Annotated in this window: 111 protein-coding genes, 1 tRNA gene and 1 pseudogene (2 of these 113 cut by a window edge); 54 read left to right on the plus strand and 59 right to left on the minus strand. The window is 32.1% G+C overall.

Annotated elements, in window-relative coordinates:
- A protein-coding gene (locus tag G5V56_RS07440) for a thiamine pyrophosphate-dependent enzyme (protein WP_166963433.1) crosses the window boundary here: on the minus strand, positions 1–103 show its beginning. 1511 nt of this gene lie to the left of the window's left edge; the window shows 103 of its 1614 coding nt (coding positions 1–103); it begins with the start codon at positions 101–103; its stop codon lies off the left edge, out of view.
- A gap of 138 nt (positions 104–241) precedes the next feature.
- Between G5V56_RS07440 and G5V56_RS07445 the strand changes: the two genes are divergently transcribed.
- From G5V56_RS07445 to G5V56_RS07500, 12 genes are all read left to right on the plus strand, one after another.
- Positions 242–682 (plus strand): hypothetical protein, encoded by a 441-nt coding sequence (locus G5V56_RS07445; protein WP_240911242.1) that lies wholly within the window; start codon positions 242–244, stop codon positions 680–682.
- A 4-nt stretch (positions 683–686) separates the two neighbouring features.
- Entirely contained in the window at positions 687–956 is a 270-nt protein-coding gene (locus tag G5V56_RS07450; protein WP_166963435.1) for a TIGR03643 family protein, read from the plus strand.
- A gap of 55 nt (positions 957–1011) precedes the next feature.
- Positions 1012–1713, plus strand: a complete 702-nt coding sequence (folE, locus tag G5V56_RS07455; RefSeq protein WP_166963437.1) for a GTP cyclohydrolase I FolE — start codon at positions 1012–1014, stop codon at positions 1711–1713.
- 2 nt (positions 1714–1715) lie between these two features.
- Positions 1716–2399, plus strand: coding sequence for an SDR family NAD(P)-dependent oxidoreductase (locus tag G5V56_RS07460; protein ID WP_166963439.1), 684 nt, complete (start codon positions 1716–1718; stop codon positions 2397–2399).
- A 30-nt stretch (positions 2400–2429) separates the two neighbouring features.
- On the plus strand, positions 2430–2948 hold the full coding sequence (locus G5V56_RS07465; RefSeq protein WP_206285883.1) for a glutathione peroxidase: 519 nt from the start codon (positions 2430–2432) through the stop codon (positions 2946–2948).
- A 5-nt stretch (positions 2949–2953) separates the two neighbouring features.
- Positions 2954–3124, plus strand: coding sequence for a Lacal_2735 family protein (locus G5V56_RS07470; RefSeq protein ID WP_166963443.1), 171 nt, complete (start codon positions 2954–2956; stop codon positions 3122–3124).
- Entirely contained in the window at positions 3124–3585 is a 462-nt protein-coding gene (locus G5V56_RS07475; protein ID WP_166963445.1) for a TspO/MBR family protein, read from the plus strand. Before G5V56_RS07470 ends, G5V56_RS07475 begins: the two co-directional genes overlap by 1 nt.
- A gap of 3 nt (positions 3586–3588) precedes the next feature.
- Positions 3589–4056 (plus strand): SRPBCC family protein, encoded by a 468-nt coding sequence (locus G5V56_RS07480; RefSeq protein ID WP_166963447.1) that lies wholly within the window; start codon positions 3589–3591, stop codon positions 4054–4056.
- A complete protein-coding gene (locus G5V56_RS07485; protein ID WP_166963449.1) occupies positions 4053–5357 on the plus strand; it encodes a cryptochrome/photolyase family protein in 1305 nt (434 codons plus the stop codon). The genes G5V56_RS07480 and G5V56_RS07485 overlap by 4 nt, the downstream gene beginning before the upstream one ends.
- A 247-nt stretch (positions 5358–5604) precedes the next feature.
- On the plus strand, positions 5605–6378 hold the full coding sequence (locus G5V56_RS07490; RefSeq protein WP_166963451.1) for a carboxylesterase family protein: 774 nt from the start codon (positions 5605–5607) through the stop codon (positions 6376–6378).
- 310 nt (positions 6379–6688) lie between these two features.
- The gene (locus G5V56_RS07495) at positions 6689–7618 is read left to right on the plus strand and encodes a magnesium transporter CorA family protein (protein WP_166963453.1); all 930 of its coding nucleotides are present in this window, start codon (positions 6689–6691) and stop codon (positions 7616–7618) included.
- 266 nt (positions 7619–7884) lie between these two features.
- Positions 7885–8817: a TIGR01212 family radical SAM protein gene (locus tag G5V56_RS07500; RefSeq protein WP_166963455.1), complete on the plus strand. Its 933-nt coding sequence runs from the start codon at positions 7885–7887 to the stop codon at positions 8815–8817.
- A gap of 232 nt (positions 8818–9049) precedes the next feature.
- On the opposite strand, the gene murA is transcribed toward G5V56_RS07500, so the two are convergent.
- The 3 genes from murA to G5V56_RS07515 form a co-directional block, all read right to left on the minus strand.
- Positions 9050–10360 carry a UDP-N-acetylglucosamine 1-carboxyvinyltransferase gene (gene murA / locus G5V56_RS07505; protein WP_166963457.1) on the minus strand — a complete coding sequence of 437 codons (1311 nt, stop codon included), beginning with the start codon at positions 10358–10360 and terminating at the stop codon, positions 9050–9052.
- A 14-nt stretch (positions 10361–10374) separates the two neighbouring features.
- On the minus strand, positions 10375–11025 hold the full coding sequence (locus tag G5V56_RS07510; RefSeq protein WP_166963912.1) for a DUF4290 domain-containing protein: 651 nt from the start codon (positions 11023–11025) through the stop codon (positions 10375–10377).
- Between the two features lie 72 nt (positions 11026–11097).
- Positions 11098–11391 (minus strand): DUF493 family protein, encoded by a 294-nt coding sequence (locus tag G5V56_RS07515; protein WP_166963459.1) that lies wholly within the window; start codon positions 11389–11391, stop codon positions 11098–11100.
- Positions 11392–11481: 90 nt separating this feature from the next.
- Here G5V56_RS07515 and G5V56_RS07520 point away from each other — a divergent pair, with 90 nt between their 5' ends.
- The 5 genes from G5V56_RS07520 to G5V56_RS07540 all read left to right on the plus strand — a co-directional run bounded on the left by G5V56_RS07520 (position 11482) and on the right by G5V56_RS07540 (position 16041).
- Positions 11482–12036 carry an AAA family ATPase gene (locus G5V56_RS07520; protein WP_166963461.1) on the plus strand — a complete coding sequence of 185 codons (555 nt, stop codon included), beginning with the start codon at positions 11482–11484 and terminating at the stop codon, positions 12034–12036.
- 8 nt (positions 12037–12044) lie between these two features.
- Complete coding sequence (locus tag G5V56_RS07525) at positions 12045–13949, plus strand: RecQ family ATP-dependent DNA helicase (protein ID WP_166963463.1); 1905 nt, start codon at positions 12045–12047, stop codon at positions 13947–13949.
- Complete coding sequence (gene fmt / locus G5V56_RS07530; RefSeq protein WP_166963465.1) at positions 13946–14893, plus strand: methionyl-tRNA formyltransferase; 948 nt, start codon at positions 13946–13948, stop codon at positions 14891–14893. Before G5V56_RS07525 ends, fmt begins: the two co-directional genes overlap by 4 nt.
- A 194-nt stretch (positions 14894–15087) precedes the next feature.
- Positions 15088–15360 carry an HU family DNA-binding protein gene (locus tag G5V56_RS07535; protein ID WP_166963467.1) on the plus strand — a complete coding sequence of 91 codons (273 nt, stop codon included), beginning with the start codon at positions 15088–15090 and terminating at the stop codon, positions 15358–15360.
- A 120-nt stretch (positions 15361–15480) separates the two neighbouring features.
- Entirely contained in the window at positions 15481–16041 is a 561-nt protein-coding gene (locus tag G5V56_RS07540; RefSeq protein ID WP_166963469.1) for a YqgE/AlgH family protein, read from the plus strand.
- On the opposite strand, the gene G5V56_RS07545 is transcribed toward G5V56_RS07540, so the two are convergent.
- Together G5V56_RS07545 and G5V56_RS07550 are read right to left on the minus strand one after the other, a co-directional pair.
- Positions 16038–16880: an aminotransferase class IV gene (locus G5V56_RS07545; protein WP_166963471.1), complete on the minus strand. Its 843-nt coding sequence runs from the start codon at positions 16878–16880 to the stop codon at positions 16038–16040. The two genes, G5V56_RS07540 and G5V56_RS07545, sit on opposite strands and share 4 nt — an antisense overlap.
- Before the next feature lie 70 nt (positions 16881–16950).
- Positions 16951–17343, minus strand: coding sequence for an START-like domain-containing protein (locus G5V56_RS07550; protein WP_166963473.1), 393 nt, complete (start codon positions 17341–17343; stop codon positions 16951–16953).
- A gap of 132 nt (positions 17344–17475) precedes the next feature.
- Between G5V56_RS07550 and G5V56_RS07555 the strand changes: the two genes are divergently transcribed.
- The 3 genes from G5V56_RS07555 (at position 17476) to bla (ending at position 21010) form a co-directional block, all read left to right on the plus strand.
- Positions 17476–17549: transfer RNA gene (locus G5V56_RS07555), tRNA-Met, on the plus strand.
- A gap of 1073 nt (positions 17550–18622) precedes the next feature.
- Positions 18623–20197, plus strand: coding sequence for an L-serine ammonia-lyase, iron-sulfur-dependent, subunit alpha (locus G5V56_RS07560; RefSeq protein WP_166963475.1), 1575 nt, complete (start codon positions 18623–18625; stop codon positions 20195–20197).
- A 12-nt stretch (positions 20198–20209) separates the two neighbouring features.
- Complete coding sequence (bla, locus tag G5V56_RS07565; RefSeq protein WP_166963477.1) at positions 20210–21010, plus strand: subclass B1 metallo-beta-lactamase; 801 nt, start codon at positions 20210–20212, stop codon at positions 21008–21010.
- A 96-nt stretch (positions 21011–21106) separates the two neighbouring features.
- On the opposite strand, the gene G5V56_RS07570 is transcribed toward bla, so the two are convergent.
- Positions 21107–21628, minus strand: coding sequence for a DUF5004 domain-containing protein (locus G5V56_RS07570; protein WP_166963479.1), 522 nt, complete (start codon positions 21626–21628; stop codon positions 21107–21109).
- Between the two features lie 271 nt (positions 21629–21899).
- On the opposite strand from G5V56_RS07570, the gene G5V56_RS07575 reads away from it, so the two are divergent.
- The 3 genes and pseudogenes from G5V56_RS07575 to G5V56_RS07585 all read left to right on the plus strand — a co-directional run bounded on the left by G5V56_RS07575 (position 21900) and on the right by G5V56_RS07585 (position 25769).
- The gene (locus G5V56_RS07575; protein ID WP_166963481.1) at positions 21900–22268 is read left to right on the plus strand and encodes a hypothetical protein; all 369 of its coding nucleotides are present in this window, start codon (positions 21900–21902) and stop codon (positions 22266–22268) included.
- A gap of 30 nt (positions 22269–22298) precedes the next feature.
- Positions 22299–22925, plus strand: a pseudogene (locus G5V56_RS19195) (CatB-related O-acetyltransferase).
- Positions 22926–23075: 150 nt separating this feature from the next.
- Entirely contained in the window at positions 23076–25769 is a 2694-nt protein-coding gene (locus G5V56_RS07585; RefSeq protein ID WP_166963483.1) for a LamG-like jellyroll fold domain-containing protein, read from the plus strand.
- A gap of 84 nt (positions 25770–25853) precedes the next feature.
- Here G5V56_RS07585 and hisS read toward each other — a convergent pair whose 3' ends face one another.
- Entirely contained in the window at positions 25854–27527 is a 1674-nt protein-coding gene (hisS, locus tag G5V56_RS07590; RefSeq protein ID WP_166963485.1) for a histidine--tRNA ligase, read from the minus strand.
- Positions 27528–27654: 127 nt separating this feature from the next.
- Here hisS and G5V56_RS07595 point away from each other — a divergent pair, with 127 nt between their 5' ends.
- Positions 27655–28896, plus strand: coding sequence for an ABC transporter permease (locus tag G5V56_RS07595; RefSeq protein WP_166963487.1), 1242 nt, complete (start codon positions 27655–27657; stop codon positions 28894–28896).
- Position 28897: 1 nt separating this feature from the next.
- On the opposite strand, the gene G5V56_RS07600 is transcribed toward G5V56_RS07595, so the two are convergent.
- The 4 genes from G5V56_RS07600 to rpsF form a co-directional block, all read right to left on the minus strand.
- Positions 28898–29365, minus strand: coding sequence for a DUF6495 family protein (locus G5V56_RS07600; protein WP_166963489.1), 468 nt, complete (start codon positions 29363–29365; stop codon positions 28898–28900).
- A gap of 149 nt (positions 29366–29514) precedes the next feature.
- Positions 29515–29979, minus strand: a complete 465-nt coding sequence (rplI, locus tag G5V56_RS07605; RefSeq protein WP_166963491.1) for a 50S ribosomal protein L9 — start codon at positions 29977–29979, stop codon at positions 29515–29517.
- 13 nt (positions 29980–29992) lie between these two features.
- Positions 29993–30292 (minus strand): 30S ribosomal protein S18, encoded by a 300-nt coding sequence (rpsR, locus tag G5V56_RS07610; RefSeq protein WP_166963493.1) that lies wholly within the window; start codon positions 30290–30292, stop codon positions 29993–29995.
- Between the two features lie 2 nt (positions 30293–30294).
- Positions 30295–30633 carry a 30S ribosomal protein S6 gene (gene rpsF / locus G5V56_RS07615; protein WP_166963497.1) on the minus strand — a complete coding sequence of 113 codons (339 nt, stop codon included), beginning with the start codon at positions 30631–30633 and terminating at the stop codon, positions 30295–30297.
- Positions 30634–30831: 198 nt separating this feature from the next.
- Here rpsF and G5V56_RS07620 point away from each other — a divergent pair, with 198 nt between their 5' ends.
- On the plus strand, positions 30832–31527 hold the full coding sequence (locus G5V56_RS07620; protein ID WP_166963500.1) for a LytR/AlgR family response regulator transcription factor: 696 nt from the start codon (positions 30832–30834) through the stop codon (positions 31525–31527).
- A gap of 10 nt (positions 31528–31537) precedes the next feature.
- On the opposite strand, the gene priA is transcribed toward G5V56_RS07620, so the two are convergent.
- From priA to nadC, 4 genes are all read right to left on the minus strand, one after another.
- A complete protein-coding gene (gene priA, locus G5V56_RS07625; protein ID WP_166963504.1) occupies positions 31538–33991 on the minus strand; it encodes a replication restart helicase PriA in 2454 nt (817 codons plus the stop codon).
- Between the two features lie 9 nt (positions 33992–34000).
- Positions 34001–34426 carry a DUF2147 domain-containing protein gene (locus G5V56_RS07630; RefSeq protein ID WP_166963508.1) on the minus strand — a complete coding sequence of 142 codons (426 nt, stop codon included), beginning with the start codon at positions 34424–34426 and terminating at the stop codon, positions 34001–34003.
- The gene (locus G5V56_RS07635; protein ID WP_166963511.1) at positions 34419–35375 is read right to left on the minus strand and encodes a YihY/virulence factor BrkB family protein; all 957 of its coding nucleotides are present in this window, start codon (positions 35373–35375) and stop codon (positions 34419–34421) included. Before G5V56_RS07635 ends, G5V56_RS07630 begins: the two co-directional genes overlap by 8 nt.
- A 92-nt stretch (positions 35376–35467) precedes the next feature.
- On the minus strand, positions 35468–36328 hold the full coding sequence (nadC, locus tag G5V56_RS07640; RefSeq protein WP_166963514.1) for a carboxylating nicotinate-nucleotide diphosphorylase: 861 nt from the start codon (positions 36326–36328) through the stop codon (positions 35468–35470).
- A gap of 126 nt (positions 36329–36454) precedes the next feature.
- Here nadC and rlmH point away from each other — a divergent pair, with 126 nt between their 5' ends.
- Positions 36455–36928, plus strand: coding sequence for a 23S rRNA (pseudouridine(1915)-N(3))-methyltransferase RlmH (gene rlmH / locus G5V56_RS07645; RefSeq protein ID WP_166963515.1), 474 nt, complete (start codon positions 36455–36457; stop codon positions 36926–36928).
- 3 nt (positions 36929–36931) lie between these two features.
- Here the strand turns inward: rlmH and G5V56_RS07650 are convergent, their stop codons facing one another.
- The 4 genes from G5V56_RS07650 to G5V56_RS07665 all read right to left on the minus strand — a co-directional run bounded on the left by G5V56_RS07650 (position 36932) and on the right by G5V56_RS07665 (position 41822).
- Positions 36932–37231, minus strand: coding sequence for an HPF/RaiA family ribosome-associated protein (locus G5V56_RS07650; protein ID WP_166963516.1), 300 nt, complete (start codon positions 37229–37231; stop codon positions 36932–36934).
- 87 nt (positions 37232–37318) lie between these two features.
- On the minus strand, positions 37319–37879 hold the full coding sequence (locus tag G5V56_RS07655) for a GDSL-type esterase/lipase family protein (protein WP_166963517.1): 561 nt from the start codon (positions 37877–37879) through the stop codon (positions 37319–37321).
- On the minus strand, positions 37880–39520 hold the full coding sequence (locus G5V56_RS07660) for an AMP-binding protein (protein ID WP_166963518.1): 1641 nt from the start codon (positions 39518–39520) through the stop codon (positions 37880–37882).
- Positions 39521–39605: 85 nt separating this feature from the next.
- A complete protein-coding gene (locus tag G5V56_RS07665; RefSeq protein ID WP_166963519.1) occupies positions 39606–41822 on the minus strand; it encodes a M1 family metallopeptidase in 2217 nt (738 codons plus the stop codon).
- 129 nt (positions 41823–41951) lie between these two features.
- Here G5V56_RS07665 and G5V56_RS07670 point away from each other — a divergent pair, with 129 nt between their 5' ends.
- The 12 genes from G5V56_RS07670 (at position 41952) to G5V56_RS07725 (ending at position 57135) form a co-directional block, all read left to right on the plus strand.
- Complete coding sequence (locus G5V56_RS07670; protein ID WP_166963520.1) at positions 41952–42524, plus strand: non-canonical purine NTP diphosphatase; 573 nt, start codon at positions 41952–41954, stop codon at positions 42522–42524.
- Positions 42525–42595: 71 nt separating this feature from the next.
- Positions 42596–44815, plus strand: coding sequence for a RelA/SpoT family protein (locus tag G5V56_RS07675; protein ID WP_166963522.1), 2220 nt, complete (start codon positions 42596–42598; stop codon positions 44813–44815).
- A gap of 24 nt (positions 44816–44839) precedes the next feature.
- Positions 44840–45292, plus strand: a complete 453-nt coding sequence (locus G5V56_RS07680) for a Fur family transcriptional regulator (protein ID WP_166963524.1) — start codon at positions 44840–44842, stop codon at positions 45290–45292.
- 12 nt (positions 45293–45304) lie between these two features.
- The gene (locus G5V56_RS07685) at positions 45305–46579 is read left to right on the plus strand and encodes an adenylosuccinate synthase (RefSeq protein WP_166963526.1); all 1275 of its coding nucleotides are present in this window, start codon (positions 45305–45307) and stop codon (positions 46577–46579) included.
- Positions 46580–46699: 120 nt separating this feature from the next.
- Complete coding sequence (locus tag G5V56_RS07690) at positions 46700–48478, plus strand: OstA-like protein (RefSeq protein WP_317166416.1); 1779 nt, start codon at positions 46700–46702, stop codon at positions 48476–48478.
- A 5-nt stretch (positions 48479–48483) separates the two neighbouring features.
- Positions 48484–49668 (plus strand): aspartate aminotransferase family protein, encoded by a 1185-nt coding sequence (locus G5V56_RS07695; protein WP_166963528.1) that lies wholly within the window; start codon positions 48484–48486, stop codon positions 49666–49668.
- Between the two features lie 155 nt (positions 49669–49823).
- Positions 49824–51212 carry a tetratricopeptide repeat protein gene (locus tag G5V56_RS07700; protein WP_166963530.1) on the plus strand — a complete coding sequence of 463 codons (1389 nt, stop codon included), beginning with the start codon at positions 49824–49826 and terminating at the stop codon, positions 51210–51212.
- Positions 51213–51269: 57 nt separating this feature from the next.
- Positions 51270–52190, plus strand: a complete 921-nt coding sequence (locus tag G5V56_RS07705) for a DUF368 domain-containing protein (RefSeq protein ID WP_166963532.1) — start codon at positions 51270–51272, stop codon at positions 52188–52190.
- Complete coding sequence (locus tag G5V56_RS07710) at positions 52190–53209, plus strand: DUF368 domain-containing protein (protein WP_166963534.1); 1020 nt, start codon at positions 52190–52192, stop codon at positions 53207–53209. The genes G5V56_RS07705 and G5V56_RS07710 overlap by 1 nt, the downstream gene beginning before the upstream one ends.
- Positions 53202–53942, plus strand: coding sequence for a shikimate dehydrogenase family protein (locus G5V56_RS07715; protein ID WP_166963536.1), 741 nt, complete (start codon positions 53202–53204; stop codon positions 53940–53942). The genes G5V56_RS07710 and G5V56_RS07715 overlap by 8 nt, the downstream gene beginning before the upstream one ends.
- Positions 53943–54047: 105 nt before the next feature.
- Positions 54048–56243, plus strand: a complete 2196-nt coding sequence (locus tag G5V56_RS07720) for a DUF349 domain-containing protein (RefSeq protein WP_166963538.1) — start codon at positions 54048–54050, stop codon at positions 56241–56243.
- 88 nt (positions 56244–56331) lie between these two features.
- On the plus strand, positions 56332–57135 hold the full coding sequence (locus G5V56_RS07725) for a Cof-type HAD-IIB family hydrolase (RefSeq protein WP_166963540.1): 804 nt from the start codon (positions 56332–56334) through the stop codon (positions 57133–57135).
- Positions 57136–57181: 46 nt separating this feature from the next.
- Here the strand turns inward: G5V56_RS07725 and mazG are convergent, their stop codons facing one another.
- From mazG to G5V56_RS07755, 6 genes are all read right to left on the minus strand, one after another.
- A complete protein-coding gene (gene mazG, locus G5V56_RS07730) occupies positions 57182–57955 on the minus strand; it encodes a nucleoside triphosphate pyrophosphohydrolase (protein WP_166963542.1) in 774 nt (257 codons plus the stop codon).
- Between the two features lie 105 nt (positions 57956–58060).
- Positions 58061–60331 carry an aconitate hydratase gene (locus tag G5V56_RS07735; RefSeq protein WP_166963544.1) on the minus strand — a complete coding sequence of 757 codons (2271 nt, stop codon included), beginning with the start codon at positions 60329–60331 and terminating at the stop codon, positions 58061–58063.
- 196 nt (positions 60332–60527) lie between these two features.
- Entirely contained in the window at positions 60528–61481 is a 954-nt protein-coding gene (locus G5V56_RS07740; protein WP_166963546.1) for an AAA family ATPase, read from the minus strand.
- 3 nt (positions 61482–61484) lie between these two features.
- The gene (locus tag G5V56_RS07745; protein ID WP_166963548.1) at positions 61485–62975 is read right to left on the minus strand and encodes a peptidylprolyl isomerase; all 1491 of its coding nucleotides are present in this window, start codon (positions 62973–62975) and stop codon (positions 61485–61487) included.
- A complete protein-coding gene (locus tag G5V56_RS07750; protein WP_240911243.1) occupies positions 62938–63786 on the minus strand; it encodes a peptidyl-prolyl cis-trans isomerase in 849 nt (282 codons plus the stop codon). The genes G5V56_RS07745 and G5V56_RS07750 overlap by 38 nt, the downstream gene beginning before the upstream one ends.
- A complete protein-coding gene (locus tag G5V56_RS07755) occupies positions 63787–65739 on the minus strand; it encodes a peptidylprolyl isomerase (RefSeq protein ID WP_166963550.1) in 1953 nt (650 codons plus the stop codon). It abuts the gene before it with no gap.
- Positions 65740–65862: 123 nt separating this feature from the next.
- Between G5V56_RS07755 and G5V56_RS07760 the strand changes: the two genes are divergently transcribed.
- The 3 genes from G5V56_RS07760 to G5V56_RS07770 all read left to right on the plus strand — a co-directional run bounded on the left by G5V56_RS07760 (position 65863) and on the right by G5V56_RS07770 (position 68110).
- Entirely contained in the window at positions 65863–66102 is a 240-nt protein-coding gene (locus G5V56_RS07760; RefSeq protein WP_166963552.1) for a hypothetical protein, read from the plus strand.
- Positions 66103–66199: 97 nt separating this feature from the next.
- Complete coding sequence (locus G5V56_RS07765) at positions 66200–66847, plus strand: cobalamin B12-binding domain-containing protein (protein WP_166963554.1); 648 nt, start codon at positions 66200–66202, stop codon at positions 66845–66847.
- Between the two features lie 105 nt (positions 66848–66952).
- The gene (locus G5V56_RS07770; RefSeq protein ID WP_166963556.1) at positions 66953–68110 is read left to right on the plus strand and encodes a sensor histidine kinase; all 1158 of its coding nucleotides are present in this window, start codon (positions 66953–66955) and stop codon (positions 68108–68110) included.
- Between the two features lie 43 nt (positions 68111–68153).
- Here the strand turns inward: G5V56_RS07770 and guaB are convergent, their stop codons facing one another.
- The 5 genes from guaB to G5V56_RS07795 form a co-directional block, all read right to left on the minus strand.
- The gene (guaB, locus tag G5V56_RS07775; RefSeq protein ID WP_166963558.1) at positions 68154–69626 is read right to left on the minus strand and encodes an IMP dehydrogenase; all 1473 of its coding nucleotides are present in this window, start codon (positions 69624–69626) and stop codon (positions 68154–68156) included.
- Between the two features lie 87 nt (positions 69627–69713).
- Positions 69714–70202 carry a hypothetical protein gene (locus G5V56_RS07780; RefSeq protein WP_166963560.1) on the minus strand — a complete coding sequence of 163 codons (489 nt, stop codon included), beginning with the start codon at positions 70200–70202 and terminating at the stop codon, positions 69714–69716.
- Positions 70203–70718, minus strand: a complete 516-nt coding sequence (locus G5V56_RS07785) for an FMN-binding protein (protein ID WP_166963562.1) — start codon at positions 70716–70718, stop codon at positions 70203–70205.
- 84 nt (positions 70719–70802) lie between these two features.
- On the minus strand, positions 70803–71981 hold the full coding sequence (locus G5V56_RS07790; RefSeq protein WP_166963564.1) for a porin: 1179 nt from the start codon (positions 71979–71981) through the stop codon (positions 70803–70805).
- Positions 71982–72088: 107 nt separating this feature from the next.
- Positions 72089–72952, minus strand: a complete 864-nt coding sequence (locus tag G5V56_RS07795) for a beta/alpha barrel domain-containing protein (RefSeq protein WP_166963566.1) — start codon at positions 72950–72952, stop codon at positions 72089–72091.
- Positions 72953–73173: 221 nt separating this feature from the next.
- Between G5V56_RS07795 and G5V56_RS07800 the strand changes: the two genes are divergently transcribed.
- Entirely contained in the window at positions 73174–74361 is a 1188-nt protein-coding gene (locus tag G5V56_RS07800) for a zinc-dependent metalloprotease (protein WP_166963569.1), read from the plus strand.
- Positions 74362–74364: 3 nt separating this feature from the next.
- On the opposite strand, the gene G5V56_RS07805 is transcribed toward G5V56_RS07800, so the two are convergent.
- Positions 74365–75399: a quinone-dependent dihydroorotate dehydrogenase gene (locus tag G5V56_RS07805; protein WP_166963571.1), complete on the minus strand. Its 1035-nt coding sequence runs from the start codon at positions 75397–75399 to the stop codon at positions 74365–74367.
- Positions 75400–75555: 156 nt separating this feature from the next.
- Between G5V56_RS07805 and pepT the strand changes: the two genes are divergently transcribed.
- The 3 genes from pepT (at position 75556) to G5V56_RS07820 (ending at position 78505) form a co-directional block, all read left to right on the plus strand.
- Positions 75556–76803, plus strand: coding sequence for a peptidase T (pepT, locus tag G5V56_RS07810; protein ID WP_166963573.1), 1248 nt, complete (start codon positions 75556–75558; stop codon positions 76801–76803).
- Positions 76804–76805: 2 nt separating this feature from the next.
- The gene (locus G5V56_RS07815) at positions 76806–77642 is read left to right on the plus strand and encodes a sulfite exporter TauE/SafE family protein (protein WP_240911244.1); all 837 of its coding nucleotides are present in this window, start codon (positions 76806–76808) and stop codon (positions 77640–77642) included.
- Positions 77643–77878: 236 nt separating this feature from the next.
- Positions 77879–78505, plus strand: a complete 627-nt coding sequence (locus G5V56_RS07820; protein ID WP_166963575.1) for a DUF4405 domain-containing protein — start codon at positions 77879–77881, stop codon at positions 78503–78505.
- A 75-nt stretch (positions 78506–78580) separates the two neighbouring features.
- Here the strand turns inward: G5V56_RS07820 and yajC are convergent, their stop codons facing one another.
- From yajC to nusB, 3 genes are all read right to left on the minus strand, one after another.
- Entirely contained in the window at positions 78581–78871 is a 291-nt protein-coding gene (gene yajC / locus G5V56_RS07825; protein WP_166963577.1) for a preprotein translocase subunit YajC, read from the minus strand.
- Between the two features lie 9 nt (positions 78872–78880).
- Positions 78881–79354: a DUF1573 domain-containing protein gene (locus tag G5V56_RS07830; protein ID WP_166963579.1), complete on the minus strand. Its 474-nt coding sequence runs from the start codon at positions 79352–79354 to the stop codon at positions 78881–78883.
- Positions 79355–79435: 81 nt separating this feature from the next.
- Positions 79436–80380 carry a transcription antitermination factor NusB gene (nusB, locus tag G5V56_RS07835; RefSeq protein WP_240911246.1) on the minus strand — a complete coding sequence of 315 codons (945 nt, stop codon included), beginning with the start codon at positions 80378–80380 and terminating at the stop codon, positions 79436–79438.
- Positions 80381–80615: 235 nt separating this feature from the next.
- Between nusB and G5V56_RS07840 the strand changes: the two genes are divergently transcribed.
- Both G5V56_RS07840 and G5V56_RS07845 read left to right on the plus strand, forming a co-directional pair.
- The gene (locus tag G5V56_RS07840) at positions 80616–82379 is read left to right on the plus strand and encodes an ABC transporter ATP-binding protein (protein WP_166963581.1); all 1764 of its coding nucleotides are present in this window, start codon (positions 80616–80618) and stop codon (positions 82377–82379) included.
- Between the two features lie 158 nt (positions 82380–82537).
- Positions 82538–82921, plus strand: a complete 384-nt coding sequence (locus G5V56_RS07845; protein WP_166963583.1) for a PUR family DNA/RNA-binding protein — start codon at positions 82538–82540, stop codon at positions 82919–82921.
- A gap of 56 nt (positions 82922–82977) precedes the next feature.
- On the opposite strand, the gene G5V56_RS07850 is transcribed toward G5V56_RS07845, so the two are convergent.
- From G5V56_RS07850 to G5V56_RS07860, 3 genes are read right to left on the minus strand one after another with little or no spacing between them, the layout of a single operon-like run.
- The gene (locus G5V56_RS07850; protein ID WP_166963585.1) at positions 82978–84012 is read right to left on the minus strand and encodes a lysophospholipid acyltransferase family protein; all 1035 of its coding nucleotides are present in this window, start codon (positions 84010–84012) and stop codon (positions 82978–82980) included.
- The gene (locus G5V56_RS07855; RefSeq protein ID WP_166963587.1) at positions 84006–84917 is read right to left on the minus strand and encodes a bile acid:sodium symporter family protein; all 912 of its coding nucleotides are present in this window, start codon (positions 84915–84917) and stop codon (positions 84006–84008) included. The genes G5V56_RS07850 and G5V56_RS07855 overlap by 7 nt, the downstream gene beginning before the upstream one ends.
- Positions 84918–84923: 6 nt before the next feature.
- Complete coding sequence (locus G5V56_RS07860; protein WP_166963589.1) at positions 84924–85259, minus strand: tRNA-binding protein; 336 nt, start codon at positions 85257–85259, stop codon at positions 84924–84926.
- Between the two features lie 47 nt (positions 85260–85306).
- Here G5V56_RS07860 and G5V56_RS07865 point away from each other — a divergent pair, with 47 nt between their 5' ends.
- The gene (locus G5V56_RS07865; protein ID WP_166963591.1) at positions 85307–85864 is read left to right on the plus strand and encodes a thioredoxin family protein; all 558 of its coding nucleotides are present in this window, start codon (positions 85307–85309) and stop codon (positions 85862–85864) included.
- On the opposite strand, the gene G5V56_RS07870 is transcribed toward G5V56_RS07865, so the two are convergent.
- The 6 genes from G5V56_RS07870 to G5V56_RS07895 form a co-directional block, all read right to left on the minus strand.
- Positions 85865–86347: a GNAT family N-acetyltransferase gene (locus G5V56_RS07870; RefSeq protein WP_166963593.1), complete on the minus strand. Its 483-nt coding sequence runs from the start codon at positions 86345–86347 to the stop codon at positions 85865–85867. It abuts the gene before it with no gap.
- A gap of 9 nt (positions 86348–86356) precedes the next feature.
- Positions 86357–86902 (minus strand): YfiT family bacillithiol transferase, encoded by a 546-nt coding sequence (locus tag G5V56_RS07875; protein ID WP_166963595.1) that lies wholly within the window; start codon positions 86900–86902, stop codon positions 86357–86359.
- A 43-nt stretch (positions 86903–86945) separates the two neighbouring features.
- Positions 86946–88586: a lipocalin-like domain-containing protein gene (locus G5V56_RS07880; protein ID WP_166963597.1), complete on the minus strand. Its 1641-nt coding sequence runs from the start codon at positions 88584–88586 to the stop codon at positions 86946–86948.
- 176 nt (positions 88587–88762) lie between these two features.
- Positions 88763–89449, minus strand: a complete 687-nt coding sequence (locus G5V56_RS07885; protein ID WP_166963599.1) for a tetratricopeptide repeat protein — start codon at positions 89447–89449, stop codon at positions 88763–88765.
- 113 nt (positions 89450–89562) lie between these two features.
- The gene (locus tag G5V56_RS07890) at positions 89563–90495 is read right to left on the minus strand and encodes a peptidylprolyl isomerase (RefSeq protein ID WP_166963601.1); all 933 of its coding nucleotides are present in this window, start codon (positions 90493–90495) and stop codon (positions 89563–89565) included.
- A 79-nt stretch (positions 90496–90574) separates the two neighbouring features.
- On the minus strand, positions 90575–92779 hold the full coding sequence (locus G5V56_RS07895; RefSeq protein WP_166963603.1) for a RecQ family ATP-dependent DNA helicase: 2205 nt from the start codon (positions 92777–92779) through the stop codon (positions 90575–90577).
- 205 nt (positions 92780–92984) lie between these two features.
- Here G5V56_RS07895 and G5V56_RS07900 point away from each other — a divergent pair, with 205 nt between their 5' ends.
- The 4 genes from G5V56_RS07900 to lptB all read left to right on the plus strand — a co-directional run bounded on the left by G5V56_RS07900 (position 92985) and on the right by lptB (position 95923).
- Positions 92985–93947 (plus strand): KpsF/GutQ family sugar-phosphate isomerase, encoded by a 963-nt coding sequence (locus G5V56_RS07900; RefSeq protein WP_394366202.1) that lies wholly within the window; start codon positions 92985–92987, stop codon positions 93945–93947.
- Positions 93947–94768 carry a twin-arginine translocase subunit TatC gene (tatC, locus tag G5V56_RS07905; protein ID WP_166963607.1) on the plus strand — a complete coding sequence of 274 codons (822 nt, stop codon included), beginning with the start codon at positions 93947–93949 and terminating at the stop codon, positions 94766–94768. The genes G5V56_RS07900 and tatC overlap by 1 nt, the downstream gene beginning before the upstream one ends.
- On the plus strand, positions 94761–95111 hold the full coding sequence (locus tag G5V56_RS07910; protein ID WP_166963609.1) for a carboxymuconolactone decarboxylase family protein: 351 nt from the start codon (positions 94761–94763) through the stop codon (positions 95109–95111). The genes tatC and G5V56_RS07910 overlap by 8 nt, the downstream gene beginning before the upstream one ends.
- 71 nt (positions 95112–95182) lie before the next feature.
- Positions 95183–95923: an LPS export ABC transporter ATP-binding protein gene (gene lptB / locus G5V56_RS07915; RefSeq protein WP_166963611.1), complete on the plus strand. Its 741-nt coding sequence runs from the start codon at positions 95183–95185 to the stop codon at positions 95921–95923.
- A gap of 2 nt (positions 95924–95925) precedes the next feature.
- On the opposite strand, the gene G5V56_RS07920 is transcribed toward lptB, so the two are convergent.
- Positions 95926–96807, minus strand: coding sequence for a DUF808 domain-containing protein (locus G5V56_RS07920; RefSeq protein WP_166963613.1), 882 nt, complete (start codon positions 96805–96807; stop codon positions 95926–95928).
- A gap of 2 nt (positions 96808–96809) precedes the next feature.
- Positions 96810–97559, minus strand: a complete 750-nt coding sequence (locus G5V56_RS07925; protein ID WP_166963615.1) for a CDP-alcohol phosphatidyltransferase family protein — start codon at positions 97557–97559, stop codon at positions 96810–96812.
- Positions 97560–97848: 289 nt separating this feature from the next.
- On the opposite strand from G5V56_RS07925, the gene G5V56_RS07930 reads away from it, so the two are divergent.
- Together G5V56_RS07930 and G5V56_RS07935 are read left to right on the plus strand one after the other, a co-directional pair.
- Entirely contained in the window at positions 97849–98919 is a 1071-nt protein-coding gene (locus G5V56_RS07930; protein WP_240911248.1) for a putative type IX sorting system protein PorV2, read from the plus strand.
- 12 nt (positions 98920–98931) lie between these two features.
- Positions 98932–100116: a lipoprotein N-acyltransferase Lnb domain-containing protein gene (locus tag G5V56_RS07935; protein ID WP_166963619.1), complete on the plus strand. Its 1185-nt coding sequence runs from the start codon at positions 98932–98934 to the stop codon at positions 100114–100116.
- Here G5V56_RS07935 and G5V56_RS07940 read toward each other — a convergent pair.
- The 13 genes in view from G5V56_RS07940 to neuC are tightly spaced (at most 60 nt apart) and all read right to left on the minus strand, a layout consistent with a single transcriptional unit that may run on beyond the window.
- The gene (locus tag G5V56_RS07940) at positions 100103–101494 is read right to left on the minus strand and encodes a sugar transferase (RefSeq protein ID WP_166963621.1); all 1392 of its coding nucleotides are present in this window, start codon (positions 101492–101494) and stop codon (positions 100103–100105) included. The two genes, G5V56_RS07935 and G5V56_RS07940, sit on opposite strands and share 14 nt — an antisense overlap.
- A 58-nt stretch (positions 101495–101552) precedes the next feature.
- The gene (locus G5V56_RS07945) at positions 101553–102563 is read right to left on the minus strand and encodes a glycosyltransferase family 4 protein (RefSeq protein ID WP_166963623.1); all 1011 of its coding nucleotides are present in this window, start codon (positions 102561–102563) and stop codon (positions 101553–101555) included.
- A gap of 41 nt (positions 102564–102604) precedes the next feature.
- Positions 102605–103963: an O-antigen ligase family protein gene (locus G5V56_RS07950; protein ID WP_166963625.1), complete on the minus strand. Its 1359-nt coding sequence runs from the start codon at positions 103961–103963 to the stop codon at positions 102605–102607.
- A complete protein-coding gene (locus G5V56_RS07955) occupies positions 103960–105036 on the minus strand; it encodes a glycosyltransferase (protein WP_166963627.1) in 1077 nt (358 codons plus the stop codon). Before G5V56_RS07955 ends, G5V56_RS07950 begins: the two co-directional genes overlap by 4 nt.
- On the minus strand, positions 105033–106148 hold the full coding sequence (locus G5V56_RS07960) for a glycosyltransferase family 4 protein (RefSeq protein ID WP_166963629.1): 1116 nt from the start codon (positions 106146–106148) through the stop codon (positions 105033–105035). Before G5V56_RS07960 ends, G5V56_RS07955 begins: the two co-directional genes overlap by 4 nt.
- Positions 106149–106157: 9 nt before the next feature.
- The gene (locus G5V56_RS07965) at positions 106158–107153 is read right to left on the minus strand and encodes a glycosyltransferase family 2 protein (protein ID WP_166963631.1); all 996 of its coding nucleotides are present in this window, start codon (positions 107151–107153) and stop codon (positions 106158–106160) included.
- A 2-nt stretch (positions 107154–107155) separates the two neighbouring features.
- Positions 107156–108694 carry a glycosyltransferase family 2 protein gene (locus tag G5V56_RS07970; RefSeq protein WP_240911250.1) on the minus strand — a complete coding sequence of 513 codons (1539 nt, stop codon included), beginning with the start codon at positions 108692–108694 and terminating at the stop codon, positions 107156–107158.
- Positions 108691–109833 carry a glycosyltransferase family 4 protein gene (locus G5V56_RS07975; RefSeq protein WP_166963633.1) on the minus strand — a complete coding sequence of 381 codons (1143 nt, stop codon included), beginning with the start codon at positions 109831–109833 and terminating at the stop codon, positions 108691–108693. The genes G5V56_RS07970 and G5V56_RS07975 overlap by 4 nt, the downstream gene beginning before the upstream one ends.
- Complete coding sequence (locus G5V56_RS07980; RefSeq protein ID WP_166963635.1) at positions 109830–110918, minus strand: glycosyltransferase family 4 protein; 1089 nt, start codon at positions 110916–110918, stop codon at positions 109830–109832. The genes G5V56_RS07975 and G5V56_RS07980 overlap by 4 nt, the downstream gene beginning before the upstream one ends.
- Positions 110909–112306 carry a hypothetical protein gene (locus G5V56_RS07985; protein WP_166963637.1) on the minus strand — a complete coding sequence of 466 codons (1398 nt, stop codon included), beginning with the start codon at positions 112304–112306 and terminating at the stop codon, positions 110909–110911. Before G5V56_RS07985 ends, G5V56_RS07980 begins: the two co-directional genes overlap by 10 nt.
- Positions 112307–112366: 60 nt before the next feature.
- Positions 112367–114073, minus strand: a complete 1707-nt coding sequence (gene asnB / locus G5V56_RS07990) for an asparagine synthase (glutamine-hydrolyzing) (protein WP_166963639.1) — start codon at positions 114071–114073, stop codon at positions 112367–112369.
- A gap of 1 nt (position 114074) precedes the next feature.
- Positions 114075–114773, minus strand: coding sequence for an acylneuraminate cytidylyltransferase family protein (locus tag G5V56_RS07995; RefSeq protein WP_166963641.1), 699 nt, complete (start codon positions 114771–114773; stop codon positions 114075–114077).
- Positions 114773–115343, minus strand: the 3' end of a protein-coding gene (gene neuC / locus G5V56_RS08000) for a UDP-N-acetylglucosamine 2-epimerase (protein WP_166963643.1). It continues 590 nt past the right edge of the window; the window shows 571 of its 1161 coding nt (coding positions 591–1161); the start codon falls outside the window, past its right edge; it ends in the stop codon at positions 114773–114775. Before neuC ends, G5V56_RS07995 begins: the two co-directional genes overlap by 1 nt.

Genomic DNA, 115343 nt, shown 5'->3' on the forward strand with positions numbered 1-115343 from the left:
TAATTTCAGTTGAAGGCGTTCCTGGATATGCATAAACACCTGATAAACCTGCGTCTATAGCACCTTGAGCAATAGCTTCATTGCCTAATAATAAATGTTTCATACCCTATTAATTTAATTCAAATTTATAAGTTACATCCTTCATATGGTATGATTTATATCATAGTCACTGTATTTAAAATAGTAAAATGTTAATTTTTGTTTAACTTTTAATATTTTTTGTTAAACAAACTATATTTTTGTGTACCTTTATACTGTGATTTTAGATACAACATATAACGACAAAAGCAACGACCAGCTCATCAATGATTTAGTGGGCAAACCTTTTTCTTTTATAGAAGCTTTTAAAATGAAAGGAGTGGGTTCAAAACGTATGATTATAGATGATGCCAGTTCTAATTTTAAACCGTATTTAAATACTATTTCAGATTCAAATTATGCTAATCTTGAATTACGACCTAATGGAATACTAGTTAGAATAAACAAAGGCTTACAGAATTTTACATGGGTTATACCCTATTATCATTTAGTACTTTATAAAGTCAATGGAAGTAGTATTCATGCTCAGGGTAAATATGTTCACTTTAGAAATAATAAAACGTTTAAAGAAAATAAATCTTTCTTTGATAAACTTCTCAATATAAAAGTAGCTTTCGATTCACAATTTGATTTTCAAAGCTAATAATATGCTAAACACTCGTGATATAGACCGTATTATTGAAATGGCATGGGAAGACAGAACACCCTTTGAAGCCATAACATATCAATTTCAATTATCTGAACAAGAGGTTATAAAACTCATGCGAAGAGAAATGAAACCCAGTAGTTTTAAAATGTGGCGCAAACGTGTGCAAGGAAGAGCTACTAAACATCAAAAATTAAGAGGTTTTGAAAAAGGCCGATTTAAATGTTCTAGACAAAAACACATAACACATAACTCAATTTCAAAACGCTAACGCTGCTTTGCTTTAAGAGATGAGTACTTAAAGACAGCACACTAAAAAGATTGCTATGATAACAGAAAAATTAAAAGTTAAAACAAAACAAAATGACAAAAAATTAAACCATTTTTCATCTGATGAAATAGGAGATGATCACTTATATACAGGGTTGGAAACGCCTATAAAAAAAGACGCCTTCAAACTATCTGATGAGGAAAAGAAAGAAAAAATATCTATGCTTTTTGAAGAAATTATGGATGTTATGGGCTTAGACCTAACCGATGATTCTCTGAAAGGTACACCAGATCGTGTTGCAAAAATGTATATAGATGAAATATTTTCTGGATTAAATCCTGCTAATAAACCAAAAGTTGCTCTGTTTGACAATAAATATCAATATAATCAAATGTTGGTTGAAAAAAATATAACCTTTTACTCCAACTGTGAGCATCATTTTGTTCCTATTATTGGTAAGGCACATGTGGCTTATATCTCGTCTGGGAAAGTTATTGGATTATCAAAATTAAACAGAGTTGTTCAGTACTATGCGAAAAGACCTCAAGTTCAAGAGCGTTTAACCAATCAAATTGCAGAAGAATTGAAACAAATTTTAGGCACAGAAGATATTGCTGTTATTATAGATGCCAAGCATTTATGTGTATCTTCCAGAGGTATAAAAGATGATACATCGGCAACAGTAACATCCTATTACAGCGGCGCGTTTAACAAACCTGAAAAGATTGTTGAATTGCAAAACTATTTAAAAAATTAACTATGAAAGCAGTTATAGTTATTGGTGGCAGCAAGGGTATTGGAAATGCGATTGTTTCAAACTTAATTTCTAACCATAAAGTTATTAATATAAGTAGAACGGCTCCATCGCAAACACATGAGAACCTAATACATATTTCTGCCGATGTGTTAAACGATGAATTACCAGATATAGAAGCAGCAGATTCTCTAATATATTGTCCTGGCAGCATTAATTTAAAACCTATTTCAGGATTATCTATAGATGATTTTAGAGAAGATTACGAGATTAATGTTCTGGGAGCTGTAAAAGCTATTCAAAAATATTTGCCGTCGCTGAAAAAAAGTGAAACACCTTCTATTTTATTATTTAGTACGGTTGCTGCCAAATTAGGAATGCCATTTCATGCTAGTATAGCAGCAGCCAAATCTGGTGTGGAAGGATTGGTAAAATCTTTAGGTGCAGAATTAGCACCAAAAATAAGAGTAAACGCTATTGCTCCTACAGTTACTGATACTGAATTAGCTTCAAAATTATTAAGAAATGAAAAAATGATCGATGCAATTACAGAGCGTCATCCTCTAAAAAAATTCTTAAATCCACAAGAAGTTGCAAAAATGGCGCTATTTTTAATATCAGATAATGCAGCATCACTTTCAGGACAAATTTTTGAAATGGATTGTGGTATTGTATCGTTTAAAATATAACTAATGAAAAAACTAATTTTACTTAGCCTTATGTGCTCAATTTTCTCAAAATCATCAACAGCTCAAACAAATCCTTCTGAATCTATTTATGATATTAAAATAAATAGTTTGTTTGGAGAACCTATCAATTTAGAAACTTACAAAGGAAATCACATTCTGTTTGTGAATGTTGCTTCAAAATGTGGTTTTACAGGACAATATGAAGATTTACAAAAACTGTATGACAAATATCAAGATAAATTAATGATTATTGGTGTGCCATGTAATCAGTTTGGTGGTCAAGAACCAGGAACGGCTCAAGAGATACAGCAGTTTTGTCAAGCTAATTATGGAGTTACGTTTGTAATGACCGAGAAAGTAGATGTTAAAGGTGATAAGCAACATCCATTATATCAATGGTTAACTAAAAAATCAAAAAACGGAAAAACTGATTCTACTGTGAAATGGAATTTTCAAAAATATTTGATTGACAAAAATGGACATATGATTGATTATTACTTTTCAATTACAAATCCGATGAGCGATAAAATCACAAAACATTTAAAATAAAAAGTATGATTTCAATATTTAAATCAAAATCTGAAAAAGAAAAACTTCAAAAAAAGTATGAATCCCTTATGAAAGAATGGCATGCGCTTTTAAATGTAAACCGAAAAGAAAGTGATAAGAAATTTGCAGAAGCTCAACTTGTTTTAGATAAAATTGAAAGTTTAAATCCTAACTAATGAAAAAATTAAAATATTTAATCATTTTTCTAATCATCAATTTTGGTGCTTTAGGTTTAGGTGTATTATTAATGCAAAACGGCCCAGAAACAGATTGGTATTTGCAACTCAATAAAGCGCCTTGGACACCTCCGGGATGGGTATTTGGAGCTGCTTGGAGTACTATTATGTTCTGCTATTCTTTTTACATGATGTATTTGTTTATTGCACAACCAAATACTAAAGTTAAAATTTTATTTACCGTTCAGTTCATATTAAATGTTTCATGGAATCTGGTGTTTTTCAATCAGCATTTAATCGCTTTAGGGTTACTATTTATTCTTGCACTTACAGCAATAGTCACCATTTTTTTATATGACTACAGAAAAATACTAGGTTTAAAATCACTTTTAATAGTACCTTATTTTTTCTGGTTGTGTATTGCTACATCACTTAATTTATACGTTTTACTTTATAATTAATATATGAAGATATATACTTTACATAAGAAGCAAAATCTACCTATTACCCTTCAGCAAGCGTGGGATTTTTTATCAGATCCTAAAAATCTTAAAACTATCACACCAGATTATATGGGGTTTCATATTCTTTCTGGAGCAGACAGACCTATGTTTGCAGGTCAAATTATTCAATATATCGTCACGCCTGTTATGGGTATAAAAACCAAATGGGTTACCGAAATTACCCATGTTATAGATAAACATTATTTTGTTGACGAACAGCGTTTTGGACCTTATGCGCTATGGCATCACAAACATTTTATAAAGGAAATTGATGGAGGCGTTGAAATGGAAGATATTATAGATTACAAAGTGCCGTTTGGAATTCTTGGGCAATTGGTACATCCGTTTCTAGTGAAACCAAAATTGGAAGAAATTTTTAACTACCGCACGACTAAACTAGAAGAACTCTTTGGTGTTTATACCCCATGAAGCAACAGATTAACATATTTTGGTTTAGACGAGATTTAAGACTGGACGATAATGCAGGATTGTTTGAAGCCTTGCAAGAAAAGCATCCCGTACTTCCTATATTTATTTTTGATTCTAATATTTTAGAACAACTTCCTAAAGATGATGCTAGAGTTACTTTTATTTATGAAACACTTCAAACTATGAAGCAAACGCTTCAAGAAAAGTATCAAAGCGATATAGCCTTATTTTACGGACAACCGTTACAAATTTACAAACAGCTTATAGAAAAATATACTATTGAAACAGTTTATACCAATAGTGATTACGAACCGTATGCTGGCAAAAGAGACAGCGAAATTAAAGGTTTTTTAGAAACTCACGATATTGCCTTTAAAACGTTTAAAGACCAAGTTATATTTGAAAAAAATGAGGTCGTAAAAACTGATGGAAGTCCTTATGTGGTTTACACACCTTACATGAAACAATGGAAAGCATTATATAAAACAACATTAATAAAACAATATGATTCAGAATCGAATTTATCTAAGCTTGCTAAGCACATTGATGTGGATGATTGCAATCTTTCAGAAATGGGATTTGAAACGGCTTCCCAGAAAATAAAAAAATATACTGTTACGCCTCATTTGATTCAAACCTATGAAGCGACCCGCAACTTTCCTGGAGAAGATTCAACATCTCGTTTAGGACCTCATTTGCGTTTCGGTACCGTAAGCATTCGTACTATGATTGAAAAAGCAACCGCTCAAAAAAATGAAATTTTCTGGCAAGAGTTAATTTGGCGAGAGTTTTTTATGCAGATTTTATGGCACTTTCCGCATACAGCTACCCAAAGTTTTAAACCGAAATACGACCGTATAGTTTGGCGAAATAATGAAACCGAATTCAAAGCTTGGTGCGAAGGCAAAACGGGTTATCCATTAGTTGATGCAGGCATGCGACAACTTAACGAAACAGGGTTTATGCACAATCGTGTACGCATGCTAGTTGGAAGTTTTTTATGTAAACACCTATTGATCGATTGGCGTTGGGGTGAAGCTTATTTTGCAGAAAAATTGCATGATTATGAGATGGCCAGTAATGTTGGAAACTGGCAATGGGTTGCTGGTTGTGGAGTTGATGCAGCACCATATTTTAGAATTTTTAATCCAACCACACAAATTGAAAAATTTGATAAAGACTTGTCCTATATAAAACAATGGGTTCCAGACTTTCAAGAACTCACCTACCCAACTCCCATAGTAGATCATAAAATGGCTAGAGAACGCTGTTTAAAGGTTTATAAGGAAGCTTTAAATTAAAGTTGTTTTCATAAAATAAGCAATCCGTTTACTTTTTTCTCCGTGAACAAGAAGTTAGTTTTTGCATAAAAAACTATTGTTTTCAAAGAACTTTTAAATATATCTAACAAACCAATCTCGAGAAGTATCTTTAATGTTTATAAATTCTCATTACCATATATATAATTCTAGTAAACAAATAATTACCTTAGCTTGAATCAAAACGATCTCGTTTTAAGTAAAGTAAACGCAGCTAATAAATAAAACAATGAAATCACTAAATACAAATTGGACTAAAATATCAATTCTTCTTTTTTTCTTTGGAAGCATTACCAACTCCTTTTCCCAAGTATCAATTTTTAGTCATGAAAAATATATCAGTGCTACTGGAGATACCCTACAATATAGGCAATTGGTATGCGACTATGATACCATTAGTAAATACCCTCTTGTGATTTTTTTACATGGTTCTGGAGAACGTGGCAATGACAATGAAGCACAATTAAAATGGGGGGTTTTGAATTTTGCTTCAACCGAAAACATGAAACTATATCGTCCCATCGTTATTGCCCCCCAGTGTCCTATTAACATGGATTGGTCTAACTTTTCTTATAATGATTCATTAACACTTCAACCTACACCTACCAAGCCCATGAAGCTTTTAATAGAGCTCATTAACCAAACTATCAAGAATTTTCCTGTAGATCCTAATCGTATTTATATAACTGGCCTTTCTATGGGTGGTTTTGGTACTTTTGATGCTATTTCACGGTATCCCAATTTATTTGCAGCGGCAGTACCCGTTTGTGGTGCAGGAGATATATCCAAAGCACAGGACATTGCTCATATCCCAATCTGGATTTTTCATGGCGCCTTGGATAGCGCTGTAAATCCAAATCTTGATCAAGATATGCTTAAGGCCTTAACCAAAGCAGGCGCGCATCCGGGGTTTACGCAATATCCTGAAACAGGGCATTTTTCATGGATTGCTGCCTATAGCGACCCCATGATGATGGCTTGGTTATTTAAACAACATAAATAAGTGTTTTTGTAGTTTATTCTTCATAATTACACATCACTAAGTATTGACTTCTTGTATTTAAAAAATTAACTTCGCTTATCAACCAATAAAATCCACTCTAGCAAATTTTATTAAACTATTAGCAAAAAGGCCGGAATATACCCTACGAAAAATCACTGTTTGTCAAAAAAATAAAATTACTTTTACACACGAAAATTGAAATATTCAAAACATTGGACGAAGGCCCTTATCACTGTAAAATTAAAATATTAACGTATCTGTAAGTGGCGATTTTTGTTTCCTTGCAGAATATAATGCAAGAAGACAAAAAATGATTAAAATTTTCAAAACATTTGGAGGATATAATGAAATCCAAAAAACCGAAAAAGGATGCTGGATTAATGTAATTAAACCAACAACAGAAGAAATTCAACGACTATCTGACGAATTTCAATTACCCCAAGACATCATTAATGATATTTTAGATCAAGACGAAAGACCTCGCGTGGAATTTGAAGATGATTGGTCATTAATCATCATGCGAATTCCTGTCCAAAACACCAATAATGGTGTGCCTTTCCAGACCATACCTCTTGGTGTTTTTATGAGTAGAGATATTACTTTAACATTATGTTTACAAAATAATGAAATCTTACCTGCTGAAAAATCATCACCATTTAGAGAACAATACCGTGAAATTACAGATAGTATAAATTTTATTCTTCGCCTATTTCTTCATTCTGGAAACGTATATTTAAAATATTTAAAACAAATTAATCAACAAACTTCATTAATTGAACAAGACCTTGAAAAGTCAATTAAAAATCGAGAGTTGAATAAACTGTTAAAGATGGAAAAATGTCTTGTTTATTTTATAACATCCATAAAAGCGAATGAAATAGTATTGGCGAAATTACGTAACTCAAAAAAAATTAATACCGAAATAAATCAAGACCTACTTGAAGATGCTATTATTGAAAACAAGCAAGCATTAGAAATGTCACAAATTTATTCTGATATTCAAAGTGGAATGATGGATGCTTTTGCCTCAGTGATTTCAAATAATTTAAATGTAGTTATGAAACAGTTAACGCTAATTTCTATAATTTTAATGATTCCAACATTGATAGCTAGTATTTTCGGAATGAATGTTCCAATACCATTTGAAAATTCTGTTTGGGCATTACCTACAATAATTTCTGTATCCTTATTTCTTTCAATATTGGGTGTCATTTTATTTCGTAAAAGACATTGGTTTTAGACTACTAATGAAGAATACTCAGTGGCTAAAAATATATTTAAAACGGAGCTAATATAGACTTTTCGATAACTTTTTACTTATTTAGTAAAACTACTAGATTTTTAAATTTGATTGAGTGTTAACTGGAAAATTAATGTCCTTTTGTGCGCTACATTTCATACATTAACAGATAAGTGTTATAACATTTCGACCTTATAAGAATCTGGTTTATCACCTCCTATCTGCTTATTTTTTAATAATTTTGCATCATACTCCTTTATATACCAATGACAGGGAAACGCTATTTAGATTACTCGTCTTTTATTAAATCTACCTTTGGAGAACGTGTTCAAAAAATATCCATAGACATTGGTTTTTCGTGCCCAAACAGAGATGGTTCAAAAGGTTTTGGTGGTTGTACCTATTGCAACAACAATAGCTTTAATCCGGATTACTGTGTATCTACAAAATCGATTACAGAACAATTAAAAGAAGGTATCAGGCGTTTTTATCAAAAATATAAAACACAACACTACTTTGCCTATTTTCAGGCATATACTAATACGTATTCTGATTTAGAAGCTTTGAAAACTATGTATGAAGAAGCGTTACGCGTTCCAAAAGTAATTGGACTCGTCATTGGTACCCGGCCAGATTGTATTTCTGAAGAGATTATTGAGTATTTATCCGAATTATCAAAAAACTACTATATTTCTCTAGAATTTGGTGTAGAAAGCACGCTAAACAGCACCTTAAAGAAAGTGAATAGATGTCATACCTTCGAAGATACTAAAGCTGCTTATAAGCTTTGCAAAAATAAAGGATTTCATTTGGGAGCGCATTTAATTTTAGGTTTACCAGGTGAAACTAAAGATGAGTTATTACATCATGCTATAGAAATTTCAAAACTTCCTATTGATACCTTAAAGCTACACCATTTACAAATTGTAAAACAATCGGTCATGGCAAGCCAATTCAAAAAACATCCAGAACATTTTAATTTATTTACCTCGGAGGCTTATATTGAGTTTATTGCAGAATTTATTGGATTGTTACGCCCTGATATTATTATCGAACGATTTATTAGTGAAGCGCCTCTAGATTTATTGATAGCTCCAAATTGGAACGGACTTAAAAATTTTGAAGTTGTGGATAAAATAGATCAAGAGCTTTTAAAAAGAAATACATGGCAAGGGAAGTATTTTAAATACGATGCTTAAGATTACTTTGTCTCCCTGTATTTCAATTAAACCAAATAAAATACTAAAATGCCACTTCGAGTGGATTTGTGATAAGCAATGAAACAAAATTGTATTGAGAAGTGGTATTGATAAACAAAAATATTCTCACAAGTGCTTATTGATTTTATCAATGCAAAAAACTAACTTCGCGTATCATCTGATATAAAACATTCAAACGATTTCATATCATACCGATAAGTGTAACTTAAAACTACTCCAACCGCTCAATATGAGCTCCAATAGCACGTAAGCGTTCGTCAATACGCTCATAACCTCTATCAATCTGCTCAATATTTTGAATTGTTGAAGTCCCTTTTGCAGATAACGCAGCAATCAACAAGGAAACCCCAGCACGAATATCTGGCGAGGTCATAGTGGTTGCTTTTAAAGTCGATTTAAAATCATGACCAATAACGGTAGCTCTATGCGGATCACACAATATAATTTTGGCACCCATATCAATCAATTTATCCACAAAGAACAAACGACTTTCAAACATTTTTTGGTGTATTAACACGCTGCCTCTAGCTTGTGTTGCAACCACCAAAATAATACTTAGTAAATCGGGTGTAAATCCAGGCCAAGGTGCATCAGAAATGGTTAAAATAGATCCATCAATAAAACTTTGTATTTCATAGCCATTAGTATGCGCAGGAATATGAATATCATCACCTCGTTTTTCAACGGTAATTCCTAATTTTCTAAACACATTAGGAATCAATCCTAAATCATCCCAACTTACATTTTTAATGGTCAATTCACTCTTAGTCATCGCTGCCAAACCAATCCAGCTCCCAATTTCAATCATATCTGGCAACATGGTATGTGTTGTGCCTCCTAAAGTATCAACCCCTTCAATAACTAACATATTAGAGCCTACGCCACTAATCTTAGCTCCCATTCTATTCAGCATTTTACACAATTGCTGTAAATAAGGCTCACAAGCGGCATTGTAAATAGTGGTTGTCCCTTCAGCTAAAACGGCAGCCATAACAATATTAGCAGTTCCAGTAACCGAAGCTTCTTCCAAAAGCATATAAGCACCTTTTAGTCGTTTAGCTTCTACACCATAGAATTGCTCTTCTTTACTGTAACCAAATTTAGCTCCCAGTTTTATGAGACCTTCAAAATGAGTGTCCAAACGACGACGTCCAATTTTATCGCCTCCAGGTTTAGGAATATATCCTTTACCAAAACGCGCTAATAACGGTCCCACAATCATGATAGAGCCACGTAAACCGCGTCCATCAACTTTAAATTCGTCGGATTCTAAATATTTTAAGTTAAGATTATCTGCTTGAAACGTATACGAACCATGATGCAGCATATTAATTTTAACACCTAATTTTCTTAGTAAATTAATAAGCTTGTTAACATCTACAATGTCCGGAATATTATGAATTGTAATAAGATCTGGGGTAAGCAATACAGCACATAAAATTTGTAACGCTTCATTTTTAGCGCCTTGGGGCTGTATACTCCCTTTTAGTTGATGGCCACCTTCAATTTTAAATGTTCCCATATTTTGATATACGATTAATAACGCTTTCTTGGACGGTTTGGATTTTTCTTATGGCCTCCTTTTTTATTATTGGTATTGGAACTGTATTTTGATTTGGTTCGCAATAAACTTGTGGCATCAGATAAATCTTCATCCGTGTTTTTAAGGTTTATTTTACCATTTGAAAGCTCGAACAGATGCTGAAAAATAACATCATCTTCAACCGTATCTTTATTCCAATTTAAAAAACACTTTTTCATGTGATTGGCAATAGTAAAAATAAGCGCTTCTTTAAGTTCTCCTTCTTCCCAAGTATTGGCAACATCAATCATGGTTTTGATATTGTTACCATAAAAACGGTATTTAGGAAAATTTTGTGGATATTTTAAAGGCTCTGGATGTTCTTCAAGAAATTCTTTACTAGGTTTAGGGTAAGGTGAATCAACATCTAATTCGAAATTAGACATGATAAACAATTGATCCCAAAGTTTATGCTGAAAATCTGGCACATCTCTTAAATGCGGTTGCAAATTTCCCATAACGGCAATAATAGACTTGGCTACTTTTTCGCGTTCTTCTTTGTTTTCAACTGATTTGGCATGGTTTATCATTTTTTGCATATGACGACCATATTCCGGAATGATTAAATGCTCACGTTCTGTGTTGTATTCTAAATTATCTATAATCAAAATAAAGTGTGTAGATTAATTGGTTTCTGCATGTAGTTGTTATGCTAGCTCAAAAGTAACAAAAAAAAACTAAAGGCTAATAACACCCTCTACATTATTTGCTACTTCTAAATACTTTTCAATAACAGCTTCAGGATTTTTCATGTGCACATTAATGGAAATACTTGTGTATTTGGCGTTTTTTGAAGCTTTAGTGTTAATAACTGCTCCCATGTTATTAAAGATAGCTTCAATTTGCGCTATTTTTTCTATATCAGATTTTACAATAAACTTATACAGATACTCGGCAGGCCAAGTGTTCGTTTCGTATAATTGTGTTTTTAATTTATCGTAAAATTCTTCGGGGTTTTGATTTGTACTCATAATCTTTTTTATAGGTTGCAAATATACAGTTTCCTTAGCATTTTTTTTTCATCAATTAAATTCCGATTTTTACAGCAAAATAGCATCACATTGGATAGTAAAAAAATTGTGATAACTGGCGGCCCGGGAACTGGAAAAACGTCTATTATCAATGAATTGAAACATCAAAACTACTACTGTTTTGAAGAGATTATACGAACATTAACCTTAGAAGCCACAAAGGATAGTGATTCTTCTACCCATGTTTCAAATCCAATTGCTTTTGTAAACGATCCGTTAGATTTTAATACAAGATTATTACAGGGTCGCTTAACCCAATATAAACAAGCTGCCCTTGTAGACGACCCTCTTGTGTTTTTTGACCGCGGTATTCCTGATGTTTTAGCGTATATGGAATATTTTAATCAATCCTATTCTAATGAATTTTTAAGTGTGTGCAATGAAAACAAATATAGTCATGTATATTTACTGCCTCCTTGGAAATCAATTTATAAGACAGATACTGAACGATTTGAATCTTTTAATGAAGCTGTTAAAATCCATGATTTATTAGAACAGATTTATGAAAACTTAGGATATACCATTATTAAAGTTCCGTTTGGAACGATCAAAGAGCGCACCAATTTTATAATTAATAGTCTTTAAAGCAGTTTTTGCAACATCCTATAAACATATTAGAACGGTATTGGAACTTTACCGAGTTTAAACCTCTTCAAGAAGACATTATAAATGCGGTAATAGAAGGTGAAGACACCTTTGCTTTGTTGCCTACGGGTGGTGGGAAATCATTGTGCTTTCAGATTCCTGCATTAGCCAAAGAAGGTATTTGTATTGTTATTTCTCCATTAGTAGCTTTAATGAAAAACCAGGTGGAGCGCCTTCAAGAGCAAGGCATAAAAGCTATGGCGCTTACTAGTGGCATCTCGTCACAACAAATAGATACGATGCTGGATAATTGTATTTATGGGAATTATAAGTTCTTATATCTATCGCCTGAACGTTTGCAACAGGAATTGGTTCAAGACCGCATTAAACAAATGAATGTAAATCTTATTGCGGTTGATGAAGCGCATTGTATTTCGCAATGGGGTAATGATTTTAGACCGGCCTACAAAAATATAACGCTCCTAAGACAACTGCAACCTACTGCTAATGTGATAGCCTTAACTGCTTCAGCGACTCCAAAAGTAGTTGAAGATATTATTGAGGAACTTGATTTTATTAATCCAAAAATATTTAAGCAATCCTTCTCAAGACCCAATTTAGCGTATTTAGTATTGCATGAAGACGATAAATATTACCGTATTGAAAGTATTTTAAAAAAATATACAGCCTCTTCCATAATTTATGTTAGAAACAGAAAACTAACACTCGAAATAAGTTCCTTTTTAGAAAAAAAAGGAATTACCGCAACCTATTATCATGGAGGTCTCCCTAATAATGAAAAGGATGCTCACATGCAACAATGGCTTAACAATCAAAAGCAAGTTATGGTCGCAACCAATGCTTTTGGAATGGGTATCGATAAACCCGATGTTAAAACAGTTATTCATTTTAATTTACCCGAAAGTATTGAAAGCTATTTTCAAGAAGCTGGCAGAGTGGGTAGAAATGGAGATAAAGCATTTGCTGTTATTCTTAAAAATAATAGTGACGAACAATTAGTTAAAAACCAGTTTTTAAGCGTTTTACCCACAATTGATTTTATAAAGCAGGTGTATAGAAAACTCTCTAATTATTTTCAAATACCTTACGGTGAAGGTGCTTACAGTACGTATGATTTTGATTTTAATAGTTTCTGCAAAACGTACAACTTTGGTAACATGCTATGCTACAACGCACTACTTTTACTAGATAGAACTAGTATTATTAATTTATCAAAACAATTTCAAAATCAGGTAAGCCTTCAAATAACGGCTTCAAATTCTGTTGTTTTTCGCTATTTAGAAACACATCATGACAAAGTACTTATTGTAAAATCAATGTTACGAATGTATGGTGGTATTTTTGATCATGACACCAAAATAAACACGCTCCGCATCGCTGAAAAAGCTTCAACCAAAGAAGCTGTGGTTATCTCTGTTTTAAAACAATTGCAAAAAGATGAGATTATAGCTTTAAATCTTTCTAAAACGGATGCGCAAATAACCTTTATTGAACCTCGAGAAGATGATAAAACAATCAATCGCATAGCGGACATGATTGAACAGCAAAACAACTTAAAAAAGTTACAAGTAAATGCTGTTCTCGATTATATTAAAAATGATGATATTTGCAAAAGTGTACAGCTCCTCTCCTATTTTGGCGAGAAAAATGTTAATCCTTGTGGTATTTGTTCTGTTTGCACTTCTACTAAAAAACCAAGTAAAACACTAAACACAAAAGCCTTAAAGAATCAAATTATAGAGTCATTGGAAACAAAAAATTTATCTTCTAGAGAGATGATTTCAATGCTTGACTATTCTGAAAAAGATATAAAAGACATGATACAAATGTTGTTAGAACATAACATCATTTCAATAACAAAAACAAACACATACAAACTATTTCATAAATGAGAGATTTAAGAATTGTTTTCATGGGAACTCCAGATTTTGCGGTAGCAACACTCAAAACATTGGTAGAGGCCCACTATAATATTGTTGGCGTAATAACAGCACCCGATAGACCCTCCGGTCGTGGCAGAAAACTAAATGAGAGTGCCGTAAAAACATATGCAGCCACTCAGAATCTAAACATACTGCAGCCTACTAATTTAAAAGATGATGCCTTTTTGAATGCGTTAAAAGCTCTTGACTCCAATTTGCAAATAGTCGTCGCTTTTAGAATGTTACCTAAAGTTGTTTGGAGCCTGCCAGAATATGGTACGTTCAATTTGCATGCCTCTTTATTACCTGATTATCGCGGAGCTGCACCTATAAATTGGGCTATAATTAATGGTGAAACTAAAACAGGGGTTTCTACCTTTTTTATTGATGATAAAATTGATACGGGTGAAATGATTCTGCAAGAATCCATAAAAATAGATTCTGAAGATACAGCGGGAAGCCTACATGACAAACTTATGTCTTTAGGAAGTGAATTAGTTCTTAAAACAGTAGAATTAATTGAGCAAGATTCCGTTAAAACAACACCTCAAGTAGATTCTGAAGATATCAAAACTGCATATAAACTTAATAAGGATAATTGTAAAATTGATTGGAACGACTCGTTAACAAACATTCACAACAAAATTAGAGGCTTAAGTCCGTATCCAGGCGCGTGGTGCTACTTGATGAATATAGAAGACCCTGTAGCGATTAAAATATATAAAAGTGACATAGAAGTTTGCGAGCATTCCTTTGAAATAGGTTCGGTTATCTCTTCAAAAAAAGAGGTTAAAGTAGCTACAAAAAATGGCTTTATAATTATTAAAGAATTACAACTTCCTGGAAAACGTTCTATGGATATAAAATCGCTTCTTAATGGGTATCAATTTGAAATGAAAGCAAAAATGCTCTAAACCCCTATTTTTACTGATATTTTGAAATAATCGACAAAACGCATAGGCTTTATTAACAAATGTAAGAAGTTATCAACAATACCTAGCATTTCCCTTGCTATTACTTGCATGATTACATAATCCGTATAAATTTGTAGAGGATTTAACAAAAAAATGTTTTAACCAACAATTTATTAATAATTAAATTTTACATTATGAACAAAACAGATTTAATCGATGCAATGGCAGAACATGCTGGAATTACTAAAGCAGCTGCTAAAAAAGCTTTAGAATGTGCTCTTATTGAAATAGAAGGAGCTTTACAAAAAGGTAACAGAGTTTCTTTAGTAGGATTTGGATCTTGGTCAGTTTCTAAAAGAGCTGCAAGAGAAGGAAGAAATCCTCAAACTGGGCAAACTATAAAAATTAAAGCTAAAAAAGTAGTTAAGTTTAAAGCTGGTTCAGATTTATCTAGAGCAGTAAACTAATTTACTTCGTTAAATATTCATTAAAGCCTTCTAAATAGAAGGCTTTTTTTATTAAAAAAAATAAAAACTATTGCTTATTTAAGATATATATGTTAGATTTAGAAAACAAATGCTGTTTAAATGATTTCAACACAACCAAAAAAAGGAGACTTATTAATAGCTGAGCCTGCTATTATTGGTGATATGTCTTTTAATAGGTCTATAGTGCTATTAGCAGACCATAATGCCGAAGGATCTATTGGTTTTATTCTTAATAAACCTTTAGAGTATACACTTAATGACTTGGTTCCGGAAATAGAAACCTCACTTAAAGTCTATAATGGAGGTCCTGTTGAGCAAGATAATCTTTACTTTATTCACACGGTACCACAACTAATTCCTAATAGTATAGAAATATCTCTGGGCATTTTTTGGGGTGGCGATTTTAATACTGTAGCTGAACTTATCGCGTCTGATAAAATTTCTGAAAATGATATCCGATTTTTTCTTGGTTATTCTGGTTGGAAATCAAATCAATTAGAGACAGAGCTTAAAGCAAACTCTTGGGTTGTCACCGAAAATGTTTACAAAAAAGAGATTATGGAAAAAGATTATGAATCTTTTTGGAAAGAAAAAATGTTAGAGTTTGGTGGCGAATACAGCATTTGGTCTAATGCTCCAGAAAATCCAAACTACAATTAATTCAATCTCATTTTTACATTTAATTTTTGCAGTACTACTTTTGACACATTAGACTCAAAATATTTTTTCCTGTATTTTGTAACTGGTTGTATCCCTGTAATTACATTTGTCATCCAAATTTCGTCAGCTTTTTGAAGTTCAAAAGGTGAAATGGAACTCTCTAAAATTTCATATTCTGAAAGCTGTTGAAGTATTTCAATAAGTTGTTTCCTCATAATTCCTTTTAAACATCCATCGGTTAATGGTGGTGTTTTTATGACATTGTCTTTTACAACAAAAATGTTACCATTAAGAAACTCAACTACCTTTTTATCAGTATTTAAAAGCAAACAATTTTGCAAATCGTTTTCTTTAGCATAAATACTACCAACCACGTTAATGGCTTTGTTATTACTTTTTAATGTAGATAATAGACTTGGTGATATATAGAAATCTTTAAACAAATCCACTTCATAGCTATCATTTTTAAGCAAATAAAAATCATCATCTAATTGGCTTGCTGTTATTACAAAACCGACGTCGTTTGTATTAGGCAAATACAAACCACCTTCTTTTCTATACACCACTAATTTAACTCTTGACGATATATTTTGTAACTCATTTGCCTTTAGTAGCTCTTGAATTTGATTTTCAAGGAATGTCATGGTAAAGTTCATAGGAATTTCCATACGCATCAAACGCATAGAAGCCATCAGTCTAAAATAATGATCTTCCCAAAACAATAATTTACCATGCGACACTTTTATGGTTTCAAAAAGAGCATCACCATAATTAAATCCTCTGTTGTTTATAGACATCAATAAGTCGTCTTCAACTATCTTTTCGTTAAAATTTATCATAAAAAAAAGTCCAAAACCCTAATAAAATTAGAGTTAGGACGCTTATATATTTAATGTGTAATTATTTCTACTATGCAGAGCCTAATACTTGTTTTAAACTTGAAACTTGATTTTCCCATAACATTTTAGCTTCATCGATTTCATCATCATAAGCAAAATCAACAATCATTAAAGACACATCTTTAGTTATTTCATCTACTTGTATTCTAAGCTCAAAAAAGGTAAGTAATTCTTCGTCTTCATCTGCAACCCACCTAAATTTAACACGCTCTCCGCTCTTTTTACTCAAAAGCTTAGCTTGTTCTTCACTATCATCCCAAATAAAGGTAAATAATTCACCTCTTGAGTTCACATTATCTGAAAACCATTCAGATAACCCCGAAGGTGTGGAAATATATTGATATAATAACTGAGGTGATGCATGTATAGGAAATTCTATTTCAAATTTAATTTTATCGTCCATTTCTACTTTAAAAATTTATTTGGCTCAATATATACATAAAAAGATAAGTTTAATAATAATTTTTAATAATATTTTGCACAAGTTATGTTTGTTGACAATAATATTGTTTTTATATTTGCAGCCTTAAATTATGGCGAGGTAGCTCAGCTGGTTAGAGCGTCGGATTCATAACCCGGAGGTCGCGGGATCGTGCCCCGCTCTCGCTACAAATGTTAATCGATTAAAAACAAACGGTTTAGTTCACTCTAAACCGTTTTTTTATGCTTACAATTAAACTAATTCTTACTTACGCATAAGAAAGTGCATACAATTTGTCACAAAAGAAACCTTTTCCCATCCCTAAAATCTATACCGCAAGCAGAGATCTTAGTAAGCGTTGGTATGTTTATCTTTCATTCCAAGACCCAGAAACAGGAAAAATGAAAAGGCTTACAACATTCTATGGAATACCAATGGATATAATATCAAAAAAGAACGTTTAGAAGTTCTAACCGTATGCAGAAAAGTCTTAATAAGACTGCTGAAACGAGGTTATAATCCATTTTCCGATAATATAGAACTGCACCAAAAACTAAATCACCAAAATGAGTACTCGCAACAACCATTCAGGAAACAAAAGAACAAGTGTCAACAAATCAGGTTAAAAACAAATCAAAAACAACTTTAAATGAAGCATTTAGTTTTGTTTTGAAATTGAAATAAGAAATAGTTAGCAAGCGTAGCGTATCCTGAAAAATTATAATGGCAAGATTAAAAACTTTTAAAATGGATTACAAAAAACATCCAAATATAAATACCATTAACCTCTTCGATAAAAAAATCCTATTCGAATATTTAAATGATATTTTAATAAATAGTTCTCCCAGAAATAGGATTAACTATAGAGCAGATTTAAGCAGTATGATCCAAGTCATGGAGCACAATGAAATTATGAGATTAAACTTTATAAAAAGGATACCTGTATTAAAATCAATTCCCCAAAGGAACAAGATTTATACCGATGACCAACAGGAGGAAATATTTAGTTACTTAAAGAAAAAAGACCCTATACTGTATCTGTTCATCAAGTGAAGTTGCGAACTTTACTGGGACATAAAATTTAAAAGTGTTTGTTACAAAACAAATAAATTGTCTTACAAATATTTTATATTTTTAGATGTCTAACTTAGAATTAATATTTATAAATTATTGATTTCAATTCTCATAATTATATTAATTAGTCGTTTTTTTATAATGATTGTAATCACTAAATTACTCACTATTACAATAACGTAGAATCATGAAAAATAGACCAGGAATTTTTAATGATGTAATTGGGCCAATTATGAGAGGTCCTTCTAGTTCGCATACTGCTGCATCATGGCGTGCAGCCAAAATATGTATTGATATTTTAAATGAGCCTCTTAAAAAAGCTATTATTGATTTTGATAAAGATGGTGCATGGGCTCCCAACTATAGAGAGCAGGGAACCACAATTGGTATTGAAGGCGGATTGTTAGGATTAGAAATGTCTGATGACCAAATAAAGAATACAGAACAAGTAGCTAAAGAAAAAGGAATATCAATCTTTTATGAAATAAATTCATATCAAACAAACCATGTCAATACGTTTCGCTTAGTATTAGAAGGAACTCATGGAAAAAAAACGCAAGTTACTGCTATATCAATTGGTGGTGGATCCTTTGAAATTCAAGAAATAGACGGTTTTAAAGTAAGTATAAATGGAGGTTATTATGAATTGCTTCTAATTGGTATCCCTAAAGATATTCTGTTACAAGACATTGCGCTTCTATTTTCAGAAAAAAAATCTATTTCTGAATCTTTCAATGATAAAAAGAGATTAATAAATATTAAATTCTCAAAAGAAATTTCTAAATACGTCATTGATAAATTAAAGCATACAATCAGTTTTGATGAATTAATTATTATAAAACCAGTATTACCCATTGTATCAGGAAATGAATCTGATTTACCTTTTACATCTATACAATCCCTAATAGAATTTGCAGAAAAAGAAAATCTTGACTTAGGAGCTATAGGCTTATTATATGAAAAAAATCAGAGTGGATTGAATGATGACGAAGTAATTAATAAAATGAAAAATATTGTTGAGATAATTGAAGGCAGTATTAAAACAGGCTTAGAAGGCACCAATTATAAAGACCGGATTTTACCTCAACAGTCACATTTAATTGATAAGGCTCAAAAGAAAAAGAAAATACTAGAAAATTCTATTGTAAATAAAATTATAGCTAATGTATCAGCTATTATGGAATCGAAAAGTGCAATGGAAGTTGTTGTAGCGAATCCCACGGCTGGTTCTTGTGGCGTTGTGGGAGGTGTTTTAAGGGCTGTCGCAGATGATATAAACGCTTCAAATAACGAATTGATTCAAGCATATTTCGCTACAGGGATTATTGGAGTCTATTTTGCTATGGGTCCTGGCTTCTCTGCTGAGGAACATGGCTGCCAAGTGGAATGTGGCGCTTCTGCTGGAATGGCAGCCGCTGGTATCGTGCAATTATTTGGTGGTTCGGCTAAACAAGGTATTGATGCGGCTTCTATGGCTATTCAGAATATGATTGGCTTAATTTGCGATCCCATTGCAGATCGTGTTGAGGCACCTTGCCTTGGAAAAAATGTAAGCGCAGCCGTTAATGCACTATCTTCAGCAACTATGGCTTGTGCTGGATATAATGCGCTCATTCCATTAAATGAAGTAATTGAAACTGTTTCATCTGTAAGTAAACAAATGCCTACTTCCGTTAAGTGTACAGGTAAAGGCGGATTAGCAATCACTAAAACAGCTTGTGCTATCAAAGAAAAATTATCCCTAAAAACAAGTATGGAATAGAAAACATAATTTATGAGAAAACTAATACTCTTTCTTCTAATTGGATTTACTTTTACTTCGTGTAAAAAGTTGTCGTCGAAACATAATCATGCAAAACAAGATTTTAATAAATTAGAAACTAAGACACTACCCGTTGATAGTTTGATAATTTATCAAACCAAAGATTTAATAATTAAAAAACTATCAAATCATATTTATGAACATATTTCTTTTTTAAATACGGACGATTTTGGAAAAGTAGCTTGCAATGGAATGTTAGTTGTAAATGAAAATAAAGGAGTTATTTTTGATACACCAACTGACAACAAAAGTTCGTTAGAATTAATAAATTTCGTTACTAATCAACTTAAAAGTGAAATAACAGCTGTTATCCCAACTCATTTTCATGAAGATTGTGTTGGTGGAATTCAGGAATTTGAAGCCCACAATATTCCAACATACGCTACAAATCAAACTACTGAATTACTCAAAAATCATGGTCAAAAATTTTCTAAACCAGTTATAGAGTTTAATAAGACTCTGATGTTAAATATTGGGGATAAAAAAGTTTATGCAGAATACTTTGGTGAAGGTCATACCAAAGACAATATTATAGGGTATTTTCCTGAAGATAATGCTATTTTTGGTGGATGTCTGATTAAAAATGTTGGGGCCAGTAAAGGTTATTTGGGAGATGCAAACATAAATAAATGGTCTGAAACTGTTAGTAAAGTCAAATTAAAATATCCAGAAGTTAAAATCATCATTCCTGGACACGGAAAATGGGGTGGAACTGAATTATTTGATTATACAATTAAATTATTTGAATTATAATAGACAACTGATAGCACTGTTTATAAAAAAAATAAGCCCAGCAACAACCTACTGGACTTATCCAAAAAACTTTAGAGACGTCTGTAAAAAATAATATTAGCTAGTCATTTTCCCATACGTAAATGTTACTTTACTTGTAATAATTTGTCCATCTACATCCACAAACTTGTAAGTCTCTTCAAAGGTAAACTCAGTCTTATCATTATTAAACTCAATGTTAAGATAGTTTGTAGAACAGTTTGTTACAAAGGATAAAACACCTCCTGTCAACTTCCAAGTACCATTCAACTGAACTTTATTAGTACAATTTGTTGCAACATATCCTTGTTTTAATGAGTAGCTTCTATCATTCTCAAAACTATAAATAAGATCCTGTTGGCACTCCTCAAATTGATCGTATATATTTGTGCTTGGATTATCCTCGTTGTCATCAGTAAGATCTATTTCCTTTTCTGAGACCATGCCCATAAAACTCCAGTCACCAACAAACGCCGTTTCTGTCGCGTCAAGTTCACCAGTTAAAGCTTGTGGACAATTTGGACTATTATCGTTACTGCAACCCACAAATAAAAGACTTGCTACCATGATAGTTTTTACAAATACAATTGATTTTTTCATATGTTATATTCTTTTTTTAATTCATTTTTAAGATGATAAAACCTACAAATAGTTGCGTATAAAAGTGCTTTTTTTTAATCAATTAAAAACTCCTTATTTATTATTTTAAAACAGAAATTAAGCTTATTCACTCAATTAATTAAAATATCATAACTCTTATTCCCTTTAAAATTACGATGCCTTATATTTGTATTTGATTAACTTGTTCGTCATTTAAATTCTCATTACAAAGCGAAACAAATGACTAAACCAAACTGTTTAATAATACCCAATGAGCGATACAAATCACATATCAAAAATTAAAAGCGGTTTTTGGAAATCATCAAGTAACAATCTATTTTGGATACAAGTACAGGGTAACTTGGTATACTGGCTAGGAATGAATAGAAAAACCGAACAATACAACGAAGGTTCCAATTGGTGTCATGTTGGGCATGGAACTATTCAAAATGATACTATTGTTTTACATTGGAGCGATATACCTATAGGAAATGATAACCTATCAGGACATGTTACGATACAAATAATTAACGAATACGAAATGAGAGTTATGCAGGATTCGGGGAATTTTGGACTTTCCCAATGGAAATGGGTTAGTGAAAAAAGTCATTTTCATTTAGTGTCTTCGCCTACTCAATAGCTATTTTTACTCAACTTTAAACCTCAAACAATGCAAGGTCCAAATAAAAATAACATCTACCCTATACCCAATTACAATAAATTATGCTTTTTAAAAAACATCATTACTAACCCCAACATCATTGTTGGAGATTATAAGTATTATGATGATTTTGAAGATGTTAAAAACTTTGAAACCAATGTGAAATATCATTTCGACTTTATTGGTGATAAGCTCATCATTGGGAAATTTTGTATGATTGCGTCTGGTGTTTCATTTATTATGAATGGCGGTAATCATTTAACTGATTCTATTTCTGCCTATCCGTTTGCTGTTGTTGGAAACGGTAGGGAACATGCTATGGATGGAAAATCGTAACCAAGTAAAGGCAACACTATTATAGGAAATGATGTTTGGATAGGCCACAATGCAACCATTATGCCAGGCGTTACTATTGGCGACGGAGCAATTATTGTAACAAATGCAACCGTTACAAAAGATGTTAAACCTTATTCTATTGTTGGAGGAAATCCGGCGAAGCTGATTAAAAAACGATTTTCTGATAATGATATTAACAATTTACTTGAAATAAAATGGTGGAATTGGGATATTGAAAAAATCACAAAACACCTTCAACTCATAACCTCTTCAGAAGTAAATTTGCTCAAAAAAGTATAATTCAAATTTTTAAATCCAGAAAAGTTTTACAGTTTTTAAAGAGCAAAATCACAAATCGTGTATTTCATCGTATTTATTTGCGTTTTGCAGATTTTTTGTCTATATTTGATGTATTAAAATAGTCCCAAACTATTTCTTTTACCACTACTTATGAATAAGGCTGTAGAATCTTTCAGATTAATAGCAATCGCTATATGCATGTGCAGCTACTTTTTTGTGTTTCCACAAGGTATAGATACAACTCCAAAAATAGATTTTGATGGCATTGATGACTATATTGATTTAGGAAATGTACACAATCTAACTAATTCATTTTCACTAGAAGCTTGGGTGTTGCAAGAAGCAACCGTTACTAATGGCACGATTATTTCAAAAGGAGATTCAAATGCAAAAAGTAAACATGGTTATCAATTATCATTAATTAATAACTACCCAAACATAACTTGGTACAATGCTACAGGAAATGAAATTCTTAATACTATATCACCTTACTTTATTTTAAACAATAAATGGTATCATATAGCAGCTACATTTGATGGCGAAACAGTCAAACTATTTGTGGACGGCTTACAGGTATCCGAAACCTTAATTTCAACAGGACCTTCGCAGGATGAAGAACCTTTTATAATCGGGGCCGTTTATAATAGTAATTCGTCAAATTTCCCTACCAATTATTTTAATGGTTTTATTGATGAAGTACGCGTATGGAATATTGCGTTAACGGAACGACAAATCCATGAAATGATGAATCAGGAAATAGAGCAGAACGATATTTTCGTAAAAGGCAAAGTTGTTCCTTTAAATATTTCTGATAAACTATTATGGAGCAATCTCGAAGGCTACTATCCAATGACTGATAATCTCGCAAATGATGCATCAGGAAATAATCGTAACGGAATTGCCAAAAATATGAATTCTATACAGCTGCAATCGGCTCCTTTACCTTACAAATCTATTGATATAAATTCTGCCACAGCGTTAGATTGGGATACAACTTCAACCTGGTTACATGGAAATGATTTAAATCTGCCCAACACAATTGGCGTTGATGGTTCTACCCGAATAGATTGGAATATTGTTGAAACTAGAGATCCTATTTTTGTGTCAAGAAATTTAAAACTTTTAGGACTAAAAAATAGTGCAGATGAACTCTCTATAACAGCCAGTCATAGCTTAGATATCTCAAACTATTTAAAATTAGATGGTATGATTGATTTAGATGGCGAATCGCAATTAATTCAAGGTACTGATAGTTATTTAGATCCCAGAAGTACTGGAACTTTAGAAAGAGATCAACAAGGAACCAAAGATTTATATACCTACAACTACTGGTCATCTCCTGTTGGCATTAGTAATACAACAACCAATAATAACAGCTACAAACTCCCTGATATACTCAAAGATGGTTCTATCCCATCATCCCCTCTATCCATTCATTTTTTAACATCTGGATACAATGGAGACCCAGGAGATCCGGGTGTTACTCCTATTAGTATTGCCGATTATTGGGTTTGGAAATACGCCAGTCAAACAAATAACAGTAATCCATGCTGGCAGCATGTAAGAAGTACAGGAACTCTGAAAGCTGGAGAAGGTTACACTATGAAAGGTGTTGCTGCTACTGGACTTGATAAAACTCAAGAGCAAAACTATGTGTTTAAAGGAAAACCAAATAATGGTGATATTACAATTGCATTACCAGCCAATAAAGATTATTTACTAGGAAACCCATATCCTTCTGCTCTTGATGCCGATGAATTTATTCGCGACAATACAAGCATTGCTAATGGTGGCAGAGCATCGTCAAATATTATAAACGGAACCTTGTATTTTTGGGAAGATTTTACGAGTCAAACACATGCTTTAGCCGAATACCATGGAGGCTTTGCTATGTATTCATTGATGGGTGGCACGAAGGCTATTGTAAATGATGCCAGACTAAATCAAACAGAACTTTCAGGAACCAAAATACCACAACGATATGTTCCCGTTAGCCAAGGTTTTTTTGTGTTTGCTGATGCAGGTGGTAATTTAAGATTTAAAAATAGTCAGAGAACATTTAAAACAGAGACATTAGATCCTTCAATATTTATTAAAACTGAAACTACCAAAGAAAAATCATCCGCAACGACAAATAGTAATAACACCAATACAGATATAAGGCAAAAAATCAAATTATTATTTGATTCGCCTATTGGATATCATCGTCAGTTACTTGTTGGAGTTGATGAACAAGCTTCGAATGACTTTGATTTTGGCTATGATGCGCCTTTAATTGAAGATAATAAAGAAGACATGTTCTGGGTAATTAATGAAAACAATTACATTATACAGGCTATAAACGACTTTAGTAACAATCAAAACTTACCCTTAGGCTTTAAAATATACCAAGAAGGATTAACAACAATCAAAATTGATGAATTAGAAAACATCGCAGCCAATCTTGATATTTTTGTTCATGATAAAGAACAAAATACGTATCACAACTTAAAGGAAAGCAACTTTGAAGTCTACTTAACAACCGGAAATTATTTAGACCGATTTGAGATTACATTTTCAAATTCTAAAACCAGTGATACATTGGACTCCAACGAATTTGAAACTAATAGATTAAATGTTTACTATTCTAATGCGTCTTCAAGTTTAATCATTCAAAACTCCGCTTTAAGAAACATAGAATCTGCCCAAATATTTAACATGTTAGGGCAATCCATTTACAAATTTGAAACTATAGAAAATAAAACATACCAAGCGTTTAAAACAAAGCACCTTAACGCTGGTACTTACATTATAAAAGTGCAAACAGCAGAAAGCCTGATGTCTAAAAAAATATTAATACAATAAGTTAGTTTAGTTTTGTTTTATGTGAGTAGAACCCCAAATCTACTTTTTAGTTAGCCAAGAGTCCTGAAGTCACATTTGGGACTCTTATTTTATAACAGAAACTAGTTCTTCAAGTGTCAATTTTTGTTGCTCTCCAGAAATCATATTTTTTAAGGTATAACTATTTGAAGTAATCTCTTCTTCTCCAACTAAAACTACAAATGGAATATTACGCTTATTAGCATGATTCATTTGTTTTTTCATTTTAGCGGCGTCTGGATAAAGTTCTGCATTAATACCGCTTTCTCTTAACTTCTTAATAGCTTTTAAACTAAATAATGCCTCTTTATCTCCAAAGTTTATAAAGAGTACCTCAATAGTTTTCGTGATGGTTTCTGGGAATAGATTTAATTCTTCTAACACCAAATATATTCTGTCTAAACCAAAACTAATACCAACACCACTCACATCTTTCAACCCAAAAATTCCTGTTAAATCATCATATCGGCCACCGCCACCAATGGAACCCATTTGAACATTTTCTGGCGCAGAGACTTCAAAAATAGCACCCGTATAGTAATTTAACCCACGAGCTAAGGTTACATCCAATTGTAAAGTTGCGGTTTGCAATCCTAATGTTGTAATAGCTGACTTGATAAACTCTAATTCTTGAATACCTTTTATACCTTCTTCTGAAGACGCTAAAATCGTTTTTAAACTCTCTATTTGAGATTCAAACGTTCCGGTTAACGAAAATAAAGGTTGTAATTTATCAATGCCAGATTGCGGAATATCTTTGCTTAACATCTCTTCCTTAACCTTCTCCTCTCCTATTTTATCAAGCTTATCAAGCGCCACCGTAAAATCAATCAATTTATCTTGAGCACCAATTACTTCAGCAATTCCAGATAATATTTTACGATTATTAATTTTAATAGTAACACCCTCTAATTTTAACGCTGAAAATACAGTATCATATAACTGAACAAACTCTACTTCCTGCCAAAGCGATGTGCTTCCAACCACATCGGCATCACATTGGTAAAACTCTCTAAAACGTCCTTTTTGCGGTCTGTCGGCACGCCAAACAGGTTGCATCTGGTAACGCTTAAACGGAAATTCAATTTCGTTTTGGTGTTGAACTACATAACGCGCAAAAGGGACTGTTAAATCATAGCGTAGGGCTTTTTCGGAGATATAATTATTCATGTATCCAGAACCTAAATTGAATGAAAATCCACCAAAAACTTTCATGGTAAATTCCGTTAGAACATTATTATCAGAATTTTTTAATTTTTCGACATTTCCGTCAATTGAAATTATGTATAGCTCTACAAAATACCAGATATCGTTACATAAATTTTCGAATTTTGTTTTTTCGTCTTCAAACTTTATTTGGTTATTTGATTTTAAAATTTTTGGGAAAACTTCTAATAAATTATCTCTATAACTTTTGATAATTGCATCTGTGTTTTTATCATCGTGTTTCTTCAAATAAGCTTGAAGGTTGTAAAGAATTGTTTTTATTGATTCAATTAATGATATATTAAAAGTCTGCAAAAACTCACCCGAATTCAAAATCTTAAAAATCAATCGATCACCTTCATCGCCGTATTTTCCCATTAAGGTATCAGAATTTTCAAAACTAGGCGTTTCTATAGGTTGAAAGCCAAACGTTTCAAACACCTTTTTTATGGTCTGAAAAATATAGTTGCGTTTTGCTACCTGTTCAGGGTTAAAATCTCTTGTGCCTTTAGGAATACTTGGTTTTTGAGCCATTGATTAATTTTTAAAGCACAAATATCTTAATTTTTGCCGTGACTTAACACCTTTTTTAAAAATTATAGTAACTTTATTCGCCTTTAAGAGTCTAACTTTAAAAGTCGATAATCCTTAACACTCATTTATGTTTTCATTAGTACGAGAAAATATTAGAATTGCCGTAAATTCTATAAAAAGTCAATTGTTACGTACTATTTTGACAGTTTTAATTATTGCTATAGGTATTACAGCTCTTGTTGGCATTTTAAGTGCTATTTCCGCCCTTGAGAATACCATCTCGGGTGATTTTTCATCTATGGGATCAAACACCTTTAATATACAGCGTGAAGAGTTTGCTATTCAACGTCATGGTGGCGGCAGAATTCAAAAACAAAACCCTATTATTTCATACGCCGATGCCAATGATTTTATAAACGCTTATCAATTTCCGTTATCTCAGGTTTCTTTGTCTTTTACAGGAACCCGATCGGCCGAAATAAAATATGAAAGCGAAAAAACAGATCCGGACGTTCTTATATTAGGCGCTAATGAAAATTTTATTCAAAATTCCGGACTTAAAATCAATCAAGGACGCGAGTTTACCGTATTTGATGTTGATAACAATAACAATGTTTGCGTGATTGCCAATGATATTGTTGAGGAGTTTTTTAAAGACCTAAACCCAATTAACAAAACCATAAGTATAAGAGGTCATAAATTTAAGGTTATAGGCACTTTGGAGTCCAAAAAAACAGGATTTAACAGTAGTGAAGATAACCGTATTATCATCCCGATAAAACTAGCCCGTTCTATTTTTACGAATCCCAATATCAATTATAATTTAAGTATTAAAGTTGATAAAAAGGAATTATTAGATAACGCTAAAGATGAAGCTATTTATACCTTTAGAAACGTTAGAAAACTTAAACCTATTGAAAAAAATAACTTTGCCATTGAAAGTAGCGAAGATTTAGCGAATAGAGTCGCCTCTATGACCAAATACCTGTATATGGCTGCTTGGGTAATTAGCATCATTACAATTTTCGGGTCTTCGATAGCCTTGATGAATATTATGCTGGTTACGGTATCTGAGCGAACTCGTGAAATAGGTGTTAGAAAAGCATTAGGCGCCAAACGTAAAACTATTTCTACCCAATTTTTTATTGAGACCATCATTGTTGGTCAAATGGGTGGTGTTTTGGGAATTATTCTAGGATTGCTTATAGGTTTTGCCGTATCGTCGGCTGCTGGATTTAATTTTACAACACCCTGGAAAGCTATGTTTACCGCTGTTGCTATCTCATTTATCGTAGCCTTAATATCTGGGTTAATGCCAGCTATTAAAGCTTCTAAATTAGATCCTATAGAATCCTTACGTTACGAATAATTTAATTTATAAGTGTATCAAAATACTTATATAAATCGCCTTTGGTGATCGCAGCACCTTGCTGAATCATTTTAAACTTATCTAGGTTTTTATCGTCTGTATAGTCTTTATCGGCATGAAAAAATTCAACATTATCATCCATCAGGTTTTCTCGTAACCATTGGTAACCTTCAGTTGTCGTAATATCTACATCATTTTTTAAATTAAGAACAATGGCAGACATTTTATCCTCTCCTAAATAAAACAAATACATATGTTGTGGAGATATATGTTCTAAATATTCAGCTTTATTTAAAACACCTTCCCAAATCAAATCACTAAAAACATCTAATTCCGTTTCAGCTAATTCTGGCTTATTAACTTTTAAATTCTCCCACTCATCAGCAGTAATCGACTGCGACGCTAAAAAATTTATAAACTCTTTGTGTAATTCTTCAAATTGTTCTTTGGTAAGTCTGGAATACTTCATCTCTTACTATTTAAATATGTTTTAATTATTAAATGTAATTCGCCAAAAACATTCTATTTCTATATAAAAATGTTAGGCACATTTTATAAATTAATTTTTATAAAAAAAGCCCCAACTAGGTTGAGGCTTTTAAATTATACTATAAAAGTTTAATTTGCTTGAGCAATAACTTCAAATGGAAAATCGAAAGTTACTTCGCGATGTAAACGTATAACAGCATTGTACTGCCCTAAACGTTTAATATTTCCACCAGTTATACTGATAAACTTTTTATCGATAGTGTGACCTTCTTTTTCAAAAGCCTCAACTAAATCTGCTTTTGTTACAGATCCAAATAATTTATCTCCAGCTGATGCACCTTCAGTTGCTTTAGCTGTAATTTTAACTTCTAATGCTTTAATTGCTTCTGCTGTCGTTTTAGCATCTTCAATTAACTTTTTGTCTTTATAAGCTCTTTGCTTTAAGTTTTCTGCTAACACTTTTTTTGCAGATACTGTTGCCAAAATAGCTTGTCCTTGAGGAATTAAAAAATTTCTACCATAACCGTTCTTAACTGTTACAACATCGTCTTTAAATCCTAAATTTTCAACGTCTTGTTTTAATATAAGTTCCATTGTTATCGGTATTTTATTTTAATAAATCAGCTACATAAGGCATCAATGCTAAGTGGCGAGCTCTTTTTATAGCTACAGATACTTTTCTTTGATACTTTAATGAAGTTCCTGTTAAACGTCTTGGTAAAATTTTACCTTGTTCATTAACAAAACCTAATAACCAGTCTGCATCTTTATAATCTACATACTTGATACCAGATTTTTTGAAACGACAATACTTTTTAGTTTTGTTTGTTTCAATATTTAAAGGCGTAAGATATCTAATTTCTCCGTCTTTTTTTCCTTTTGATTGTTGTTCTATACTTGTTGCCATGATTACGCTTTTGCTTTAAGTTTTTCTCTTCTTCTCTCTGCCCAAGCAACAGCATGCTTGTCTAATGTAACAGTTAAATAGCGCATAAAACGTTCGTCACGTCTAAATTCTACTTCTAAAGGATTGATTACCTCTCCTGCAACTTGATATTCGAATAAGTGATAAAAACCACTTTTTTTGTTTTGAATAGGGTATGCTAATTTTTTTAGCCCCCAATCTTCTTTGGATATCATCTTAGCTCCTTTAGAAACAAGAAAATCTTCGTATTTCTTTACTGTTTCCTTTATCTGATCTTCAGATAAAACGGGATTTAAGATGAAAACAGTTTCATAATGATTCATAAAAATCGTGTTTATTGTTAAAAATTGGGTGCAAAAATAGTTAATAAATACATACTAAACAACAAAATTTATAGTATATTTACCATAGAAATAAAATGTTAATATTTTGTTAAAAAACACGGTTTGTCGATGTTTTTTGGTTTTTAACCGAATTTTTTGTAATATTGTCGATATCTTAACCGAAATAATATAAATGTTATGACTTTAAACTGTGTAGTAGTAGACGATTCAGCAATACAACGTCTCTCTATTGTTAAGTTAGTGGAAAACCATCCCTCCCTAAACTTAATTGCAGAGTACAGTAGTGCTTTAGAAACCAAAAATGGTTTAAACACCAATCAAGTAGACCTTATCTTTTTAGATATAGAAATGCCTGTGTTAAATGGGTTTGAACTTTTGGATGTTCTAAACAACAAACCCCAAATTATTTTTGTAACCGGTAAAACAGAATATGCTTTTAAAGCCTTTAATTATGATGCTACCGATTATTTACACAAACCAATTACCAGAGAACGCTTTAACGTTTCTGTAGATAAAGCGCTTGAGCAACACAAACTGACTCTAGACTTTAATGAGGAAGAGGGAGAACATATCTTTGTAAAAAGTAACCTTAAAAAACGTAAAGTTTACATCAAAGACATTAAATGGATTGAAGCTCTTGGTGATTATGTAAAACTAGTGACTGAAGAAAATAGTTTGGTAGTTTTATCAACCATGAAATCTTTTGAAAAAGAATTACCCGAAAATAAATTCTTAAGAATTCACAAATCTTACATTGTTAATCTTGATAAGATTGACAGATTTAATAGTAAAAATGTTGAAGTTGGCGCTTATGAAATTCCTCTTAGTAGAAATAAAAAGACCCAACTTGTTGATGCTTTAAACAATATTTAAGCAAACTAAACTAATAGTTATCGACATTTAAAACTACTTTAACTGACCGAAAATCTTTTATACTCAAGAAGCTGTTATTAATTTTAATAATAGCTTCTTTTGTTTTTGCAAGCGACTGTTTTTTAGGGATTTTAATTAAAATATTTTTATGAAACTGATTTCTTATTCTTGAAATTGGTGGTGATTCAGGTCCTAAAATAGCTGAACCAAAAACTTGTCGTAACGATTTTGCCAACCATAAAGACCCTGCGTCAACTTTATTATAGTCCTTATGTTTTAAGGTTATTTTTATTTGTTTATAAATGGGTGGATATTTAAAATTATACCGCTCATCCATTTGCTCCTTAAACATTCCTAAATAATTATTGGTAGATACTTGCTGCAGTATAGCATGATACGGATTATAGGTTTGTATTAACACTTTACCTCTTGTGTCTGTTCTACCTGCCCTACCCGACACTTGTAACATGAGCTGAAAACTTCGTTCATGAGCTCTAAAATCTGGAAAGTTCAGCATAGTATCGGCATTCATAATACCTACCAACTTTACATTTCTAAAATCTAAACCTTTAGTTAGCATTTGAGTACCTACTAAAATATCCACTTCTTGCTGTTCAAAAGCTGTGATAATTTTTTCGTAACCATATTTCCCTCGTGTAGTATCTAAATCCATACGGGCAACTTTATAGTTTGGAAAAATCATTTGCACTTCAGATTCTATCTGTTGCGTGCCCAATCCTTTACTATCTAAATCAATACTGCCGCAAGCCATACAACTTTTTATCATCACAGTTTGGTAGCCACAATAATGACAGCGCAACTGGTCTCTGTATTGATGATAGGTTAAACTAACGTCACAATTAGGACACTGAGGTGAATTTCCACAGGTATTGCATTCTACAATAGGCGAAAACCCTCTCCTATTTTGAAATAAAATAATTTGTTGTCCATCTCGCAACGTATCAGACATTTCCTGAATAAGAACATCGCTAAAATGCCCTTTCATAAGCTTCCGCTTATGTTTTTCTTGAATATCAACTAACTGTATATCTGGCATCAATACGTTATTATAACGCGTATTAATCTCTACTAAACCATATTTGTTTTGTTGCGCATTAAAATAACTTTCTAAACTTGGTGTCGCAGATCCTAAAAGTGTTTTTGCCTGATGCATATTCGCTAAAACAATAGCTGTATCTCGAGCATGATATCTTGGTGCAGGATCAAATTGTTTAAAGGATTGTTCATGCTCTTCATCAACAATAATTAACCCTAAGTTTGTAAACGGTAAAAAAATAGATGAACGGGCTCCTAAAACAATGTGTGCTTTAGAGGTGTTTTCTAAAACATGGTTCCAAACCTCAACACGCTCTTGTGACGAATATTTTGAGTGATAAATAGCGACTTGTTCTCCAAAATAATTTTGTAAGCGCGTTACCAATTGTGTTGTTAACGCTATTTCTGGCAACAAATACAATACTTGTTTACCCGAAGCCAATGTATCTTCAATCAATTTTACATAAACTTCTGTTTTTCCAGAAGATGTTACGCCATGAAGCAAGGTTACTTGCTGACTTTTAAATGATTCTTTTATTTCATCGAGTGCGTCTTCTTGAAATGTATTTAGCACTTTTGTTGCTTCGTTCTCGTCTCCAGAGTATTCTATTCTGTCTGTTTGAATAAAATATTCCTCTAGAATACCTTTATCAATTAATGCTTTTATAATAGCTGAAGACGTTTTACTCTCTTCTATTAACTCTGAAACCTTTATAGGTTTTTTTGTTTTTGCTGAAATTGAAAACAACGTAAGGATTACCTCGCTCTGTTTAGGAGCTCTACTTAAATCATCCAATAAACTTTGTAATGCCTTTTCAGATGTAAAATTGGCGTGTAATTTTACATATCGTACTAACTTGGGTTTGTACTTTTCGTATATTTCTTCTTCAATAAAAATAGCGTCCTTATCTATTAACCGTTTTATTACAGGAAGAACATTCTTTTTATCCAGAATATTTGTGATATCATGAATTTTTAAAGAGGATTGATGCTGTAATGCTTCATAAACCAAAAACTCATCATCTTTAAGTTCGTTATCGTTAAGTGTTTTTTTAGTATTTAAAACAATTGAAGTTTCGCTTTCTAAAATAAACGCATTGGGCAAAGCGGCGCGCATAACATCACCCAAGGTGCACATATAATAACTAGCTATCCATTGCCACAATTCCAGTTGTTTTGCATTTACTATAGGGGTTTCATCTAAAATTTGATGAATTTCCTTCGCTTCATACACCTTAGGTTCATTAGTATGAATATTAAAAACAATACCGGTATATATTTTAGATTTTCCAAAAGGGACAGACACGCGCATGCCTTTGCTTAAAAAATCGGCTTCTGCTGCTGTTATACTATACGTAAATAACTTTTCGAGAGGAATGGGAAGTATAACGTCTATAAAATATTGCATCTGCTGTGTTTATTCGTTTTCTCTTTTCCAATATTGTGTAGAGTAAAAAAAGGCAATATATCCTCTAACCTGCAAAGTATTTTTATCATGGAGTTTTAAGCGACAACGATACGTTTTACCATCTTGTGGGTCTGTAATAGTACCTCCAATATAAGAGTCATCCTCTTTTTCCATATTCTTGATAATGTTCAATCCCAGAATAGGCTTGTTATGGTCTTGCCCTTTACAAAATTTACAAACTAAATTGCGCTTTTCAGGATTGAAAATTTCAATAATCTTACCAAATACTTTTCCGTTATTCTCATATATTTTTACAATCGATTTTTCCTCTCCAGTCTTATCATCTACCGTTCGCCATTTACCCAAAATACTTTGAGAAACAGCTGAAACAGTCATCATGACCAACAGTAAAAAACATAACAATTGTCTATTCATTATTTCTTATATTTTTCTTTCTCAAAAGTCTTATTGTGGCATTCAATTCAAATCCCAGCAATAAAATATTAGAATTCAACCAGAGGTAAAACAATAATATTAGTAGCGCCCCAATTGATCCATATAGTTTATTGTATTGTCCGAAATTTTCAATATAAATTCCAAATAAATAAGACGTTAGAATAATTAAAATGGTTGTAAACAAAGCACCTATGGAAAAGAACTTAGAATTTCGACCTTCTTTAGTTCCGAAATAGTATAAAGTAGACGTAGACAAATATACCATAATGACGAAAAACAAGTATTTAGCTATATCAAACCAAAAAACACTTTGTGATTGTACCTCGTAGCCCCTTTTTTCAAGTGTATCCAATACTTTTTGTACTGCGAAAATTTGAAAATATCCTAAGACAACAATCGTAAAAATTAAAAGAAAAGCCAAAATTAAAGCAACCCCTAAAGCATATAAATACTGTCTGAATACATTACGCGATAATTGTTCGTGATACGAATTTTCAAAACCCGAAAAAACCGCATTAACACCATTTCCCATTAAAACAATTGATAATAAAAAAACACTTGAAACCAAACCGCCTCTTTGGGACTGATCTACATTCTCAAAAATATTTTGAAAGAAAAAATCGGAGGTATTTGGTGGTAAAAATGAATTTAAAAATTGTAAAAATGATATTTTAAAATCGTCAATAGGTACATATGGAATTACAATTAAAACAAATAACAAGAACGGAAATAACGCCATAAAAAAACTAAAGGCAATCGAACTAGCTCGAGTGGTTAAAGCACCTTTAACTATTCCAATAAAATAAAGTTCTAATAAATCGTAAAATGAAAGCCCCTCAAGACCAGGAAGTTTTATTGTTTTTAGAAGTTTTACTAGAATATTGACAACAGGAATTTTATCAAGCTTATCTTCAATGGGTTTTGTCATTAATTATTGTATCTGTTATTTTAGGTAAAGTTATTAAATTAAAAATTTATTTACTTCCTATTTTAACAAATTCAAAAACTAACTTTCTGTTACTACTTTATGGCTTTTAAACTCAAATCCATATTATGAACAGAGTGTGTTAATGCTCCTGAAGAAATATAGTTAACACCACATTCTGCATAATGTCTAATTGTCGCCTCATTTATGTTACCTGAAGATTCTGTAAAACATTTATTTCCTATTAACTTTACTGCTTTTTTAGTGTCTTCGTAATCAAAGTTATCTAGTAGAATTCTATAAACGCCATCACTTTTTAAAATCTCATTTACTTCACTTAAATCTCTGGCTTCAACCATTATATATAAGTCTCTCTCTGTATCCTTTAAATATTGTTTTGTCATTTCTATGGCCTTTGTAATGCCCCCTGCAAAATCAATATGATTATCTTTGAGCATAATCATATCATATAAAGCGAACCGATGGTTTTCACCACCTCCAATTTTTACACCCCATTTTTCTAAAGCACGAATACCTGGTGTTGTTTTGCGGGTATCTAATATTCTGGTTTTGGTACCCTTCAATAAATCGACAAACATTTTTGTTTTAGTAGCAATAGCACTCATACGCTGCATAGCATTTAACACAGTTCGCTCTGCTTTTAAAATTGACTGAGGAGCTCCTTCCACATACATCACAATATCACCAAAGGAAACTTCTGAGCCATCTTCAATAAGAATATCTACCCTTAAAGTTTTATCAACATAAGCAAACACTTTTTTAGCAAATGCAACACCTGCTATAATACCTTTGTCTTTAACCAAAAGTTTTGCTTTTCCTCTTGCTCCATCAGGAATACATGCTAGTGAACTATGATCTCCATCTCCAACATCTTCACGAATAGCATTAGAAATTATAATCTCTATTTCTTTATCAAATTGTTCTTTAGTTATCATTAGTTAGAATAATTTAACGCTAAAATAATAAATTGATTTGCTTTATTTGATTTTAGAATTATGAATTTTATAAAAATTCTATATTTAAATACATAATTGATGATTTTCAAATTGTAATTTTGTGATATGACAATAAAGCTTCTTGCCATTGGTAAAACAGACAGTAAATCGCTTCTAAATCTTATTGAAGACTACCAAAAGCGCCTAAACTTTTATATTAAGTTTAATTTGGAGATTATTCCTGACATAAAAAAAGCCAAGAACCTTAGCGAAGCACAACAAAAGCAAAAAGAAGGTGAGCTTATTTTAAATGCATTAAACCCTACCGATATTCTTGTTTTATTGGATGAAAATGGCAAACAACTAGATTCTGTTGCGTTTTCTAAATACTTACAAAAACATATGAATTCAGGTATCAAACAACTGGTATTTGTTATTGGTGGCCCCTATGGATTCTCTGAAGATGTTTACAATAAGGCACAAGAGAAAATATCATTATCAAAAATGACATTTTCTCATCAAATGGTGCGATTATTTATGATAGAACAGCTTTATAGAGGTTTTACAATTTTAAGGAATGAGCCTTATCATCATAGATAATTATCAGTGTGCTTTTAAAATCTCTTTCCGTTTTTTTAATTGTACATCTAGATCTTTAATTGTGTTTTTAACAGCCAATTCATAATTCTTTTCATTTGAAGCTGCAAAAATTCGAGGACCAGGTAAACTCAATTCCATTTTACAAACTTTGCCTTTTCCGGTAGGATCATTTTCATGTTCAAAATTAACTTCGGCTTTAATAATCCATTCATATTTCTCGCCAAGTTTTGATAATTTTTTAGTAACATATGCATTCATAGCTTCGCTTGTTGCCATATGCAAGTATTGAATATTTATAGTCATAATATTGTATGTTTTAAAATTAATAGCTGTTTAAAAATAACACTCTTTTTTTTATTTTCAACTGACAATTATCATAGCAAATAAAAGTTAATTTAAAAGTTGATTATTGAAAAAATGGCTACACATTTTCATTATTTCGTAATGTCCTTTATCATTATAATGAATACCATCATTCATAAAACAATCTTTATCTAAATTTTTAGAAAAATCGATATAATAATTCTCCTTATTTTTACAATGATTAATTAAAACTTGTTGAAAACTCCTTATACATTCTGAATAATCTTCACCAATAAAATTAACTTCATTAAGATTAAATGAAGGGGTTGGGATACCAATAATAGGGATACTATTAGCATATATAGCTTGCTTTGTCATGGCATAGATATTTGAAACAATGAATTCATCCTTCAAACCAAACCACAGGTCGTTGGTGCCGCCAAAAATGAGCGTATGCGTTGGTTTAAAATCATTTAACGCGTTCAATAACCTTGCCAGCATCCCCGACGTGGTATCTCCATTAATACCATAGTTAAACACCTCAATACCTAACTCTTTTTCAAGTAAATTGGTCCATCGTTTTGATGACTCCGTTTCATATCCGTAGGTTAAACTATCACCTATACAAAGTAGTTTTATGGCACTCATTTATTCAAAAATTACCTTGTCATTATTTTCAAACCATTGTTTATAAAAGGGTTGATGAATTTTCTCTATACTATTGCGTTTAACCTTAAATGTTGGCGTAGTTAAACCATTGTCAACACTCCAATCTTCTTTCATAATAATCACTTTTTCAATTTTTTCGTGTTTTTCAATATTTTTATTCACCTGATTAACGGTTGCAATTAAACTTGCACTTAACTCTTTTGTTGACTTTGATTTTCCTAATTCAGATAAGGTGATTAATGCAATGGGCTGAGGAATACCGGTCCCTACAATACATATTTGTTCAATATCTGTATTTTTTGACATATCCAATTCCAAAGGAGCTGGAGAAATATATTTTCCTTTATCTGTTTTAAACTGATCTTTTACTCTTCCGGTAATCGTTAAAAAACCATCATGATCGTATTCTCCAATATCACCAGTTTTAAAATAGCCCTGTTCATCAAAAACAGACGCTGTAATTTTTGATTCTTTAAAATAACCTTTAAACATACAAGCGTTTTTAATACAAATTTCGCCTTCTGCTGATAGTTTAGTTTTAATGTTTTTCAAAGGTTTACCAACAGTTCCAACCTTGTTTGTTTCAGGCATATTCCAATGAGATACACAACAGTCTTCTGTCATACCATATACTTGCAAAATCTCAATCCCAATGGATTTAAACCAACGCATTAAGCTAGGTGCTAAAGGAGCCGCCCCTGACAAAACAAATTTCGTTTTTTTTAAACCTAATTTCTGCTGTAATTTCTTTTTTATTACTGAATTAAGGATTGGTGTTCTTAGTAATATGGTTAATTTTTTCTGCGGAATTTTTTCTAAAATTTTTTCTTGAAATTTTGTCCAGATTCGTGGAACAGCAAAAAAGCCAGAAGGTTGCGTTTTTTCTAAATCTTCAGCAAACGTTTCAAGAGATTCTGGAAAACTTACTTGAGCTCCTGAAATAAAACACACGGTTTCTAGCACGCGCTCTGCTACATGCGCTATGGGCAAATAGGAAAAAAAACGTGCCTGATTGGGTGTTTGATATGAATTTATTAAGTAATACGAACTTATCATAAAGTTTTCTACCGTATGCATAACACCTTTGGGGGTTCCAGTAGTTCCTGACGTATAAATAATAGTATGCAAATCATCAGGCTTTTGATTATATACCGTTTCAAGTTTTTGACCCACTTCAACAATGTCCTCCCAAATCTGTCCTTCTTTAACATTGTAAAGACTTGTAGAAATTTTAGGAATCTCAGGAATACCTGATTTTTGTAATTCAAAATTATCAAGTTTACCTATAATAATGGCTTTCGATTCACTATGTTCTAAAATTTGATGAATTGAATGGGCATTTAAAGTTGGATATATGGGAATAGAAACATGACCAGCCATCATGATAGCCAAATCAGACATATGCCAATGCGCACAATTTTTTGAAAGTAATGCAATATGACTGCGTTCTGAAAAATTATGGGATTTTAATACATAAGCTATCTTTCTAGCCTGAATACCTACCTCAGAAAATGAATAACTAATGATTTTCCCATCAATAGGCTGATTTAAAAAAATAGCATTAGGCGTTGTTGTCTCCCAATGTAAAAAAGCTTCTAAAGGTGAATTAAATTTTAACATCGATTTTTGGTTGGTTAAAAAACTAAATATAAGTAAAGTTGAAACCAAATAAAAACAATATTAAAAAACCAGTTATTACCAGATGTTAATTCTTTTCTTTAAACTTATCGAAATCTGATTTTTCCTCTACTTTTGGGAAACTGTTGTTTGTCATATCAGTATCTGCAAATTCAAAATTAGGGTCTAAATTGACTTTAACCACTTCTTTATCTTTAACAAACGTCCTCTTTATTTCTGATTCATTTAATCGCCAAACTTGAGCTGGTAATTTGTCTATTTCAGTTGTTCCATCCTTAAAAACCCATTCTACAGTGACTGGCATTACAAGTCCGCCTACATTTTTTATAGTCACTTCATAAATATTTTTTCCAGATAGTTGTTTACGCAATTCTGGCTCATTGAGTCTTGATAAAAATCCGCCATAACTTTCATCTGGTGTTGAAGCCACGGTTATAACCTCTGGACCACTTGAAAAATCTTTAGCTTTTTCACCTGCGTTTTCACCTTCAATCTTCATTTTCACATTCTTACTTTGATCTTCAATATTGAGTTTTTCTTCATACACTTTAAACCATTTTACATTTGACAACTCCATATCCACATTATCGGTAGTAAAAAACCAACCTCTAAAAAACCAATCTAAATCTACAGCAGTCGCATCTTCAAGAGTTCTAAACAAATCGCCTGGATTTGGGTGCTTATATTTCCATCTGTTACAATATTCTTTAAAAGCTTGGTCAAAAAGTTCTTTTCCAACAATAGAATGTCGCAACATTTGAAGGCCAACAGTTGGTTTCTGATAAAAATTACTTCCAAATTGACTAAATAACTCATCATCTGAAGTCGTCATAATAGGCCTCATTATACTTTTATCTCCAGACATATAAGGTACAACACTTTTGGGTGTGGTGCTGTTAAAATCTGGATAGCGTTCTGCTAAAGTTCTCTGATGAATAAACGTATTTAAACCTTCATCCATCCACATCCATTTACGCTCATCGGAACTTATAATCATGGGGAACCAATTATGTCCCACTTCATGCACTATTGTACTAATCATGCCTTGTTTGGCTCTATCACTCATCGTTCCGTTTTTTGGTCGACCTCCGTTAAAACTAATCATAGGAAACTCCATCCCAATATTCGATGTATTTACCGAAATTGCTACTGGGTAAGGGTATTCAAACGTGGATTCTGAATACACTTCTAATGCATTAACAACAGCTTTTGTAGACTCTTCTCTCCAAACAGGTAAGCCTTCTTTAGGATAAAAAGACATAGCCATAGTTGTATGATCTGAAAATTTTACAGCTTGCGCATCCCACATAAACTTTCTGGATGATGCAAATGAGAAATCCCTAACATTGGTGGCTTTAAATTTCCAAGTTTTTAATTTTTTTGATTTTGTTTTCTCATTAGATACTGCTTCTTCTTTGGTAACAATTAAGACAGGTTTGTCAAACGATGTCCTAGCTTCTTGCAATCTTTCTTGTTGGTTTTTTGTAAGTACTTCTGAGGGATTTTGTAATTGGCCTGTAGAGGCTATCAAATGATCTGCAGGTACTGTAATATCCACTTCATAATTTCCGAATTCCAAGGCAAACTCACCTAATCTTTGAAACTGTTGATTTTGCCAACCTTCAGTATCATTGTAAACAGCCATTCTGGGGAACCAATGTGCTATTAAATACACCGTATTATCATCCTCTGGAAAATACTCATAACCTTCTCTCGACAACATAAACATACTTCTATCGGTAATTGGATACGACCACCCTATAGAAAAACTCATAGACTCCCCTGCTTTTAACGGTTGGTCTAGAAGTACTTTCATCATGGTATTATTAACCAAAGATTTTATTGAACTACCATTAACATCTTTAATATATTTGATGGTATAACCAGCAGGAAAATCGATAGCTCTGGTAAGAAATTGCATTTGGCGTGTACTTATACCATCCTTAATATCGTTTAAAGATCCAAAATCTTCACTTCCTTTTTTATTGATATTCTGTTCTAACTGAATCCATAAATAGCTCAAATCATCAGGAGAATTATTGTAATAAGTTATCGTTTCTTCTCCCGAAATGGTGTTTGTAGGTTCATCTAAACGCACTTTTATTTTATAATCGGCACGTTGTTGCCAATAATCTTTTCCTGGGGCACCACTAGCAGACCTATACGTATTTGGTTGATCGACCATATTATCAATAGGTTCAAACTTTCCTTGCCAAGGCTTAGTTTGTGATTGAAGATTTAATGCAAAAATAGAAGTAAAGCAAACTATGAGAATCGATTTCATTTAAGGTGGAATTAAATTAAATTGCTAAAGATAATAAGATATCTATTTTAGGTTAATTTTTTCAAGTTAAAATTCAGAGTTAAATTTTAAATCCTAATTTTGTTAAAAAAGATTCAAAACCAAATCTGTATGCAACTCGTTTTCGCTACCAATAACCTTAACAAATTAAAAGAAGTAAAAACTCTGATTCCAGACCATATAAAATTGCTTAGCCTTGAAGATATTGGATGTTTTGAAGATATTCCAGAAACACAAAACACTATTGAAGGTAATGCTATTCAAAAAGCAACCTACATCAAGGAGACTTATGGTTATGACTGTTTTGCTGATGATACAGGATTAGAAGTTAATGCTTTAAATGGAGCACCTGGTGTTTATTCGGCACGATTTGCTGGAGAGCAACGAAATAGTGAAGACAACACCAATAAATTGCTTAATTTACTTGAAGGAAACACCGACAGAACTGCTCAATTTAAAACCGTTATCGCCTTAACTATTAATAACGAAACACATACATTTACAGGGATTTGCGAAGGTAAAATTACCAAAACTAAGTCTGGACGCAAAGGTTTTGGCTATGATCCTGTTTTTAAACCAAATGGCTATAAACAAACATTTGCTGAGATGGATTTAAAATTGAAAAACACCATAAGTCATCGTGGTAAAGCTATATCTTTATTAGTTAAATATTTCAATTTATAACCTATTCATTTTCTAAAGGAAAAAACAATAAAGTTATTGCTTGTTAATTTTCTTTATAGTACTTTTAATTTATGACAGACGTAGAAATAGAAGAAGAAAATGCAGCCATTACAAGAGCTTATAAAGAGCTTTTAAAAGTTAGCTATACAACACTTTCTGATGACGACAAGAAACTGATTAGAAGCGCATTTGATGTAGCGCTTGATGGTCATAAAAACCAACGTAGACGTTCTGGCGAAGCTTATATATTTCATCCGCTCGCAGTGGCAAGAATTGTAGCTAAAGAAATAGGCTTAGATGCCACCTCTATTGCTGCAGCCTTGTTGCATGATGTGGTTGAAGATTGTGATGACTATTCTATTGTAGATATAGAGCGGCTTTTTGGAAATACAGTAGCTAAAATTGTTGATGGTTTAACCAAAATTTCATCATTAAGCAAAGACCAAGACATGGATGTGTCTTTACAGGCAGAGAATTTTCGTAAAATGCTGCTTACGCTAAATGATGATGTACGAGTTATTATTATAAAAATTGCGGATAGGCTGCATAACATGCAAACAATGGATGCCATGCGTCCTGATAAGCAAGTTAAAATCGCATCTGAAACGCTTTATATATATGCTCCTCTAGCCCATAGAATTGGTCTGTACAACATCAAGACCGAACTTGAAGATTTAGGATTAAAATATACGGAACCTGAAGTTTACAACGATATTCTTTATAAAATCAAAGAAAGTAAAGAAGAACAAGATTTTTACATTAAAGAATTTAGTCAGGTTATACAAACTTCTTTAGATAAAGAAAATCTTCATTACACCATTAAAGGAAGACCAAAATCCATTTTTTCTATTAGAAGAAAAATGCTAAAACAAGGGGTGTCTTTTGATGAAGTCTATGACAAATTTGCTATTAGAATCATTTACAAAAGTGATTTTGCAAATGAAAAGTTTTTAGCTTGGAAAATCTATTCTATAGTTACCGATCACTTTAGACCGAACCCTGTTAGATTAAGAGATTGGATTTCATCGCCTAAATCCACAGGATACGAAGCACTTCATATTACAGTCATGGGCCCTAAAGGCAGATGGGTTGAAGTTCAAATACGTAGCGAACGTATGAATGAAATTGCTGAAAAAGGATATGCTGCTCACTATAAATACAAACAAGACACCGAAAAGGAAGACAACTTAGAAAGCTGGATTAACAAATTACAAGAAGCGCTTGAAAACCCTGATACGAATGCTGTTGATTTTGTTGAACAATTTAAACTCAACCTCTATTCAAAAGAAATTTTTGTTTTTACCCCTAAAGGAGAATTAAAATCATTACCAAAAGGCGCTACAGCATTAGACTTCGCTTTCAATATCCATTCAGAAGTAGGTCTAAAAACACGAGGCGCTAAAGTAAATGGTAAACTCGTGCCTTTAAGTCATGAACTTCAAAGCGGTGATCAAGTAGATATTTTAACTTCAGAAAGTGCAAAGCCTAATGCCAACTGGTTGGACTATGCGACAACAGCCAGAGCCAGAAGTAAAATAAAATCTGCCCTTAAAGAAGATAAAAAACGTATTGGTGAAGAAGGAAAAGAAATTTTAAGAAGAAAACTAAAGCAACTTAAAATTACTTTAAACGAATCTAGCGTCAATGAACTTGTGAGTTTTTTCAAGCTAAAAACTAGTCTGGATTTATTTTACAGAGTTGGTATTGGTACTATTGATAATACCATGCTAAAAGACTTTGCTTCAAAAAGAAGTAATGCCTTGATGAGTTTCATTAAAAATAAAATCACCAGAAAGGCTAATATTAAAAAAGAAGATTTAGAGAAAGAAGAAGTAACAGCCAACTATGATTCTCTTGTTTTCGGTAAAGAAGAAGAAAAATTAGATTATAAATTAGCTAATTGCTGTAACCCTATTCCGGGTGATGAAGTATTTGGGTTCCTAACGGTAACCGAAGGCATTAAAGTGCATAAAAAAAACTGTCCAAATGCGGTTAGTTTACAATCCAATTATGCCTATAGAATCATGTCTGCTAAATGGATTGATTCATCTCAACAAGAATTTTTGGTTCAAATTAATATTACAGGAATTGACCATTTAGGCTTAGTCAATGATATCACAAAAGAGATTTCTTCTAACATGCATGTTAACATGAAAAGTCTAAGTTTTGAAAGTGACGATGGCTTGTTTAAAGGAAAAATTAGTGTTATTGTTAAAAATAATACACTTGTTAAGAAATTGTTAGAAAAACTTAAAAAAATTAATGGAATAGATAAAGTGACTAGAGCTTAAAAAGTGTAAATTTGCAGTAAGCATATGAATGTTAAAGTAGACACAAAGAATCAGGACATTGTTAAGAATGTTTTTACTAACTTCTTAGAAAACAACGGACACCGTAAAACGCCTGAACGCTATGCTATACTCCAAGAAATTTATAATAAGACTGAGCATTTTGATATAGAATCGCTATATCTAAGCATGAAAAACAAAAAGTATCGTGTGTCTCGTGCTACGTTGTATAATACCATTGAATTACTTTTAGAATGTGGTTTGGTAAGAAAACATCAGTTTGGTCAAAACCAAGCACATTATGAAAAGTCTTATTTTGATAGACAGCATGATCATGTAATTCTAACGGATACAGGAGAGGTTATCGAGTTTTGCGATCCAAGAATACAATCTATAAAAAAAACAATCGAAGAAGTTTTTGATATTGAAATAAACAATCATTCACTCTACTTTTACGGAAACAGAAAATCAAACAAATAATTATTTTTTACAATGGCAGTAGATTTACTACTAGGTTTACAATGGGGAGACGAAGGCAAAGGAAAAATTGTTGACGTATTAACATCCAAATACAATATTATTGCACGTTTTCAAGGAGGTCCAAATGCAGGTCACACCCTTGTTTTTAACGGACGAAAACATGTATTACACACCATTCCTTCAGGAATTTTTCATGATGATGCAACCAATCTAGTTGGTAATGGCGTTGTTATAGATCCTGTTATCTTTAAAAAGGAATTAGATAAGCTTGAAGAGCAAGATGTAGATTACAGAAAATCATTATTGGTTTCCCGTAAAGCACATATTATTCTACCAACGCATCGTCTGCTGGATGCCGCTAGTGAAGCCTCTAAAGGAAAAGCGAAAATCGGTTCTACGCTTAAAGGGATTGGACCAACCTATATGGATAAAACAGGTAGAAATGGTATTCGTGTGGGTGACTTAGAATTAAGCGATTGGAAAGAACGTTACAGAGCTTTAGCTGATAAGCACGAGTCTATGATTGATTTCTATGATGTGGATATAGAATATGACTTAGCGGAACTTGAAAAAGAATTTTTTGAAGCTGTAGATGTTTTAAAGTCTATCAAATTTATAGATTCAGAAGAATATATGTATCAAGCTCAAAAATCTGGAAAGACTATTTTAGCCGAAGGTGCCCAAGGTTCGTTATTAGATATTGATTTCGGTACCTATCCATACGTAACCTCAAGCAACACAACTGCTGCAGGCGCTTGTACCGGTTTAGGTGTGTCTCCAAGTCAAATTGGTGATGTGTTCGGAATTTTTAAAGCCTATACAACCCGTGTGGGTTCAGGACCATTCCCTACCGAATTGTTTGATGAAGACGGCGCTACCATGAGTCGTGTTGGAAACGAATTTGGAGCAACAACAGGTAGACCAAGACGCTGTGGCTGGTTAGATTTAGTAGCCTTAAGATATGCTTGCCAAGTAAACGGTGTTACACAATTGATGATGATGAAAGGCGATGTGTTGTCTGGTTTTAAAACCTTAAAAGTTTGTACTGCTTACAATTATAAAGGAGATATTATTAAACATTTCCCATATAATATTGACCCAGAAAATGTAGAACCAATTTTTACAGAATTTAAAGGTTGGAATGAGGATTTAACAGCGATGTCTGAAGTTAATCAACTTCCAAAGGAATTAAATGCTTACATAGAATTTTTAGAAAAAGAATTGGAAATCCCTATCACTATAGTTTCTGTAGGGCCTGATAGAAAACAGACTATTTTTAGAAGTTAATAAACATTTCTATTTTTAAGATTATATTTTACGAAACGCTCCCAACTATTTTGGAGCGTTTTTTGTTTCAAAATACTTAAACATCAATTTTATCGTTATTTTTGCGCAAACATTTCTATTTTGAAAATATTAAAATCAACATACTTTTTATGTATTCTCTTTGCTTTTTCAGCATTCCATATGAAAGCGCAGGAGGACAAAAAAATAGATATTGAATACTCTGGTTTTTTAAATTTTGATGAAGCCAAGTTTCCTGGTGCTAAAATTTTAACACGTGACGATTCACAACAAATCCATATTGTGCATGAAAGTATTAATATGTGGTGCGATAAAGCCTATTACTATGGCAAAGAAAATTTTATAGAAGCCTATGGTCATGTAAAAATGATTCAAGGTGATACGATCAATATGACCTCAAAATACGCTGAATATAGCGGTAAAACACAATTGGCGTTTGCTAGTGGCGATGTGGTTTTAACAGACCCAAGTTCCACCATAAAAACGGATACTTTATATTTTGACCGCCTAAAACAACAAGCCTTTTATAGAGATGGAGGTACAGTTGTAAAAGATACGTCTGGAACCATTACCAGTAAGATTGGTCGGTATTATATGAACCAAAAAAAATATCAGTTTGTAACCGATGTGGTTTTGGTAAACCCTGATGCAACCATTAAATCAAATTATTTTGATTTCTATTCCGAAACAGGTCAAGCCTACCTATATGGCCCTTCAACCATAACAACAGAGGAAAGCACAACTTATTGCGAAAAAGGATTTTATGATACCAAAACAAAAATTGGATATGCCTTAAAAAATTCCAAAATAAATTATGATAACCGAATTATTGAAGGGGATAGTTTATATTTTGACAACAATACAAGTTTTGCTTCGGCAACCAATAATATAAAAGTAACTGACACCATAAACCACAGCATTGTAAAAGGGCATTATGCCGAAGTCTTTAAAGCTAAGGATTCAGTATTTATAACCAAACATGCTTTGGCCATAACCGTTCAGGAAAATGATTCTATATATATGCATGCTGATACATTGATGGTAACAGGTAAACCCGAAAACCGAATTACTAGAGCCTTCAGAAATGTGCGCCTTTACAAATCTGATATGAGCGGAAAAGCAGATTCTGTTCATGTTGATCATGCTAAAGGATTAACGCAACTCATCAATATATCAAAACTTTCAAATACCGACGCATTTGCAACAAAACGGAAGCCTATACTATGGAATCTAGAAAACCAAATGACTGGTGATACCATTCATCTTATTTCAGATCCAGACACAGAAAAACTGGATTCACTTATCGTATTTAAAAATGCATTTTTAATAAGTAAAGATACACTTGATGCGGGCTACAATCAAATTACTGGGCAAAGATTAGTTGGAAAATTCAATGATAGCAGCCAATTAAGAACTGTTGATATTATCAAAAACGCAGAGTCCATATACTACATCAGAAATGATAATAACGAATTAGTAGGTATTGATAAATCAAAATCTGGAAAGATTAAAATATTTTTAGAAGACAATACTATTGAAGAAGTTAGAAAATTAAACCAGATTGATGGTAAAATATATCCAGAAGCTGATTTTTCAGAAAAAGAAAAAATATTTAAAGGATTTGACTGGCGAGAAGAGGAACGTCCAAGAAGTATAGAAGATTTATTTAAAGATGATCCTCCACTTGTTTTACCCAAAATCAAAGGATTGGATGACTATATACCACAAGAAGACTTTTTTGATGAATCCATGTTAGAACGCATAGAAAAAGCAGATGAAGAAGCTAAAACGGACAAAGATGAAGAACCAAAAGCTTCAAGAAATCTACCACAACGTGTAAAATATAGAGATAAATCTCCAAAGCCTAAAGTGGTAAAATAACACCTATGAAAACCGACTTTTTTAAATATCAAGCGCAAACATCAACGCATCCATTAGCTATGGAAATTTCTCATGCTAGCGGTTCCTATATTTACGATGCAAGCAACAAACCTTATTTAGATTTTGTTGCAGGCGTATCTGCTTGTACATTGGGGCATAATCACCCTAAAGTTATTAATGCCATCAAAACACAATTAGATAGTTATTTGCATGTAATGGTTTATGGTGAATATATACAAAAACCAGCTGTTGAACTCACTAAACTATTAGCAAAACACCTGCCCTATCCTTTAGAAAAGACCTACTTAACAAACTCTGGAACTGAAGCCATTGAAGGAGCTTTAAAATTAGCTAAACGTGCCACAGGACGTAGTGAAATCATTGCTGCACATCATGCGTATCATGGAAACACCATGGGATCTATGAGTGTTATGGGCTTTGAAAAACGCAAACAAGCTTTTAGGCCATTATTACCCGATGTTAAATTTATAAGGTTTAACAATCATGCTGAAATTAGTCAGATTACATCAAAAACTGCTTGTGTCATTTTAGAAACTATACAGGGAGGCGCAGGATTTATTGAACCCCAAGATGGCTATTTAGGAAATGTTAGAAAACAATGTGATGCAGTTGGTGCATTATTGATTTTAGACGAAATACAACCTGGTGTTGGAAGAACAGGAAAACTGTTTGGGTTTGAAAACTATAACTGCATTCCAGATATTCTGGTTACTGGTAAAGGTCTTGGTGGCGGAATGCCCATCGGGGCGTTTACGGCATCTAGTAAATTAATGGACTTATTGCAAGACCATCCTAAATTAGGACATATTACAACTTTTGGAGGGCATCCCGTTATTGCTGCTTCTGCGCTTGCTACGTTAACAGAAGTTGTTGAAAGTGATTTAATCCCACAAACTTTAGAAAAAGAAAAACTCTTTAGAAAGCTATTAGTCCATCCTTTAATAACAGAAATAAGAGGTAAAGGACTCATGCTTGCTCTTATGTTAACCTCTGATGAAATTGTAAATAAGGTTATTCTGCAATGTCAGGAACAGGGTTTAATTCTTTTTTGGCTACTATTTGAAAAAAAAGCTGTGAGAATTACGCCTCCATTAACGATTTCTGAAGAAGAAATAGTTAAAGGTTGCTCTATAATTGTCTCTATATTAAATGAAATTCATAAAAACTAGTCTACAACAACCTTTTGAATATCAATTACAAACACCTTGTTTTGTTAATATATGCTTTAAATGTTCATTACTTTGTTAAAAACATTTGCTGTATTTTCCTTAAAAAAACAATTAGAACCTTAAATTTATTCTCGTAGAAACATACAAATGTGCTTATGGAGTATAGCTCTAACGACAATAATAGTTTGCCTCTTACAAAATTTGAATCAATGTTAAAAACTAACAATGTGTTGTTTTTTGATTCAGAAGAGTTTGAAAACATTATCCACCATTACCTCAATCAAGGGAAAATGTCTTTAGCAAAAAAAGCTATCAAATTAGGGTTAGATCAACATCCTACATCAACCAACTTAAAACTGTTTAAAGTTGAAGTTTATGTGTTTGAAAATAAGCTTATTCAGGCAGACGCTCTTCTTAATGAGTTATATCTTCTTGAACCAATGAATGAAGAAATATATATTCAAAAAGCTAATATTTTATCAAAAAAAGACGAACATTTACAAGCTATTGATGTTCTAAAAAAGGCTTTAGAATTAACCGATGATGTTATCGATTTATACTCATTAATTGGCATGGAGTATTTGTTTTTAGATCAGTTTGAAGAGGCTAAAACCTACTTCATGAAATGTTTAGAAGAAGATTTTGAAGACTATGCAGCACTATATAACATCATTTATTGTTTCGACTTTCTAGGTCAAAATAAAGAAGCTATTGAGTATCTTAATGTATTTTTAGATGACAACCCGTATTGCGAAGTAGCATGGCATCAACTAGGAAAGCAATACTTTTCATTAAAAGATTACAAAAAGGCATTGACCGCGTTTGATTTTGCCATTATATCTGATGATACCTTTGTAGGTGCTTATCTTGAAAAGGGTAAAGTACTTGAAAAATTAAAACGTTATGAAGAAGCTATTGAGTTTTACAGCATCACATTAAAATTAGAAGATCCCACATCATTTGCTTTATTGCGCATTGGAAATTGCTATGAAAAATTAAAAAATGATGAGTTAGCAGTTCAGTATTACTACAAAACGGTTCATGAAGATCCTTTGTTAGATAAAGGATGGATAGCAATTACTAGGTTTTATAACAAAAGAAAAAATTATCAAAAAGCATTATATTACATCAATAAAGCAATCAATATTGATAGTGAAAATGTGATTTATTGGAAATTATATTCACAAATCAATCTCAGGTTAAATTTATTTGAAGAAGCAGAACACGGGTTTAAAAAAACCTTAGAATTAGGAAACTACGAATTATCAACATGGATTTCTCGTGGCGATTTATTAATCAAACTTGGCGAACCTGAAGCTGCTATCTATAATTTTAAAGAAGCCGTTGAGTTTTATCCTGAAAATGCTGAATTAGAATATAGATTAGCTGGATTATACTTTTTATTAAACGAAACCGACAAAGGAACATTTCATTTAAAAAATGCGTTAAACTTCAATGCAGAGTATTCGTTTATATTAGATGAACTATTTCCAGAAATTTGCCACAAAATTCAAGTTAAAAACTTACTAAAAACAAAACCTTAAAGATATCCTCTATAAAAAATTTGTATACCTTTGGATTTCATTGTTAAAAACCAACGTATGCAACGACGTTTTATAGATTATTTGGTTATTTCTTTAAAAGGAATAGCAATGGGAGCTGCCGATGCGGTTCCTGGTGTTTCGGGTGGCACGATTGCTTTTATATCTGGAATTTATGAAGAGTTAATTTCTACAATTAGTAATGTAAATATCTCTCTTTTTAAAACACTTTTTCAAAAAGGTTTTAAAGCTTTCTGGAATCAGCTTAATGGTAATTTCCTTTTGGCATTACTATCTGGTATTATTATCAGTTTTGTTTCTTTTATGAGACTTGCTAAATACTTATTAGAAAATGAACCCGTTTTAATCTGGTCTTTTTTCTTCGGACTTATCATAGCCAGTATTTATTTTGTTGGAAAACAAATTACCAAATGGAATATAGCAGCGTATGTGGGTTTAATTTTAGGGGCTGTTATAGCATTTTATATATCAAACTTACCCTCGTTAGCGAACAATGAAAATTCCTTATTCTTATTTTTTGCTGGGGCTTTAGCTATCTGTGCTATGATTTTACCAGGTATTTCTGGATCTTTTATTTTGGTTATTTTGGGCGCCTACAAAACGCTAAGTGATGCGCTTCATGATTTTGATATCAAGCGGATTGCTATTTTTGCTTGTGGTGCAGTTATAGGATTATTAAGCTTTAGTCATTTGTTAAAATGGCTTTTTAAACACTATCACAACTTTACCTTAGCTATCCTAACAGGTTTTATATTTGGGTCTTTAAACAAAGTATGGCCATGGAAAGAGACCTTAACTTGGCGTATCAATTCAAAAGGGGTTAAAACGCCTTTACTTGAGAAAAGTATCTCCCCTTTTTCGTATCAAGGAGATAGTCAACTTTTAATAGCTATCCTATTAATGATTGTTGGCTTTTTAACAATATTTATTTTAGAAAAAGTAGGTTCAAAACGTAACTAATGCAAAGCACTAGAACACTTAAAGATAAAATTTTTCTAATCCTTAAAGGATTAGGAATGGGAGCTGCAAACAAAGTTCCTGGTGTTTCTGGTGGTGTTGTGGCTTTTGTTGCTGGTTTTTATGAAGAGTTTATCTATTCCCTACAAAAAATAAATGGAAAAGCTTTTAAGCTTCTCATAAATGGACGGTTCAAAAGTTTTTATCAGTATATAAATGGGCGCTTTTTAGCGTTGCTTTTCTTCGGAATGATTGTAAGCTATTTTAGTGTTTCAAAAATTCTTGATTATTTAATTAAAAACTATGAACTCTATGTTTGGAGTGTGTTTTTTGGAATGATTATAGGCTCTATATATTATATCAACAAAGATTTTAAAGACTGGAATTACAGAACCTATCTTTCTCTTTTTATTGGAATTATTTTAGGGGTTGGTATTAGTTTTTTAAATCCTGCCAAAGAAAATGATAATTTATGGTTTGTATTTTTCTGCGGTATTATTAGCGTTTGCGGCATGACGCTTCCTGGGTTTTCCGGGTCATTCATACTTATTTTGTTAGGAAATTATGTACTGCTTTTGGTAGAATCGGTCAATGCCTTATACGACACGTTTTTTGATGTACTAGAGGGTGACTTTAGTTTTACCCATAATTTTGAACGCATACGCATGCTTAAAGTGCTCGTTGTGTTTACCCTTGGCTCTTTAACTGGACTCATAACATTTTCTAATGTTTTAAGCTATATTTTAAAACACTATAAAAGCATTACAATATCTGCTATTATTGGTTTTATTATTGGCTCTTTAGGAGTTGTATGGCCTTGGAAAGAAACTATTTATAAATTAAGCGAAAGTGGTGAATTTTTGTTTGATTCAAGAGGTGAAAAAGTGGTAGAAAATTACAATCGGTATATTCCTCAATTAAATACAGAAACCTATTATGCTATTGCCTTTATTTTTTTAGGTATAGCTATTGTATTGGCTCTTGAGATTTACGGACAAAAAACTAGAAAATCAAATGAATAAACTCGGTTTATTAGGAAAAAACATATCTTATTCATTCTCAAAATCTTACTTTAAAGACAAGTTTGAAAACGAACAGATTGATAATGTGTCTTATGAAAATTTTGATATTGAAACGATAGAGTTATTTCCATCATTAATTAAAAATACAAAGAATTTAAAAGGGCTTAATGTAACCATTCCATACAAGGAATCGGTCATTCCATTTCTAGATGAGCTTGACGATAAGGCTAAAGAAATCGGAGCCGTTAACACTATTAGAATTACAAAAAAAAGTAAGTTAATTGGTTATAATACTGATTATTACGGTTTTAAAAAATCACTAACTCCTTTTCTGAAAAATCATCATAAACAGGCTCTAATTCTGGGTACTGGAGGCGCTAGTAAAGCTATCGCATACAGTTTAAAACAACTCAATATTAAGTATTGTTTTGTTTCAAGAACTGCTAAAAAAGGTGTTGAATTTACCTATAATACCTTAACCAAAGATGTTATTAACCAATATCAAATAATTATCAATTGTACACCTCTTGGAACATCTCCCAATGTAGATTTGTACCCAAATATTCCGTATGATGCGATTACGAGCAATCATATTTTATATGATTTAATTTACAATCCAGCTGAAACCAAATTTTTAAAACAAGGCAAACAACAACATGCTACAACTATAAACGGGCTAAATATGCTCAAGTTTCAAGCGGAAAAAGCCTGGTCTATTTGGAAAATAGATTAAAATCTACCTTTTAGTAATTAAAAGTCAATCTCCTTTTTGTAAATACTGGAGTTGTTACTATATTTAAACAATTAAGAAATTTAACGAACCTAAACATTTAAAAAAATGTCAGAGCTAGATAACCTGCATGAAGCAGAAGGAAAAGAAGATAAAAAATCATCAATAAAAAAGACTACTAAAGAGGACGTTTCTAATGAAACAGCGTCTAAAGAACGTAAAACGGTCGATGTTGCCAAAAATGAAACTACTGAAGATGTTGATAAGACAGAAGCAATTGTTGATGAAACTGTAATTAACGAGTCCAAAGAAACATCAGAAGACGTTGCAACAGAATCAAAAAAAGATGAAGATGATAATGACGAAGTTAACAATGAAATTGATGGTTCTACTTCTAATGCAGAAGAGGCTGATAAAACAGAAAACAATGTAGATGAAACTGTAATTGAACAGTCTAAAGAAACTTCAGAAGCCACTGCAACAGTATCGAAAAAAGAGGACGATGATAATGACGAAGTTATCAATGAAATTGATGATTCTAATGCTGAAGATGCTGAAGATGAAGGTCATAAAGACAGGCACACTATAGAAGTTAAAGATTATGACACCATGTCTTTAGACGCACTTACCATTGAGTTGGAAAAATTAGTAAAAAACGAAAAGGTTCAAGCTATAAAGAGTCATGTAGAGCAAATAAATAGTGAATTTAAATCCAAATTTCAGTCCTTATTAGACGAGAAAAAAGAAGAGTTTTTATCTGATGGCGGTAATGAAATTGACTTTTATTATTCAAGTCCTGTACAAAAGAAGTTTAAAACAGTTTATAAAGAGTATAGAACCAAACTGCATGAGCATTATAAAAGCTTAGAACAAAACCTCAAACAAAATTTAGCCGACAAACTAGAGATTATTGAAGAATTAAAAGGCTTAATTAATGTTGAAGAAAACATCAACACAACTTATAAGCATTTTAAAGAATTACAAGAGCGTTGGAGAAACACAGGCCCTATACCAAGAGATAAATACAATAATGCCTGGAATAGTTATCATCACCATGTTGAAATGTTTTATGATTTCTTGCATCTTAATAGAGATTTAAGAGACTTAGATTTTAAACATAATCTAGACCAAAAATTAAAAATTATTGAACGTGCTGAAGAGTTAGCGAAAGATGACAATGTACTGAGAGCCTTCAGGGAACTGCAAGAACTTCATAAAATGTGGAAAGAAGAACTAGGTCCCGTCGACAGAGAACATCGTGAAGAAATTTGGAATCGATTTAAAGCGTCTACCAAAATAATCAATGAAAAACGTCAGTTATATTTTAGTGAAATAGATAAGATTTATGAAAAAAATCTAGAACATAAGCTAGAAATTATTTCAAAAATAGAAGAAATTGGTCAAGAAGAAACCAGTTCTCATAATTCTTGGCAAAAGAAAATTAAAGAAGTTGAAGCTTTAAGAGACGCCTTTTTTAACGCAGGAAAAGTGCCCGCTAAGGTTAATGAAGAAACATGGTCTAAATTTAAAGATGCTGTAAGAACGTTTAACAAGAAAAAGAATGCCTTTTATAAAGGTTTAAAAAAGGAACAATATAAAAATCTTCAGAAGAAACTGGAACTCATTCAAATTGCTGAAGACAATAAAGACAATGAAGACATTCCAACCACTATAGCTTTGATGAAAAAAATTCAAAGTGATTGGAAAAAAATTGGTCATGTTCCTAGAAAAGATAGTGACAAAATTTGGAAGCAATTTAAATCTGCTTGCAATCACTTTTTTGACAAATTACATGCTTCAAAAAATGCTGCCACTAAAATTGAAATTGAAGCTTTTCAGCAAAAAAACACCCTTTTAGATTCTATAAAAGATTTAAAACTTACAGGAGATAAAGACAATGATTTATCAATTATTAAAAAACTAATTTCAGATTGGAAAACGATTGGAAGAGTTCCAAATGATAAAAGATATATTGAAGGGAAGTTTAACAAGGCCTTAGATGAGTTGTTTTCTGAATTGAAAATGGATAGAAATGAAGTAGAGCTTATAAAATTTGAAAACAAATTAGAAGTTCTTAGCAATGAAGATGATAATCAAAATCTTGATCATGAACGCTCTTTTATCCGTAAAAAAATTGACGAAATAAAAGCTCAAATCAATCAACTTGAAAACAATTTACAATTTTTCACCAATGTTGATGATGACAATCCTTTAGTTAAAGAAGTCCACAATAATATTAAGAATCATAAAGATTCATTAAAACTTTGGAAAACTAAACTTAGCAAAATTAAAGAGCTTTATTAATCATAAATTTATACTTGCTTGTTTTTATAGAGAATTCAAGCAAGTTTAATTTTTTTGAATACTTACTCAAGACTTATTTACTTTTTCAATGAACTATCAATTAATTTGTAGCGATATAGATGGTACGTTACTAAATAAAAATAGAGAGCTATCAGAAGCAACGATTAAAGAAGTTCAAAGACTTTCACATATTCCTTTCGTTTTAATCTCGTCAAGAATGCCAAAAGCTATGAGGCATTTACAAGACATACTTGGTAACACAACAACCCCAATTATAGCCTATAATGGCGGGTTAATTTTAAACAATGATACCATCATAGAAAGTACCATGATTAATTATACTGTTTTAGAATCTATCATAGAAAAATGCATCAATACATCCATTCATTTAAGCTTATATCACGCTGATGAATGGTATGTTCCGTCATTAGATTATTGGGCTGAAAGAGAAATAAATAACACGAAAGTTCACCCCAAGGTCAAATCAAATTCAGATGTTTTAGAAACATGGAAAACAGAAGGTAAAGGGGCTCATAAAATCATGTGTATGGGGGATGAACATGAGATTGATTTTTTATATAAAACACTTGAAAAAGAACATGATAATGATATTATTTTATACCGTTCTAAAGCAACTTATATTGAGATATCACATCGCGCTATTTCTAAAAAAACGGCCATAGAAACGTTGATAAATCACTCCTATCCCCATATCGCATTAAACGATGTTATCGCTTTTGGGGATAATTATAATGATATTGAAATGCTAAAATCTGTTGGTTTAGGAATTGCAGTTGCTAATGCCAACGAAGAGGTGTTGAAAATTGCAAAAAGAGTTACAGAAACAAATAAAAATGATGGCGTAGCACTAGCTTTAAAAAACCTTTTTTAGATAAACAGATAGCCACGTCGCCACTCCTCGCTATGATCTAAAAGACTTAAATATGTTTAGCTTCTTCCCAAAACACATCCATTTCTGCTAAGGTCATATCTTTTAATGGTTTGTTTATTTCTTTAGCTTTTTCTTCAAGATATTGAAATCGTTTCGTGAATTTTTTATTAGTACGCTCTAACGCATTTTCTGGATTTATTTTTAAAAACCGTGCATAATTGACCATTGAAAACAAGACATCTCCAAACTCACTCTCCATAGCGTCTTTATCGCCCTTTTTAATTTCTTCTTTAAACTCAGAAAGCTCCTCTTCTACTTTTTCCCATACTTGTTCTGGTTGTTCCCAATCGAAACCAACACCCGCTACTTTTTCTTGAATTCTATTCGCTTTAACTAGTGCTGGCAGACTATTAGGAACTCCTTCTAAAACACTTTTTTTACCTTCTTTTAGTTTTAAATTCTCCCAGTTACGTTTAACGTCGTCTTCATTTTCAACCGTAACATCTCCGTAAATATGTGGATGTCTGTGGATTAGTTTTTCACAAATACCATTACAAACATCTGCTATATCAAAATCATTAGTCTCACTTCCTATTTTTGAATAGAAAACAATATGCAATAAAACATCTCCTAATTCCTTTTTAACTTCTTCTAAATCCTTATCTAAAATGGCATCCCCAAGTTCGTACGTTTCCTCAATAGTAAGATGTCTTAAGGTTTCCATGGTTTGTTTTCTATCCCATGGACATTGCTCTCGTAACTCATCCATAATGGTTAACAAACGATCAAATGCTTTAAGTTGAGTGTCTCTAGAATTCATTAGCAGTGTTTTGGTAAAAATACAATTATAAAAAGTTTTATTTCAAGCTATAAAACAAAAAATCCAGCTTTTTAGCTGGATTTTTCATATGTTGATAATCATTAATTATGATGCATTTTGCTTTTTAATTAAATTTAAAGCAGAACCTTCTTTATACCATGCTATTTGCGCATCGTTATACGTATGATTTAATTTAATTATATCTTTACTTCCATCAGCATGAACTGCTTCTAAAGTTAAAGGCTTATCTGGAGCAAACTCATTTAAATCTAGGAAGTTAAATGTATCGTCTTCTTGAATTAAATCATAGTCATTTTCATTTGCAAATGTTAAACCTAACATTCCTTGTTTTTTAAGGTTTGTTTCGTGAATACGCGCAAAAGATTTTACAATAACGGCCGCGACACCTAAATGTCTTGGCTCCATAGCTGCGTGCTCACGAGAAGACCCCTCACCGTAATTATGATCTCCTACTACAATACTTTTAACGCCTGCAGCTTTGTACGCTCTTGCAGTGTCTGGAACACCGCCATACTCACCTGTTAATTGGTTTTTAACAAAATTTGTCTTTTCACCAAATGCATTGACAGCTCCAATTAAGCAGTTATTAGAAATATTATCTAAATGACCTCGAAAACGTAACCAAGGACCAGCCATAGAAATGTGATCTGTTGTACATTTTCCGTATGCTTTTATTAATAATTTAGCTCCCTTTATTGTGTCACCAATTGGTTCAAATGGTGTCAACAATTGTAATCTTTCTGAATCTTCTGCTACTTTAACCTGCACATGGCTTCCATCTGCTTCTGGTGCTAAATATCCATTCTCTTTAACTTCGAAACCTTTTGGTGGTAATTCCCATCCTGTTGGCTCGTCGAACTTAACTTCTTGTCCGTCTTCATTAATCAAGGTATCTGTCATAGGATTAAAATCCAAACGACCTGCAATAGCAATAGCAGCCGTAATCTCTGGAGACGCTACAAAAGCATGTGTGTTTGGGTTACCATCAGCACGCTTGGCAAAGTTTCTATTAAAAGAATGTACTATACTATTTTTAGGAGCGTTTTTTGGATCGCTATATCTTGCCCACTGACCAATACAAGGCCCACACGCATTAGTAAATATTGTTGCACCTAATTTTTCAAAAACTTGAATAATACCATCACGATCAGCAGTATAACGTACTTGTTCTGAGCCTGGATTAATTCCAAATTCAGCTTTAGTTTTTAATTTTTTATCTAAAGCTTGTTGCGCAATCGATGATGCACGTGATAAATCTTCGTAAGATGAGTTAGTACACGACCCTATTAAGCCCCATTCTACGGCTAATGGCCAATCGTTATCTGTTGCCTTTTTTGTCATATCTCTGCCAACAGGTGTTGATAAGTCTGGAGTGAAAGGCCCGTTTAGTAAAGGGCTTAACTCTGATAGATTGATTTCGATAACTTCATCAAAATATTGCTCAGGATTTGCATATACTTCAGGATCACCAGTTAAATACTCTTTTACTGCATTTGCAGCATCGGCTACATCAGCTCTATCCGTAGAACGTAAATAACGCTCCATAGACTCATCATATCCAAAAGTTGACGTAGTAGCTCCTATTTCAGCTCCCATGTTACAAATAGTACCTTTACCAGTACACGACATAGAAAGTGCGCCTTCACCAAAATACTCAACAATAGCACCCGTTCCACCTTTTACTGTAAGAATATCTGCTACCTTCAAAATAACATCTTTTGGTGCTGTCCAACCTGAAAGTTTACCTGTTAATTTAACACCAATAAGTTTAGGAAATTTCAATTCCCAAGCCATACCAGCCATTACATCAACGGCATCTGCTCCTCCAACTCCAATGGCTACCATTCCTAGACCTCCTGCGTTTACAGTGTGTGAATCTGTACCTATCATCATTCCACCAGGAAATGCATAATTTTCTAATACAACCTGATGAATAATACCTGCACCTGGTTTCCAGAAACCGATACCATATTTATTTGAAACTGATTCTAAAAAGTTAAACACTTCACTACTTACGCTATTTGCGTTTTTTAAATCGACAGCAGCTCCATCTTTTGCTTGTATCAGGTGATCGCAATGTACCGTTGTAGGCACAGCTACTTTAGGCTTACCAGCTTGCATGAATTGCAACAAAGCCATTTGTGCTGTTGCATCTTGACACGCAATTCTATCGGGAGCAAAATCTACATAATCTTTACCTCTGGTAAAAGCTTTTGTTGGATTCCCATCCCAAAGATGGTTGTATAATATTTTTTCAGAGAGCGTCAACGGTTTTCCTACTACTTCACGAGCCTTATCAACGCGTTCTGCCATTTTGGTGTAAACACCTTTAATCATGTCGATGTCAAATGCCATATGTTTTGTTTTAGTTTTGTGTTTTAAAAAGTGTTGCGAAATTACGAAATTATTACAAAGTTTTAAAAATAAACTCGCTAATCCAATCGTACTTTATATTAATTTTTAATATAGCTATAATAAATTAATATGATTGTATTATTATCATCAATTCAATAAAAAAATGGTGATTTATCAATATAGAAATTAAAGGGTTTTAAAACAAGCTCTTAATAATTTGGTCGTCTGTGATTCCCTCTGCTTCTGCTTTATAGTTTTTTATAATTCGATGTCTTAGAATACTACTTGAAACGGCTTGAACGTCTTCAATATCTGGAGAAAATTTACCATGAATAGCTGCGTGGGTTTTTGCGGCTAAAATTAAGTTTTGTGAGGCACGAGGACCTGCTCCCCAATCTAAATAGTTTTTAACTAAATCGGTAGCAGATTTTCCATTTGGTCTAGTTTTGCTTACCATAGACACCGCGTATTCAATAACATTATCAGCTACAGGAATACGACGAATAAGGTGCTGGAAACCTACGATATCTTCAGCCGTAAACAAGGCATTAATCTGTTGTTTTGAATCTGTAGTTGTAGACTTTACTACTTGTACCTCCTCTTCAAATGATGGATAATCTAAATTAACCGCAAACATAAAACGATCTAATTGCGCCTCTGGTAAAGGATACGTTCCTTCTTGCTCAATAGGGTTTTGCGTTGCCAAAACAAAATAGGGTAAACTTAATTCATAATGATGCCCAGAAACGGTAACCGCACGCTCCTGCATAGCTTCCAATAAGGCTGCTTGCGTTTTTGGAGGTGTTCTGTTAATCTCATCGGCTAAAATAATATTTGAAAAAATAGGCCCTTTTACAAAATGAAAATGTCTGTTCTCATCTAAAATTTCACTTCCTAAAATATCACTAGGCATTAAATCTGGCGTAAACTGAATACGTTTAAAATCTAACCCAAGTGCTTGAGCAATCGTGTTTACCATTAAGGTTTTAGCCAATCCTGGCACTCCTATTAGTAAGGAATGACCACCTGAGAAAATTGAAATCAATATTTGGTTTACAACTTCATCTTGACCAATGATTATTTTGGCAATTTCAGTTTTTAAATCTTGATATCGTTTTACAAATTGTTCTACGGCTGCTACGTCAGACATATATTATTTTTTTAACCAATTATTAGTAAAATCACAATCTTTATACGAATCACCAATTTTAATATAAGTATCCTTAATTTTTTCCTTTTGCCATGCTTCGATGGCCTTTATTTTTTTCTCGTTAAGCGCTTGCTCTTTTATTTTTAAATAATCACGAGCATAATTAGCTTCGTGCTCATCTATTCTATCAGTGACGGTCAATATTTTAAATTTAATTTTCCCGGTTCTATCTTGTTCTGTTTGCACCAAACTGACTTCTCCATCTTTTAAATTTTGAATTTGAGAATATAATTCCGGATCCATTTTTGTTAATTCAAAATTATAATCTTGTGTCTTAGGATTAATAAGTTGTCCACCATCTGCACGTGTTTCTTTTTCATCACTAGATTCTTTAGCAGCATCTGCAAAGGAGATATCACCATCAACAATACGCTGTCTTATTTTTTCAATACGCTCTTTAGCTTCTTTAATAGCTTCATCAGACACTTTTGGTATTAAAAGTATATGCCTAACATCGTACTCTTCTCCTCTAATCTTTTCACAATAGATAATATGAAAACCAAAATCTGTTTCAAAAGGTTCTGAAATTTCTCCTTCTTGAAGTGAAAAAGCTACTTGTCTAAATTCCTTAACCATTCTAGGCTTCTTTCTATTCAAAACATATTTACCGCCAGTACTTATTGATGCTTTATCATCAGAATACAACACTACTTTAGAACGAAAACTTGCCCCATTTTCTAACACATCTGCTCTAAATTGTTTTAATTGATCGATAACACGTTGTTTTTCTTCTTCAGATACTTTTGGCTCAACAACTATTTGAGCAACCTTAAGTTCTGTGCCAAATGTTGGTCGTTGATCTTTAGGTATCTTATTAAAAAATTCTCTTACTTCTTCTGGAGTAATTTCAACATCTTCAACAATTTTAGCCTGCATTTTTCTTGACAATTCATTGTTTTTATTGATTTCGAACATTTCCTCTCTTAGACTTTTTTCATCTGGTTTGTCATACAACTTTAACAACTTGTCTATCGAGCCATTTGTGGATTGCAAAAACTGCTCTATTTGATAATCTATATTTTGGCGAATTTCAGCATCAGACACTGGTATACTATCTTGTATGGCATGATGCGCATATAATTTGCTTTCTAACAAACTACCAAATAGTTCACATCTAGATATATTTGATATATCTATACCTTGTGCTTTATATTCTTCGTATGCCTTATCAATATCGGAATCTAAAATGATAAAATCTCCTACTACGGCGGCTACACCATCTACTTTTTGAGGTTTCAATGGATTAACAGAGTCTTTGAGCTGCTCTTTAGTTTCTGTTTTTAGTGAATCAATTACAGGTCTTATTGTATCTTTTGTTTCATCCTGAATAATCTCTTGCGCACATATAACCTGCCCAGATAGCATTGTTATAAATAAAAATAATATGTATTTCAAATTAATTGTAAATTTCGAATTGATTGTTTTTAATAGCATCCTTTGTGATATCTTTTTCTAATTTTTTAATGAGTTCTAATTTCCTTTTGTTGATAACAATTTGATCGATAGTTGGCTTTACATACTCTAAAGGCGCCGTATCATTGCGCAACAAAACATCATTAATCTGCATCAAATATACTCCTAATGAATCTTTGAGTTGTACAAAATTAGATTTTTTTAACAGTTCATTTTTGTTTTCTGCATTAATAACTGGAATTTTATCAATGGCTTGACTTACTCGTATCCAAATGGAGTCGTTTAATGAATACGATTTAAACTGAATAGAGATGGAATCTAACTCTCTTTTATCTTCATTATTAAATCTTTTAAACTTTTGTTCTATCTCTTTAAAATCTATAATATCTTCATTAACATGTATATATCTGAATTTTATAAGTTCTTCGTTTAGCTTAAAAACTTCCTTATTGGTTTTGTAATACTCTTCGGCTTCATCAAAACTTACAGTAGTATCTATACTTCTTTCTACTAAAGCCTCTATGTATGCCTTAGTATATAAATCGTTTTTGTACTGCTCTACTAGTTTGTTAAAGGCTTCTTGCTGACTTTCACTTAAATTTAACTTAGCGCCATCTACAAATAATTGTTGTGTTGCCCAACGATTTATAAAGTTTTGAACTATAAGAGTGCTGTCTTCTTTTGGAGTGCCCTCTGATACTAAATCTTTGATATCATTATAGTACAAATATGAATCATTAACCCTAGCCACAGGAACTCTATCATCTGTTTCCTTAAAGAACGAGCATGATGTAATACTGATTAGCAGAACTGTATATAGTATAAATTTCACTTATTGCTTGTTTAATTTTAATTTTACGTGATTTAAGGCTTCTTCATTAATTACCACTTTATATTTATCTTTTAATCCTTGTAACCACTTATGTTCTTTATCGGTTTGGTAATCGCTTATAATCTTTCCTTTTGCTTCTTCAAAGGATTGTTGTGAAGACGGAAAAACGTCTTTAACTTGAACAACAACATAGGAATTATTATGATTGTATATTTTTGAAATTCCCTTTTTAAAAGGGAAATTATTAGGTAATGCTTGATTTTGATTGTCCATAACACCTACCGTAAACATAACATTTACTTTATTGTTGGTATTAAATGTTTGTTTGATAGTCTCTAAATCGATGTTTTTCTTTAACAGTTTTGCTGCCTTTTTTAAAATTTTTTCGTTTGCTGAAGAAGCTACAATAGCATCTATTCTATCAGGCCATCTGTAATTATCTTTATGACTATTGTAATAGGTTTTAATTTCAGTTGTATCTGTTTTAGACGCATTCCAAATAGTAGATTCCATTAAATCGAAGAGTAATAACCCTTCACGATATTCACTTATTATGCTGGCAAAATCCTTATTTTCTGTTTCTAAATGATCTTCTTGATATTTAATTAAATTCTTTTTCAAAAACATATTGTATTCTTTTGCAACAAGTTCCTTAAAGGATGCTTTTTGAGCAATTCGTTGACTTTTTAGTAGCTGATTTGCAAAATCCTGAAAAGTTAACTGCTTCTCTCCTATTTTTATTAATGGCTTACTTCCTTGAAAACCCTCCGGGAGTTCCCATGTTTTTTTAAAATAATTGTCGTTTAAAATAGATTCGAAATACCCTAATGCTGGCTGTTCGTCGGTAACTTTATATTTAATTTTCAACTTATCAAACAACGCATCATCAATTAAATGAGAACGATCATCACGTTTAACCTTCATTTCCAATTCTGGCTTCATGTCCTGAAAAGGTTGAATTGGTTTTTTATTTAATAGTTTGATAATATGCCAACCGTATTTTGTTTTAATTGGTTTTGATACGTCTCCTATATTATTTAAACTAAACGCCGTATCCTCAAATACCTGTGAACTTAATTGTCCTCCAGAAAATGGGGCTAGTTTCCCTCCCTTATTTGAAGAACTTGGATCTTCAGAAAATTGTTTAGCTAAGGCTTCAAAATCTTCACCTTGTTGTATTTTTTTATAAATATCGTTTATTCGTGTTTCAGAACTATTAGAAATTGAATCCTCTGGTTTATTAGTAACCATAATATGTGCTACGGTTATTTCTCCTCTTGATTTACGTTTGTCGTATACTTTAAGAATATGATAACCAAAACGTGTTCTAAACGGTTTTGAAATATCTCCTACATTGGTATGATAGGCTGCACTTTCAAAAGGATAGACCATTCTGAATGCTGAAAAATAACCCAAATCTTCACCAAAAACCGTTTGTCCATTATGCACTTCTTTTCTAACCTTATCAAATCCTTCTTTTAAGGCTCTATTACGCAACTTTACAATATTATTATAGGCAACCAAAGTGTCTTGTGGACTCGCATTTTCTGGCAACCTAATTAATATGTGGCTCACTTTAACTTCGTTTGAAATGCGGTTGTAAGCTTCTTTAACTAAGTCGTCGGTTACTTTTGTATCATTTATAAAATTTTCAGCTAATTGTTTTCTGTAACCATCTAACTCTCTTTTATAAGATGCTTTATTTTGAAGTCCTAAAGAATAAGCTTCTTTAATTTTAAGTTTATAATTAATAAAAAGTGTTAAGTAAGAATTTAAATCACTTTGAGATTCATCTTCAACAAGATTTAAGTTTTTATTGTAAACTTTAATAAACTCTGAACTATATATAGGTTCATCTTGAATTGTAAAAAGTACCTCCTCTGAATTTGACTGTGCACTAGCTTTAAAATAAAATAAAAACAATGCTAAGAGAGGGAAATATTTAAATGTCATTTAAAAAAATTTAGACTATCGATACAAAAATAGTAATATAAAGCCATATTACAAGTTGTTTAACAAAACGGATGTAAGACATCTTTAGTATCTTTGTTTTTTAAATTTATAAGACCACAATTCATGCGGAAATTAAAACTTATATGGGATTTTCGTGGGCCTAACGCACACAAAATTGCGGAGCATCACGAAATTCATCTAAAGCAATATATTACAATTGAAAAATTAGATATTTCCATTACGGGTATTGAAGATCTAAATCCCTTGCATACAATTGCCTTTTTAGTGGTTGACGAAGCGGCTATGAAACCCATTCGCGATGCGCTAAAACCGCATCGCGGGCAGGTTTATAATAATACATAAGCATCACTATTTTGATATTGTTGAGTTAATTAAAACAATTACTTGGCATTCGAAAAATAGTATATTTTTTGTATTTTTATATTAATTTCTTAATCATATGTTGACAATTCGGCTTAAAGACAAAAAGCAAGAATTCCTAAAATTATTACTTGTAGGAAATAAAGCAGGATGTTCTCAATTAATTAGAGAACTGTTTGAAAACAAAATTCCTTTTAAACATATTTATGAAGAGGTATTAAAGTCTTCTTTATATGACATAGGAGAACTTTGGGAATCAAATAAAATTAGTGTTGGAACAGAACATCTTGCATCAGCCATAGTTGAGTCTATTTTAAATGAAGGTTATTCAAGCATTATTTCATCGGATAAGTCTCAAAAAAAAGTACTATTGTGTTGTGTTGAAAATGAGTTTCATCAAATAGGTATAAAAATGGTTGGTACTATGTTCGAATCTCTTGGATGGGACACCTTTTTTCTTGGTACTAATATGCCAACAAAAGACTTAATTGATTTTGCAAAAATTACGAGTCCAGATATTATATCAATTTCTGTTAGTTTGTATTTTCACCTACCGCTATTAGAAACTCTGATTGAAAACATTAGAAGAGAATTTCCTGACACGACTATATTAGTAGGCGGACTGGCTTTTAGGCATGGTGGACAAGAGTTGATTACAAAATATTCAAACATTATTCATCTAAAAGATTTAAACAGTATTGAATTATTCATTCATAATTATAAATAAAATGGAGAAAAATAGGCTGATTGAAAGCGCCACAAGATTAACACCAATTAGTACAGCGAGTGAGTTATTTAGAATATCGAAAAAAACACGGATAATAATACATTAATGCTTAAAAATTGGTCTTCTGAAATATTAGATGCTTTGCTAATAAACAAAGCAATTTGTGTTGCTCTTTTTTCTACTAAAAAAGATTTAATTTTTTCGAATAATGCTTTCGATTCTCTAATAAAAAGCAACGCATGTGACTCCTTTATTAATCCATCATTTGATAAACTGTTAACTCTTGAAAAAAATAATAATAATTTGATATTTGAAGGATATTTAACAATAGGCGAATATAATTCAGTTAACTACTCAATAGATGCAAAAATTTTTAAAAAAGAAGATTCAATCCTTTTAATTGGGGGCTCTGATTCTGTTCAGAATTTAACTCAGAATAAAACGTTACATTTATTAGTAAGTGAAGTGTCTAATCTTCAAAGAGAATCATTAAATAAAAATTCAGCGCTTAACAATACGTTAGCAAAATTAAATGAAGTAAATACAGAATTAATAAAAGTCAATAAAGATAAAGACCGTTTGATGCAAATTATTGCTCATGATTTACGAAGTCCTTTTAATAGTATTTTGGGTTTTTCAGAACTTTTAATAGATAACGGTAGAGACTATGACTTTTCAGAATCAGAGAAGTTTTTACAAATAATAAATACATCTGCTAAAAACACCTTATCGTTATTAGAAAATTTATTAAACTGGGGCAAGTCTCAATCAGGAGAAATTAAATTTGTGCCTACCAAACTATTATTATCAAATATCATAAAAGAAATAATAGAAATTTCTAACTCAACAGCTGAACTTAAAAATATAAAATTAGATGTTGATACCGACGCTAATCTTGAAATTTATGCAGATAAGAATATGTTGGATACCGTTTTGCGAAATCTTATTTCTAATGCCATTAAATTTACAAATACAGGTGGATATGTAAAAGTATCGGCCATTTCAGACCACAATCAAATACAAATTTCGGTTTCGGATAACGGGGTTGGAATGCAAAGAGAAATTTACAGTAAATTATTTGATATTGAATCTAATATTTCAACAAGAGGAACGGCAAACGAAAATGGAAGTGGTTTAGGTTTAATACTTTGTAAAGAGCTTATAGAAAAGCACCAAGGTGAAATTTGGGTTGAAAGCGAAATAGGTAAAGGAAGTACCTTTATATTTACACTTCCGAATGACATACATAAAACGGCCTCTTAATATTTTTAAATCAGAACTATTTTAATAATTTTATTTTTTAAATCTATCTTGAATAATTAGGAGACTCATTGGTAATAGTTACATCATGTGGATGACTTTCATTGATGCCACTCGCTGTAATTTTTATAAAGCGTCCGTTTTCTTTTAAAGCCTCAATATCTTTAGCACCACAATAGCCCATACCAGCTCGTAAGCCACCTATAAACTGATGAATACTTTCATATAAATCACCTTTATAAGGCACTCGCCCTACAATACCTTCTGGAACTAACTTTTTAATATCGTCTTCAACATCTTGAAAATATCGGTCTTTACTACCTTGTTTCATAGCTTCTACAGAACCCATTCCTCGATAAGACTTAAATTTACGTCCTTCATAAATAATGGTTTCCCCGGGCGATTCTTTAGTACCTGCCAATAACGAGCCAAGCATAACACAATCTGCACCAGCAGCAATAGCTTTTGGAATATCTCCTGTATAACGAATACCTCCATCGGCAATGACTGGAACACCAGTTCCTTTAAGAGCTGCAGCAACTTCTAATACTGCCGAAAACTGCGGAAAACCAACACCAGCAATGACTCTTGTAGTACAAATTGATCCTGGGCCAATCCCTACTTTAACGGCATCTGCACCTGCCTCTACCAAATATCTAGCAGCATCTGCAGTGGCTATATTTCCAACAATAACATCTAATTCTGGGAATTTTGATTTGATATCTTTTAAAACCGAAACTACACCTTTTGTATGCCCATGAGCCGTATCAATAACAACCGCATCAACTCCAGCTTGCACCAAAGCTTCAGCTCGTTCTAAAGCATCAGCTGTCACTCCAATAGCAGCAGCAACACGCAAACGACCATACTCATCCTTGTTAGCGTTTGGTTTTTGACTCAATTTAGTAATATCTCTAAAGGTTATTAGCCCAGATAATTTATAATTGTCATCAACGATGAGTAGTTTTTCTATTTTATGTTCCTGTAGAATGATTTCTGCATCTTTTAACGAGGTTCCCACTGACGCTGTTACTAAGTTTTCACTTGTCATTACTTCAATAATAGGTCGTTTCTTTTCATGCTCGAAACGCAAATCACGATTGGTAACAATACCTTTTAAAGTGCCATCTTCAGCAATAATAGGAATACCACCAATACTATGCTCTGCCATACTTTGTTTAGCATCAAAAACTGTGGCGGTTAATGGCAATGTTACTGGATCTATAATCATACCGCTTTCGGCACGTTTAACACGTCTTACTTTTAAAGCTTGCGCCTCAATAGTCATGTTTTTGTGTAATACACCAATACCACCTTCCTGAGCCATAGCAATAGCCATTTTACTCTCAGTTACCGTATCCATTGCAGCCGAAATAACGGGAACATTAATAGTAATATTTCTTGTGAATTTTGTTTGAATATTGACTTCTCGTGGAAGTACTTCAGAAAAAGCAGGAACTAATAGAACGTCATCGTAAGTAAGTCCTTCTCCTAAAATTTTATTTTGATGTGCGGTCATGATGCAATTAGGTTATAATTGCGTGCAAATGTACAACTAATTTGAGATATTTTATTTTTTATACAAACCTTTAACCTTTTTTTAATGTTACTGCTTTTTAAGTAATTGTTTTAAAATAATAATGACAGAACCTGTAAAGGACAAAGTCATTAATGTCCCCGAAATCATTACAATATATTTCATCCAAATAATGCCTTCCCAAAGCATAAACAATCCTCCAAAAGTTAATAATACAGATAAAAGAGGTTCCGTCATTAAAAATAGTTTGAGTTTTTTGGGAAGTTTTGTAATAGAAATAAGAATGCCAAGTAAAAAGAAAATAACGGACATTGATAAGATATGAGAATGCACTATAGATAACATTTCTTTATCACTTTTTTTAAACTTCATAACCTCAGCGCTCTCATTATCTTCATTACCTAAATATTGTTCCTCTATGCCATTTGGGTCTACTGATGATGTTTCTCCAACAAATAGTAACCCTGAAAAGAAGCCAATACTTAACACTATAACAAATACAGCTATTAACAACTTAAGTTCTTTAGGTAACTTATATATAAATCCGTTTAATTGCATTTATAAAATATTTTGTTTGTGAAGAATTTGTATTGATTTCAAAAAATTATTGATGGATTCTGTAAATGATCTTACCGAAATGGTAGCGCCAGAAATAGCTATAATATCTTGCCCATATTTCAAATTATCATCTTGTGTTTTCCCTATGAATTGTTTTAACCACCGCTTACTTCCTATCTCTCCACCATATTCTTCTCGATAAATTAAAACTTTTGTTTTAATAACGACTAAGTCTTTATCTAGTAATACTAAATAGTCAAATAGCGCTGTTTTACTTGCTGCCTGAGATACATAGGCATACCCATAAAAGGTTTCTTTAGAGATAATTTTAAACAAATTATCTTTACCAAACTCAGATGGTAATGTTTTTGAAATAGCAGGATCAATTGAAACTCCAATAATTTCAAAGTCTTCAATTTCGAATGTGCTTTCAATTTCTTTAAACACCTTTTTTTCAATATTCTTTGGCAGGCCATTAAATAATATTATGAATGTAATCAATAAAATGTATTTCATATTTAGTAATATAATAAAATTTAACTTTACAAATTACAGCATCATATGGTTAAGGACTATATGATGCTGTTATATTGATAAGCATTAAAACCAAACTCCTATTCCAAAATTCAATCGGTTATCTACTTTAGATCCTGCTAAAGCATTATTTCTAAACTGATAATCACCTTTAAACACAACCCCAGGCGCAATATGATAACTTAATCCTGTTGTTAAATCATTTCTGTTATACGCATCGTTTCTAGGTAGTAAACCAGCAGTCTCTGCATGTGTATCATACTGTTCGTATCTAACAAAGGCGAACAAACGCTGTTGTTTTGATGTTGGTAACAAATTGTAAGCCCCTTCTAAATACCAGCCTTGTAAGGCACTACCTAAATCGTTTCCTGTTAAATCATTATAGGAATCTGTACCTGAAAGAGAACCATATACATACTGACCTCTTGCTGTAAAACGTTGATAAGCATAGCGCATATCTAACCCTACCATTGAAATACCAATATTAGCTCCAGCTATGTCTTCAACATCATCGTCTGCTTGGGTATCTCCAAAATATCCTGATAAACCTAATCTTAAGCCTGGTAACCCATAATAATCAAACTTAACTGATAAGGTTGGGCTATCAATAGTAGACTGAATTCCTTTTTGCCTGCCCCCTCGCAAAGCATTTGAACCTTTAAGAACACCGTTTACACCACCCTGACCATCAAAAGATGTAGATTTAAAACCATTAAAAACATAAGCTTGGTAGCCTAAAGACAAATTATTAAACCTACCTGCTATACCAAAACCAATTTCTCTCCAGGTAGTTGGGACAATTACATTGTCAACGCTTGGTCTTTCTACTCCATTAAACGTCGTTGGCTCATGAAATTCATTAATAATACCAAAAGGGACTAACATTAACCCCCCACGAAGACTGACATTAGATGCCAATGAGTAATTAACAAAAGCTTGTTCAATATAAACTTCTTCAACATGCTCAAATTCAACTTCCGTTACAAACTGCGTTTTATCATTAAATTTATACCCAAAAAGAAGCACTAAACGTTGTACATCTAATTCTCCATTTTTACTTTCAGGTTGGTTATATGTTAATTCTCCATAAGCTCCTACTATGACAGATTTGCCATAATTACCAGACAAGATACTCTGAGCTGCATTTTGTTGTTTTTGTGGATCAAAAGTTATAGAATCTCTAACGGTTTGAGCAAACGTAAATGTACTTACTAATACTAATAAGATTGTTGTTTTAGTTTTCATTTGTTTTTATTTAGACTAATTATAAATAATGTTATTTTTAGCCGCAAATATAAAACAGAAAACCAATATCACAAACCTTATTTAGAATTATTTTAAATAAAATTTATCTAATGATAAAATTTAAAGATCTTACTAGCTTCATTGTAAGCGCTTTCAAAACTTAAAGCATTTAAGGGGTTGGATTGTTTAGATGTAAAATAAGATAATAGTTTTTCTGTAGGCATATTTCCAGTAAGTTCATCTTTTGCCATAGGACATCCTCCAAATCCTTGAATGGCGCCATCAAAACGTTTACATCCTGATTTGTATGCTGCATCCACCTTTTCAAACCAACTAGAAGCTACAGTGTGTAAATGAGCTCCAAACTCAATGTTTGGATATAACGGAATTAAGTTTGAAAACAAATAATGAATATTCTCAGCATTCGAACTTCCTATAGTATCGCTTAATGAAACAATATTTACTCCCATTGTACTCAGCTGTTCTGTCCACTGGCCTACTATATCGACATTCCAAGGGTCTCCATAAGGATTTCCAAAGCCCATAGAAATGTATACTACTACCTTTTTATTGGTTTTACTAGCAATATTTAAAATATGTTCAAGAATTACAACTGATTGCGCTATGGTTTTATGCGTATTACGCATTTGAAAATTTTCGGAAATTGAGAAAGGATAGCCTAAATAATCTATTTCTTTATATTGAGAAGCATCTTCAGCACCCCTTTCATTAGCCACTATAGCCAATAATTTACTTGTTGTTTTACTTAAATCCAATTGAGACAATACTTCTGCGGTATCTACCATTTGAGGAATCGCTTTTGGAGAAACAAAACTTCCAAAATCAATGGTATCAAACCCAACTCGTAATAACGATTGAATATACTGTACTTTATTCTTTGTTGGAATAAAATCCTTGATACCTTGCATAGCATCTCTGGGGCATTCAATAATCTTTATTTGTTCAGGCATTAGGTTGCTTCATATAGAGGTGATAAAAATAATATTATTGAATCATATAACACAATAACCTCCAAGGAATTAATTTTCAAGAAGTATCATTTGATTAAAAAACTGTTCTATATTATCATATATCAACAATTTAACAACTAAGAACGAATAAAATCGTTACTGAACGTTTTTTTTACTTCTTTTTTTAATTATCAAATACATTTGATAAACACTTCGCCCCCATGAAAGTTTTTGATATTAATATCAATATTATCTTTTTATCGATACTGTTATCGTTATCCCCTCACCTCTATTCTCAAAATAGTAAGGAAATAGGTTGTGGAACAATCACGACTTCTAAATCTATATCGTTTTATGAATCTATCAATCCTAAATTAGATACTTATAAAAATGAGATTTTAGCTTCCAAAACTTCAGGGACTAAATCGTCTGATTTGGTCAAAAATTCTATTCCAGTTAAAGCGCATATCATACGAACATCTGAAGGAACAGGAGGTCTTACCGTTTCTGAACTTGAAGATGCTATAGCTAACGCAAACGCTATTTTTTCTGATGCATTAATGGAATTTACACTAGCGGATGACATAGATTATATTGATGATGACGCATTTTATCATTTTAAATCGTGCGATGAAAGTTCGTTAGTTAATGCCCATAATGTTCCAAAAGTTATTAATATTTATTTTGCAGACGATATTAAAAACCCGTCGGATGAAGATATTTGTGGATACACTCATACTGAAAACCGTTCTAACGTTATTTTTATGAAAAATGGCTGTGCGACAAACGGTTCTTCTCTCATTCATGAGTTAGGACATTTTTTCTCATTAATTCATACTCATGGTTTAGATAACAATAAACTAACTGAAGAATTGGTAGATGGTTCAAACTCTGCAACTACAGGTGATTTTATTTCAGATACGCCTGCAGACCCTATGTTAACATCAAAAAACGTTAATAATTTTTGTCACTATGTCGGTTGCCAAACGGATGCTAATGGCGATAAATTTAATCCAGATACAGGAAACATTATGTCGTATTCCATGAAAGGTTGTCGCTCACATTTTTCAAAACAACAACTGGCTAGAATGTATACCTTTTACGAATCTATTAAAGATGATTATTTTGGTGAAGAAACAGACACCTCTATAGCGAGCAATCCAAATTCGGATTCACTAAAAGATGTTAGACTCTATCCAAATCCTATTACTAGTGATTTATTGTATATTAAATTTAATAGCTCTGACCCCATTAAGTATAAAATTACAAATATGCTGGGTCAGACCTATAGTTTAGGTACTCTCACTAATAACAATCAACCAATTAATTTAAGTCGATTAGACGCTGGAACCTACATAATGACGATACAAAATAAAGATTCTAAAATTGTAAAGAAATTTATAAAATAGATTTTAACCTTGTTCGAGTATAGCCTTATTAATTGTTTTAACAAGTTTAGGACCTTCGTAAATAAACCCTGTGTATATCTGAATTAAATCGGCACCAGCATTCAATTTCTCTAGTGCATCATCTGCTGAATGAATACCTCCAACACCAATTATAGGAAATGCTTTTTTACTTTTTTCTGAAAGGTATTTAATAACTTGAGTACTTTTATCTTTAATTGGCTGGCCACTCAGACCTCCATTACCAATGATTTCTAATTGGTCCTTAGGCATTTTTAAACCAGCTCTGTCAACAGAAGTATTACTAGCAATAACGCCATCTAATTTGGTGTCAACCACCAATTGTACAATTTCATCTAACTGTAGATTATTTAAATCTGGAGCTATTTTTAAAAGAATAGGTTTTTGGTTACGAAAAGCGTTATTGGCTAATTGTACTGCTCCGATAAGCTCTTCCAAATAATCTTTATCATTTAGTTTGGCATGACTACCTACATTGGGGCAACTAACGTTCAGCACAAAATAATCAACATAAGGATGGAGTGCATTAAAACATTCTAAATAGTCTTGTGTATAGTCTTCTGGTTTTGTGGCTGTATTTTTACCAATATTACCACCAATAATAACAGTTCCTTTGTTTTTTTTTAAATTACTAATAACCTTTTCAAGACCCGCATTATTAAATCCCATTCTGTTAATAATACCTTGATCTTCCTTCAACCTAAACAAACGCTTTTTAGGATTGCCAGCTTGTCCTTTTGGTGTCACCGTTCCTATTTCTATAAAGCCAAAACCAAAGTTTGCTAATTCATTGTACAAAACGGCATTCTTATCAAAACCAGCTGCTAATCCAACGGGGTTTTTAAATATAAGCCCTAGTAACTTCCTTTCTAGCTTAACATCTTCAATAACAAATAAACTTCTAAAAATTGATTGTACTCCCGGTACTTTAGATAAGCCTTTTATCATTGAAAACGTAAAATGATGAACTTTTTCGGGATCGAAACAAAAAAATAATGGGCGAAGGAGTTGTTTGTACATCAAGTATTATTTGTACAAAAATAGTTTTAAATAAAAAATCAGCCAATTCAAATCACAAAAAAATTAATAATCGTATTTTTGATGTTCTTAAGGGTTTTTTATTTATAACTCTCAAACGAACATTTTTTACTTAAAAACACCTAAAATTCATTTACAATGATTTCAAAAAATCACATTATAAAACGTTTTATTAGTTACGTTACTGTTGACACACAATCAGATCCCAATTCTCAAGAAACACCAAGTACAAAAAAACAATGGGATTTAGCCAATACTCTAGTTAAAGAACTTAAAGAAATTGGATTAGAAGATGCTACCATCGATGAGAATGCTTATATTATGGCAACACTACCCAGTAATGTAGATTACGATGTTCCCACCATAGGCTTTATATCTCATTTTGATACGTCTCCAGATTTTTCTGGAACAAATGTAAACCCACAAATTATTGAAAACTATAACGGAAAAGAAATCGTTTTAAATAAAGAACAAGATATTGTTTTATCACCTGATTATTTTGAAGATTTATTACTTTACAAAGGGCAAACTCTAATTACAACAGATGGCACAACACTCTTGGGAGCTGATGACAAAGCCGGTATTTGCGAAATAGTATCGGCTATGGAATATTTAATACAGCACCCAGAAATAAAACATGGCAACATCCGTGTTGGCTTTACTCCTGATGAGGAAATTGGTCGTGGTGCTCATAAGTTTGATGTAAAAAAATTTGGTGCTGACTGGGCTTACACAATGGATGGAAGTCAAATAGGCGAATTAGAATATGAAAATTTTAATGCGGCCGGAGCCGTTGTAAAGGTAAAAGGAAAAATAGTGCACCCAGGTTATGCCAAAGGCAAAATGATAAACTCGATGTATATTGCTCAAGAATTTATCAACTCCTTACCGCGTTTAGAAACTCCTGAACATACAGAAGGTTACGAAGGTTTTTTCCATTTGCATTCTATAAAAGGAGAAGTTGAAGAAACGGTATTAGAATATATCATAAGAGATCATAGCAGAGATCATTTTGAAGCCAGAAAAGAAGTGATGAGAAAGCTTACTAAAGAACTTAACTCACAATATGGAAGGGAAGTTATCATAACTGAGATAAAAGACCAATATTACAATATGAAAGAGAAAGTAGAACCTGTTAAGCATATTGTTGATATTGCTGAAAAAGCCATGAAAGAACTAAATATAAAGCCTCTTATTAAAGCCATTCGTGGTGGAACAGATGGTTCTCAGCTAAGCTATATGGGCTTACCTTGTCCAAATATTTTTGCTGGTGGACATAATTTTCATGGTCGCTATGAATATGTGCCTGTAGAAAGTATGATAAAAGCAACAGAAGTTATTTGTAAAATTGCAGAATTAACAGCTCAAAAAAAGATAGCTAAATAATTATGACATTTAGCATTCTTACTATTTGTTCTTTAATTGCGATTAGCTTTTTAATAAGCCTGTTCGGATCAATTGTTGGTTTTGGCGGAGGGCTTTTTATTGTTCCTCTGCTTGTAACATTATTTCATTTTAACCTGGGAGATGCTGTTGGGGCTGTAATGATTTCTCTCATTCCATCTTCTGCGATTTCAACTTATTTAAATAGCGGAAAAAATTCGGTTGATTTTAAAGTAGGCATTCTATTAGAATTACCAACCATTGTAGGTGTTATTCTTGGTAGTCTCTTTATGGCGTATATCACAGCTAAGAGTGTCGAGGTTATCTTTGCGTTTATTGTTATTATTTTAGGACTTTCTTTCTTAATTAAATTCAAGAAAAAACAATTAAAAAATGACAAAGAAAGCTTGGTAAGCAGAATTAACCAAATGAAACCTGAAATCACCATAAAAGATGAGAACAACAACATTAAGTACCATATCAATCTTTTATTATTAGTGTTTTTTGGTTTAACTTCAGGGGGTTTGGCTGGATTATTCGGTGTTGGAGGAGGTTTTCTTAAAACTCCAATTATGATTAAAGCATTTAAAATACCTCCTAAAACAGCTGCAGCTACTGCTCTTTTTATGATTATTATTACAAGTATTACAGGCACTATTAGCTATGCGATTCAAGGACATATTCATTTAGAATATGCATGGCCTATTATGCTTGGTTTTGCAGGTGGAGCCATATTTGGACATAAATTAACCTTAAAAACAAAAGATAAAACTTTGGAGATTATGATAGGTGTTGCACTTATTATGGCTGGTTTGGTAATGACTTACAACTTTGTTAATTAAAAGAAATAGTCTTTTAAAATAACTCATTAGAATAAGCTTATTTAAAGTAAAGAATAGTATTAAAACAGAATTATTGATAATTCAAAGTAACAGGTTATAACAAAACACGAAACATTCTTAAAAAACATTTATTTATATTTTTTTGTGAGAAAAATCAATTAAATTTAACGCTATATAAACCCAACCAATAAAAAACAATTTATATTCGATCGTTAACCCAAGAAAAACAACATATCATGAAAAAATCAACACTGAATTTTATAATAAATGCCTTAATGTTTATATGCATGTCTGCCGTTGTAGGCATAGGTTTTTTAATAAAATATACGTTGATTTCTGGTAAAGAAAGAAATGTAATTTATGGTAAGAATGTTGAACTTTCTTTGTTTGGAATGGATAGACACGAATGGGGATATATTCACCTTGTTATCGCTTTTGTTTTACTTGGATTATTAGTGATTCATCTCTTTTTACATTGGAAAACAATTATTTCTGTATATAAAAGAATAACAAAACAAAAACTAGTTAGCAAGTTAATTACAGTATCATTCATTACCATATGCACAATGATTATTGTTGTGCCATTTTTTACAAATCCCACAATAACTAGTACAGAGCATAATGATAGAAGACAGGCAACTATTACTGTTGGAGATACCGAAGAATCTGATGCTATAATTGAGATTAGAGGCTACATGACTCTTGATGAGATATCAAAAAAATATAAAATACCAGCAGAGTTTATAAAATCGCGCTTAAGGATTCCAACATCTTTCAATAATAGAAAACGATTAAGCTCGTTAAGAAAAGAATATGGTATCAAAATGGATGAGATTGAAAAAATAATTAAAGACTGCCAATAAAAAACTTCTCTAATCAATAAATAAAAAAAGCTTCCATTTAGGAAGCTTTTTTGTTTAAATAAATAATTAGTCTTTTTACTTTGTTTTTGCAGGAGCATTTAACGCTGTACTCATTTCCATAGAAATGGCAGAGCGCTCAAACTTTACTTTTCCTGACATGGTTTCAATAATACATGTATTATCTTTATCACCTAATTCTAAAATTTTGCCATGTAACCCACTTTTGGTTATAACTTTATCGCCGCGTTTTAACTCGGCTGCAAATTTCTTTTCTTTTTTTGCTCGTTTCATTTGTGGTGCTATCATAAAAAAATAGATAACAACAAACATTAATATAAACGGTAAAAAACTTTGTAAATCTCCCATATTCTTTTTTTAGTGTGCTGTGTTATTAGTTGTATTAGGGTCAGGTTTTATAAACGCCATGATTTTTAAAACTTCTGATCCTTTTTCTGTATTGGCAGTAACCGTAATGGTTTTGGTTATTTTATTTGCGCCACTACCATTAAATTTTACGGTAAACTGTCCTGACTCTCCTGCTGGCAACGGTTCTCTACTCCAATCTTTTGGAACGGTACAACCACATGATGTTTTAATGTTGGTAATTACCAAAGGAGCATCTCCAGTATTCTTGTACTTAAAGATAGTTTCTACAGGTTTTCTTGCTTCTATGTCTCCAAAATCATGTTCCATTTCTTCAAAAGTCATAACTGGAAATTTTGATGAATTAGCATCTCTTTCAGCTGCTACTGCGACGTTTTTTTCATCAATTTTTTTAGTTGCATTATCTTTACACGATGTAAATGCTATCACGCATAAGGCTCCTAATCCTACTATTATTTTTTTCATAATAAATGTTTTAATTTTCGGAATGTAAAAATAACAATTATTTGATCTATTAAAAACTTTTATCGACTTCTTAACAGAAAATCACATCAGTCCACGCCCTAGTTTTGTTAATTTTCCGTCAGCCTCATATTCTTTAACTAGCTTATCTAAAATTCCGTTAATGAATATACTACTTTTAGGAGTTGAATATTCTTTCGCAATTTCTAAATATTCATTCATTGTAACCTTTACAGGAATTGAAGAAAAGTTTAGTAATTCACAAATAGCCATTTGTAACAAAACAAAATCTACATTAGCAATTCTATCTGAATCCCAATTTTGTGTTCTTTTTTCAATCTCAGCGTTTAAAACCGCTTGATTAAGAATGGTTTTCTTAAACAAATCTATTGCAAATTGTTTATCGTCTTGATCTTTATATAATTTAGGTGTAAATTGATTGTCTGGCGAGCTTGCTTTTGATTTTCTCAACAACTTCAAAATAGTTGTGTTTACAGTAGGAAGATCGTCTAACCATGTTAAATTTTTATCTTCTATGTAATCATAAAGCTTCTCGTTAGGCGCTATAATGTTTTTATAAACATCAACAATAAAATCTTTATCTTCCTTAAAATCAGACGTTCTGGTTGTCATGTAATCTTTATACAAATCACTAGTCATGATTTCTCTAAAAATAACATCAACATACTCACTGTCTAATTCCCAATTAGTAATTTTATAAGCGTCAAACTGATTTTTAAGTTGGGTATTGTCTTTAAGAATATGTAGCAACTGATTGTTTACAAACTTTCTGTTTGGATCTTTATCATCCTTGGTTGCTAAATGTGCTTTTTGCTTTTTTTCTAAATGCTCTTCAGCTCTTTTTTGAACTTCTATGAGTAGTGATATTAATAACAAATACAGATTGTACATATTATCTATACTAAACAGTAAAAATTTTTGATCTTTACTAAAGTCATCACTTTCGCCCCCTTTGAAAGCATAAATGGTTTGCATAACTTTTACACGAATATGTCTTCTGTTTAGCATATGTAGAAAGAACTTTTTTTAATTTAAAGGCTTTGAAATATATTTCTTTTGCACGGCAAAAATAATACTATTTTAAAAAGAATGAGTTCTAAATCATATTTTATTTCTTAAAAAGAAATTAGCTAATTTTTAACAACTACCATAGATGATGCTGCTTCTTTATTGTTTTTATTACTGTATCTTTGCGCATCATATCCAAACATTTACTAAAAATCTAAAAAAGTCTCTTCTGTAAATGAAAGAATTAAAGCATTTAAATAAATACTTTTTAAAATATAAAGTTCACCTCATAGTTGGTATCCTTATCACAATAGTAGCTCGAATTTTTTTACTATTCACACCTAGATATGTTAAGAAAATATTCTCTGTTGTAGATACTTATAAAAAAGGATTAGAATCTGGTGACAGTACAATTCAAGCAGAACTTGCGGAAATTATTTTTTATATAATTGGAGCCGCTATTATAGCCGGACTTTTTACGTTTTTAATGCGCCAAACCATTATTAATGTATCTCGTTATATTGAATATGATTTAAAAAATGAAGTCTACGCTCATTATCAAAAACTAGCATTAAATTTTTACAAAAAAAATCGCACAGGAGATTTAATGAACCGTATTAGTGAGGATGTTAGTAGGGTTCGTATGTATGCTGGCCCAGCTATTATGTACAGTATTAACACCGTGACACTCTTTGTAATTGCGTTAATTTACATGTTTAACGAAGCACCTTCATTAACGTTATATACCATAATACCGCTTCCCATTCTTTCTGTTGCTATTTATAAGTTAAGTAAGGAAATTCATAAACGAAGCACAGTTGTTCAGCAATATTTATCAAAACTTTCTGAATTCACACAAGAAGCTTTTAGTGGGATTTCTGTAATTAAAGCGTATGGCATAGAACCTCAAACATCTACAAATTTTGATAAGCTCTCAACAACTAGTAAAGAAAAACAAATAGACCTAGTTAGAGTACAAGCCCTATTTTTTCCAATGATGATTTTACTTATTGGCGTTAGCAATTTAGTAGTAATTTATATTGGAGGTATGCAATATGTAAACGGACAAATAGATAGCTTAGGTACTATTGCAGAGTTTATTATTTATGTTAATATGCTTACTTGGCCAGTAGCTACTGTTGGTTGGGTAACTTCTATTGTGCAACAAGCAGAAGCGTCTCAAAAACGAATTAATGAATTTTTAAAAACAGAGCCAGAAATACAAAATACGGTTTTAGAGCATACAAAAATTACGGGTGACATTACTTTTGATAATGTGTCTTTCACCTATGACGACACCAATATTAATGCCTTAAAAGGAATAAGTTTTAGTATAAAAGATGGTGAAACTCTTGCTATTCTTGGGAAAACGGGTTCAGGAAAATCAACGATACTGGATTTAATTGGACGCCTTTATGATATTGATAACGGCTCAATCCTAATCAATAATATTGAAATTAATAAGCATAATTTAACCGATTTAAGAAACAGTATTGGTTATGTGCCTCAAGATGCTTTCTTGTTTTCTGACACTATAAGAAATAATATTAAATTTGGTAAAGAAGATGCTACTGATGACGAGGTTATTTCGGCTGCCAAATATGCGCAAGTTCATAAAAACATTAGTAAGTTTAACAAAGGGTATGACACAATTTTAGGAGAACGCGGCATAACACTCTCGGGGGGACAAAAACAGAGAATCTCTATTGCCAGAGCGCTTATAAAAGATCCGGAAATATTATTGTTTGATGATTGCCTTTCAGCCGTTGATACCGAAACAGAAGAAAAAATATTGAACAATTTAAATAAAGTATCTAAAGGAAAAACAACAATTATCGTTGGTCACAGAGTGTCTTCGGCAAAAAATGCTGATAAAATTATTGTTCTTGATAACGGGTTAATTGTGGAAGAAGGAACTCATGAAACCTTGCTTAAAGTGGATGGCTATTATAAACATCTGTATTTAAAGCAATCTAGTGAAACATCAGGTAATAATTAACAAATTTACGTATTGTGAATTCTTTAGAATATTTCTAATTTCTTTTTAAGAATGAATTAAAATAACGTGAATACAAAAGAAAACTAATAATTTGTTGGGTTGGTAACGGTTTTTTTTAGATTTTTGAGAAAGATATTTTTAATGCTTAATATATAACTATGAACACAAATGACATGATGGAGAAAGAGGAAATTTTTTCTAAAGTATTAAGAGCCGGAAGACGAACATATTTCTTTGACGTAAGATCTACAAAAGCTGAGGATTACTACCTTACAATCACAGAAAGTAAAAAATTTACTAATGACGATGGTTCTTTTCACTACAAAAAACATAAAATTTACATTTATAAAGAAGACTTTTCTGAATTTAAAGAGATTTTAGCTGAAATGACCGATTTTATTATCAAAGAGAAAGGTGATGAAGTAATTAGTGATCGTCATCAGAAAGATTTTAAAAAAGATTTTGAAACTGAAACAAAAGATGAAGATGATACTTTAAAATCTGCTGAAAGTTTTACGGATGTTGATTTTGACGATATATAATCGTTCAATTATAAAACAAAACAGACCGCTATTTTTAAGTAGCGGTTTTTTTATGCTCAAACTTTAACAGCAATCAAGGCTAAAGCTAATACCAAAAGAAGATATATTAGGCCGATAAAAACACCAAGACTAGTTACTAAATACCATGTAATAATCAATAAATATAGTGGAACAAGTGTTATTACTACAACAAATCTAAAGGTTGAAACAAACTCAATTTCCTTTATTTTTGGCTCAAGAAGTAATTTCCAAACAGCATAAGGCAATAAAATATTCAGCTTTAAAAACCATAATAATACCGTTTTAAAAGATTTGAATTTTGACGTTTTCTTGCTCAGACATTCTTTAAAGTCATTAGAAATACATAAATTAACAGATTTAGGGTTTAAAAAATCAACGTGCAATGCATCTAGTTTCTTTAATACAGACTCATAATCATCGCTAGGAATATGGCTTGTTAGTTTAGATAATGATTGATGAACATAGTCTTTTAATTTTAAAACTGCTTCATTTTTTTCGTAATTCGCAAACTCACTAAGAACTATGGGATCCCCAACATATACGCTAACTTCATCTACAAATTTTTCGGCATGCTTATAATTCAATCCAACAGGAACCAATTGTAACTCTAAACTTGGATTTTCTTGCAGCGATTCAAAAATAATGCGTGTAAATCCTTTACTTAATGGTCTCACTGTTCGTTTTAAATTATGATTGCCTTCTGGAAAAATAACAACAGATTCATTATTATTTAATAAGTTAGAACAGGTCTTAAAAATAGTATGGTTTTTAGTGATGGTTTTTATGCCATCCCGAATTCTGTACACCGGAATCATTCTTAAACTTTTTAAAATATGGCTAATTAATGGAGAATTGAACACCGAAGCTCTGGTTAAAAAATAAGAGAATTGTTTGGTTTTAGTAGCAATAATTAACGCATCCAGTAAAGCATTTTGATGGTTTGCTAATATTAAAACAGGTTTGTTTTGAGGTATGTTGTCAAAATTAACTGTGTGAATCTTTTTATAGTAAAAGAATAAACCTAAACGTATATAAGCCCTTACGGTATGTAGCCATATCTCTTTTAACACGCTACGAGCTTTTTAGATTTCTTAGACCAATATAAGGCCAGGAATAACCCTGAAATAATATGCCATATTCCCCAAAACGCTGCCATAATTGCCATTCCTCCTAGTCCATTAAAAAACGTAAAAATTAACAGCAGGCCGAGTCCGGAATTTTGAATTCCCGTTTCAATAGCTAAGGTTTTTTGATTTTGAAAAGATAACCCGAAAATTTTGGCTACTAAAAACCCCAACAAAATGGCTAATAAATTATGACTTATTCCTAAAAGGAAAACATGATGAACATAGTTGTTAAAAACATCTAAATTGTTTGTAAATGCTATAATAACGATACAAACAAACAAAACAATTGAAAACGGACTCAATATTTTAGATAGTTTTATGGCCAATACTTCATTTTTGTGTCTTACCCACATTCCTAAAAATAAGGGAACTCCTAAAATTAATAACACTAGTTTAACTAACTCAATAGGTTCTACCTGAACATTTTTTAGAATTTCTGAAGTGGGTTCATATAAATTTCCATACAGCTCGAAATTAAAAGGCGTCATAAACATAGCTAAAAATGTTGCAAAGGCCGTTAAGCTTACTGACAATGCCGTATTACCTTTAGCTAAATGCGTCATAAAATTTGAAATGTTTCCGCCAGGACATGCTGCAACCATCATCATTCCTAAGGCAATACTTGCTTGTGGTTTTAAAAGAAGAATTAACAAATAAGTGAAAAATGGCAATAAAATAAATTGTGATAACACGCCTATTAGGACTAATTTTGGCTCTTTTAGTAACCGCTTAAAATCATCTATAGAAATTCCTAAAGACACCCCAAACATAACTACAGCCAGCGCTATATTTAAAACCCAAAGACTACTAGTATCGAAATGGATTTGTACACGATCTAATTCATTCATATAAATTTAAGCTACGGTTGAACCATTTTTAACATTATTCTCTGGATTTAAAAGTATTACAGCGTTTCCATTAACGGCTCCAAGAACTAGACATTCACTCATAAAGGTGGCAATTTGCTTTTTTGGAAAATTGATAACAGCCACAATTTGCCTGTTTAACAATCCTGCTTTAGAATATAATGTTGTGATTTGCGCCGATGACTTTCTAACTCCTAAATCACCAAAATCTATGGTTAGTTGATAGGCAGGATTTCTTGCTTCAGGAAAATCAGTCACTTCAATAATAGTTCCTACTCGTAAATCTACTTTGGTAAAATCTTCAAAAGTTATTGTTTGGCTCATTTTTTAAAAATACAAATAATCACGAACTTAGCATAAAACTTTTTAATATGGCAAATACACCTTCTAATATGATTCCGTTAGGCACAAAAGCGCCCGATTTTTCGCTTCTCGATACCATTTCTGGAAGCGTTTTAACTCTTAATAAACTCAAAGGCGCAAAAGGAACGGTTATTATGTTTATCTGTAATCATTGTCCGTTTGTAATTCACATTAATGCTCAATTGGTAAAAATAGCGAATTCTTATATTGAGAAAGGCATTCAGTTTATTGCTATATCAAGTAATGATGAGATTAATTATCCTCAAGATGGACCTGATAAAATGAAAATTCATGCAAAAACCGAGCATTATACGTTTCCTTATTTATACGACGAAACTCAACAAGTTGCTAAAGCTTACGATGCCGCTTGTACCCCAGACTTCTACCTTTTTGACTCTGACTTGAAATTAATATACAGAGGACAATTAGATGATTCTCGTCCAGGAAATAACATACCCGTTACAGGCCATGACCTGAGACATGCGTTAGATTGTTTAATTGAAAACAAAGAAAATACCTCACCGCAAAAGCCAAGTATTGGTTGTAATATTAAATGGAAACAGTAATTACAGGGTTAATTGCCAAAAACCAACATCGTGCCACTTATCAAATTTTAAACCGGCTTCTTTTAAATGAGCCACTTGTTTAAAGCCAAATTTCTCATGAAGTTTTATGCTAGCCTCATTTGGAAGCGTTAATACCCCTAAAACTATATGGAAATTATCTCGTTTTAATAATGCTAATAAATCTGCATATAGTTGAGTTCCTATTTGCTTTCCATGTACTCCGTGCTTCACATAAACCGTAGATTCAACTGTTTTATTATAGGCAGGCTTAGGTCTAAATTTACTACCATAGGCATAGCCTAAAATTTCATTATTCTCTTCATAAACAACAAAAGGATAGTTTAAAATAATACTTTTGATTTTATCGGTAAACGCTTCTAACGAAAGTGGTTCCAAATCAAAAGTAGCAACCGTATGCACTACATAGTAATTATATATATGTAGGAGATTTTCGGTATCAGAAAGTTTTACAGGTCTAATCATCTTTTTATATTAAATCCAACCATTACGTTTTAACAAATTCTCAATATGTGCATAATGATGATTACTATGCCACGCATACATACCAATATTTTCTTTGAGCACAACCTGTTTTTTGGTTTCTGGATGAATAAATGATTTGTTTAAATCATGTTCTGATAATTGTTTCAACAAATAAACTAGCTTAAAATGAATTGCTTTAATATGCTGAATAGACATATCAATTGGAGCAGTCCTTGAATCTTCTAAGTCAGCCCATCGATCTTCATAATACGCTTTAATAACAGGCTTATCTTCTGTCAACGCCCATTTAAAACGAGTGTAACTATGATGATGACTATCAGAAACATGATGAACAACCTGTCTAACAGTCCACCCATTAGGCCGATAAACAGTGTCTAATTGCTCATTCGATAAATTTTTGACTAAATTTTCTAATCGTTTTGGAAATTGTTCCAGTATAAAAATCCAGTCCTCAATATTTGATTGTGATATATTATTAGGACAATCAAATTTACCAATGGGATATTTAAGCTTCTCTAATTCTAAATCTGTCATACAACAAAGATACCATTATGTGTAGTGAAATAATACTGGTTTATTATTTTTTCACAAACTTTATAACCTGGTGAAAATTATCAGAATTTACTTGTAAAAAATAAAGTCCTTGAGATAAAAATTGGGTGTTTATCTTTTGCACCAAAGAATTATCTGTCTTTTTAGTTGATAAAACCCTACCGTTTATATCCATGATTTTAATAGTACTACCAGTTAATATGCTTTGAAAATTTAATATCATGTCGTTCTCAACAGGATTAGGATACACCATAACATCGTTCTTATCAAAGTTCACTGCAGATAACGTTGCAGAAGAAGATGAAGAGCTAATAACCTCACTCTTTAAGGTATTATCAACCGAATAAGATGTTACTTTAAACCAAACAGACTCTCCGTTAGTAATTCCTGATCCATCCCATGTATACGAAGGATTTGTTAAACCTGTAGCTATGGACGTAAAGTTGGAATTATCTGTGCTATATTCTAAATCATATAACAAAGGTCTACCATCATCTGGATTATTTACAGTCCAAGTTATAGGATTTGAAGTGTTATAAACACCTCCGCTTGGGCTTGTAATGCTCACGTCTGGGTTCTCATAATCATGCAGCAGTTCAGCAAAACCAACTCCAGACACTGGAGTACCATTAATAGTCCCTGAAACAGACACCGAACCTTCAAAAAAACGAAACGATAATTGCGTAATATTTACTTCTGAATCTGTATGATTTGCCGTAATAGTTAAATCAATATTTTTTGAAGTTGAAGTTAGTCGCCACTTTTTTGAATACCTCTTTTGATTATCCGGCGTAACAAAATATTCCAAACGTTCTATTTCAAAATCACTAATGGTATACTGGTTAGAATCATCAACATAAGCAGACATGATTTTATATTTAGCATCATTGGGTATGGTTCTATCTGCTGTAAAAATATTCCAAAGATTTAAATCGGTACCATTATCCAGCTGCAAGCTAAACCATTCATATTTTTCACCAGTAAACGGATTGAAATTGCCATATTGTCTATCTATCCAAGCGGTTCCTGAAACTGTTTCGGGTGTCGCCCCATTTAAAGAAAAAGAACCAGTTAAGGTATTTGCTGTTTGCGAATAATAATACGTATAATTTGCCAACCCTTGTTCAAAATAACCATCATCACCTAAAATGAGAGGTCTTTTAGTCGTATTTAATTCAAAATTAAGACTAACAGACGAACTGGATGCTGATAATTCGTACTGAAATGGTATCGGGTTACTATTACTATCTAATGTATTTCGCCAATATTCTGAACCACTAGGAAATAAACTTGCTCCAATATCTAAACCCATTGTTGACAAAGTTGAATAGGTTAATGGTTGCGTATCTTGATAAAATTCTCCAGTCGCTTCATCGGTTACATTTAAAATTCTAAAGCCATCAAAATTTAAAGTTAAAACAGAAACAGGATAATAAAAATAAGTGAGCATATAACTATACTCTTTTCCTGAGGTCGTTCCTGTAAAATGACCAGAGGTATACCACCACTCTACGGGCTCTGAGGTATGTCTACCTTCATCAGTAGAAAATGAAATTTGACTTGAAGGCGTTGTTGTTGGAGTATAAGGATACGTTTTCCAGACTTGCGCCGACATACTAAAGGAACAAATTGACAATAAAAAGAAAAGTGTAATTTTTGAATTCATTGGATTGGTTTTAAACTTGAAATGTATAAGTAACTTCAAAAAATTACAAGAATTTAAGACTAATAGCTTATAAAATAGTACAACAAGTTTATTAAAGCTTTTTAAAAACAAAAAAACACTTGATTATCAAGTGTTTTTTTGTTTTACAATCTATATAATATTAGTAACCTTAATTATTACTCTTTATAACTATTTACATAGTCCTTTGCTCGTTTATTGCCACTGTTTAATTCTAATGCTTTCTTATAATTATTAAACGCCTGTAAACTATCTCCACTCTTTAAATAAGCTTCGGCTAAACTATCGTAAACATTATCACTTTCTGGGTGCAAAGCCACATTAATTTTAAATATCTGTATGGCTTCATTATATTTTTTTTCTCTTAATAGTGAATAGCCCTTTTTATTAAAATCTCCCTCATTTATAAATACGCTAGTAGAATCTTTTTTTTGAATCTCTAAATATCCTAAAAGAGCCTTATCATATTCTTTTCTTTTTAATAACATAGTCGGCGTTTTAAAGGAATCGGCTACTTTTAAATAATCATAAGAAATACTATTTTCATTTTCATCAGACACTACAGATAAATAGCGTTGTTTCGTTTCTGGTTGCTCAACAAAGCGAAGTTTACTAAACATATCTGCAACAAAAAAAGTGTTTTCATCTAAAATAACAGGCTCAATTTGTTTTGCTCCTTTCCATTTTAAATACAATTTTTTATTCTTATAATAAACATCAATAACCTCATCATCATTATATAAATAGCGTCCAGAGGTTTGATCCATATATTCTTGAGAATAATCGATATGCTTAGAACAAGCAGATAAAACAGTTATAATTAATAAAAAAAATAGTACTCTCATTTTATTTCTTTTTGGTTAATTAGTCGTTAAAATATACGCAAAAAAAAGTCTCATTAAAAATGAGACGATTTTTTTCTGTATTAGTTACCTAAAATAGGTAAAATTTACTTGGTTTATTTCACATCCATAAGTTCTACATCAAAAACCAAAGTTGCATTTGGAGGAATAACACCACCAGCTCCATTGCTTCCGTAACCTAAATCACTTGGAATTACAAAACGTGCTTTATCCCCAACGCTTAATAGTAAAATACCTTCATCCCATCCCGAAATCACTTGGCCTACACCCACTTGAAAATCTATAGGTTGATTACGTTTATAAGAAGAATCAAAAACAGTTCCATCGGCTAATTGCCCTTTGTAATGTACTGAAACCATGTTTCCTGATTCCGCTTTTTTACCATCTCCTTTTTGAATAATTTGATAACGCAATCCGCTTTTGGTTTCTTTAAAACCTTTAGCTAACTTATCTAACTCTGCTTTTGCAGCTTTTTTAGCTTCGGCAATTTTTTGTTCTCTTGCCCCTTCAAAGGTTCTAAAAGCTTCTACTGAATTATAGGCTTTTGCTTCTTCTCCTACTCTAATAATCTCTAAACTCTCAATTTTGTCTCCTTGAACTATGGCATCTACAACATCTTGTCCATCTACTACTTTTCCAAAAACAGTGTGTTTATTATCTAACCAAGGTGTAGCTGTATGCGTAATAAAAAATTGACTACCATTAGTTCCTGGTCCGGCATTTGCCATAGATAAAACTCCTGGTCCATCGTGTTTTAAATCTACATGAAATTCATCATCAAATTGATATCCTGGATTTCCAGTACCAGTTCCTTGTGGACATCCTCCTTGAATCATAAAATCTGGAATAACTCTATGAAATTTTAAACCGGCATAATAAGGTGTTCCTTGAGGTTTTACAGAATTCTCTAGATTTCCTTCAGCCAAAGACACAAAATTACCTACCGTTCCCGGAGTTTTTTTGTATTCTAAAGCTACTAATATTTCACCTTTACTTGTATTAAATTTTGCGTATAATCCGTCTTGCATTGTTTTAATTTTTTATTAAAGATGCAAAGATAGAAAACTATGTTGGAAGTAAGAAGCTTATGCTTAGAAGTTAATACTTTTAATTGGCTACTTCACTAATAAATTTTATGCGATACAATCTAAGTTCTTCTTCATCGTATTCACCATCAAATTCATTAATGGCAATATCTATATTATCTGTTTTAGATTCGATAAAATAATCATAAATCTCTTCTTGTTGATCTTCATCAAAAATATCATCAATCCAATAGCTTATATTTAGCTTTGTACCAGAATAAACAATGGCCTCCATTTCTTTAATAAAATCTGCCATAGACATCCCTTTGGAAGATGCAATATCATCAAGTGGTAATTTCCTGTCGATATTTTGAATAATGTACAACTTGATAGCAGAGTTACTTCCAGTAGATTTTACAACTAAATCATCCGGACGAATGATATCGTTTTCTTCAACGTATTTTGATATAAGCTCTATAAAATCTTTACCGTATTTTTTGGCTTTACCATCACCTACACCGTGTACATTAGCTAATTCAGACATGGTCATTGGGTATTTTAGTGCCATATCTTCAAGTGAAGGATCTTGAAAAATTACAAATGGGGGCACTCCTAACTTCTTTGCATTAACTTTACGCAAGTCCTTAAGCATACCCATAAGAACTTCATCTGCAGACGCACCTCCACCTTTAGACGAGGTAATGATATTTGGATCCTCTTTGCCTTCATCAAAAATATGATCCTCAGTCATCATAAACGACGTTGGATTTTTAATAAAATCTATTCCAGAATCATTTAATTTTATAACTCCATAGGTCTCAATATCCTTTTTAAGATATTCTGCAACCAAAAGTTGTCTTAGCAAAGCCATCCAGTACTTACTGTCTTTATCACTTCCTTTACCAAAAAATGGCTGTTCATCTGTTTTATGAGATTTGATTAAGGCATTTTCTTTCCCAATAATGACATTTACTAAATCTTTAGATTTATATTTTTCGTTCGTGTTTTTTATTATTTCTAAGAGAAGCTTAGCCTCCTGTTTAGCTTCGTGTTGTTTTTTAGGAAAACGAACATTATCATCCATATCGCCACCTTCTCCGGTTTCATTATCAAATTCTTCTCCAAAATAATGCAATATAAATTTACGTCTCGATATGGAGGTTTCAGCAAATGCGACTACTTCCTGCAATAAAGCTTGCCCTATTTCTTGTTCGGCAACTGGTTTACCAGACATAAATTTTTCTAATTTTTCTATGTCCTTGTACGCATAAAAAGCCAAACAATGTCCTTCTCCTCCATCGCGGCCTGCTCTACCGGTTTCTTGATAATAACTTTCTATACTTTTAGGAATATCATGATGAATTACAAACCGTACATCAGGTTTATCAATACCCATTCCAAATGCAATAGTTGCAACCACAACATCTACATCTTCCATTAAAAACTTATCCTGATGACTTGATCGCGTTTTGGCATCGAGTCCTGCGTGATAAGGCACCGCCTTGATACCATTAACCTGTAGTACTTGAGCTAATTCTTCAACCCGTTTTCTACTTAAACAATAAACAATTCCAGATTTTCCTTGGTTCTGTTTTACAAACCTTATAATATCGGCATCAACCGATTTTGTTTTTGGTCTTACTTCATAATACAAATTAGGCCTGTTAAAGGACGCTTTAAATGTATTAGCTCCTGAAATTCCTAAGTTTTTTATAACGTCTTCCTGAACTTTGGGAGTTGCAGTCGCTGTTAACGCTATGATAGGGATATCGTCTCCAATACGAGAAATAATATGTCGTAAATTTCTATATTCTGGTCTAAAATCATGACCCCATTCACTAATACAATGGGCTTCATCTATAGCCATAAATGATATTTTTACAGATCGTAAAAACTCAACATTTTCTTCTTTAGTTAGCGATTCTGGTGCTACATATAATAGCTTGGTTACTCCTGAGACAATATCCTCCTTAACACGTTTTACTTCCGTTTTGTTTAATGAGGAATTTAACACATGGGCAACACCTTCTTCATTGGAAATACCACGTATGGCATCTACTTGATTCTTCATCAATGCAATTAAAGGCGAAACAACGATAGCTGTACCCTCTTGCATGAGTGCTGGCAACTGATAACAGAGAGACTTACCGCCTCCCGTTGGCATAATTACAAATGTATGTTTTTTTGATAAGATACTGTCTACAACTCCTTCTTGTAGCCCCATGAATTTATTAAACCCAAAATATTTTTTAAGCGCTGTATGTAAGTCACTATTCGCTGTCAACATGAATTGTATTAAAAATTAAATTACACAAATAAAAAACAAACCAAACATTTTATTACTATCAATTTATTTAGTTGTGAATTGAGAGAACCCTCTTTTTTTTCGTTAGTTTTGTAACCGAAAAATTAAATTTAAAAAAAATAATTTGATTAACATTAAAGATAGTAAAATCTTTAAAGGCATCAACTAAAAAAAAAATTAAATTTTGATGAGTCATCAATCTATCATTAATACCGCCAAGCAAACAATTAAAACAGAAAGTCAAGCTATTTTAAATTTGTCTGAATTGGTAAATGATGATTTTGCTAACGCGGTAAACCTGATATATAACTCTAAAGGACGTGTTATTATAACAGGTATAGGTAAAAGTGCTATTATTGCCACTAAAATTGTAGCCACCCTAAATTCTACAGGAACTCCTGCTATTTTTATGCATGCTGCTGATGCTATTCATGGTGACTTAGGACTTATTCTCGAAGATGATGTGGTTATTTTTATATCTAAAAGTGGAAATACTCCTGAAATAAAAGTGCTTGTTCCTTTTATAAAAAGCGCAAAAAATAAAATGATAGCTATCACAGGAAATAAGGAGTCTTTCTTAGGACAACAAGTAGATTATGTGCTAAATGCGTTTGTTGAAAAAGAGGCTTGTCCTAATAATCTGGCTCCTACCACGAGCACTACAGCTCAATTGGTATTAGGCGATGCACTTGCGATTTGTTTATTAGAATTACGCGGATTTTCCAGTAATGATTTTGCTAAATATCATCCGGGTGGTGCCTTGGGTAAAAAACTGTATCTGCGCGTTCATGATTTATCGTCTGTTAATGAAAAACCTCAAGTAACTCTAGATACATCTATTAAAAATGTGATTATAGAAATCACAGAAAAAATGTTAGGTGTCGCTGCCGTTGTTGAAAATGATAAGATTATTGGTATTATTACTGATGGGGATTTACGTAGAATGCTTAGTAAAGTTGATAATATTTCTGATGTAACAGCTAAAGATATTATGAGTGCTAATCCAAAACGTATCCAAGCTAACGCCATGGCCATTGATGCGATGGATGTTATGGAAACGTACGGTATTTCTCAGCTTTTAGTTGAAGAAAACGGAAAATATGCAGGTGTAGTACATTTACATGATTTAATTAAAGAAGGTATTTTATAATGGCAAAAAAACAAATAAATGAGATGTCTTTTTTAGACCATCTCGAAGAATTAAGATGGCATTTAATAAAATCTGTTACTGCTATTGCTATTGCGGCAACCGTAGCCTTTTTTGCTAAAGGTTTTATTTTTGATGTGTTAATATTTGGCCCTTCAAAAGCCAGCTTTATTACTTACCAATTATTATGTAAAGCATCTCGCTACATCGGAGTAGAAAGTTTTTGTTTTACAGAACTGCCTTTTATTATACAAAGTAGAACTATGTCTGGGCAATTTTCTGCCCACATATGGACCGCTATCACTGCTGGTTTTGTAGTTGCTTTCCCATATGTGCTTTATCAATTATGGAAATTTATTAGTCCAGGATTGCACGAAAATGAGCGTAAACATTCAAGAGGTTTTATTATAGTTTCCTCGTTACTATTCTTTATTGGAGTGTTATTTGGTTATTATGTTATCTGTCCATTATCCATTAATTTTTTAGGAACCTATCAAGTCAGTAGTGAGGTTTATAATAATTTTGACTTAAGCAGTTATATAAGCCTGATTAGAGCCTCAACATTAGCCTCTGGTTTAGTATTTGAGCTTCCTATAGTCATTTATTTTTTGACAAAAATTGGATTAGTAACGCCTCAATTTTTAAGAACATATAGAAAATATGCACTTGTCTTAGTACTTGTTATCTCAGCAATTATAACTCCGCCAGATATTGCCAGTCAAGTTATTGTAGCTATTCCTATTCTTATTTTATATGAAGTAAGTATTTTTATTTCCAAAATAGTAATTAGAAATCAAAAAAGAAACGAAAAAAAACATGCCTGATATAGTCAACGAATTTAATGCGTATCGTGCTAAAATGAACGATAAAATTTTAGCTGATAATAACAAAATCATCAAACGTATCTTTAATTTAGATACCAATGCGTATACAAATGGTGCTCTTGATGTAAAAACGAAGGAACTTTTAGGCTTGGTAGCTTCTGCTGTGTTGAGATGTGATGATTGCGTAAAATATCATTTAGAAACAAGTTATAAGTTAGGCTTAACAAAAGAGCAAGTGGTGGAAGCCTTAGGTATTGCTACGTTGGTTGGAGGCACTATTGTTATTCCTCATTTACGTCGGGCCTACGAATTTTGGGACGCACTAGAAGAACAAGAAAGTTAAAATAAGATAACTAGCATTGCTAGATTATAGTATATATGATTTTACTATTTTTAGCGTTCATTATATAAGATATGATTTTAAGAGCCGAAAATTTAATGAAGTCTTACAACGGACGAAAAGTTGTAAAAAATGTTTCCCTTGAAGTAAATCAAGGAGAAATTGTGGGATTATTAGGTCCGAATGGTGCGGGAAAAACAACAAGCTTTTATATGATTGTAGGGTTGATAAAACCTAATGGGGGTAATATATATCTTGATAATACCGAAATCACAAAATACCCTATGTACAAACGTGCTCAAAACGGTATTGGTTATTTGGCTCAAGAAGCGTCTGTATTCAGAAAATTGAGTATTGAAGACAATATTTTAAGTGTTCTTCAAATGACAAAATTGAGCAAGAAACAACAGGAAGATAAAATGGAATCGCTTATTGAGGAATTTGGTTTAGGGCACATTCGTAAAAACCGTGGCGATTTATTATCAGGTGGTGAACGACGTCGGACTGAAATTGCGCGTGCATTGGCAACAGACCCTAGTTTTATTTTATTAGATGAGCCTTTTGCTGGTGTTGATCCTGTAGCGGTAGAAGATATTCAACGAATTGTAGCGCAATTAACCAAGAAAAATATTGGGATTTTAATTACCGACCATAACGTTCAAGAAACGTTAGCAATTACTGATAGAACCTATTTAATGTTTGAAGGGAGTATTTTAAAAGCGGGTATTCCTGAAGAACTTGCCAGTGATGAAATGGTCCGAAAAGTCTATTTAGGTCAGAATTTTGAATTGCGTAAAAAGAAGATTAGAGATTAAACCTAATTTGCTTTTTTCATTGCTTTATAAACTTTTTTAAAGAGTTCTACTATTACAAAAGCTACAAACCCTACTAGAATACCAAAAATAAAATCTTTAATAACTGCTGGTATAGTTTCCAAAACATGATGCAGTAGCTCAATATTATGCGTAAATATACCTCCTGCCACCAAAATAAGAGCTATCGTGCCAACTACAGATAAACCTTTAATGACCAAAGGAAGTGCTCTAATTAAAAAATTACCAATTTTAGCAGATAGATTGTTTTCGTTGCCTCCCAATTTTATTAGTTTATAACCTAAATCATCCATTCTAACAATAAGCGCTACAATACCATAAACACCTATGGTCGCTAGCAATGACACAATAGTAACAACGGCTATTTGAAATAGAATTGGCTTGCCTAAAACAGTTCCTAAGGCAATAATAACAATCTCGACAGATAAAATAAAATCGGTAACGATAGCTGATTTGATTTTCTTTTTTTCAACTACAAGTAACTCATCTTCAGTGATGGACTCTTTAATAGTTTCAACGACTGTATGTTTGTGGGGCATAAAAAACTCTACAACTTTTTCTACACCTTCAAAAGCCAAATAAACACCACCCAAGATTAAAATTAAAGTCACTGCCCAAGGTAAAAAGGAACTCAATACAAAAGCTATTGGTAAAATAATTAATTTATTAACCAATGATCCTTTTGTAATCGCCCATAAAACTGGTAGTTCTCTTGACGGAAGAAACCCCGTTGCCTTTTCAGCATTTACTGCTAAATCATCACCTAAAATTCCAGCCGTTTTTTTGGTGGTAATCTTACTCATAACAACCACATCATCCATTAAAGCTGCAATATCATCCAGCAATGCAAAAAAACCTGATGCCATTTTTATTTTTTTGAAGTTATATTATCTAAAAGAGACATCATAACATATAATACAATAATCAAGGGGATCGCTGCAAATTGAAGAATAATCAAAAAGATAATGCACAGCATGATAAAAATATACCTGGAAGCATTGGCTTTAAACCCCCATTCTTTAAACTTTAATGCAAATAATTTAATGTTAGAATTTAAAAGATAACTACTAAGCAATGTTAAACCTATTAAAAACCATTTATTCAAAATGATAGTATTCATTAAATCACTATTCTGAAATTCCATAATCATTGGCAGTGAGATAATCAATAACGTATTAGCCGGTGTTGGCAGTCCTTTAAAATAGCTTTGTTGATCTTCATCAATATTAAATTTTGCCAGTCTATATGCTGAAGCAAGTGTGATAGATAATCCTAATAATGGTAGTAACGGCATTTTAAACCCTACCCAATACATGTTATGACTCCATTCATTCGATAATTCCATAGGCAAATCAATCGTCATATAAAGCAACTTATACATCACAATTCCCGGAACAACACCACTGGTTACCATATCTGCCAACGAATCAAGTTGAACACCCAATTCTCCTTGAACATTAAATTTTCTCGCAAAAAATCCGTCAAAAAAATCAAAGAATATTCCAAAAAACACAAAAATAGCAGCCGCTACAAAATTGTTATTAACGACAAAAATCACAGCAATACTTCCACAAAATAAATTTAAAAGCGTTAATGCGTTGGGAATATATTTCTTCATAAAGTAAGATTTGTTTTTTGTAAAAATAGTAAACAATTTTGGTGTAATACCAAATGAATTTTAAAATGACTGATAATAAATTTGAATTATATTTTATTTAGATGATATAGAAAATATAAGCATAGCCTTAGTTAAGGTTTTATTTTATATTGAAATATAAAGGTAATAGAAACGAATTTAATTAATTATTTTGAAGTTTATTTGGTGTAAAACAAGTATCAAACAATATCTATTCTTATTTCAAGTTTATAGGTTATAAATTATGTGCATATTTGTAAAAAATTTACGTTTGAAAAGGTACATAACCATTTTACTTTGTGTTGTCACTACAACGGTTTTTTCACAAACCGTGCGTAAATATTCCAATGAGTTTATGAATATTGGTGTAGATGCTGCTGCTTTAGGTATGAGTAGCGCTGTAACCGCACAGACTGCCGATGTTAATTCAGGCTATTGGAATCCTGCTGGGTTACTCAATCTTGAAGACAATCAACTCGCACTCATGCATTCTAGTTACTTCGCCAATATTGCTAATTATGATTACGTGGGGTTTGCTAAACCTATAGATGATAGAAGTGTTGTGGGGATTTCCTTAATCCGCTTTGCAGTTGATGATATTTTAAACACCACACAACTTATAGATGCCCAAGGACAAATTAATTATGACAGAATAAGTTTGTTTTCTACGGCCGATTATGGATTGACATTTTCTTACGCTAGAAAGTTACCCGTTCAAGGTCTTAATTATGGCGTGAATGCTAAAGTCATCAGACGGATCATTGGTAATTTCGCCTCATCTTGGGGATTTGGTTTTGATGTAGGTGTTCAATTTGAAAGTACTAATAATTGGAAGTTTGGAGTGATGGCCAGAGATATTACAACAACCTTTAATGCGTGGAGTATTAATAAAGATGAATTTGCTAAAGTTCAAAATGCGGTTGAAGGACAAAATCAAGAATTACCTGAAACTACAGAAGTTACCATTCCTAAATTACAAATAGGAATCTCAAAAAAAATGACTTTTAATTATGATTATACTCTTTTAGCAGCCATTAACTTAAATGTTCGTTTTGAGGAAAATAATGATATTATCTCATCCTCTTTTGCTAGTGTAAATCCTGCTTTAGGTTTTGAATTTGGTTATATTGATATGATTTATTTACGAACTGGCGTTGGCAATTTTCAGAATGAACTACAAATTGATAATACCGAACAAGTGAGTTTTCAACCTAGTTTTGGGGTTGGTTTTAAATATAATGGTATCCAAATAGATTATGCGTTTACAGACATTGGTGACCAAAGTGTCGCTTTATATTCTAATGTGTTTTCTTTAAAACTTGATTTTAGTATTTTTAGATAATTATAAATTTCTATGAAAAAGTATCTAATTGTTGTTTTATGCCTTTTAGCTGTTGTAAGTTTAAAGGCCCAACCTACCTTATCCCGTCATGCTGAAATTAGCGTGCTTACCATTGGTCCGGGTTCCTCATTAAATGATGCTTTCGGTCATAATGCCTTTAGAATAAAAGATTCACTCAATCATATTGATGTGGTGTTCAATTATGGTATTTACGACTTTAACACACCTAATTTTTACATAAAATTTGCACAAGGACGATTAAATTATTTAATCGGGATGAATTACTATAAAGATTTTTATGGCAATTACAAAGAGGAAAATCGCACGATAAAAGAACAAGTTTTAAACCTATCTCAAAACGAAAAACAACGGCTTTTAAACTTTTTAGCAAACAATATAAAACCCGAAAATAGACGCTATTTATATGATTTCTTTTATGATAATTGCGCCACTAAAATTCGTGATGTTCTTGAAACGATTACAGATAACAAGATTCAATTTAATACGCCAGACGGATTTAAGGAACAAACCTTCAGACAATTAATTTACAGTAATTTAAACAAAAACTCTTGGGGCAGTTTCGGTATCGATTTAGCATTAGGCTCTGTTATTGATAAAAAAGCAACACCTTATGAGCACATGTTTTTACCTAAATATATCTTTAAATTCTTCGAAAATGCAACCCTTTCAAGTTCTGGAGAAAAACTAGTTAAACAAACCCATATCCTTTACCAAAAAACAGATACTCCAGAGACCAATAACTTCCTAACAAGTCCTTTAATGATTTTTGGAATAATAGGATTATTAATTCTTTTTATAACCTTCAAGGATTACAAAAATAAAAAACGAAGTAATTGGCTGGATGTTGTTTTGTTTTTCGCCACGGGAATTATAGGCATTCTCATTCTGCTACTTTGGTTTGCAACCGATCATAAAGGTACTCATCAAAATTATAATTTATTATGGGCATGTGCCTTAAATATTTTAGTTGTTTTTCAGTTTTTTAAAAAGAGCATACCATCGTGGTTTATTAGATATCTTAAGTTTTTAATTATTCTATTATGCCTTATGCTTCTCCATTGGATTATTGGTATACAAGTCTTTGCTATTGGCTTAATCCCACTTTTAATCGCATTATTTATAAGATATGTGTATTTGATTAATTTCTTTAGTTCAAATAAAGCTACTGACCTCTAAAAAAGAACATGGTAGTTAGCGTTTTTATAAGAACATTTATATCTAAGAAAAACCCTCGGTGTTTAATATAATACAAGTCGTATTGCAGTTTTAGTAGACTGTCATCAACCGAAGATCCATAGCGCGTTTTAACTTGTGCCCAACCGGTTAACCCTGGTTTAATAACATGTCGTGTTTCATAAAAAGGTAAGACCAGTGACAGTTCTTTAACAAAAAACGGACGTTCGGGTCTTGGGCCAATAAGACTCATATCTCCTTTTAAAATATTAATAAATTGGGGGATTTCGTCTAAGCGAGTATTTCGTAAAAATTTACCAAAGGGAGTTATACGTATATCGTTTTTTTTAGCCCAAACAGCACCGCTCTTTTCAGCATTCATAATCATCGTTCTAAACTTGATCATTTTAAACGTCTCTCCATTTTTACCAACACGCTCCTGTATAAAAAAAAGAGATCCTTTATTGGCGATTGTATTTCCAATTAAAATAAAGGGTAAAAATATCAAACCTACTAATATCCCTATAACAGAAAAAACAATATCAAAAAAACGATGAAAAAACAAATACAACTTGTTTTGACCAGTTCTACTAAAAGGGAAGTATTTATAAAAATCTTTTCCAACAAATTGAACAGGTACGCGTTGGGTCATATCTTCATACACTTGCGTATATTCCTTAATGGAGAATCCTGATTCTAACAACGTGATTAAATCATGATAAATACTTGAAGTAATCGTTTCTGAATTATAACTAGCTACAACAATTTCAGAAATCCCTTTTTCGCGTATAATAGTATGAATATCTGCTGGTCTATATTCTTGAACTCCCTCAAAGTTGATGCCTTCAGAGTAATTATCTTCACAGTTTATAAACCCTTCAATTTTATAATTAGGGTCAGAATCTTTAAAAGCATTAATAATAGATTCAATATTAGTAGTCTCCCCTATTAAAAGGACTTTTTTATAAAACCGCGGTGAGGCAATAAAGGTAATATAGGACCAACGCCATATGAATACCGCTATTAAAATAGAAAAATAGAAGAACAAAATCTGCAACCGATTATCAGGTAAAACAGGCGTAAAAAATGGTGTTAAAAAATAAAATAATACCGTTACAGATACGGTGAGGATAATACTTGGAATAACCTTATCTAATTTACTCGATTTCTGCAAGTCATATAATTCAAAAACAGTCCCAAATATTGAAAAATAAGCAACCAAGACAAACACCCACGCCCAATGTTCTTTGTTAATAGTGAAATAATCAAACGCAAAAACAGTACTCACAAAATACAATAAAACAAGAATAAACAAAACATCAAAAATACGTAACAGCACCTTGCGCTCAGAAATATTGAAACTAATGTTTTGATTTGACATCTTAAAAACAGATTGAGAGGCTATAAATATACTAAGTTAATTTTTAAACCAATCAAAATTATTGTAAGAGTGAAATCCATTGTTGTTTTACAACATCCCAATCAAACTGCTCTGCCTTTTTTCTGGCATTTTGAGTTAACACTTTAGCCGCATTTGGTTTGTCTCGTATTTTTTTAATGGTCTTTACAAATTCGACGTCTGAATTAGGAGGAACTAAAATTCCATGTTCATTATTTGTAACTAAAAAAGGCATCCCTCCCACATTCGTTGAAATAACAAGCAATCCCAAAGCCATCGCTTCAATAACGCTCACTGGCATATTATCAAAATTCGTAGTATTTAAAAAAATATTATAGTCTTCTGATAACTCAATCCACTCCGTTTTTGATAATTTCCCTGTAAATAGAACATCCACACCTAATGAACTGGCGTATGTTTTGGCTTCTTTTAAAGTCCCATCATTATCAGGACCAACCATACAAAGTGTGGCAGGTATATCTTCGTCTTTTAAACACTTTAAAATTGTTATAGCCAACAACGGATTATAGATTTTAGAAAACGATCGTACCCAAAGCAACTTTATAGATTGATATGTTTTAGACTGAAACGGATAATTTTTAATTTCAATGGTATTAGGGATATTTATTAAATTAGAGTATCCTTGTTTTTTAAATTCGGAAACTATATACATTGAAGGCGCTACATTTTGATACGCATTCTTAAAAATAAGTCGACTTAGTTTAGGATTGTTTTGTAACCTCGAGGGTAAACTACCCCCATGAAGTATAGGAACATATTTTAAATTTAAAACCCGACATAATTGACTTACCCAAAAGGCATACCGAAAATTTAAAGTGCTATAGGTATCGATTAATACGTAGTCCACTTGCTTGGAGTATTTAATGACATGATACAACATATCAAGCAACCTAAAGCATTGATTCTTTTTTGTAGAAGCGCAGATAACATGATACTGTTCTAAACGCAATAAATGGCTTAAAGTATCTATGGTAGTCTGTGTTTTACCTTGTTGTGATAATTGGTTTCCTATGTATAGGAGGTGTTTCATCTGTCAATTTTAATGTTTCAAAGATAACAAGTCATACTCTTTTAAACACTGAGGGCTGTCTTGTTAACTTTGTTTGGAGGCTTTTCATAGGTAATATTTAATAAACACAACGCATATATAAACCCAGGTGCCGCAATACGCATAGCTGAATGATTGATGGTCAACAACCAAAATAAATAAAATGAATAAAAAAGCAGATTCGATTTATTATGTAACCTAAAAGCCAAAGGGGTAATCAATAAAATTAAAAAAGCAAAGATCCCTAACAACCCGTGTTCTGCAACAATCCGACTCATCTCACTATGCGATGCCGCTTCAACACCTGTTTCATCTAAACGCACTTCTTTTACTTTACCAACCCCAATCCCTAAAAATGGGTGATTGATAAACTCATTCAGCTCAAAAGCGATTAAATCGGTGCGCCCCGTTGTGACATCCTCCTTTTCACGTCCTGCAGCATCCTCATTGGCGTAACGCTTATCGATAAAACCTCCTGTTTGAATGGAGCTGAATATCCATGTAAACACCATCAAACCTAAAAAAATCAACAGATACTTTTTTAAACGAACCTTTGTTCTAAAATTTACGTTCCAATAATACAAGACTAAAAAACAAATAATCATAATCATCGCGGTAATCACCCCGCCTCTACTAAACGTAATAATGGCTCTAAAGGCAAAAAGACCTAATAAGACTAAATCTAGTAACCTAGACAAAAAGGACGACTGGTACATAAAAAATTTAACTGTTAAAACAAAAATCCCGATTCCTAAAACTGTGGCTACTTGATTAGGCCCAAATCCGCCTGAGGTCGCAAAATTAGATTCGGTTCCGGTAATTACAGACGCTAAGTCTGGCGTATATAAAAACAAATACACCAACGTACTTACTAAAGGTAACAAAAAGGCTAACAACACTATTTTGAGTTGTTTAAAACGAATGGATCGCTTGTAACAAAAAATAGCCGAAATACCTAAACAAACAGGTCCGCTTAAATTAAAAGCAATGGCCCTCCTAATATCAGTTTCAAATCCCATGTCAGTAACTGCCACAAAAATCCCTGGAATTAATAACAAAAGGTAAACAACATATATAAGAGCCTGATTTTTAAAACTATTACTTACCAAGCCCATAATAATAAATACAATTACTAGATACTTACTTGCTTCATAAAAAAATGTTCCATTATTCATTCTTAAAAACACCTCGATACCAACCACATAGGCACAAGCTATAAGCACATAGAATGTTTTTTTATTTTTAGACACCATCAGAATTTTATAACTAAAAAAAATAGTCATCACAAAGAAATAAATGGTAGCCAAGGGTTTAAATACAAAAATGAGTACCCCTAAAAGCGCATGAAACAAAAGGAGTTTATAGTATAAAGTCAACTTCATAGGCTATGTTGCTTATAGAGTTTTAAAAGACGGTTTATAATAGCTGTTTCAGAAAATGATGTCGTCACTTTCGATTTTAAATTTTGACCAACTTGATGTCTTAATGCTGTATTAGTTATAAAAGAACATAACGCATCTGATAAAGCATCTTTATTTTCAGAAGGGATTAATAAACCTTCCTTGGTATTAGAAATAACTTGAAAGCAATCACCAACATTCGTCGCTACAACTGGTAATCCTGCTAAGCCATATTCTAACAGTGCTAAAGGTAAACCTTCTGATTTTGATGATAATACACCAATACTACTTTGATATAATATATGATTGATATCAGAACAACTCCCATAAAGAAACACATGGGCTTCTAAATCTTGGTCTTTGATATATGATTTGATTGTTTTGGAATAATCATCATTTAGGTCTTGACCAACCAAATGCAAAGTCCAATCTGAATGCTTAGTTATAACTAATTTAAAGGCTTTTAATAAATTAATATGATCCTTGTCTGGTCTAAAATTAGCCAAACAAACGACACGTTTTCCCGATTCTCCATAAAGTGTTGTTACTTTTAACAACGAATTAATTATTGGGTAATTTGGTAAAACATATACATTTTTAGTTAAAAGCTTTTTTTCACACCTCAACTTTAAAGATTCATTAACTGTAATTATACATGTGAAAAAATAAGAACAAGATTTCAAAATGAATTTACTAATGTTTGATGTCTGGTTTCGATTTCCGTAGTGTTCATGCCAAACCAATACTAATTTCGGATGTAAAACTTTAAGGAGTGTTGCCAGAAAAAAAGAACTTGAATGTGCATGAATAATAGTAATTTCGTTATTCTTAATAAAACCATTCAAAGTCTTAATAGCTTTAAGATCAATAGTCGCTGTTTTTTTTAAAAACAAATAGTGAACTTCTTTTGAAAGACTTTCCTTTAATATACCTTCTGCTCTTGTCGCACATAAATACGAACTTTCTGTGAGATGCACCAAGGCATTGGCATAATTAACAGCTACCCGCTCTGCACCTCCGGCATGTAAAGAATCTATAAGCTGCAATACTCTCATTTAGTGATAAGTAATTTTTTAATTTCTAACTCAAAATAATCCAACGTAAACTGTTGCGACCATTCTAATGCCAATTTAGACATGGTTTTTAAATCTTTAGAATTTAAGGCCTCATTAATAGTTAAAATGGCACGTTCTAACTCTGGCTCAATCAAAATACCACGATTCCCACCATCTATCATATACGGAATACAAGATATAGAAGTTACTATAGGAATCACACCAAAAAACATAGCTTCTGCAACAACTTTTGGCCAACCTTCAGATTTTGAAGGTAATATTAAAAAATGAGCTGTTTGCAAATTCTTTTTTACAACATCTAAAGAGGTATTGCCATGTAATTTTACAAAACTTAGATTGTAATCTTCAATATAAGATTGAAGACTCGATTGCAAGTCTCCATCTCCATAAACATCTAAAGATACCTTTCTCCCTTGTTGATGCAAGGCTTCAACAATTTTAATAGCTAAATCAGGCCGTTTCCCTGGCACCAAACTACCAATAAACAGAAACCGTAAGGTGTCTTTATAATTTCTTTCTACCCACGGTGTTTTTTCAGATTTAGAAAAAGAGGCTGTTAAAAAAGGCTTGATATTGTTTGATTGATAAGGCCAATCTCCATATACTAAAACCTGCATGTTTTTAGTTAAAAACGTATTGCTCAAAATCCACTTTTGAAATTGATAACTCAGAGGTTGTTTTGCTTTTGGATCCCAATTCCCAGCATATTTGGCTGTCTTTGGTTTTTTGGGAAACCATATTTGAACCAAACACCCTAATAACCCTATATTGCCTGGACAACGTAAATGGATATGGTCTGCTTTTTGGCAAGCTTTAAAAATTCTGAAAAAAATAATTGGGAGCTTAAATAGTGAACTTAATCTCTTAGTCACCGACGTAAATTCTATTGATGGAATTTGCGTTAAAATAATATGTTTATGTTGATAAGATATATCAATTTCAGATATGTTATCAGACACTAACGGAGCTATAATTTCGACCTTACTAACATATTTTAACCAAATATTCATCTCTCTAACATAGGGCGCATAACTAAATATAGTGCCATCTTTAGCTTTATGCAAAGCGTGAGATATGATTAAAAATTTCATCAATTAGTCTTATTTTTTTATTCTTGGCGCATTAAAGATAAGCGAAAACCAACCAACAATACGCCCTAAACTTTCTGTAAATGCTTCTTTTCTTTTGGAGGTTGTTAAAATGTTAAGCAGTCTTATTTTTGTTAATAAAATAGCCGTAGCATGCCATTTTAATCGTGCTTTTAACGGTGGGTTTGGGTATTTTACACGCCACACATACCAGCCATTCCTGATTACCATGTTGCCATATTTAAATTTATTTGGGCGTCCAGAAGCATTATGATAATGATTTAACTTCGCATTTGTGTTTATATAAATCTTTCCTGTTTTTGCTAATCGCAATGAAAAATCGGCGTCTTCATATAATCCATATCCTTCAAAGTATGTTGAGAATTTAAACACATTAAAGACTTCTATTTTATAGCTGGAAACCCCACCCATTAGTTGTTCTACGTCATAAATTTTACCTGAAGGTGGTAAAAAACTTATAGAACGCCCATGCGAAAAGGTTGGCATAAAACCCGGTGCAAGATCTGGTAACAATCCAAATAGTCGTCTAATTTTAAACCGCGATGGCTCATCTCGCATCAAACCATCATAATAAAACTTGGACGAATTATTCTTATTATCAGATAGTTCCCATGCAACTTCATTGGTTATATAGCCACCTACTGCTAAAGCATCGGGTTTATCGGTATAGGTTTTTATTAAATTTTCAAAATAGGTTGGTTCTAAAACAACATCATCATCTAAAAAACAAATAACATCTGAATCTTCAGCTACTTTTTTAATAGCAAAATTGCGTTGCTTGGTTAAGCCTCTTTGGTTTTTATCAACTTTATAATATTCTAAATTCTTAAATATGTTTTCTTTTAATATAATTTCTGTTTCGTCATTAATTGAACCATCGATGATTAATAGTTCATTGGGATACAAGCTTTGTTTCTCAACAGACTGCAATAATTTTAACAAGGGCTGCGGCCGCATGTAAGTACAAACTATAAGAGAAAAGTTCATGTTTATTTAGTTCGTTTTCCCAAAGCTATTAATTTTTTTGAATAAAAGACCGACTTATTAAATTGCAAAATGCGTAATGGGAATTTTAGTATTCTTAACGGCAATTCTATTAGTTTGGCCTTTGTAAAATAAAACACAAAATACTTGATTTTATATTCATTTCGTTGTCGCTCATCAAAATGCTTAAACAACTGATACATAATTGTTGGGCTTGGTGTTGGCACAATCCATTTTACAGGTGTGTCTAATTCCCAAGGCTGTTGTTTTCTTTTTTTACCTTTTACACCTGCTTGTTGACCCCAAAAGCGGTATCCACCTGTAGGTGGTTTTAAATGTAAATTGACTGAAAACGGATTGTGCAAAACGGTAATTCCCAATTTTGTGATGGACAAACCAAAATCGCTATCTTCTCCATAACCACCATCATAATTAATATCGTTTCCTACTAATAAGTTAACAACACGTCTTGACACACAAGAATTGGCATTACTAAACGATTGAGCGGCTCCAACTTTCCAACGTGTATCTCCCATCGCTTTTAACTTTCTCTCTAAATCATTTAAATTTTGTTGTTGATGGTCTGCTCTAATATCGAGGCCATTACAAGCTTCGGCGTTATACGTTTGTAATAATCTAAGGTGGTTTTCTATAAACTGTGGTTGGATACGAATATCGTCATCACCAAAAACAATATAATCCCCTGTACATAAATCTATGGCTTCATTTCTGGCTCTACAACTTCCTTTGGTAGTTTGCCATTTAAAAACTATTTTAAACGAGTAGTTTTTAGAATCATATAAAGATTCATCTCTTGAGTTTTCAGGTGTTGCATCAACAACAATAACTTCGAATGGTTTATAAGTTTGTTGTTCTAAATCGTTTAAAAGGTTTAAAGTGAAGCCCTGACGCATCATAGTGGGAATGATGTAACTCACCCTCGGAGTGCCTTTGATAGGTTGCAATTCACGAGGTTTTAATATTTCTGTTTTATCTTTAAACTGAAACTGGCTTTTTGCAAACCAAAAACTATTGATTTCATTTATTTTATAAAATCCTCTTCGGAACAGCATATAAAGACTATGCGATAACTTAAAATTTTTAAAATAAAATGTATAAATGTCTTTTGTTGAAATATTGATATCTTCAATACGTTCTTTAAATAATCCTTTAACATATAATGGAATAGCGCCTTGATACCGTAAGATATTAAAACCAAAATCTAAGGCTGACATTTGAATGTTTTCATAACCCATATCAAAACCTTCAAATGCTTCCCAAACGTATTTTCTAATTACAAATGCATTTGGATTAATTCGCCAGCTAACCGATTTTCCTAAATTATCGAAGTCCTTGGCATACCAAAAATAAACCACTGTTTGATAGACTATTTCGGGAAATACATTTTTATAACCTTGATCTAAACTACTATGCCAGATATCGCCTTCACCTAAAACTAACTCATCAAGTAAATTGAAATCTGGGTTACCTAGATACAGTAATTCTTCGCCTGTTGATGTAGTATGTTCTTTTAAATCTATCAAGACTCTAATATGGTTTTATAAAATTCTATAGATTGTCTAGCTACTAAATCATGACAGAATTTTGCTTTTACTTTTTCTCTGGCTGCTTTGCCAAATAAATGTCGCTTTTTTTCATCAACTAATAATTCTAAAATACGCTCAGCATATTGTTTGTGATGTGTTGGATGCACTAAAAACCCATCTTTTCCATCTTCTATCATCTCAATGGACCAGCCTATATTAGAAGCCACTATAGCCTTTTCCATAGCCATAGCCTCCAACCATGATACAGGCAAGGCTTCAGCAAAAGTTGGAAATACGCAAACCGTAGCGTCCTTTATTAAATCTTGTATTTTAGAATAATTGACAGAACCTAAATAATTTACTTTTTTTAAAGAAGATTCATGAAACAAAGGCTTCATAAGTTCCCAAGTTGAAGATAAACCCGTTTTAATATCACCACTATCTTTACCTATAAGAATTAATTCCACGTCCTTATTTGAATGATGAACCAAATTAAATATCTCCGGTAATTCTAAAAGCCCCTTTTTTCGTATCAATGTTCCAAAATAAAGAATCGTTAATGTTTTTGAATCACTTGGTTTTGGCTCAAATAGAGACGCATCTATACTATTAGGAATCACAGTAAATTTTCTGTTCAACTTGAATAATTTATTGGTTAAAATGCCAGTAAAAGAGCTAACACTTATAACCCCATCAGCTTTTTTAAGGGCCCGCTTTTCAAGAAATTTATTCTTATATTTTACTTTTCTGTTATCTAAATAACAAAAATAGGTGTCGCTTCCGTTCTCTCTAATAACAAGAGGGCATTTCGGCTTAACAAAGGCTGTAAAACCCGTCCAATCTGGAGCTTCCACGATATCTAATTTACCAGATTCAAATAGTGAATTGATTAATCGTTCTACTTTTTTTTGAGTAAGAAAAAGTGACAAACCTTTCACTTTTATGTTTTTTATTATATAAAAACGTATGCCCTCTTCAATAAAATTATAATCTCGATTTTGTCCATAAACAAGAATGTTTATTTCGTGTCCTAAAGCAGATAAGGCTTTTGATAAATTGAATATACTGGTTCCAATACCACCAGCTGTTCCTGTTTTGGGATGCGGATATTCTGGCGTTAAGAAAGCAATCTTCATAATTCTAAAAGTTTCAAATGATTCTTTACCATATTATCTATAGAAAACCTGTTCTCAATAAGAGGTCTCGTGTTTCCTGTAATATAACGTTTTCCCTCAATAATTTCAGATAACAAAACTGATAACTCCTTAGTGTTTTTGGTTTCAAATATAAATCCGTTGTCATTGTGGTTTACTACTTCGGTATTACCCCCAACAGGTGTGGTGATTACTGGTATATTTGCTGCTAAACTTTCTAAAATAGACAAGCTAAAACATTCCATATGAGTAGGCTGAATGAGATAATCGTAATGTTGATACAAGCTTTTTAAATTAGATTGACTGCCTTTAAAATTGAAAACAGATTCTAAATGATACTTTGAAACTAAATGAAGTAATTCTGTTTTATAAGGTCCATCTCCGTAAATATCAATTATTAAATCTTTTTTTAAGTCTTCTGAAATAAAACTGACTGCCTTAATCAAATCTTGAATCCCTTTAGATTCTCGCAAATGTGATACCACTAAAAACTTAGGGTTTGTCAAACTTCTTTCAGTAGTTTTAGCAATAATATCATCAATTAAAACACCATTATAAATAGTTTGGGTTTTAGTTTTCAAAAAGCTACCAAAATCATGTAAAATAGCCTGACTTGTATAGTTCGAAACCCCAATAAATAAATCGATGTATTTAGAATATAAAACCCCTTTTAATTTCTTTTTCAATCGCTTTTTTAATGGATAGCCTCCTAATGGTCTAGGGTTATGATCCAACGCAATTATTTTTGCCTTTTGATATTTTTTAATATCAGCAAAAAAAGCAGTACACAACTCTATAAAATGCGTTATAATATGTGAATATTGAGCATCTTGTGTTTGTAAATGTGCTATAAAGTGTTGCTCCAGACTTAAATCATTAGTAGGAATGATATGTAACTCTTTATAATCTCCATGTGAAGTAGTATTAGGAAAAAACCAATCTGCTTTAATATTTTTTTCAATGCATTTTTTATTAAAAACCCAGAAAAAATAGTCCATACCTCCAACCCTGCTTTCTAGAAGCTCGTAGTTACAGATGATGGCGATATGTTTTGGTTTTATGTCCATGCTTTTAAACTCTGTACTAATTGCTTATTGGTTTCTTCTAAAGAAACACCGACTTGTTGTTTAATGAATTTTTTACGATTAGCAGAATCTTCATCTGTATTTAAATAAACAGAAATAGCATTTAAAAGTTCTGTCTTATTTTTCACAACCTTTGAAGATTGACTATTCACTAAATGTTGAATATGAGCATATCCCAAAAAGCGCTGATCATCATACAACCCATTACTCTGATTTCCAAAAATAGGGTTAATCACAGGCTTATCAAACAACATAAAATCTAAACTCATGGTTGAAAGCATATTAATATTTAAATCGGAATATTCTAAAAGCGCTCTTAATTGTTTAACATCATCTAGTGTTGGAATACGTTGCGACCAAGATTCCTGATGATTAGCACGCACTTGCAACCATTTTGGGAAATTCCACATGATAAATGGGAATTTTTCAACTAAACATTCAAAACGAACAGGATCTTCAGCAGGCGATGTTCTAACTATAAAATTTACAGGCTCTATAATTTTATCGGCAATAGAATTCGCAATCGTTTCTATATATAACTCATCGTTTTTGCTTGTTGAAATATCACCACAACTAAAACAAATCGTTTTTAACTTAGCATCTAAATTAAATTCTGAAATAAAATCTTGTTTTGATAATTTATAATCATCCATCACATACGGTACAAATTGTGGTGTCCCAACCACTTTAATTTGTACTTCGTTTATAGAGGTATAAAACTGGAGTAAATCCTGTTTCATTAATTCACTCCAAACCAAATAATAATCAAAATTTGAAGCCATTCTACCTTTGGAAGCTAAATTATCCCAGCTAAAAATAAAAGCTACTGTTTTTAGTTTCCTTTGTTGCGCTGCATAAACCAATGGAGCAATATAGGGTGGCCGTTGATGTGTAACAAACAACAAACTAAATTGTTCTTGTTCTAAAATAGAGGCATAAGCTCTCGTAATGCTATGGTTGGAAAATGTCTTATTCTGAAGTTTTTGAAACAGTTGTATGTTCGGCTCAGAATGAAAAACAGACGTTAATTGGTATATAAAACGGGTAGCATACCCTCTGGTTGTTTTTAACTTAGAATCATTTGTTTTTATATTATCCTGAATTCCTAAATTTCCATTTTGGTGTAATTTAAGATGGGCTATTTCCTTAGCCTTTCTAAAAAACCAAGTTTTAAAGGTCTCTTCAAAAACATCTAATTCAATAACTCTAATATTTGTGTATGCTTTATATACTTCTTTTGGCAAACAAGATAAAATAACAACCTCATCAAAAGTATCTTCAGCATATTTTAAAAAATCACTTAAAATGAAATTTCTAAAGCCAACGCCATCGGTTATTACTAAAGCTAATTTCGTTTTATTATTTTGCAAAATAAGGTTGATTTCTGTTTAGAATTCAAAGATAATATTTTAGTTTGACCAGCTAAATAATTAACCCATTAACATTGAGAAGTTGACTAGTTGCCAAATATGAAAACTTGATTGATTATCACCAGCGAGGTACTTGTCCCATTCCAAATCTATTTCTTTTTCATTAAACCACGATTTGTATGCGCTAGATTTAATTTTATTAATATGATTTTGAACAAAATCTTTTAAATCTCTACCTAACCACTCACGTTGCGGAGTTTGTAAAGCGCGTTTGGGTGAATATGAAACATTACTGTCAACATAATCAGCAATAATGTCTCTCAAAATCTGTTTACCCTGATTATTTTTTATTTTGAATTCATCAGGTAGTGAAAAGCCAAATTCTACTAGACGATAATCTAAAAAAGGAACTCTCAATTCTGTTGAATGTGCCATTGAAACCCTATCATTAAATCGTAAAGCTCTAGGTATTTTGGTGTAAAATAAATCTCTGTATTGAAGATTGTTTAATAAAGAATCAAAAGGCATTGGATAGTCTTTTTTTAAGATATTATCTGTAAATGATATATGCAACATATTCTTCCTAAATGGACTCTTTTTAACGCCTTGAATTGTAGATTTAGAATTATTCCTATAATAATCATAACCTACTAGTTGCTCGTCCATCCCTTGGCCATCTAAAAGAACTTTTACATCTTTTTTTGATGCCGAAGCAAATAACTTTGAATAGGCTAAAGTTGGAATACCGCCAAAGGGTTCATCTTGAATATGTGATATAAATTTTGATAAACTTGGAACTTCTTCAGCAGATAATAAAACTTTATTTAAAGGGCTTTTATATTTCGCAATAATTTGTTCTACCCACGGCAATTCATCATAATTTTTGTCTCCTGTATAAAATGTAAAAGCTTCTATTTTTGAAATGTCTTTTTGAAAAACATTTGCCAAAGCGAGTAACGCTGAACTATCTAAACCACCACTTACATTAAAACCAACAGGAACATCTGCCCGAAATCTTAAACCAATACTATCTATTAATAAATCTTTGTATATGGCTTTAGCTTCCTTATAATCGTTTATTTTTGTTTGACGATTTACATTCGCCTCAAAATCATACCACTTTGTTATTTTAAATTGATTGCTTGACAATTCGATATAGTGGCCTCCTTGTAATTGTTGAATAGGTTCCCAAAATGTTTCATTTGGCAACCCATAACTTCCGTTTACAAAATAATTAGACCAAATTATTTCATTTGGTTTTTTATTTACTCCAGAACTATGTATCGCTTTAATTTCACTAGAAAAAATAAATACATCTTTATTCTTATAATAATAAAATGGTTTAATACCAAAACGGTCTCTTGCCACAAATAATTCCTTTTTTACAGTATCCCAAATAGCAAATGAAAACATGCCGTTAAGCAGTTTTAAACACGCTTTACCATAGGTTATAAAAGCAGCTAATAATACTTCAGTATCTGAGGATGTTTTAAAATTATAATCATTTTTCAAACGTTCTTTAAGTTCTAAATAATTATAAATTTCACCATTAAATACCATTGAATATCTTCCTGAAGTATCACTGAAAGGCTGATTTGCATTGTCAGATAAATCTATTATAGAAAGTCTATTATGCCCTAATGCAGCAAAACCTTTATCAAAAAAAGTCCCTGTAAAATCTGGACCTCTATGAGCCTGAGCCTCCAACATATTTTTTAATTGAAACTTATAATCACCTGTTCCAATAAGTCCAGAAATACCACACATTTTAAGCTTTATTTGAGTTTAAAAATGCTTCGGCTTTATTCCAATCTTCTAAAGTATCAATATTAATTGTGTAATCTGAAGGTGATTTTATATAAGCTAATTTAGAGCCATATAATGAGTTTTGTTCTAATAGGACGCTTGCTTTAGTAATGTAAATTAATCCGTCTCTATGATAAACTTCAGGTAAATCTTGACGTCTGGCAATTATTTCTTTTTCGCCAGTGGACAACTCTAAATTATCTTTTTCATCTTTCTTAAATGTCCAATGCGGGTTATATTCATCTGGAACTTTTTGTACTGAAACTAAAGCATCACAATTACTTTCAATAAACTTCTCTATAGCTTCATCTATAAACTTGCCAGTTTTAAAAGGACTTGTCACTTGAAGCAAACAAACGGCATCAAAATAAATATTTTGTTCCTCATAAAATTTTAAAGCATGTTGAATAACACCTAATGTTGGCGATTTGTCTTCGGCAAGATGTTTAGGTCTAACAAAAGGCACCTCCAAATTAAGTTTTTTAGCGACCTCAATTATAGCTTCGTCATCCGAACTTAAAATTAAACTAGTTAGTTTTTTAGCGCTTTTAGCAGCTTCAACTGTATATTGAATTAATGGTTTACCCTGAAGAATTTTAATATTTTTTTTAGGTATAGATTTAGATCCTCCTCTTGCTGGTATGATCCCTAAAATTCTCATTAGTACGAAATAGTTTTATGAAAACGCAATTCAATTTCTGCTAAAATATCAGCGATTTTTTCGCCTGAATTTCCATTACCGTAAATAGTATTGTTAACAATAATATCTTTAGCTTCAATTCTATTTAATATGCCTGATTTAATTTCTTTTTCTTCATAAGAAACATCTATCACATTATTTCCTCTAGTTCTTCCGTTTTGCCTTGTACCTATATTTACAACTGGAACTCCTAAATAAGCACATTCTCTTATTCCTACACTAGAATTACCAACTAAGCATTTGCTATTTAGAAGTAATCGTAAAAAATCTTCAGGAATCATATTTTTAAAAAAGTGAATATTTTCTGGTTTATTAATTTCTCGATACGAACGAATTCCATTTGATGTGCCATCGGCTCCAGCATCAACATTTGGCCAAAACCAAAAGGCAGGAATTCCTAAGCGGTGTACTACTTTTAAAGTAGTTAAAACATTTTCTTTAGCTTGATGATATTCGGTAGTAACAGGGTGTTGCATAACTACTATATAACCATCTTCCCAATTAATTAAATTTCCAACGCCACCATATTTT

Source organism: Yeosuana marina (assembly GCF_011762485.1).
GTDB lineage: Bacteria > Bacteroidota > Bacteroidia > Flavobacteriales > Flavobacteriaceae > Yeosuana > Yeosuana marina.

Bases quoted from the DNA above. Each gene is read 5' to 3' on its own strand.
- G5V56_RS07475 (WP_166963445.1), top strand. From the start codon at position 3,124: ATGAAAAAATTAAAATATTTAATCATTTTTCTAATCATCAATTTTGGT.
- G5V56_RS07745 (WP_166963548.1), bottom strand. From the start codon at position 62,975: ATGCTATTAAAAACAATCAATTCGAAATTTACAATTAATTTGAAATAC.
- G5V56_RS07955 (WP_166963627.1), bottom strand. From the start codon at position 105,036: ATGAGAGTATTGCAGCTTATAGATTCTTTACATGCCGGAGGTGCAGAG.
- G5V56_RS07885 (WP_166963599.1), bottom strand. From the start codon at position 89,449: ATGAGAGTACTATTTTTTTTATTAATTATAACTGTTTTATCTGCTTGT.
- G5V56_RS07870 (WP_166963593.1), bottom strand. From the start codon at position 86,347: ATGATTAGACCTGTAAAACTTTCTGATACCGAAAATCTCCTACATATA.
- G5V56_RS07570 (WP_166963479.1), bottom strand. From the start codon at position 21,628: ATGAAAAAATCAATTGTATTTGTAAAAACTATCATGGTAGCAAGTCTT.
- G5V56_RS07740 (WP_166963546.1), bottom strand. From the start codon at position 61,481: ATGTCTGACGTAGCAGCCGTAGAACAATTTGTAAAACGATATCAAGAT.
- G5V56_RS07710 (WP_166963534.1), top strand. From the start codon at position 52,190: ATGCAAAGCACTAGAACACTTAAAGATAAAATTTTTCTAATCCTTAAA.
- fmt (WP_166963465.1), top strand. From the start codon at position 13,946: ATGAGAGATTTAAGAATTGTTTTCATGGGAACTCCAGATTTTGCGGTA.
- G5V56_RS07545 (WP_166963471.1), bottom strand. From the start codon at position 16,880: ATGATAAATTTTAACGAAAAGATAGTTGAAGACGACTTATTGATGTCT.
- rpsF (WP_166963497.1), bottom strand. From the start codon at position 30,633: ATGAATCATTATGAAACTGTTTTCATCTTAAATCCCGTTTTATCTGAA.
- G5V56_RS07755 (WP_166963550.1), bottom strand. From the start codon at position 65,739: ATGACATTTAAATATTTCCCTCTCTTAGCATTGTTTTTATTTTATTTT.
- G5V56_RS07935 (WP_166963619.1), top strand. From the start codon at position 98,932: ATGAAAAAGTATCTAATTGTTGTTTTATGCCTTTTAGCTGTTGTAAGT.
- mazG (WP_166963542.1), bottom strand. From the start codon at position 57,955: ATGAATTCTAGAGACACTCAACTTAAAGCATTTGATCGTTTGTTAACC.
- G5V56_RS07980 (WP_166963635.1), bottom strand. From the start codon at position 110,918: ATGGACATAAAACCAAAACATATCGCCATCATCTGTAACTACGAGCTT.
- G5V56_RS07725 (WP_166963540.1), top strand. From the start codon at position 56,332: ATGAACTATCAATTAATTTGTAGCGATATAGATGGTACGTTACTAAAT.
- murA (WP_166963457.1), bottom strand. From the start codon at position 10,360: ATGGGAACATTTAAAATTGAAGGTGGCCATCAACTAAAAGGGAGTATA.
- G5V56_RS07880 (WP_166963597.1), bottom strand. From the start codon at position 88,586: ATGAATTCAAAAATTACACTTTTCTTTTTATTGTCAATTTGTTCCTTT.
- G5V56_RS07900 (WP_394366202.1), top strand. From the start codon at position 92,985: ATGAGTCATCAATCTATCATTAATACCGCCAAGCAAACAATTAAAACA.
- G5V56_RS07630 (WP_166963508.1), bottom strand. From the start codon at position 34,426: ATGAATAGACAATTGTTATGTTTTTTACTGTTGGTCATGATGACTGTT.
- G5V56_RS07465 (WP_206285883.1), top strand. From the start codon at position 2,430: ATGTGCTCAATTTTCTCAAAATCATCAACAGCTCAAACAAATCCTTCT.
- G5V56_RS07815 (WP_240911244.1), top strand. From the start codon at position 76,806: ATGACATTTAGCATTCTTACTATTTGTTCTTTAATTGCGATTAGCTTT.
- G5V56_RS07760 (WP_166963552.1), top strand. From the start codon at position 65,863: ATGCGGAAATTAAAACTTATATGGGATTTTCGTGGGCCTAACGCACAC.
- G5V56_RS07485 (WP_166963449.1), top strand. From the start codon at position 4,053: ATGAAGCAACAGATTAACATATTTTGGTTTAGACGAGATTTAAGACTG.
- G5V56_RS07650 (WP_166963516.1), bottom strand. From the start codon at position 37,231: ATGACTATAAATATTCAATACTTGCATATGGCAACAAGCGAAGCTATG.
- G5V56_RS07560 (WP_166963475.1), top strand. From the start codon at position 18,623: ATGAAAAATAGACCAGGAATTTTTAATGATGTAATTGGGCCAATTATG.
- G5V56_RS07790 (WP_166963564.1), bottom strand. From the start codon at position 71,981: ATGAAAACTAAAACAACAATCTTATTAGTATTAGTAAGTACATTTACG.
- yajC (WP_166963577.1), bottom strand. From the start codon at position 78,871: ATGGGAGATTTACAAAGTTTTTTACCGTTTATATTAATGTTTGTTGTT.
- G5V56_RS07785 (WP_166963562.1), bottom strand. From the start codon at position 70,718: ATGAAATACATTTTATTGATTACATTCATAATATTATTTAATGGCCTG.
- G5V56_RS07845 (WP_166963583.1), top strand. From the start codon at position 82,538: ATGAACACAAATGACATGATGGAGAAAGAGGAAATTTTTTCTAAAGTA.
- G5V56_RS07925 (WP_166963615.1), bottom strand. From the start codon at position 97,559: ATGAAGAAATATATTCCCAACGCATTAACGCTTTTAAATTTATTTTGT.
- G5V56_RS07795 (WP_166963566.1), bottom strand. From the start codon at position 72,952: ATGCCTGAACAAATAAAGATTATTGAATGCCCCAGAGATGCTATGCAA.
- G5V56_RS07470 (WP_166963443.1), top strand. From the start codon at position 2,954: ATGATTTCAATATTTAAATCAAAATCTGAAAAAGAAAAACTTCAAAAA.
- G5V56_RS07770 (WP_166963556.1), top strand. From the start codon at position 66,953: ATGCTTAAAAATTGGTCTTCTGAAATATTAGATGCTTTGCTAATAAAC.
- G5V56_RS07910 (WP_166963609.1), top strand. From the start codon at position 94,761: ATGCCTGATATAGTCAACGAATTTAATGCGTATCGTGCTAAAATGAAC.
- G5V56_RS07920 (WP_166963613.1), bottom strand. From the start codon at position 96,807: ATGGCATCAGGTTTTTTTGCATTGCTGGATGATATTGCAGCTTTAATG.
- G5V56_RS07700 (WP_166963530.1), top strand. From the start codon at position 49,824: ATGGAGTATAGCTCTAACGACAATAATAGTTTGCCTCTTACAAAATTT.
- bla (WP_166963477.1), top strand. From the start codon at position 20,210: ATGAGAAAACTAATACTCTTTCTTCTAATTGGATTTACTTTTACTTCG.
- G5V56_RS07575 (WP_166963481.1), top strand. From the start codon at position 21,900: ATGAGCGATACAAATCACATATCAAAAATTAAAAGCGGTTTTTGGAAA.
- G5V56_RS07620 (WP_166963500.1), top strand. From the start codon at position 30,832: ATGACTTTAAACTGTGTAGTAGTAGACGATTCAGCAATACAACGTCTC.
- priA (WP_166963504.1), bottom strand. From the start codon at position 33,991: ATGCAATATTTTATAGACGTTATACTTCCCATTCCTCTCGAAAAGTTA.
- G5V56_RS07895 (WP_166963603.1), bottom strand. From the start codon at position 92,779: ATGTTGACAGCGAATAGTGACTTACATACAGCGCTTAAAAAATATTTT.
- G5V56_RS07830 (WP_166963579.1), bottom strand. From the start codon at position 79,354: ATGAAAAAAATAATAGTAGGATTAGGAGCCTTATGCGTGATAGCATTT.
- rpsR (WP_166963493.1), bottom strand. From the start codon at position 30,292: ATGGCAACAAGTATAGAACAACAATCAAAAGGAAAAAAAGACGGAGAA.
- guaB (WP_166963558.1), bottom strand. From the start codon at position 69,626: ATGACCGCACATCAAAATAAAATTTTAGGAGAAGGACTTACTTACGAT.
- G5V56_RS07965 (WP_166963631.1), bottom strand. From the start codon at position 107,153: ATGAACTTTTCTCTTATAGTTTGTACTTACATGCGGCCGCAGCCCTTG.
- G5V56_RS07670 (WP_166963520.1), top strand. From the start codon at position 41,952: ATGCAACTCGTTTTCGCTACCAATAACCTTAACAAATTAAAAGAAGTA.
- G5V56_RS07735 (WP_166963544.1), bottom strand. From the start codon at position 60,331: ATGGCATTTGACATCGACATGATTAAAGGTGTTTACACCAAAATGGCA.
- G5V56_RS07550 (WP_166963473.1), bottom strand. From the start codon at position 17,343: ATGGACGATAAAATTAAATTTGAAATAGAATTTCCTATACATGCATCA.
- G5V56_RS07715 (WP_166963536.1), top strand. From the start codon at position 53,202: ATGAATAAACTCGGTTTATTAGGAAAAAACATATCTTATTCATTCTCA.
- G5V56_RS07675 (WP_166963522.1), top strand. From the start codon at position 42,596: ATGACAGACGTAGAAATAGAAGAAGAAAATGCAGCCATTACAAGAGCT.
- tatC (WP_166963607.1), top strand. From the start codon at position 93,947: ATGGCAAAAAAACAAATAAATGAGATGTCTTTTTTAGACCATCTCGAA.
- G5V56_RS07875 (WP_166963595.1), bottom strand. From the start codon at position 86,902: ATGACAGATTTAGAATTAGAGAAGCTTAAATATCCCATTGGTAAATTT.
- G5V56_RS07860 (WP_166963589.1), bottom strand. From the start codon at position 85,259: ATGAGCCAAACAATAACTTTTGAAGATTTTACCAAAGTAGATTTACGA.
- hisS (WP_166963485.1), bottom strand. From the start codon at position 27,527: ATGGCTCAAAAACCAAGTATTCCTAAAGGCACAAGAGATTTTAACCCT.
- G5V56_RS07490 (WP_166963451.1), top strand. From the start codon at position 5,605: ATGAAATCACTAAATACAAATTGGACTAAAATATCAATTCTTCTTTTT.
- G5V56_RS07855 (WP_166963587.1), bottom strand. From the start codon at position 84,917: ATGAATGAATTAGATCGTGTACAAATCCATTTCGATACTAGTAGTCTT.
- G5V56_RS07495 (WP_166963453.1), top strand. From the start codon at position 6,689: ATGATTAAAATTTTCAAAACATTTGGAGGATATAATGAAATCCAAAAA.
- G5V56_RS07805 (WP_166963571.1), bottom strand. From the start codon at position 75,399: ATGTACAAACAACTCCTTCGCCCATTATTTTTTTGTTTCGATCCCGAA.
- G5V56_RS07890 (WP_166963601.1), bottom strand. From the start codon at position 90,495: ATGCAAGACGGATTATACGCAAAATTTAATACAAGTAAAGGTGAAATA.
- nusB (WP_240911246.1), bottom strand. From the start codon at position 80,380: ATGCTAAACAGAAGACATATTCGTGTAAAAGTTATGCAAACCATTTAT.
- G5V56_RS07535 (WP_166963467.1), top strand. From the start codon at position 15,088: ATGAACAAAACAGATTTAATCGATGCAATGGCAGAACATGCTGGAATT.
- nadC (WP_166963514.1), bottom strand. From the start codon at position 36,328: ATGATAACTAAAGAACAATTTGATAAAGAAATAGAGATTATAATTTCT.
- G5V56_RS07945 (WP_166963623.1), bottom strand. From the start codon at position 102,563: ATGAAACACCTCCTATACATAGGAAACCAATTATCACAACAAGGTAAA.
- G5V56_RS07680 (WP_166963524.1), top strand. From the start codon at position 44,840: ATGAATGTTAAAGTAGACACAAAGAATCAGGACATTGTTAAGAATGTT.
- folE (WP_166963437.1), top strand. From the start codon at position 1,012: ATGATAACAGAAAAATTAAAAGTTAAAACAAAACAAAATGACAAAAAA.
- G5V56_RS07765 (WP_166963554.1), top strand. From the start codon at position 66,200: ATGTTGACAATTCGGCTTAAAGACAAAAAGCAAGAATTCCTAAAATTA.
- pepT (WP_166963573.1), top strand. From the start codon at position 75,556: ATGATTTCAAAAAATCACATTATAAAACGTTTTATTAGTTACGTTACT.
- G5V56_RS07820 (WP_166963575.1), top strand. From the start codon at position 77,879: ATGAAAAAATCAACACTGAATTTTATAATAAATGCCTTAATGTTTATA.
- G5V56_RS07865 (WP_166963591.1), top strand. From the start codon at position 85,307: ATGGCAAATACACCTTCTAATATGATTCCGTTAGGCACAAAAGCGCCC.
- G5V56_RS07540 (WP_166963469.1), top strand. From the start codon at position 15,481: ATGATTTCAACACAACCAAAAAAAGGAGACTTATTAATAGCTGAGCCT.
- G5V56_RS07450 (WP_166963435.1), top strand. From the start codon at position 687: ATGCTAAACACTCGTGATATAGACCGTATTATTGAAATGGCATGGGAA.
- G5V56_RS07780 (WP_166963560.1), bottom strand. From the start codon at position 70,202: ATGCAATTAAACGGATTTATATATAAGTTACCTAAAGAACTTAAGTTG.
- G5V56_RS07515 (WP_166963459.1), bottom strand. From the start codon at position 11,391: ATGAGTACAAATCAAAACCCCGAAGAATTTTACGATAAATTAAAAACA.
- G5V56_RS07960 (WP_166963629.1), bottom strand. From the start codon at position 106,148: ATGAAATTTTTAATCATATCTCACGCTTTGCATAAAGCTAAAGATGGC.
- G5V56_RS07800 (WP_166963569.1), top strand. From the start codon at position 73,174: ATGAAAGTTTTTGATATTAATATCAATATTATCTTTTTATCGATACTG.
- G5V56_RS07665 (WP_166963519.1), bottom strand. From the start codon at position 41,822: ATGAAATCGATTCTCATAGTTTGCTTTACTTCTATTTTTGCATTAAAT.
- G5V56_RS07600 (WP_166963489.1), bottom strand. From the start codon at position 29,365: ATGAAGTATTCCAGACTTACCAAAGAACAATTTGAAGAATTACACAAA.
- asnB (WP_166963639.1), bottom strand. From the start codon at position 114,073: ATGTGTGGTATTTCTGGACTTATTGGAACAGGTGATTATAAGTTTCAA.
- rplI (WP_166963491.1), bottom strand. From the start codon at position 29,979: ATGGAACTTATATTAAAACAAGACGTTGAAAATTTAGGATTTAAAGAC.
- G5V56_RS07995 (WP_166963641.1), bottom strand. From the start codon at position 114,773: ATGAGAATTTTAGGGATCATACCAGCAAGAGGAGGATCTAAATCTATA.
- G5V56_RS07655 (WP_166963517.1), bottom strand. From the start codon at position 37,879: ATGAGTGCCATAAAACTACTTTGTATAGGTGATAGTTTAACCTACGGA.
- G5V56_RS07975 (WP_166963633.1), bottom strand. From the start codon at position 109,833: ATGAAGATTGCTTTCTTAACGCCAGAATATCCGCATCCCAAAACAGGA.
- G5V56_RS07840 (WP_166963581.1), top strand. From the start codon at position 80,616: ATGAAAGAATTAAAGCATTTAAATAAATACTTTTTAAAATATAAAGTT.
- G5V56_RS07705 (WP_166963532.1), top strand. From the start codon at position 51,270: ATGCAACGACGTTTTATAGATTATTTGGTTATTTCTTTAAAAGGAATA.
- G5V56_RS07480 (WP_166963447.1), top strand. From the start codon at position 3,589: ATGAAGATATATACTTTACATAAGAAGCAAAATCTACCTATTACCCTT.
- G5V56_RS07695 (WP_166963528.1), top strand. From the start codon at position 48,484: ATGAAAACCGACTTTTTTAAATATCAAGCGCAAACATCAACGCATCCA.
- lptB (WP_166963611.1), top strand. From the start codon at position 95,183: ATGATTTTAAGAGCCGAAAATTTAATGAAGTCTTACAACGGACGAAAA.
- G5V56_RS07950 (WP_166963625.1), bottom strand. From the start codon at position 103,963: ATGAAGTTGACTTTATACTATAAACTCCTTTTGTTTCATGCGCTTTTA.
- rlmH (WP_166963515.1), top strand. From the start codon at position 36,455: ATGACAATAAAGCTTCTTGCCATTGGTAAAACAGACAGTAAATCGCTT.
- G5V56_RS07720 (WP_166963538.1), top strand. From the start codon at position 54,048: ATGTCAGAGCTAGATAACCTGCATGAAGCAGAAGGAAAAGAAGATAAA.
- G5V56_RS07500 (WP_166963455.1), top strand. From the start codon at position 7,885: ATGACAGGGAAACGCTATTTAGATTACTCGTCTTTTATTAAATCTACC.
- G5V56_RS07635 (WP_166963511.1), bottom strand. From the start codon at position 35,375: ATGACAAAACCCATTGAAGATAAGCTTGATAAAATTCCTGTTGTCAAT.
- G5V56_RS07660 (WP_166963518.1), bottom strand. From the start codon at position 39,520: ATGTTAAAATTTAATTCACCTTTAGAAGCTTTTTTACATTGGGAGACA.
- G5V56_RS07595 (WP_166963487.1), top strand. From the start codon at position 27,655: ATGTTTTCATTAGTACGAGAAAATATTAGAATTGCCGTAAATTCTATA.
- G5V56_RS07585 (WP_166963483.1), top strand. From the start codon at position 23,076: ATGAATAAGGCTGTAGAATCTTTCAGATTAATAGCAATCGCTATATGC.
- G5V56_RS07460 (WP_166963439.1), top strand. From the start codon at position 1,716: ATGAAAGCAGTTATAGTTATTGGTGGCAGCAAGGGTATTGGAAATGCG.
- G5V56_RS07685 (WP_166963526.1), top strand. From the start codon at position 45,305: ATGGCAGTAGATTTACTACTAGGTTTACAATGGGGAGACGAAGGCAAA.
- G5V56_RS07940 (WP_166963621.1), bottom strand. From the start codon at position 101,494: ATGTCAAATCAAAACATTAGTTTCAATATTTCTGAGCGCAAGGTGCTG.